Genomic DNA, 97,028 nt, shown 5'->3' with positions numbered 1-97,028 from the left:
TTTTCGGGGTTTGATTTTATCTAAAATACAACTTATTTAATTGATAAACAAGTGTTTATTTACTTCTGAAAGTGCCTTTTTAATCTATTGTAATTAATAATGATATTTTTTAATTTACCATTTAGCTAAGTTGTTTTCTAATACCAACGTTTCTTTTTCTTTTTAGAAGCTTCAGATTTTCTTCCTTTTTTATTTTTGCTTATAGTATTGGGTTGTAGTTTTTTGTGCTTTGGTTTTTCAATAATATAAGGATGATCTGTAATAATTTTAATTGGCTTTTCAATTAAAGCCTCAATCAATTTAATATATGCGTTTTCATCCGGAGAACAAAAAGATAAGGCAATTCCAGATTTTCCTGCTCTACCAGTTCTACCAATTCTATGCACATAGGTTTCTGGTATGTTAGGAATATCAAAATTAATAATGGCATCTACATTGGTGATGTCAATTCCACGAGCAGCAACATCTGTTGCAATTAAAATGTTCGCTTTCTTATTTTTAAATTCTTCAATCGCTTTATTTCTAATGGCTTGGGTTTTATCTCCATGAATACTTGTAACCTTGTATTGGTTTTTCTTCAGAGATTCTTCTAATTTATCAACCCCAAATTTTGTGCGTCTAAAGATTATTATTTTACCATTCAACATGTGTCTTAACAGGTTTAAACACAAATCTGTTTTATTTTTCTTAGGAAGATAATACAATAACTGACCAATATTTTTTGCAGTAGTTTCTTCAGGATTGATTTCTACCTTAACAGGACTTTTCAAAATCCTTTTTGCTAATTCATCAATTTTTTCTGGAATGGTTGCAGAAAAAAGTAACGTTTGTTTTTTCTTCGGACATAAAGCTTCTATCTTTTTAACATCAGCAATAAAACCCATGTCTAACATTAAATCTGCTTCATCTAACACAAATATTTCAACAGCACTTAAATCGATGTTTCCTTGTAATTGAAGATCAATTAATCTTCCAGGAGTTGCTACTAAAACATCTACACCTTTTGCTAAAATTTCTTTTTGAGGTTCTAAAGAAACGCCTCCAAAAACAGCAGTAGTTGTTAGGTTTGTGTGTTTGCTGTAGCTAACAAAGTTTTCTAAAATTTGAATCGCCAATTCACGAGTTGGTGTTACAATTAACGACTTTATTTTTGTGTCTTTTACCTCTGTTTCTTCATTATCCAACAAAAGCTGAATAATTGGCAACGCAAAAGCGGCTGTTTTTCCTGTACCAGTTTGTGCAGAAACAATAACATTTTTTTTAGCTAAAACTAAAGGAATCGCTTTTTCTTGTACTTGAGTTGGTGTATGAAATCTTTCTTCAGCAACTGCTTTTAAGATAGATGTATGTAAAGGTAATTCAGAAAACTGCATTGATTATTTTTTAATGCAAAGATAGTTTAATTGTAAGTAGGGTTTTTGAAGAAATTTGAGTTTTGTAAGGAGGCTTTAGTTAATGTATATGTATTATTAGATTAGTTGCGTGGTTTAGTGCTTAATTTAGCAAAAGTTGAATAACTAGATGGAAATCAGCAGGATTTTCCGAGTAGGCACGCACCAAACAATTATTTTTATACTTTGTTGGCAACTGGCTTTTTTATTTAAAAATCTCTGATTACGTTAACTTTTCCAGATATTTCATATTCTATTTGATTAAGGTCGTCAAAAAAAGTCCCATTGAAACTCAAAGAAATATATTCGCCATTATTTCCAAAATCAGTCAGGTTTACAATGACATCTCCATTGCAAACACATGATATATCATTGGTAGAGTCTCTTATAAAAAACTCAAAACCGTATTCGTATGTTCCTGGAGTTCTTGTTTCAAGAAGAAATGAAAAACTACAGTCTGTTTCAGTAGTATTGACTACAGTACAGTTAGTTTCATTATAACTAACAACCATATTTCTTTCATGGTGACTAAGCGAATTAATGTCTCCGTAATAACTAACTTCAGGATTGTTATCTATTTGATATATAATATATTCTTCTTCGGTTACTATGTCTTCGGATTCTGCGCTACATCAATTTAGAAGTATAAGGGAGATTAGTAAAATAATTAATTTCATGGGTTTTGTTTGTTTTTCAGCTTGATGACAACTCTAATGATATAAAATCGTTTCAATGTTTTACATCATAATTTATTAGAATTAAAGTTTAGAAACAAACCAAATTACAAGCGTTCCTCAATCCAGCTTTTAAAACTATAAAAGTTTTGAGGGGCAACTCCATGTCCAACAGGGTATTCAGAATAAACGCTACTAAAACCTAGGTTTTCTAAAAAAGGTTTGCTTTTTCTTGCCCATTCTACAGGCAAAACTTGGTCTACAGAACCATGAGAAGAGTAGTAGTCAGTTTTAATGTTTTTAGAAATTGTTTCTGGTAATAAATCAGCATTTATATATCCACTTAAAGCAATTACATTTTGTACTTTATTAGGGTAGAAAAAACTCAAAGAATAACTTAAAATAGCCCCTTGGCTAAAACCTAATAAAAATGTTTTGTTAGGGTCTGTTTTGTATTTTGTTTTTATTTCATCAATAAAAACAGCAATTTTATCAATAGATTCTTTGGCTTGTTTTAAGTCTGAGAATTTACCATTTATATCATCAAAATTAATAGAATACCAAGCATAAGCACCAGCACCCATAGAAAGTGGTGCTTGTGCACTAATTATTAAAAAAGTGTCTGGTAATTCTTCAGCAAAAGAAAACAAATCTTGTTCATTGCTTCCATAACCATGTAATAAAATTAATAAAGGAGGGTTTTCAATAGGTGTTTTAGGTTGTCTTACTAAGTAATTTAAATCACTCATTTGTATGCTGCTTTTTATTTTCTTTAAATTCCTTTAAACCATTCTTGAAATAAACCACCTAATAAAGGCGTGCTTTTTTCTTCCCCTTTAATAGCACCAATTAGTCCAATTATCCATAGAATTGCAAGGAAAATTAAAATCCCCATTCCAAGGTTTTCTCCTAAAATTTTACCAATTACATATTTGTTTAGAAAAGCAAAGATTCCTAACCCTAAAGCCTGTCTTATGTGAAAGCTTGCAAAAGAATTTTTACTGCTAATATTCATCAACAATGCAATAATAAATCCTACAAAGGGTAGGTAGCTTATAATTGCTATTATTTTTCCTTTTTCTACGGTTTGGTTTTTCATAGTTAGTTAGTTAGTTAGTTAGTTAGTTAGTTAGTTAGTTAGTTAGTTAGTTAGTTAGTTAGTTAGTTAGTTAGTTTAATATTAGTTGGTTATTGGCAAAAATTCCATAAGCTTTTCCTTTTAATTTTTTATCTAAAAAAGCACTGTTTTTTGAGGTTGATAAAATATGTTCTTTGGTAAAAGTATAATTGTTATCAGGATTGAATAAGGTAATTTCTGCTTTGTTTTTTTCTTTAATAGTGTAGTTTTCTAATCCAAAAATAGCTCTAGGTTTGCTCGTTATGTTTTCTATAAATTCTTCTAAATTTAAGACAGCGTTTATGGCTCCAAATGCACTTTCTAGACCAATAATTCCATCTTTTGCATCACTAAAAGCCACTTTTTTATGTTCAATATCAATTGGGTTATGGTCTGATGTAATCATATCAATAACTCCAGATTTAATTCCTTTTTGCAAAGCCTTTATATCTGCTTTAGTTCTTAAAGGTGGGTTTACCTTAAAATTACTATCAAAACCATGTAACTCATCATCAGATAATGTTAAATGATGTACAGCAACACTGCAAGTAACTTGCAGTCCTTTCTTTTTAGCATCTTTAATTAGTTCTACAGATTTTGCAGTAGAAATTGTAGGAATGTGTAATTTTCCACCAGTATATTCTAACAAAAATAAATCTCGTGTAATTTGTATGTGTTCTGCTAAAGCAGGAATTCCTTTGAGTCCTAATTTTGTACTATTCAGTCCTTCATTTGCAATTCCTTCTCCAGCAATCGAATTGTTTTTTGGGAAACTAAATACCAAACCATCAAAATTTTGAGCATATAAAAGTGCCACTTTCATTAAATTATCATTGGCAACAGATTTGTTATAATCAGCAAAACCAATAGCTCCAGATTGTTTCATGTCAAACAATTCTGCCATGTCTACACCTTTGCTATTTTGGGTTAAAGCAGCAATAGGGTAGAGGTTTGTTGCAAATCCATTTGCTTTATTAATTAAAAATTCAACGGCTGCTTTATGATCAATTACAGGGTTTGAGTTTGCATTTACAGCAACGGCTGTAAACCCACTTTTTGCAGCAACATTTAATCCGTTTTTAATAGTTTCTCTTTCTTCATATCCAGGTTCTCCAAAAGAAACACTCGTGTCAAACCAACCACAAGAAACATGTAAATTATCTAAAGTTACTACTTGATAATTTTTGTTTTCGATAGAATCTTTTATTGTATCAATAATTCCATTGGTAATTAAAATGTCTTTTTGTTGATTGTGATATGGGCTAGAAGGGTCTATAATCGTTGCCGATTTTATAAGCGTAGTCATGGTTTATAGAATTTTAAAATCAAAATTTCTAGTAACAAAGATACAATTGCCATGGCTAAAAACCATTTCCAAAGCCAATGAACTTCATTTTTTTTGTTGATGTCTTTAAAAATATCGGCAATAGAACTTGAAACTGTGAAGTTTTTGTTTGCTTTTTGCAACTCATTGATATCCATAAAATTTAGTAAACTTTCTTCTTTAGGATAGTTATAAGCTAATTTTTGAATCGTATCAATATCTTTTAAGATAGCGTAAAATCCTGCTTTTAATGGTTGCTCATTTGTGGTAATATGTACCTTGTTTTGAAACTGTTTTTGCAAAGGGATAAATGAATTTTCTGTATTTGCAATTCTTAAAACCTTGTTTTTTTCTATGGCTGTTTCTATGTCAATTTTATTTTCTGACGCAACTCTGTAAAATAATTTTTGATGGTTAAAACTTAGCTTTCCAAAATTATAAAACACAGGCACAATTAATGGCGAATTTATAAAATTACTGTTTTTTCTATTCAAAGAACTTGCTACCCAATAGATGTTATTTTCTTTATTTTTAATTTGAGAAATAAAGGCAATATTATTTTCAAAGGAAATAATTTTACTTTTGTTTGTTGATGTATTAGGGAAATAATTTTTAACTGTTGGATATTGAAAATTAGTGACCTTTTTTGAAAACACATTTTCAAATAAAGGATGCTTGTAATTGATGTTTGTAATTTTTAAACTATCAGTTTTTTTAGTTTCAATTTTACCTGCATTTAATTTTTTTAGTAAAGCGTTGTAAGAATTTGTATTTAAATTTTCATTCGGAATTATGACTAAACTTCCTCCGTTTTTTGAAAATTCTATGATTTTATTTGATAAAATTTCTGGTATATTTTCAAGCTCATTTAAGATAATTAATTGCTGTTTTAAAATACGATTGTAATTGGTGTTTTGGAGAGTGTTTTCTGTGAAATTAAAATCTTCTTTTGTGTAAATTTTAGAAAGAAATTCAGCCTTATTCCCTATCGATAAAACATTGATTTTTTGATCGTTTTTTAGCGTGAAATAAAATGTGTTATCAAACGCAAATGCATCACTAAAATTAAGGACTATTTTTCCTTGAAATGTTGTTTGATTTTGTATAGTAAATTGAATCGTTTTCTGAGTGTCTTTCTCAAAAGAGGAAGAGAGTTTACTAACCAGTTTAGTGTTATTGTAAACAGCTACAGGAATATTGTTTTTTGCAACACCCTGATTTTTAATAACAACATTTAGCGTAAAATTACTAGCATTTGTTTTATTGATAAAAACACTATCAATTGAAATGTTTGTTTTTATAGAAGATGCTAATTTTACAGCCGAAAAAGCAGGTGTTACATTTGTAAACTGTTTGGGGTAAGTGTTCTGTAAATCAGAAATTAATATGAATTTACTTAAATTATTTGTTTTATTTTTTATTTTTGAGCTAAATTTTAATAAAACAGTAGCTAAATTAATTTTTTTTGAAGTTTCTTTGACCTTTAGAAGCTCATTTTTTAGTTCGTTTTTTGTAATGTTATCAAAAAAACTAGTATTTGTTTGTAGCGAATATACATCTTTTTCAGAAGTGTTTTCAATAATTTCTTGAGCAGCTATTTGTAGTAAATTTCCTTTTTCTCCTTTGGTGTTTGTGCTTAATGAATTGTCTAAATAAATAAAATTATGTTGTTTATTGTTGGTTGTTTTATCGCTAAAATACGGTTGAGAAAAAGCAAATATTATAGCAGATAATAACAGCATTCTAGTAGCTAAAATTAACCACTTTTTAATGCGTGAACTTTTACGAGTTTGTTGTACTAATTTTTGTAAAAAAGCAACATTGGTAAAAGGTACTTTTATAAATTTTTGCAACTGAAAAAGATGCACTATAATAGGAATAATTAAGAGTGCTAAAAAATATAAAATTTCTGGGTTTTTAAATTGCATTTATGTTTTATCTGTGATTTCAAAAGTAGGAAAAATTAAATGATTTTTTTGGGTTTTTACACGGAGATTCACAGAGAAGTTTCACAGAGATTCACTGAGTTTTTGTTATTAAGATTTGTTCATTTTTTAAATAAAATAAGAATAAACGAATCACTAAAACACCAAAGATATTTTTTCTTTGGGCAATTAAAACCCCTCAAAAACACCTAAGCCAAACAATGCAAAATCATATTTTACAGGATCGTTTTTGTCTAGTTTTCGTAAATTAGTGTCTAACTCAAAAAGAGCTTTCCAGTCGTTTTGTTTTCTTAAAAGGAGTTTTAATTTTCGTGCAACGTTTCCAGAATGCACATCTAAAGGGCAAGATAAATTTGCAGTATTATGAGTTTTCCAAATCCCAAAATCAACCCCTTTTTTATCGTTTCTAACCATCCAACGTAAAAACATATTGATTCTTTTAGCTGCCGAATTTTTAAGTGGATCAGAAATATGTTTTTGTGTTCTTTGTTGATGTTCAACTTCAAAAAACACTTGTTTTAAATGATGAATTACGTTCTTATAATTGGTTTCATTATTATTAACTTTCAGCACATTTTCTAATCCTTGATGCTTTTGATAAATATGTTGTAACGATTTTACAAACTGATTTAAATCGATTGCATTAAATGTTCTGTGTACAAATCCATCTAAAACTTTTAAATCGTTTTTTTGATGATTCATGATAAAATCATAAGGAGCATTGTCAAACAACTCCATCATTTTATAAGAATTTTTAATAATCATTGTTCTATTTCCCCAAGAAATAGTGGCTGTTAAAAATGCAGCAATTTCAATGTCTTCCTTTTTAGAAAATTGATGAGGTATTTGTATAGGGTCTGATTCAATAAATTTTGGGTTGTTGTATAAAATTACTTTTTCATCTAAAAACTCTTTCAATTCTCTTTGATTCATAAAAGATTGCTTTTTTCTACGATTCTTCCATCAATCATGGTTAGTTTTCTATCTGCCATATTTGCCAATTCCTCATTATGAGTAATCAATACAAAGGTTTGACCAAATTCATCACGAAGTTTAAAAAATAATTCATGTAAATTTTTAGCAGATTCACTGTCTAAATTTCCACTAGGTTCATCAGCTAAAATAACAGAAGGATTGTTAATTAAAGCCCTTGCAACAGCTACTCTTTGTTGTTCTCCTCCAGAGAGTTGGTTTGGTTTGTGATTTATTCTGTGAGATAAACCTAAGAAATTTAAAATTTCGTTAGCTCTTTTTTCAGTTTCTTGTTTTGTTTTTTTTGCAATATAAGCAGGTATACAAACGTTTTCTAGGGCTGTAAACTCTGGTAATAATTGATGAAATTGAAAAATAAAGCCTATGTGTTTGTTTCTAAAAGAAGAAAGTTCTTTGTCTGCTATGCTTTTGAGCGAAATATCATTTAGTTGTAGTTCGAAATTTTCCTCTTTAATAGGCTTATCTAAAGTGCCTAAAATTTGTAATAATGTTGTTTTTCCTGCTCCAGAAGGACCAACAATAGCAACAATTTCTCCTTTTTTGATGTGTAAATTTACCCCCTTTAAAACTTCTACATCCCCATAATACTTGTGAATGTTCTTACAAATAATCATACTTAAAACTTTGTAACGAATGTATAAAAAACACTTGAATTTTAATTGTAAAATATAGGATATCCTTTAGAAACAAAGAATATTTTTTTTTAACCAAAATTATGCACTAATTAATTTATGAATTTGTATTTTTGAAACCGTTTAATAAAATTTTACAAATGAACTTACACGAATATCAAGGAAAAGAAATTTTGAGCAGTTTTGGCGTTAGAATACAACGTGGAATTGTTGCAAGCAACCATAAAGAGGCTGTAGATGCAGCAAAACAATTAACTGCAGAAACTGGTACAGGTTGGCATGTTATTAAAGCACAAGTTCATGCAGGTGGACGTGGAAAAGGTGGTGGAGTAAAGTTGGCTAAAAATTTAGCTGAAGTAGAAAGCATTGCCAATGATATTATTGGTATGATGTTGATTACACCTCAAACTTCTGCCGAAGGAAAAAAAGTAAACCAAGTTTTAATTTGTGAGGATGTATATTATCCTGGAGATTCTGAGCCAGATGAATATTATATGTCTGTTCTTTTAAACAGAGCAACTGGTAAAAATATGATTATGTATTCTACAGAAGGTGGAATGGATATTGAAACAGTTGCAGAAGAAACTCCGCATTTAATTTTTACGGAAGAAATAGATCCTTTATTAGGTATTATGCCTTTTCAAGCACGTAAAGTTGCTTTTAACTTAGGTTTGTCTGGTGTTGCTTTTAAAGAAATGACAAAATTTGTTACCAATTTATACAAAGCATACATTGGTTCAGATTCTTCTATGTTTGAAATTAACCCAGTATTAAAAACATCTGATGATAAAATAATGGCTGTTGATGCTAAAGTTTCTTTAGATGAAAATGCGTTATACAGACATAGAGATTATGCAGCAATGCGTGATTTACGTGAAGAAAACCCAATTGAAGTAGAGGCAAAAGCAGCAGGTTTAAATTATGTAGATTTAGATGGAAACGTTGGTTGTATGGTAAATGGAGCTGGTTTGGCAATGGGAACAATGGATTTGATTAAAGAATCTGGAGGAGAGCCTGCTAACTTTTTAGATGTTGGAGGTACTGCAGATGCAGCAAGAGTTGAAACTGCATTTGGAATTATATTAAAAGACCCAAATGTAAAGGCAATTTTGGTAAATATTTTTGGAGGTATTGTACGTTGTGACAGAGTTGCACAAGGTGTTGTAGATGCTTACAAAAGTATGGGAGACAAAATTACTGTACCTATTATTTGTAGATTACAAGGAACAAATGCTAAAGAAGCTAAAGAATTAATTGACAATTCTGGAATGGAAATTATTTCTGCAACAGAATTTCAAGAAGCGGCAGATAAAGTTGCTGAAGTTTTAAAAGCTTAGTTTTATAAAATAGATGAAAGTAAAAATGCCTCACAGTTTGTGAGGCATTTTTTTTTTTTTTTATAAAGAACTAATTATTTGCTTTTATCCCATTTGGTAGCTTCTAAAATTTTATAAAATATTTCTGTATTTTCATAAATACCTGCAAATTTTTCTGCACCAGGACCATAAGCAAAAACAGGTATTAATGTTGCAGAATGCCCTTTGGTAGAAAAAGTACCCATTAGCTGACTGTATTCTTTACCTGATTTACCTTTTTGTTTTTTTTCAGTGTTAGAAGATAAGGTAAAACCACCAGTTTCATGATCGCCAGTTACAATTACTAAAGTATTGCCGTCTTTTTCAGCAAAATCTAGCGCTTTTCCAATAGCATCATCAAAATCTATAAGTTCAGAGATTACGTATTTTGCATCATTTGCATGCCCTCCCCAATCTATTTGAGAGCCTTCTATCATTACAAAGAAATTAGGATTATTGGTGTCTTTGCTTAAAAATTGCAAGCCTAATTCAGTGGCTTTAGGTAAAAAATCTCCACGCCCATTATTTATAGATTTCATGTGATTATTAGCTAATAAATACCCCATTTTAGAATTAGCTTTAATATCAGAAAACGAACCTAGAGAGGTTGTATCAATTTCAAATCCTTTTATTTTTAATTCAGCTAATAGGTTTTTACTATCTTTTCTTTTGTTGAAAAAATCGGTACCTCCACCAGCAAAAAAATCAATTTCAGAACTTACCATATCTTTTGAAATATCCTCATAAAGATTTCTGTTTATAACGTGTGCATAAAAGCTTGCTGGTGTTGCATGTTGTATAGAAGATGTAGAAATTACCCCTGTTTTAATTTTTTGAAGTGATGCAATTTCTACGATATTTTGAACATGTGTAGAATCATCTGCAACACCAATAGCCTTGTTGTAGGTTTTTATGCCTGCAGAAAAAGAAGTAGCTCCTGCTGCAGAGTCTGTAATATCTTTTCTTATGGATGACGTTTTGATTAAACCAATATGTTTAAATCTTTTATAATTTGTGGGTGTTTTTTTAAAATAAAAAGCAGATGATATTTGAGACAAACCTGTGCCATCACCAATTAAAAGAATTACATTTTTAGCTAAAGGAGGTTCTTTTTCTTTTATGTTGATAGATTTGCAAGAAAAGATTGTTGTTGATAATACTAAGTATAATAAGTGTTTGTATGACATAATTCTGCTTTTTTGATGTAGATTTAAGTTTATTGTATGGAAGTTGTTTTTAAATTATTTAGAATCTTGATTTTATGTTCTGTAAAAATTTAGGGTTAATTTTTTTTTTTAAGTTATTAGGCAGAGCGAGGTTTTGGGGATACAAATTGTATTTTTAAATAGAGTATTTAGTGAGTAAAGTTAAAAATAAAATAAGAGCTAAAAAAGTTTAAGTCAATTGCTAAAGAAGAAAAAAAATAGCAACGTAATTTCAAAGTATTTAAAAACAATTAACCTGCCTTTATTTCCTTGTTAATTCTGCGAATGAATTTGAGTCTATAATGTTAAAAAAAATCCCAAACTTTCGTTTGGGATTTTAATAATTTAAGACTCAGTTTCTGTTCTGGTTTCAAGTTTTTTATCGCCTTTTTCAATTTTAATGGTCAGTTTGTTTTCCTTTTCATCTAAATCCATGGCAATAGTATCACCTTCAGAAAGTTTAGAATTTACAATTTCTTCTGCCAATGCATCTTCAATGTATTTCTGTATGGCTCTCTTAAGTGGTCTTGCACCGTATTTTTTATCAAAACCTTTGTCTGCTATATAATCTTTTGCTTTTTCGCTTAAATTTAATGTATAGCCTAAATCAGCTATTCTTTGTAATAGTTTATCTAGTTCTATATCAATAATTGAATGAATATCATTTCTTTCAAGAGCATTAAATACAATAACATCATCAATTCTGTTTAAAAATTCAGGAGCAAAAGATTTTTTTAATGCACCTTCTATTACAGATTTTGCATGTTCATCTGCTTGTTCTTTTTTAGATGAAGTTCCAAAACCTACACCGCCACCAAAATCTTTTAATTGACGTGCACCAATATTAGAAGTCATAATAATAATGGTATTTCTAAAATCTATTTTTCTACCTAAACTATCAGTAATATGGCCATCATCCAAAATTTGTAATAGCATATTAAATACATCTGGGTGTGCTTTTTCAATTTCATCTAAAAGAATAACAGAATAAGGTTTTCTTCTAACTTTTTCAGTAAGCTGTCCACCTTCTTCATAACCAACATATCCTGGAGGAGCACCAATTAAGCGAGAAATAGCAAATTTTTCCATGTATTCACTCATATCAATTCTAATTAAAGAATCGTCAGAGTCAAATAATTCACGTGCTAATACTTTAGCTAATTGTGTTTTACCAACACCAGTTTGTCCTAAGAAAATAAAAGAACCAATAGGTTTGTTAGGGTCTTTTAAACCAACTCTATTACGCTGAATTGCTTTTACTACTTTGGTAACAGCTTTATCTTGACCAACTACTTTTCCTTTAATTAAGTCTGGTAATTCATGTAATCTATGTGTTTCTGCTTCTGCAACTCTGTTTACAGGAATGCCTGTCATCATAGAGACTACTTCTGCAACATTATCTTCAGTTACAATTTCTCTATTTAGCTTAGAATCTTCTTCCCACTGATTTTGAGCGGAGTTTAAAGCGGCTTCCATGTTTTTTTCGTCATCGCGTAATCGAGCAGCTTCTTCATATTTTTGACCGTTAACAGCTTTTGTTTTAAGGTCTTTAATAACCTCTAATTTAGACTCTAACTCTAAAACTTGCTGTGGTGCAACAATATTTGTAATATGTATTCTAGAACCTGCTTCGTCTAAAGCGTCAATAGCTTTGTCTGGCAAGTACCTGTCTGTCATGTATCTATTTGTTAATTTTACACAGGCTTCTAAAGCATCATCTGTGTAATCTACATGATGATGTTCTTCATATTTATTTTTTATGTTGTGTAAAATTTGTATGGTTTCTTCAACAGAAGTTGGATCTACAATTACTTTTTGAAAACGACGTTCTAACGCTCCATCTTTTTCAATATTAGTTCTAAATTCATCCAACGTAGTTGCACCAATACATTGTATTTCTCCTCTAGCTAAAGCAGGTTTTAACATATTAGATGCATCTAAAGAACCAGTTGCACCTCCAGCACCAACAATAGTGTGAATTTCATCAATAAAAAGAATAATGTCATCATTCTTTTCTAATTCATTCATCAAAGCTTTCATGCGTTCTTCAAACTGACCACGATATTTTGTACCAGCAACCAAACTTGCTAAATCTAATGAAACCAAACGCTTGTCAAATAAAATTCTAGAAACTTTACGTTCAACAATTCTAAGTGCTAAACCTTCTGCAATGGCAGATTTACCAACACCAGGTTCTCCAATTAACATTGGATTGTTCTTTTTTCTACGACTTAAAATTTGAGAAACACGTTCTATTTCTTTCTGTCTACCAACAACAGGATCTAATTTTCCTTGTTCAGCTAATAAAGTTAGATCACGTCCAAAATTATCTAAAACTGGCGTCTTTGATTTTTTAACATTTTTTCCTTTTGGTGTTTGATCAAAAGGATTCGTTTTTTCGGATGCAAACTCATCATCAGAAGGAGTTTCTGCTGTTGGGTTTAAAGGTAAATCTACACTTGAATCATCTACATTTAATTGTTTGTAAAGTGCTTTTGCTTCATCATAATTGATATGATATTTATGAATCAGTTTTGTAGTTGGGTCATTCTCATTTCTTAAAATACACAACAACAAATGAGCTGTATCAATAGCATCACTTTGATATAATTTTGCTTCTAAAAACGTTGTTTTTAATGCTTTTTCAGCTTGTCTTGTTAATCTAAGGTTGGGTTTGTCTGTATTTTGTACAAAACTAGGTTCTGCAGGGTTTAACTGTTCTAGTTTTTTACGCAATAAAATTAAATCAACATCAAATGCTGTTAATATCTCTACTGCTTTTCCCTCTCCTTTTCTTATTAAACCTAGTATAAGATGTTCCGTTCCAATAAATTCGTGCCCTAAACGTAGTGCTTCTTCTTTACTGTAGGTAATAACATCTCTTACTTTTGGTGAAAAATTATCGTCCATATTTCTTTTATCTATAAGTTGATGTGATGTAAATTTAATTCTTAATATTAAATAATAATTACAAAAAAGATGCCAATTATAACTTACTGACATTTTAACGAATTACAAGATAGAAAACTAAAGTAAATAACACAAACTTATAGGTGTTAAAAATTATTAAATAATGTTGATAACTCTGCTTGATATCGCTTATTGAAACCTTTGTAATTACTATAAGAAATAGTATCTTGCCTTGTTTTAAAAAAATGACTAAAATTTAATCAAAATTATATATGGCAGACGGAGAAAAGTTGATTCCGATTAACATTGAAGAGCAAATGAAAGCTGCATACATCGATTATTCGATGTCAGTGATTGTTTCTAGGGCATTACCAGATGTGAGAGATGGTTTAAAACCCGTTCATAGAAGAGTGTTATTTGGGATGCATGAATTAGGAATTAAAGCAACAGGAGCTCATAAAAAATCCGCTAGAATTGTTGGTGAAGTATTAGGTAAATATCATCCACATGGAGACACTTCTGTTTATGATGCTATGGTGAGAATGGCGCAAGATTGGAGTGTGCGTTATATGATGGTAGATGGTCAAGGTAATTTTGGTTCGGTAGATGGAGATTCTCCTGCTGCAATGCGATATACCGAAGCAAGAATGCAGAAAATATCTGAAGAGATGTTGGCAGATATAGATAAAGATACAGTAGACCATAAACTTAATTTTTCTGATGAACATTTAGAACCTACCGTTTTACCAACAAAAATACCTACACTTCTAATTAATGGAGCTTCTGGTATTGCAGTTGGTATGGCAACTAATATGGCACCGCATAATTTAACAGAAGTTATAAATGGAACAGTTGCTTACATAGACAATAGAGAAATTGAGATTGATGAGCTAATTCAACATGTAACTGCACCGGATTTTCCTACAGGAGGAATTATTTATGGTTATGATGGTGTTAGAGATGCTTTTCACACAGGTCGTGGACGTATTGTAATGCGTGCTAAAGCAATAATTGAAGAAGTTAAGGGGCGTGAGTGTATTATTGTTAATGAAATACCTTACCAAGTTAATAAAGCAGACATGATTAAAAAGACTGCTGATTTGGTTAACGAAAAGAAATTAGAAGGTATTGCAAATATACGTGATGAGTCTGATAGAAATGGTATGCGTATCGTTTATATTTTAAAACGTGATGCAATACCTAATATCGTTTTAAATAAACTTTTTAAATACACTCAATTACAAACCTCTTTTAGTGTAAATAACATTGCACTAGTTAATGGGAAGCCAGAGCAATTAAATTTAAAGCAATTAATACACTATTTTGTAGAACATAGACATGAAGTTATTGTTCGTAGAACAGAGTACTTATTAAAGAAAGCAGAAGCTAGAGCTCATATTTTAGAAGGATTAATTATTGCTTCTGATAATATTGATGAAGTAATAAAAATTATTAGAGCCTCTAATAATGCAGATGAAGCAAGAGAAAGTTTAATTGAGCGATTTGAGTTGACAGAAATTCAAGCAAAAGCAATCGTAGAAATGCGTTTGCGTCAATTAACAGGACTAGAACAAGATAAATTACGTGCTGAATATGACGAAATAATGATAACTATTACAGATTTAAAAGATATTTTATCTAACGAACCTAGACGTTATCAAATTATTAAGGACGAGTTACTACACATTAAAGAAAAATATGGTGATGAACGCAGATCTTTAATAGAATATGCAGGAGGAGATATGCGTATTGAAGATATGATCCCTGATACTAAAGTTGTAGTAACAATTTCTAATGCAGGCTATTTAAAACGTACAAATCTAGAAGAATACAAAGTACAGAATAGAGGAGGTAGAGGTCAAAAGGGTGCAACCACTAGAAATGAAGATTTCTTAGAGCATTTATTTGTTGGTACTAACCATCAATATATGATGTTTTTTACTCAAAAAGGAAAAGTATTTTGGATGCGTGTGTATGAAATTCCTGAAGGTGGAAAAAACACCAAAGGTAGAGCAATGCAGAATCTTATCAATATTGAACAAGATGATAGTGTAAAAGCTTTTTTAGTTACACAAGATTTAAAAGATGAAGCATATGTGAATAGTCATTATGTGATTATGGCAACTAAAAAAGGGCAGGTTAAAAAGACTTCTTTAGAACAATATTCTAGACCAAGAACAAACGGTATCAATGCAATTACCATTAAAGAAGGTGATGAATTGTTAGAAGCAAAGTTAACAACTGGTGATAGCCAAGTAATGTTAGCATTAGCATCTGGTAAATCTATTCGTTTTGAAGAAGCGAAGACGCGTCCAATGGGTAGAACTGCTTCTGGAGTTAGAGGAATTACTTTAAAACATGAAAATGATGAGGTAATTGGTATGGTTGCTGTAAATGATATGGAAAGCAATATTTTGGTGGTTTCTGAAAAAGGTTATGGAAAACGTTCTAAATTAGAAGATTACAGGGTTACAAATAGAGGGGGTAAAGGAGTGAAAACTTTAAATATTTCTGAGAAAACAGGTAACTTAGTAGCTATTAAAAATGTAGATGATTCTAATGATTTAATGATTATCAATAAATCTGGTTTAACCATAAGAATGGCTGTTGAAGATTTAAGAGTTATGGGACGTGCAACACAAGGTGTTCGTTTAATAAACATTAAAGATTCTGATAGCATTGCAGCTGTTGCAAAAGTAGCTCATAAAGAAGATGTTGATGAAGAAGTGGAAGAAAATTCTGTAGAAGATCAAATAGAAAATGGCACGAAAATTGAAACCGATTCAACTGAAAATAAAGAAGAATAATAAATTAATAATTAGTAAGATGAAAAAACAAATACTAGCGTTTACAGTAGGGTTACTTTCAATAGCTACTTTTGCGCAAAAAGACGAATTAAAAGCTGCTGAAAAAGCAATTAAAAAAGGAGACTTTAAAGAAGCAAAAGCTGCAATAGCTGGTTTAGAAGCTACCGAAGATTCAATGGATGAGAAGTACAAAGCAAAATATTTCTTTTTAAAAGGATCTGCTTATGGAAAATCAGATGTAAAAAAAGCGGCTGATGCCTACAATAAATTAATTTCTTTTGAAAAAGAAACAGGTAAACAGAAGTATACCAATACAGCTCAACCTAAGTTGACGAAACTAGTACAAAATGTTTTAAAGAAAGCAATTGATTTATATAATAATAAAGATTATAAGAAAGCAACCAATAATTTTTATTTAACGTATCAATTAAGTCCTAAGGACACTGCATTTTTATACAATGCAGCAATGAGTTCTTTTGCAGCAAAAGGTTATGATACTTCTTTAAAGTATTATAAAGAGTTACAAGCAATTAATTATACTGGTATTGCTACTCAATATTTGGCTGAAAATAAAGAAACAGGTGTAACAGAAAATTTAGGGAGTAAAGAGAATAGAGATGCAATGGTTAAATTTGGTCAATATATCAACCCTACTGAAAAGATAACAGAGTCTAAAAAAGCTGACATTATTAAAAATATCGGTTATATTTATGTAACTCAGGGAAAACCAGAATTAGCAATAGATGCTTTAGAGGAAGCTAGAAAATCGAATCCTAAAGATATTAATTTGTTATTGAATCAAGCTCAAATGTATATAAAGCTTGATAAAATGGACAAATTTGGAGAGTTAATGGAGGAAGCAGTTAAAATGGATCCTACCAACCCAACTTTATTTTTTAATTTAGGAATTGTAAATTCAGGGCAAAATAAAACGGAAGAAGCTATTGGTTATTATAAAAAAGCAGTAGAATTAAAACCAGATTATGGAGATGCTTATTTAAACTTAGCAATTGCTATTTTGTCAAGAGATAAAGTAATTGTTGATGAAATGAATGAAAATTTAAGCAATGAAAAAAAATATAACGCATTACAGAAACAACAAAAAGCTATATATAGAGATGCGTTACCATATTTAGAAAAAGCAGATAGTTTAAATAGAAGTGAAGATACTCTAAGAACACTTTTAAATATCTATGATAATTTAGAAATGGCATCTAAAGCAGACGCTTTAAGACCTATTTATAAAGAAATGAGAGGTAATTAACTTTGACTCTTTTATCAAAAAAAAACCAAAACTATCTAGTTTTGGTTTTTTTTTGATAAAAATTAATCAATCATTTTTTTTATAATTCTTAATTTATGTGTGTGCTGTTGTAAGTCGGCATTAAATATTCCACTATGATCTAACATGTCAATTCTAACTTTACCATGGCAATGAATAATGTGGTAATCTTTTAGAATTATGCCTACATGTATAATTTCGCCTTCATCATCATCAAAAAAAGCTAAATCTCCAGGTTCACTTTCTTCTATAAAACTTAGTACTTCTCCTTGTGCTGCTTGTTCTTTAGCATCTCTAAAAAGCATGTGTCCACAAAGTTTATAAACCATTTGGGTAAATCCAGAAGAATCGATACCAAAAGGAGTTTTTCCTCCCCATAAAAAAGGAGAGTTTAAATAATAAAAAGCAAACTGTGTAATTTCTTTTTTAGATTTTTTTTGATGAACAGCTAGTCCTTTATATAAATATGATTGCTTGTTAATTTTTAGCTTTCCATGATCATAAAAAGGTAAGTTAGCACCTAAAGGAATTGTTGTTAATTCATTTTTATCATTGGTAATAATCTCAATTACTTCTGCTGTAAGATATTGTTTTTCTGTTTTTAACTTAAAAAAAGATTCTTCAGAAATTTTTTCGTATTGTTTATGATCTATAAAGCCAATATATTTATCAGAAGACAAACGGATTTTACTCCACTCTTTTTCTTCTTCAATAATTTCAAAAGTTTCGCCAAATAAAACTTGACTAACCATTTCTGAACTGTTTAAAGGAGAAGCTCTTAATGGAACAATACTTAAATTACAAATTCCGTATAACAAGTTATGAGTTTTAGTTAAGGTTTTTATTAAATACTTTCTATTATTAAGGCACTTGCACCACCACCACCATTACAAATAGCTGCAGCACCAATTTTAGCATTGTTTTGTTTTAAGACAGATGTTAAAGCAATAACGATTCTTGCACCTGAAACTCCTAAAGGATGTCCTAAAGAAACTGCACCACCATTTATATTTACTTTATCATCAGTAATACTTAAAATCTTCATGTTTGCTAGACCAACCACAGAAAAAGCTTCATTTAATTCAAAATAGTCTACTTTATCAATAGATATGTTGCCTTTTGATAACGCTTTAGAGATTGCTTTTGCTGGTGCTGTTGTAAACCATTCAGGTTCGTGGGCAGTATCAGCAAAACTTTTTATTTTTGCAATAGGATTTATATTTAATTCTTTCGCTTTTTCTGCGGACATTAAAACCAAAGCAGCAGCACCATCATTAATTGAAGATGCGTTTGCAGCTGTAACTGTACCCTCTTTAGTAAAGGCGGCTCTTAATGTGGAAATTTTATCCATTTTCACATTCTTGTATTCTTCATCTTCAGAAAAAATAATAGATTCTCCTTTTCTTTGAGGAATTTCTACAGATACAATTTCATTAGCAAATTTTCCATCATTCCAAGCCTTTGCAGAACGATTGTAAGATTGTATGGCAAAATTATCTTGGTTTTCTCTAGAAAAATTATATTTCTTAGCACATTTATCTGCAAAAACACCCATAGCTACTTGATTGTAAGCATCTATTAAACCATCTTTTTGCAAGCCATCTTCCATAGAAATAGCTCCAAATTTAGCCCCTTTTCTTGCATGTTGATAATGAGGTATAGCACTCATGTTTTCCATTCCTCCTGCAACAACAATCTCAGCATTACCTAACATAATTGTTTGGGCAGCTAAAATAATAGCTTTCATACCAGAAGCACATACTTTGTTTACAGTTGTGCATGGAACAGAATTAGGAATTCCTGCAAAAATAGCAGCCTGTCTTGCAGGTGCTTGTCCTAAGCCAGCAGAAACAACATTTCCCATAAAAACTTCTTCTACCAAATTTGAATCTAACTGTATTTTTTCTAAAGCACCTTTTATGGCAACTGCACCTAGTTTAGGAGCTGCAATAGTAGATAAGCTCCCCATAAAACTACCAATTGGAGTTCTTGCTACTGATACAATTACTACTTCTTTCATAAATGAGTGATTTAGTTTACCCAGGGTTTTGATGCTAAATTAACTATTTTTAATCAATTTTAGATTTATTATTCAACTTGAATTTCTGACCTTAATTTTTTTATGGTAAGTTTGTTGTAAGAAGATCTACTGTATGAAAAACATCATCAACAAATTATATCAAAATAACACATTTTTTTTCAAGGTAATTTTGTTTTTAGTTACTACTGTTGCTATTGTTTATTTATTTCCAAAAGGAGGTCAATTTAAGTACGAATTTAATAACGGCCAGTTATGGAGGTATGATAATTTGTACGCTCCCTTTGATTTTGCCATTCAAAAAACAACAGAAGAAATTGCTACAGAAAAAAAGGAGGTTAAGCGAAACTCAAAACAATATTTTTTACAGAATTTTGATATTGAAGTTAAAGTTAGATCAACTTATAATAGTAGGATTTCTCTTTTAAAAAAAACAGACTCTTTAAGTGCTCAAAAAATTGAAGTTTTGTCTAAAATAGGTCAAGATGTTATTGATAAGGTTTACAATAAAGGTTTTTTAGAAGAAGTAAGTCAAGATAAAATTTTTAATAATAACGAAATAGTTGCCATTAGAAAAGGAAACGAGGTAGAAGATTTTATTTTTAAAAATTTATTGACCTCTAAAGATGTTTTAGAAATTATTAGAGGTAATTTAGAAAAAGAAAAAGCAAATTATGGTAAAAAAGTAATGTTAGGCTTATTATCTGAAATTATAAAACCAAACATTTTTTTTGATAAAGAATATACAGAAAAAGTAATTGAAAATGAATTTAAAAGTATTTCTTACACCAAAGGCAAAGTAGCATCAGGTAAATTAATTATTTTAAAAGGAGATTTTGTTGAAGGTAAAAAGTTAGCCATATTAAATTCTTTAAAAAGTGAATCTGAATCTCAAGTTTGGTCAGATTCTAATTACAATTGGATTATTTTAGGATATACAATATTGGTATCCTTAGCTTTATTAATGCTTTTGTTGTTCTTAAAAAAGTACCGAGTAGAAATATATGACAACAATAACAAAGTTACGTTTATATTTTTCAATGTATTTTCCATGATTTTTATACAAACATTGGTAATTAAATACAATTCAGATTATTTGTATGTAGTTCCATTAAGTGTGTTACCAATTGTTTTAAAGGCTTTTTTTGATGCACGTTTAGGATTGTTTACCCATGTTTTAACAGTATTACTTCTTGGCTACATTGTGCCAGATAGTTTTGAATTTATTTACCTACATATTATTGCAGGTATAGTAACCATTCTTACTGTTTCTGAGTTATATAAAAGAGCAAATCTATTTATATCTGTGGCACAAATAACACTCATTTATATGATTACTTATTTTGCTTTCTCAATTATTAAAGAAGGCAATGCCTCTCAAATAAATGGAGGATATTTCTTGCTTTTTGCAGCAAATGGATTGTTATCATTTTTATCCATCATCTTAATTTATATGTATGAGAAAGTATTTGGTTTGGTTTCTGATGTTACCTTATTAGAACTTTCTAATACAAATACAAAGTTATTACGTGAGTTAAATGAAAAAGCACCAGGTACTTTTCAACATTCTATGCAAGTGGCTAATTTAGCAGAAGCAGCTGCAAATGAAATAGGAGCAAACTCAATGTTGGTAAGAACAGGTGCTTTGTATCATGATATTGGTAAAATGTTAAATCCAATGTATTTTACAGAGAATCAATCTACAGGTGTAAATCCCCATAACGATTTATCTCCAAGAGATAGTGCTAAAATTATTACAGACCATGTAATAAAAGGGATAGAATTAGCGAAAAAAAATAAACTACCAGACAGAATTATCGATTTTATAAGAACTCATCATGGTACAACTTTAACTTATTATTTTTATGTAAAGGAAAAAGAATTAAATCCAGAAACAAAGGTAAATATTAAGAAGTTTCAGTATCGAGGCCCTATTCCTTTTTCAAAAGAGACTGCCATTTTAATGATGTGTGATTCTGCAGAGGCAGCTTCAAAAAGTTTAAAAAAACCAACAGCTTTATCTATTAGTAATTTAATAGATAAAATTATCGACAAACAAATGTCTGATAATCAGTTTTTAAATTCAAATATAACTTTTAAAGAAATTGATATTATAAAAAAAGTTATTAAGAAAAAATTGATGAATATGTATCATTTGAGAGTCGAATATCCTGAGTGAAAATAATAAATTAAAAAAAGTAAAAAAAGTCTTGTTTTATCCTTTTTCTAGTTATAAATTTGCACTCGCAATTTCAATACAAGCTTTTTGTTTGTAGTCGAAAGGAGAGATGGCAGAGTGGTAATGCAGCAGATTGCTAATCTGTCGACCTTAGGGTCGCCAGGGTTCGAGTCCCTGTCTCTCCGCTAAAAAATTGCACTCGGGGTGTAGCGTAGCCCGGTCATCGCGCCTCGTTTGGGACGAGGAGGTCGCAGGTTCGAATCCTGCCACCCCGACAAAGTTGCCGTAGCAACTTAAAAACTACGGGCTCTTAGCTCAGCTGGATAGAGCACCTCCCTTCTAAGGAGGCGGTCGAAGGTTCGAATCCTTCAGGGCTCACTTAAACCACACTATTTTTAGTGTGGTTTTTTGTTTTCTGTAGTTTTTTTGGGGTTTTACAGGGATCAAGTCCAAAAGTTGTGGGATTTAGAAATTATGCATAAATATTAGTTAGTCTAAAAAGAAAGAATTCTATATTTCTGACACCCCTAAATTGTGTTCTAAATGCTTTTATTTTGAAGTTAAAAGATTCAGCAGAAGCATTTGTACTTCTGTTATAAAAATAGTTAAGTATATTTTGTTTTTTTAAAAGTATGAAAAGGTTACTCCTTATAAATTTTATCATATAAATTTTTATAGATTTCCCTAATAACTTCACGTTTCATTTTCATTGTAGGTGTTAAATGTCCTTCCTCTATAGACCAAACCTCAGGTGTCAATTCAAAACGTTTTATTTGTTCCCATTTACCAAAGTTTTTATTGCATTTATCTACTTCTTGTTGCATACGTGCTATCACAATATCAGAAGTAATAATTTCTTTATTTGTTAAACCTATATTTAATTTTTTATGTTTAATCCAACCCTTTATAAATTCAAAATTTGGTTGAATAAAAGCAGCTGGCATTTTTTCACCTTCACCAATTACCATTACTTGCTCTATAAATAAAGATTGTTTTAGTTCGCCTTCTAATAAAGGAGGCACTACATATTTACCTCCAGAAGTTTTAAACATTTCTTTGGTTCTTCCTGTAATTTTAAGGAAACCTTCATTATCAAACTCACCTTTATCTCCTGTATAAAAGTAACCGTCTTTTAAAACACTTTCAGTTTTTTCTATATCTTTATAATAACCAAGCATTACATTTGGTCCTTTTACAATAATTTCACCAGTTTCTATAATTTTTACTTCAACACCATCAATTACTTTACCAACAGTTCCTGTCTTAAAGCCTTTGTTTCTTTGGTCATTCACTGAAATAACAGGCGACGTTTCTGTTAATCCATATCCTTCCATAATTGGCATGTCTGCAGCTGCAAAAACTTTTGTTAATCTTGGTTGTAATGCAGCACTTCCAGAAACCATTAATTTTAGTTCTCCTCCCAAAGCAGCTTGCCATTTAGAGAAAATTAATTTTCGAGCTAGCTTTAGTTGTGTTTCATACCACCAACCATTTGCACCATTTGGCACATATTTTAAACCTAAATTAACAGCCCAAAAAAATAAGCCTTTTTTTATACCAGTTAATGCTTCTCCTTTTAAAATTATTTTGTCATAAATTTTTTCGTACAAACGTGGTACAGCTGTCATTACTTGAGGCTTAATTTCTTGAGCATTTTCTGCAAGTTTTTCAATAGATTCTGCAAAATAAATAGAAACACCACAATATTGGTATAAATATAAAATCATACGTTCAAAAATATGACAAATAGGTAAAAAACTCAGGCCCTTAGAGTTTCCATAATCTAGTGGAACTCTATCCATCGAACTTAAAACGTTGCTTACAATATTTTTGTGAGATAGCATTACACCTTTAGGTTTTCCTGTTGTACCAGAAGTATAAATTAAGGTAGCTAAATCATCTGTTTTTACATTGTTTTTTCTTTCTTCAACAAGGTTTTGATTGATATCATCTTTCCCTAGTTCTAGAATTTCAGTCCAATTTTTTTCTCCTTTAATATCATCAAAAGTAAACACATCCTTTAGTTGAGTGTTGCCTTTTATAGCGTTTATTTTTTCTAGAACCTCTTTGTCAGAAACAAAACAATAAGTAGATTCTGAATGATTTATCACATATTCATAATCTTCCTTACAAATTGTTGGATAAATAGGCACATTTTGAGCACCTGTTTGTAAAATTCCAATATCACAAATATTCCATTCTGTTCTATTTGTAGATGAAATTACTGCAATTTTATCATTAGGTTGTATCCCTAATTTTATAAGCCCTCTACTAATTTGATTTGCTTGATCAATATATTCTTTTGTAGAGATTGTTTTCCAATCCCCACTTGCTTTTGATGTAAATGCATTCTTTAAATTATAAGTTTCTAACTGATAATAAGGGAAATCGAATAACCTTGTAATTTCTGTAGCCATAAATATTGATTTTGTGATAGGCAAATTAGTGATTTTAGCTTGATTTAGCAAATGTGAATTAAATAGAGTTTAATTTTAAGAATAATTTAATATTTATATATTTTTCTCGTTATTTTAATAAATGTCACAGGTCTTTTTCACTATATATTAAAATGAATTTTAAAAATTAACCATTTATTATTTTATTATAGAACAAAACTCACACTATTAGTTTATTCCTAATTTTTTGCCAGAAATTTACCAATTAAAATCATCATTAAGTAAAAATAGAATTGACACGAATATAAAAACTACTGATTTTTTATTTAAAATAGTATTTTTATTTACTTATTTTATGTTGATGCAATTCTAATTTTCTTTCAAAAGAATTTGGTTCTTGTTAAAACTTTGTTAGTATAATTTTAGAGAAACGACAAAGGAAAAATTATTCGTATTTTTATCCAAAATTAATTAGGCTAAATGAATTCTAACTCAGATTCTGACTGTTACCAAAATTGTATGATTACAATATGAAAGTAACAAACATACCATTTTCAAAAACCGGATTTTTCTCTAAAACAATGATTAATTATTTGGAGAAAAACAAAGCGATACAACCATTTTATAATAATTATCCAGAGATAACAGGTTTTAAAAATCAAATAGCAGAAAAACAAAAATCATTCAGTTTACAATCTAGATTGGTTTTGGTTGATGCATTAAAACATCAATATAAAAGTTTTAAAATATCTGAAAAGACAAAACAAAATATTGAAAGTTTAAATAAAGAAAATACCTTTACAGTTACTACAGGGCATCAATTGAATTTATTTACAGGGCCTTTGTATTTTTTGTACAAAATACTTTCTACGATTAATTTATGTGAAGAATTATCAGAAAAATTCCCTGAACAAAATTTTGTCCCAATTTATTGGATGGCAACAGAAGATCATGATTTTGAGGAAATTAATTATTTTAATTTTGATGGAAAAAAAGTACAGTGGAATAGTAATGAAAGTGGAGCAGTAGGTCGTTTTTCTACGGATAGTTTAGCCGATGTTTTTGAGGTATTTGCAAATCATTTAGGGAATTCTAAGAATGCAAAATTTCTTAAAAATCTTTTTTCTGAAGGATATTTAAAACATCAAAATTTAGCAGCTGCAACACGATATATTGCAAATGAGTTGTTTTCTGAGTATGGTTTGGTAATTTTAGATGGAGATGATACTCCCTTAAAACAATTATTTAACCCATTTGTAAAAGAGGAATTAGAAAATAAAACCTCCTTTAAAGAAGTTTCAAAAACAAATTTAGCGCTAGAGAAAAATTATAAAATTCAAGTAAATCCAAGAGAAATTAATTTATTTTATTTGGGCAATGATTTTAGAGAACGCATTATTTTTAAAGATGGAATCTATAAAGTAAACAATACAGAGATCATTTTTTCAAAAAAAGAAATTTTGAAAGAAATTGATGATAATCCAAAAGCATTCTCGCCAAACGTAATTATGAGGCCTTTATATCAAGAAGTTATTTTACCAAACCTTTGTTATTTAGGTGGAGGAGGAGAAATGGCATATTGGTTAGAATTGAAAGCTTATTTTAAAGCAGTAAATATTCCTTTTCCTATTTTATTGCTGCGTAATTCTGTACAAATACTATCAGAAAAACAAGTTCATAAGTTAGAAAAACTAAATATTTCTTTAGAAGAACTTTTTTTAAATCAGCATACATTACTATCAAAAAAAGTAATTGAAAATTCAGGTATTCAAGTGGATTTTGATAAAAAAATTCAGTTTTTAGAAAACCAATTTTCAGAATTAAAAGAAGTTGCCAAAAAAACAGATGTTTCTTTTGTAAATGCAGTAAATGCTCAAGAAAGAAAGCAAATTAAAGGGTTAGAATATTTGCAAAAACGCTTATTAAAAGCAGAGAAAAAAAGGCAAAAAGATTTGGTAGATAGAATTACTCAACTTCAAAACGAAATTTTACCTAACCAAAGTTTAGAAGAAAGACAACGTAATTTTTCTGAATATTATTTAGAATATGGAAATAATTTTATTGAAGTTTTAAAAGACAATTTAAAACCTTTGCAGTTAGAGTTTACTGTTTTAGAGTTATAAATAACTCAGAGATTCACAGAGAAATCTCACAGAATCGCTGAGTTTTTTTTAATAGCCTATTGTCATTTCTAAATGAGCTTTTTTAAGCCTTTAACTTCACTCAAGATAAACTAATGAGAAATTTCATTCGAAGAGAAATTATTTTGAACTTACCCAAAAAAATCAATCAAATTAAGGTTAGATACCCTATTTTTGATGTTCAAAAAGTACCACACAAACATCTGCAATAATCAGTAAAATCTGTGTCAACTTTTTATAATATAATGAATCAATTATAATGAAAGAAAAAGGTTTACATCCAAAAAATAAATTTAATAAAGGCTATAATTTTGATGAATTAACTGTTATAAATCCTGCTTTAAAAGAGTTTGTTGTTAAAAACGAATTTGGAACTGTAACAATCGATTTTTCAAATCCTATAGCTGTAAAAGAGTTAAATAAATCTTTACTTTTTTCTTTTGATAAAATTTCTAAATGGGACTTTCCTGATGAAAATTTATGTCCGCCAATTCCTGGAAGATTAGATTATATACATCATTTAGCAGACCTGCTTTCATCCGAAGAAAATATAAAAATTTTAGATATTGGTACAGGTGCAACAGGTATTTATCCGTTACTTGGAGTTGCAGCATACAATTGGAATTTTGTAGCAACAGACATCGATTTAGATTCTTTAGATACTGCCCAAGATATTATTGATGATAATAATTTTACGGATAAAGTAGCATTACGTCAGCAATTGAATGAACAACAAATTTTAAAAGGAATTTTAAAGGAGGATGATTCTTTTTCTGCGGTTATGTGTAACCCTCCTTTTTACAAATCTGCAGAAGAAGCACAAGGAGCAAATAGCAGAAAAACTAGAAACTTAGGAAATAATGCTGTAAGAAACTTTGCAGGAAACAATAATGAATTGTGGTATATTGGAGGAGAAAAAGCCTTTTTACACAATTATTTGTATGAAAGTTCTTTGTTTAAAAAAACTAGCAAATGGTTTACAAGTTTGGTTTCTAAGAAAGAAAATGTACAAAGTTTAGAAAAATCATCCAAAAAATTAGGAGCAATAGAATTTAAAATAATTCCTATGCATCAAGGTAATAAAGTAACTAGAATTGTTACTTGGAGGTTTTAAAAAGCCCCTTTAATTCCCTAAAGGGGTAAAAATTCTCAAAAACTCTACGATTCTTTGCGTAATTTCTCTGTGAATCTCAACGAAATAACCAATCTGTGAAATCCGTAAAATTCGTGTCTTATTTTTTAATCCTAATGAATCTCTGTGTAATCATCAATTAAAAACGATGTCTTCTATTTTATACTTTTTACAAACAAAATGTAAAATGGTATATACTAACATGTGTACAAATACCAAACAAATAAAAGCATATAAAGGCACTCCAAAAAGCTGATAAGGCCAATAATACGTCCAAACACCTAAATAAATGGTAATTACCTCACCAAAAGCTGGTAAAATTAATGCCAATATAATTGCTAAAATAATTTTGTTTTTTTGAGAAGCTACTTTTAAAAGCGGAATTAAATTCCGTTCTAATTTGTATAAATAATGAAAAGCAAGCATCCAAGCAAAAGGTAACCATAAAGGTAGTTCTCTTGTAACTTGATGATATTTCCAATAGCCATTTGCAACGCCCCAAGTTTCACCAACAATACCACCAAAACCAGTGAGCAACATACCCACTAGCAACAACCAATTTTTATTGTCTTTTGGTTGTATAATTTCTTTATAGATGTTGTGTGTAATTTTAACAATTAAAAGAACTGCAATTATGGCGTCATATTGTTTTAAAACTCCAATAAGAATACCTGCAATTATTAGTTTAATAAGAGCTTTTAGAGTTTCTAAAAAAAACTTTTTTTTGTTCGTAATCAAAAGTTTACCTCTTATTTTTTTAATCTTTTATATTTTCTTTCATGGATATTATAAGAAACATAATAAGATAAAAGAAAATACACACTAAAAATGGTTAGCAATTTAAAAACAAAATTCAGTGTTAAAAAGCCTTCTACACTTTCTATCGCCTGAAAAACAAAACTAAAAGGAATTGCAAAATAAACACTTTGTAATAAAGCATATTTAAGTCTATTGGTTCTTTTTTTATCCCAATATTCTATAAAAACATGGTTCTTATTTTTACTATTTTCTTTTGTGCTCATAATTCTATTTAATTTTTCAAAGATAAAAAAACCGAAGCAAATTGCTTCGGTTTAAATATATTTAAAAAGTAATTTTCTATAAATTAGGAATCACTAATTCTTGCCCAACCTTAATAACATCTGGGTTAGATAAAATGTTTGTATTTGCTTCAAAAATAGCAGTATATTTTGATGCACTCCCATAATAATGTTTTGCAATTTTACCTAAAGTATCTCCACTTACAACAGTGTGGTTTGCAAAAACAGAAGTATCTGCAACCTCAATATTTGCAACAATATCAGAAGGATTTTCTCCTCCAACTTTTTTTATTTCATCCCAAATAAGATTTTTCTCATATTGGTTTTTTGCAGTTCCAGTAATGTGTAATTGTCCATTTTCTTCTTTTACATCACCATTCTGAATTGCTAATTTTTCTCCTAAATTTAATACACTTTGATATTTTGCTTTCATTTTTGATTTTTTAATTGTTTTAATAATCGTTGAAATATACAAAAAAAACCGAAGTAAAATACTTCGGTTTTCGATAAACGTACTGTTTTTGTAGTTTAATTATTATTGCCACAATAGTTTTTTAACTTTTTGTAGCAATCTATGCTTACATAATTAACATATTACTTCGCTAATCTTTGTAATTATAAGTTTTTTATAAATGAATCACTTCATCATAAGCATCTGCAACAGCTTCCATTACAGCTTCACTCATGGTTGGGTGAGGGTGAATTGTTTTTAAAACTTCATGCCCAGTAGTTTCTAACTTACGTCCTAAAACTGCTTCTGCAATCATGTCTGTTACACCAGCACCAATCATGTGGCAACCTAACCATTCTCCGTATTTTGCATCAAAAATAACTTTTACAAAACCATCTTTAGTACCAGCAGCACTTGCTTTACCAGAAGCAGAAAAAGGGAATTTACCAACCTTTAATTCATAACCAGCTTCCTTTGCTTGTGCTTCTGTCATACCAACAGATGCTATTTCTGGAGTTGCGTATGTACAACCAGGTACATTTCCATAATCTATTTTTTCTGTATGTAAACCAGCTAATTTTTCAACACAAGTAATCCCTTCTGCAGAAGCAACATGTGCTAAAGCTTGCCCAGGAACTACATCACCAATCGCATAATAACCTGGTATATTTGTTTGGTAAAAATCGTTTACTAAAATTTTATCTCTGTCAGTAATAATACCAACATCTTCTAAACCAATATTTTCTATATTCGATTTAATACCAACTGCAGATAATAAAATATCAGCCTTTAAGGTTTCTTCTCCTTTTTTAGTTTTTACAGTAGCAACCACGCCTTCTCCAGAAGTATCAACAGATTCTACAGAAGAATTTGTCATTACTTTAATACCAGATTTTTTCAAAGATTTTTCAAACTGTTTAGAAATATCAATATCTTCTACAGGTACTAAATTTGGTTGAAATTCTACAATAGTAACCTCAGTATCCATAGTATTATAAAAATGTGCAAACTCAACACCAATAGCTCCAGAACCTACAATTATCATAGATTTTGGTTGTTTTGGCAACGTCATTGCTTGTCTATATCCAATTACTTTTTCACCATCTTGTGGTAAATTTGGCAATTCTCTAGATCTAGAACCCGTTGCAATAATAATATTGTCTGCACTATATTCAGTTACAGTACCATCTGTTGCAGTAACAGCTACTTTTTTACCAGTTTTAATTTTTCCAAAACCATCAATAATGTCAATTTTGTTTTTCTTCATTAAAAAAGCAACCCCTTTGCTCATTCCATCAGCAACACCACGACTTCTTTTAATAACGGCATCAAAATCTTTATCAATAGCCTCTGCTTTTAAACCATATTGATCTACATGCTTTAAATAATCATACACTTGTGCAGATTTTAACAGGGCTTTTGTTGGGATACAACCCCAATTTAAGCAAATTCCACCTAAAGATTCTTTCTCTACAATGGCAACTTTAAAGCCTAATTGAGAAGCTCTAATTCCTGTAACATATCCTCCAGGACCACTTCCAATAATAATGATGTCGTATTTCATAATTGAGTTTTATCTGTATTGTTTGTTTTGCAAATTTATTGATTCTAATTCTATTAATATAGAAATGTATCTTATTTTTTTGGGCGTTTTAACGGGCTTTCCATTATATCTTTTTTGTGAAAAACAAAAAAGGATGCCATTTCAATCCCTAACGCAATTTTTTGCTAGCTTTTGTTTTTACTTAAAACAGTTTTTTTTATTGCCAACTTTTTTACATTCTCTCAGGAACATTAATTCCCAATAAAGAAAACGCAGATTTAATTGTATCAGCTACCTTTTTAGATAACTGAACCCTAAAAGTTTTTTTATTTAAATCTTGTTCTCCTAAAATATGCACATTCTGATAAAAAGAATTAAATTCCTTTACCAAATCGTATGTATAATTTGCAATAATTGCTGGCGAATAATTTGCAGCAGCTTGTTGCACAGTTTCAGGATACAATTCTATTTGTTTTAATAATTCTTTTTCCTTTTCGTGTAATTCTATTGTAACAGGTTGTGAATAATCAAAATCTGCTTTTCTAATAATAGATTGAATTCTAGCATACGTATATTGTATAAAAGGCCCAGTATTTCCTTGAAAATCTACCGAACTTTTTGGATCGAACAAAATTCTCTTTTTAGGATCTACTTTTAAAATAAAATATTTTAAAGCACCTAAACCAATCGTTTTGTATAATTCGTTTTTTTCTTCATCAGAATAACCATCTAACTTACCTAAATCTTCTGAAATTTCTTTTGCAGTTGCAGTCATTTCTTCCATTAATTCATCTGCATCAACAACAGTTCCTTCTCTAGATTTCATTTTCCCAGAAGGTAAATCTACCATTCCATAGCTTAAATGATGCAATTGTTTAGACCAATCAAACCCTAATTTTTTCAAAATTAAAAACAACACTTGAAAATGATAATCTTGCTCATTACCAACAGTATAAACCATTCCACCAACATCAGGGAAATCTTTTACACGCTGAATTGCTGTACCAATATCTTGAGTCATATAAACAGCTGTACCATCTGAACGCAATACAATTTTTTCGTCTAAACCATCCTCAGTTAAATCGCACCAAACAGAACCATCTTCTTTTTTGTAAAAAACGCCTTTTTCTAAACCTTGGGCAACCACATCTTTTCCTAATAAATAGGTGTTACTTTCATAATAAAGATTATCAAAATTGACACCCATGTTTTTGTAAGTCACCTCAAAACCACTGTAGACCCAAGAGTTCATGATTTTCCAAAGTTTTACAACTTTTGTATCTCCTGCTTCCCATTTTAACAACATTTGTTGGGCTTCTAAAAATAAAGGAGCTTCTTTTTTAGCTTTATCTTCAGTTTTACCTGCTGCAATTAAAGCAGAAATTTCTTTTTTATATTCTTGGTCGAATTTTACATAATAATTCCCAACTAATTTATCGCCTTTTAAACCTGTAGATTCTGGAGTTTCTCCGTTTCCGAATTTTTCCCAAGCCAACATCGATTTACAAATATGAATTCCTCTATCGTTTATAATCTGTGTTTTATAGACTTTTTTACCTGCAGCTTTAATAATTTCTGAAACAGAATAGCCTAACAAATTGTTTCTAACATGCCCTAAATGCAAAGGTTTGTTGGTGTTTGGCGAAGAATATTCTACCATTACTGCTTTTTCATCAGCCTTTGGTGAAACAAAACCAAAATTGGTATTTGTATAAATTGAATTGAAGAAATTAGTGTAAAAAGTATCATCAATAACCAAATTTAAAAAACCTTTAACCACATTAAAATTGGTAATTTCTGTAACGTTTTCTACCAAATATTTCCCTAAATCTTCACCAATAGCAACAGGATTTCCTTTTTTGTAGCGTAATAAAGGAAAAACAACAACGGTAATATCTCCTTCAAATTCTTTTCTGGTTGCCTGAAATTCTACAGAAGGAATTTCTATATTATAAAGTGCTGAAAAACCTGCTTTTACGTTGGTTTCTATGGTGTTTTGAATGTTCATCTACTTGTAAAAATTGAGTTGCGAAATTAATGTTTTTTATTTGTTTTTAGAAGTATTAAATTACCTTTTACAAATAAGACCTCACAGGTTTTAAAAACCTGTGAGGTCTATTAATTTCAGTTATTTAGAATTATACAATTGTTTGTTTTATAAAATAAAATCTAAATAATTCTCTTTATTAATTACTTCAAAACTTGCATTTGTGTACGCCTTGCCAAAAGCAGTTGGTATTTTTACTTTTTTATTTGCGTTCCATTTAAACTCAAAAGCATGTAGTTTTTCTGCTTTTTCTTCTAGCCAATCTAATTCTTGCTGGTCATAAGTTCGCCAGAAATAATTATTACAAGAAATTCTCTGGTATTCTTGTTTTTTCATGCGTTCTACAATTAGGTAGTTTTCCCAGATTTGACCAACATCATTTCTGTTTTCTAAAAGGTTGAAGTTTTTAATAATGGCGTTTCTTATCCCAACATCATAAAAGTACCATTTGCTAGATTTTGTAACTTCTTTTCGTAGATTTTTACTAAAACCTTCTACTTTAAAAACCACGAAAACTTTGGTTAATAAATCTAAATAATTTTCTACAGTATTTTTAGAAATTTGTAACTGATTGCCCAATTCATTCAAGGATACTTCATTGCCTACCTGAAAAGCTAATAAACGTAATAAATTATATATTTTATCGGCCTTTTTTATGTTTTGAAAAATTAAAATATCTTTTAGTAAATAATCATTTATAATTTCTTGTAAATACTCTTGTTTATCTTTCCATTTTGGAAGATGAATTAGCTCTGGATAGCCACCAAATAGCAATCGTTCTTCTAACTTTTCTGTTGTAATTTTAAAATTTTCAGTTTTAGAAAACTCAATCTGACTTATGGAGTACATATAAATCGTGTATTTTCTGCCCACCAAAGGTTCACCTAATTGGTTGTTTAGATCGAACATAGAGCTACCTGTAACAATTATTTTGATGCCCTCAATTTCATCAATAATAAGTTTTAAAATGAGTCCAATGTTTGGTATGTGTTGAGCTTCATCTATAGCTAGTAATTCTATTCCGTTTAACAAACGCTTGTAGTTTGCAACACTTTTTCTTTCTAATAATTTAGCATCATCAATATCTTCTCCGTTTAATTTTAAAACTTTATTTGCTGAAAAATTTTCTATATATTTTTTAATAAATCTGGTTTTACCAACACGTCTTGCACCTACCAATAAAATTACTTTATTAGGTTGCGCTTTTCTGTTAACTTCATTAATTACAGCTCTTTCTATTTCAGTTTTCATAAAACAAAGATACATTTTATTTTAAAACTGACTGTATTTACATAAATTAAGTCAGTTAGTTGACTGTATTTACATAAATTAAGTCAGTTAGTTGACTGTATTTACATTAATTGAGTCAGTTATAGTGTATTTTATGCTATAAGGTTGATTTGATGCTTATAAAAAAGTTAAGAATCTATTTTTAAGATTTAATATTACAAACTATTAAATTGTATTTTTGTGAGATGGAAAAACGTTTATCAGAGCTCCCAAAGTTAGCAAAAGAAGCGACTAAAGAAAATTTAAAATATTTTGCTAATTTAAAGAAAAGAACACCTAAGAATTTAGATTATGTGGTGCAAGAATTGCATGATGCTGAGTTTGAAAAAACAGATTGTTTAACTTGCGGAAACTGTTGTAAAACTACAAGTCCTATTTTTACAGATAAAGACATAGAACGTATTTCTAAGCATTTAAAAATGAAAGTTGCAGATTTTCAAAAGCAATATTTAGAAAGGGATGAAGATAATTTTATGGTATTAAAAACAGCACCTTGTTCTTTTTTAGATGCGTCTGATAATACCTGTTTTATTTATAACGTTCGCCCAAAAGCTTGTGCAGAATATCCACATACAAATAGAAAGAAGTTTATTAATATTTCTGATTTAACAGTAGCTAACACTGCTATTTGTCCTGCTACTTATAATATTGTAGAGGCTTTAAAAAAAGCAGTTCCAATGGTTTCTAAAGTAAAAAAGAGAAGGAGTTAAGTGTTTTTTCTTAAATATATCTAAAAATACAATTCATTTAAATTTTGGCATAGAAGTTGCTTGTATAAATATGAAAACAAAGTAGTTAATTGTTTTCTTTGTGTAAAAGCAAATTTGGTTAGTTGATTAAGCAAAACCATCTCATTTTTGAGGTGGTTTTGTTGTTTTTTTAATTTTTTAATCTTCTAATTTTTAAGAATTAAATTTCTAATTAATTAGCCTTTTGCGTTAGCGATTGAATGGCATGTTTGAGCTCTTTTTTTTAATGCTGATTTTTATCAGTATTAAAAAAAAAGCGAGTAATGAAAGCGCGACCTTTTTAGGGAACGCCCAAGAACTATGCAAACTTAATAGACTTAGATGGGTTTATTTTTGTGATGATGTAAGAAGGGATAATGAGCATTAAAAAGGACATGATTAACGTACCCAAATTTAGCAATATAATGTAAGTAAATGATAGGTGAATTGGCATTGTAGTTACATAATAGGTTTCTGGATTTAGCGTAATTATTTTAAAGAAGTATTGCATAAATAAGATGGTTAGACCAATAATATTACCCCAGAATAGTCCTTTTAAAATAAGATATGAAGCGTTGTATAAAAATATTTTACGAATGCTTGTATTTGTGCAACCTAAAGCTTTTAAAATACCAATCATTTGTACGCGTTCTAAAATTAAAACAAGTAGGGCAGTAATCATATTAATACCTGCAACCAAAATCATAATGGCAATGATAAACCATACATTGTTGTCAAAAAGTTTGATCCATTCAAATACAGTTGGGTAGGCTTCTAAAATGGTTTTACTGTTTAGTGTTGCCCCAATATTACTGTAAATTTCTGCTCCTTTTTGTTCAATATTATCAAAGTTATTTAAGATAACTTCAAAACCACCAACTTGGTTATTTGTCCATTTATTTAAGGTTTGTACTTCTCTAATATCTCCAATCATCATGGTTTTATCAAATTCTGCAAAGCCAGAATTGTAAATCCCTACAACCTTATATTTTCTATTGGATGGTAATTTACTATTTGCTGTTTTTAAGAAAGTTGCTAAAATTACATCGTTTAATTTTAGTTGTAAACGATTTACAATTGTTTGCGATAACAAAACTTCTTTTGTTCTTTCTTCATTAAAATTTGGAATATTACCAGCTACTAAATATTCTTTAAAGAAAGTCCAATCGTAATCTGTAGAAACACCTTTAAAAATAATGCCTTCAAATTCGGTTTTTGTTCTTAAAATTCCTCCTTTGTATGCAAAGATTTGAATATTTTTGATACCATCGATGTCTTTAAATTCAGGATAAAAATCTTGGTTTTTTTTGATGGGTGTTGTAGAAACATCAGAATTGTTGGCATCGTAATTGATAATCTGTACATGGCCTTTAAAACCTGCCATTTTATCGCGAATTTTATATTGCAAGCCAGCACCAGTTGCTACTGCAATTAACATAATAATAATACCCAATGCAATTGCAGTGATTGCAATTTTTATTATTGGCGATGAAATACTATTTTTATACTTTTTGCCAGCAATTATACGTTTAGCAATAAATAACTCGTAATTCAAATTGATGATTGATTTTAAACCCCGTAAAAATACATATTTATTCTTATTTCTACTGCTGAATTTTCAGCTGATTTCTTGCGCAAAACAAGTACAGAGTCCAGATATTAAAGTTACTGTTTTAGAAAAAGACACTATTTTAAAAACAGGAGCAGAAAGAACAGATGTATATTTAAAATTTTTAAAAGGAAAAAATGTTGCAGTGGTTGCAAACCAGACCTCTGTTTTGTCTGTTTTGCAAAGAGCAGAAGTTGGTTCTAATATAATGGGATCTAAAAAAGTAACACATCACTTAGTAGATTATTTACACAATTATAAAGATATAAATGTTAAAAAAGTTTTTGCTCCAGAACATGGTTTTAGAGGAAAAGCAGATGCTGCTGAAATTGTAAAAGATGGTTTTGATACAAAAACAGGTTTGCCCATTGTTTCTTTATACGGAAAAAGTAAAAAGCCTTCTGCAAAGCAATTAGCAGGAGTAGATGTTGTGGTTTTTGATATTCAGGATGTTGGGGTTCGTTTTTACACTTACATTTCTACGTTGCATTATGTAATGGAAGCTTGTGCAGAATTTGGAATTCCACTCATATTATTTGACAGACCCAACCCAAATGCACATTATGTTGATGGTCCTGTTTTAGAATTAAAGCACAAAAGTTTTGTAGGGATGCATAAAGTGCCTGTTGTTTATGGAATGACTATTGGTGAATATGGGCAAATGATTAATGGCGAAAAATGGCTTAAAAATGGAGTGAAGTGCGATTTAACTGTAATTCCGTTAGAAAATTACACCCATAATTTAGCTTATAGTTTAACAATAAGACCTTCTCCTAATTTGCCTAATGATCAATCTATCAATTTATACCCCAGTTTAGGTTTTTTTGAAGGAACAACCATTAATGCAGGAAGAGGAACAGAATTTCAGTTTCAAAGATATGGAGCACCTTTTTTTTCTAAAAGTAGTTTTAGTTACATTCCAACACCCAATTTTGGAGCTAAATATCCAAAACATAAAGGCAAACCTTGTTTTGGTGTAGATTTAAGTAATATGCAAAAACAGAGCTCTGTTAATTTAGAATGGCTAATTGACGCCTATCAAAAAACGCCAAAAACAGAAAGGTTTTTTGGAGAAAGTTTTACCATTCATGCAGGGAATACTAAACTTCAAAAACAAATAGAACAAGGTTTTTCTTCTCTTGAAATTAGTAAAACTTGGGATAAAGATTTAGAGGATTTTAAGTTGATTAGAAATAAGTATCTGATTTATAAGTAGTTTTTTTATTTCTTTGGAGATAGCAAACTAAAATGAGTAGATAAATAAACCCAAAGCCTTTGATAAAAAAGATATTTATTTAACAGGTTTAGACAACGTATTTTTTATAATTTCAGTTTAGATTCCTGCTTTTGCAGGAATGACATAGACATTATGTTATCTAATTTCATTTGGTTTTATAACACTTTGAAAAGGTTGCTTTAACAATTCTTTTAAAGAAGAATTTTTTTCTTCATCTGGAAAAGTATCTACTCCATACACAATTTTTTCTCTGTCCATTTCCATATAAGTTCCTAAAAGTCTGTCCCAAATAGAAAAGATATTTCCATAATTAGAATCTGTATAAGGTAATTGATAGTGATGATGAATTTTATGCATATCTGGAGAAACAATAAAGTAGCTCAAAAATTTATCCACCTTTGGTGATATTTTAATATTTGCATGAGTAAATTGTGTAAAAATTAAAGACATTGATTGATATATCATTACAATGGCAATTGGTGTTCCCACTAAAAAAACGCCCAACAAAGTAAACGCAAAACGAATGACACTTTCTATGGGGTGATGTCTGTTTGCAGTAGTAGTATCTACTTTATGATCTGAATGATGTACCAAATGAACCTTCCATAAAGGTGGCGTTTTATGCTCTACAAAATGTGCTAAATACGCACCAAAAAAGTCTAAAAATAAGACTCCTAAAATAATATAAAACCAAAGTGGCATTTCTGGCAGCCAATTTATCAAACCAAAATTATTGGCTTGTACCCAGTCAGCAGTTTTTAAGAGTAAAAAAGCCAATGCAAAATTGATGATAATTGTTGTAAACGTAAAAAATAAATTAGGTAAAGCGTGTTTCCATTTTTTGTAATCAAATTTAAATAACGGAATTGCACCTTCTAAAAACCAAAAAAATGTGATTCCCCCAACTAAAATGAGGCTTCTGTGACTAGAAGGAATTGTTTCGAAATAATTAAAAATAGTTTCCATATTGATTTTATTTTCTACTAAAATAGTGAAAACTTACCAACTCTTAAATTCAGATATGTTTTAGAGTTTATCAGTATTAAAATTTGTAATTTTGTAAACTAGAAATAAACTTCAAAATAATTCTAGTAACCCATGTACAAATCTATTGTAAGACCAATTTTCTTTTTATTCGATCCAGAAAAAATCCATTATTTTACATTTTCTTTAATTAAGACTTTATGTAAAATTCCTTTTATGGCTTCAATCTTTAGAAGTTTATATGTGGTTGAAGATAAACGTTTAGAAAGAACTTTATTCGGAATTACATTTAAAAACCCTGTGGGTTTAGCAGCAGGTTTTGATAAAAATGCAGTTTTATATAACGAACTTGCAAATTTTGGTTTTGGTTTTATAGAAATAGGAACTGTAACGCCTAAAGGACAAGCAGGAAACCCAAAGAAAAGACTGTTTCGTTTAAAAGACGATCAAGGAATTATAAATAGAATGGGTTTTAATAATGATGGTTTACAAGCTGCTATTGAAAACTTAAAGAAAAATAAAGGTAAGGTTATTATTGGTGGAAACATTGGTAAAAATACAGCCACAACTCCAGATAATTATACAGCAGATTATTGTGAGGTTTTTAAAGAACTGCATCCTTTTGTAGATTATTTTGTACTGAATGTAAGTTGCCCAAATGTTGGGAGTCATGCAAAACTGAATGATAAAGACTACTTATTAGAGTTGATTTCTGCTTGTCAAAACTTAAACAACAAAGAAGAGATACAAAAACCAATTTTATTAAAAATTGCTCCTGATTTAAATAATAATCAATTAGATGAAATTATAGAGTTGGTCAATGAAACCAAAATTGATGGTGTAATAGCTTCAAATACTTCAACAAATAGAGATAATTTAAAAGCTTCCAAAGAGCGTTTAAAAGAAATTGGTAATGGTGGAGTAAGTGGACAACCTGTAAAAAACCAAAGTACAGCTGTTATTAAATATTTAGCAGATACTTCTAACAAATCTTTCCCAATCATTGGAGTAGGAGGTATTCATTCTGCAAAAGATGCTTTAGAAAAATTGAATGCTGGTGCAGATTTAGTGCAAGTTTACACAGGTTTTATTTATGAAGGACCAGGTTTAGTGAAGCGAATTAATAAGGCTATTTTAAATTTAAACGCAAAGTAACAAAGAAAAAACGCAAAGTTCGCGAAGAAATATTTTTATAAAAGTTTGAAATGATAACTTTGTATTTGCGAATTAAGCTTTTTTGCTTGATGTGGCAATTTCTTATTAAATATTGTGAATTTTAAATTACAGATTACTAGATTGTCGTTCGTAATAATATAATATTAACAAACCTGTTCCCCGTTTTTAATTTTTTCAGACGCTTTAAGTAAAACGACATTTCCATCAACATTATAAACACCAATAACCAAAACCTCGCTTATAAAGTTGGCAATTTGTTTGGGTTTAAAATTTACGATTGCAGAAACTTGTTTGTTTAATAAATCTTCTTTAGTATATAAATCTGTAATTTGAGCACTCGATTTTTTGACTCCTAATGCACCAAAATCAATTGTTAATTGATAGGCAGGTTTTTTGGCTTTTGGAAAATCATTGACTTCAATAATAGTTCCTATTCTAATATCAACCTTTAAAAAATCTTCGAAAGTAATTTCTTCTTTCATATTGTTTTCTTAGGATAAGTTTTCGTAGATTATATTAAATTAAGAATCAATTGGAAACCAGTAAAAAATTAAAAATCCTGAAGGAAGCTTTAACAGATGTTGATTCTTTTTTCTTTTATTTTATTTCCGATTTTTTCTGAGAATCAGTTACATAAGATTATGGTGTTTTTTTATTTAAAAAAAGAGTCAACAAACTCATGTTTATTAAAAACTTGTAAATCGTCTATTCCTTCCCCAACACCAATGTATTTTACAGGAATTTTAAACTGATCTGAAATACCAATTACAACGCCCCCTTTTGCAGTACCATCTAATTTAGTAACTGCTAAAGAAGTTACTTCTGTAGCTAATGTAAATTGTTTTGCTTGCTCAAATGCATTCTGACCTGTAGAGCCATCTAAAACTAATAATACATCATGAGGAGAATTGTCTACCACTTTTTGCATAACACGTTTTATCTTGGTCAACTCATTCATTAAATTCACTTTGTTGTGTAATCTACCTGCTGTGTCTATAATAACAACATCTGCATTTTGAGTAACAGCAGATTTTAAGGTGTCAAAAGCAACAGAAGCAGGATCAGATCCCATTTCTTGACGAATAATTGGTACGTCTGTTCTGTCTGCCCAAACTTGTAATTGATCTATGGCTGCTGCTCTAAAAGTATCTGCAGCACCTAAAACTACTTTTAACCCTTGTTTTTTAAATTGACTAGCAAGTTTACCAATAGTGGTTGTTTTACCAACTCCATTCACACCAACTACCATTATTACGTGTGGTTTATGATTGTTAGGAATTGTAAATTCGGTTTCATTACCAAGATTGGTTTCAGACAATAAACCTGCAATTTCTTCTCTAAGAATTTTGTTTAATTCGTCTGTGCCAACATATTTGTCTTTGGCAACTCTAGCCTCAATTCTAGTAATAATTTTTAAAGTGGTAGCTACACCAACATCAGATGCTACTAAAATTTCTTCTAAGTTATCTAAAACATCATCATCTACTTTAGATTTACCTGCAACAGCTTTTGTTAGTTTGCCAAAGAAACTTTCTTTAGACTTTTCTAATCCTTTGTCTAAGGTTTCTTTTTTTTCTTTTGAAAATATTTTTTTAAAAAAACTCATAATTCGAGTTGTTGGTTTTTAGTTGTTAGTTTTTTTAGTTGTCTAAAATTATACCAAAGTAAAAAATTGACAACTTGTCTGATTTTCAATAGAATTTGCAGATAAGTTGCGTTAGGGATTGTAGCGATATCCTTTTTTGTTTTTCACAAAAAAGATTTAGCCTTTCGACTTCGTTAAAGATATACTCCAAGCCCGACCTTTAGGGAACGCCCAAAAATACGGAATTATAAGACGCAAAAAAAAACTACTTTCTAAAAATAGAAAGTAGTTTTATATATTTTATGTAGTAAATACTACTTTTTAGCTAAAAATGCATCTACTTTAGCAGGATCCATGATAGATTCTACAAAAGTATAGGCTCCTGTTTTTGGAGATTTTACCATTTTGATAGCTTTGCTTAGTCTTTTAGAAGAAGTTTGTAAAGATGCTACTGTTTTCTTTGCCATTGTGTATGTTTTTTAATCTATATGCTCTGTTCTGAGTTCTAGATAGTTTAATTTATTTAATTTCTTTGTGAACAGTCATTTTCTTTAAGATAGGATTGAATTTTTTAATTTCCATTCTATCTGGAGTGTTCTTTTTGTTCTTTGTAGTAATATATCTAGAAGTACCTCTTTCTCCTGATGCTTTATGCTCTGTACATTCTAAGATTACCTGAACTCTGTTTCCTTTTTTTGCCATCTGTATATAATTTTATGAGCTGTAACTTATTTTGTTAAAAATCCGTTTGCTCTAGCTTCTTTAATTACTGCAGAAACTCCTAATTTATTAATATTTTTTAAAGCAGATGCAGATACTTTTAAAGTAATCCATTTATCTTCTTCTGGAATGAAAAAACGCTTGGTCATTAAATTAGCGTCAAACTTTCTCTTTGTTCTATTTAAAGCTTTAGAAACATTGTTTCCAACCATAGCTTTTTTTCCTGTTAATTCACAAATTCTAGACATCTTCTCGACAGTATTTTTAGTGTTATCTCTAAACGAGGTGCAAACTTACAATTAATTCTAATGATGAACAAAACAATTTTACAAATTTTTAAAGAATTTCTTTTAGTATAATTTCTAGTGATTTATTCACTGTTTTATTGATAACTTTTTCTCTGGGTTGACCAAAATTAAATTCTTCTGCAAATTCTTTATCATCAGCAACAAAAGCAATGCAAACAACACCTATACTTTTATCTGTATCATCTGTTGTAGGTCCTGCATTTCCTGTAACTGCAATAGCATAATCTGTTTTAAGTTTTCTTTTTACCCCTTTTGCCATTTCTAAGGCCACTTCTTTACTTACTACAGTGTGTGTTTGTATTGTTTGTTCAAAAACATCTAATAAATTAATTTTTGCTTCTTTACAATAAGCTACAATACTCCCTTTAAAATAACTAGATGCACCAGAAATAGCCACCAAATTTGCAGCTAATTTACCACCAGTTAAGCTTTCTGCAGTTGCAATGGTTTTGTTGCTTTTCTTTAAAATTTCTCCAATTCTTTTTTCTAAAGGACTATTGTCATCTAAACCTGCAATAATTTCTGGGATGAGTTGATAAATTTCAGCTACTTTTTCATTTAAAGTAGTTTCTAGTGTTTCTTTATTTTCGCCTTTGGCTGATAAACGCAATCTAACCCTGCCAAAAGATGGGAGGTAAGCTAATTTGATATTTGAGGGTAAATGATTTTCGAAATCTTCAATTCTTTCTGCAATAGTGCTTTCTCCTTGTCCATAAGTCATTATTGTTTTATGGATGATAAATGGAAGTTTGAATTTTTCTTGAATTCTAGGTAAAACCTCATTGGTAATTAAGCCTTTCATTTCATAAGGAACTCCTGGAAGTGACACAAAGACAGTTTCATTTTCGTAAAACCACATTCCTGGTGCAGTACCAAATTGATTCATTAACAAAGTAGCTTTGGATGGTAATAGTGCTTGTGTTTTTTGAATTTCTTTAAAAGGATGGTTCATTTTTGCAAACAGTCCTTTTATGTGTGCAATTACTTCTGGGTATTCTATAATTTTATCATCCTTAAAAAACTTAGCAATTGTTTTTTTTGTGATGTCGTCTTTTGTAGGACCTAAACCTCCTGTAATAATTACAATATCTACTCTGTCTTGTGCTTCTTTAAAAGCGTTTAAGATATGCTGTTCTTCATCTTGAATAGAAGTGATTTGGTATACAGAAACTCCTATTTTATTGAGTTCTTGTCCAATCCACTGAGAATTGGTATCTACAATCTGACCAATTAAAATTTCGTCTCCTATAGTTATAATTTCTGCGTTCATTTTTACTTTTTGAAAGCGACAAAGTTACAAAGTTGTAGGGTTGAAATAAGAAATCTAATGTATTAATTTGGTATAATTATTCAATTACTTATTTAACCAATATCTTCTTTTTTAACATTTCTGTTTTTTCTACTCCAGATATAGTTTAGTGCTTGAAAACTTACAAAATCAGTTAATATTGCAAAACAAAAAGATTTAATACTTAAAATGACTAATTTAAATTCGTTAACTAAAAACGATTCAAAAAGTCTAATATATAAAGGATGTATTAGTAGCCCTAAGAAAAATGAGGCAATGCCTAAAAAACCAAATAACCATTTATTTTTGTTGTGATTTTCTGCTTGTCAATAAAAATAAAATCCGATATAAAAAATAAGAATATAGCCTAGAATCTTCATTTTTCACCTATTTCATTGATCTTAGATTTTTTTAAACTTTCTTTTTCTAATTTTTTTCTTAAAATAATAAAGAGAATGTAGGGAATAATAATGCTTAGTAAAACAGATAAATTTCTATTAAAACTAAAACTTTGTAGGATTTCAAAATCTGTAATAAAGCCATAAATTAACAAATAGATAAATCTAATTATTAAAGAGAGAAAAAAACCAATACAAAAATAAATGGGGATGCTTTTTTCATATCTTTTTGCAAGATATACAAAACAACCTCCAATAAATATTGATGCAATTATTTGGATGCTAAAATTTATCAAATTTATTTTACTTTGATGTTAAACGCTTCTTTACCAGCTATTATACCTTTTAAAACATCATTTTCAATAACTTGGCCAACTCCTGCAGGTGTTCCTGTAAAAATGATATCTCCCTTTTTTAAAGTGAAGTATTGAGAAACATAAGAAATTAATTCGTCAGTTTTCCATAACATGGCATTGGTATTTCCATCTTGTACAATTGCATCATTTTTAAACAGTTGAAATTGTAAGTTTTCTAAATCAAATTGTTCCTTCGGATAAAATTCTCCCACAACTGCACTTCCATCAAAAGCTTTTGCTTTTTCCCAAGGTAAACCTTTTTCTTTGCATTTTGCTTGTACATCTCTTGCTGTAAAATCGATTCCGAGTCCTATTTCATCATAATATTTATGCGCAAATTTTGTAGCAATGTGTTTGCCAACTTTGTTGATTTTTACTAAAATTTCCACTTCATAATGTACATCATTAGAAAAAGGAGGAATAAAAAACGGGTTTTTTCTGGGTAAAATAGCTGAATCTGGCTTTAAAAAAATAACCGGACTTTCTGGTTTTTCATTTGCCAATTCTTCAATATGTTTTGCGTAATTGCGCCCAATACAAATTATTTTCATACTCAATTACTAATTTTAAATTATGAATTACGAATTATAGAACTTCGTAATTAAAATTTGTAATTAAAAATTACTCCCCAGCTTCAGGAAAAACAATGGCTCTATTTCCTGAAACAATTATTTGATGATTCAAATGGTTTTTTACAGCTCTTGCCAACACCAGTTTTTCAATATCAGCACCAATTCTTTTTAAGGTTGTTGGTGTACTTTCGTGTGTTACAGGTTTTACATCTTGCTCAATAATTGGGCCTTCATCTAAATCTACAGTTGCATAATGTGCTGTGGCACCAATTAATTTTACACCTCTTTCATAAGCTTTTTTATACGGATTTGCTCCTTGAAAAGCAGGTAAAAAAGAATGATGAATATTGATAATCTTCTCAGGATAACGATTGATAAAATCTGCTGATAAAATCTGCATATATCTAGCCATAATTACCAAATCGACTTCATTTACATCTAAAAGTTGTGCAACTTGTGCTTCTTGCTCTTGCTTAGTTTCTTTGGTAACAGGTAAATGATAAAAAGGGATTTTAAACATTTCTGCAATAGGTCTTAACTTATCATGATTACTAATAATCATGCTTACATTACAATCTAATCTACCTTCTTTAGATCTTTCTAATAAATCATATAAATTATGGCTTGTGTGAGAAACCATGATAGCTATATTTTGTTTTTTATCACTATAATTTACAGACCAATCGAATTTTAAAGGTGTTGCGAGTTCAAGAAAACTAGCTTCTAAGGTTTCTTTAGAAATATTTGTGCCATCTGCATTTAAACGAACACGCATAAAATAAGTATTTTCAATAGCATTTACATATTGCTGACAACTTAAAATATTAAATCCTTTTTCAAAAAAGAAACTGGTTATTTTAGCGACCAATCCTTTTTGATCTGGACATTTTATTAAAAAAGTGACTACTTGTGGTTTCATAATATCTTATTTTACAAGGGAGAATGCTCCCTTGCTTTACTAAAAACTTTGACTGCCTGCTGAATACTTAAAAACTGCCAACTATTTTATGGTATCCATTTTTTAGGGAAATTAGGCTTTCTCTTCTCTAAAAAAGCGTCTCTTCCTTCTTTTGCCTCATCAGTCATATAAGCAAGTCTTGTTGCTTCGCCCGCAAAAACTTGCTGACCAACCATGCCATCATCAGTTAAATTCATGGCAAATTTCAACATTTTTATTGAGGTAGGGCTTTTTTCTAAAATTTCTTGTGCCCATTGATAAGCTGTACTCTCTAATTCATCATGTGGAATTACTGCATTTACCATTCCCATTTCATAGGCTTCTTGTGCAGAATAATTTCTACCTAAAAAGAAAATTTCTCTTGCTTTTTTTTGCCCTACCATTTTAGCTAAATAAGCAGATCCATAGCCACCATCAAAAGAGGTTACATCTGCATCTGTTTGTTTAAAAATTGCGTGTTCTTTAGATGCTAAAGTTAAATCACAAACAACATGTAAACTATGTCCACCTCCAACTGCCCAGCCAGGTACTACTGCAATTACTGCTTTTGGCATAAACCTAATTAATCTTTGAACTTCTAAAATATTTAATCTGTGATAACCATCTTCACCAACATAACCTTGATGACCTCTTGCTTTTTGATCGCCACCAGAACAGAAAGAATATACGCCATCTTTTGTACTTGGTCCTTCTGCAGAAAGCAGCACAACACCAATATTTACATCTTCTGTAGCATCATAAAAAGCTTCGTATAATTCTTTGGTGGTTTTGGGTCTAAAAGCATTTCTAACATTAGGTCTGTTAAACGCAATTCTTGCAACTCCATTACATTTTTTATAAGTAATGTCTTCGTATTCTTTAACGGTTTTCCACTCGGGATTTGTCATGTTTTTGTATTTTGGACGTTCTTTTAGAAGAACAAAATAATTGATTGTAAAAATAAAAGATTCAAATTTAAAATAAAGAAATCGATCTTACTAATATGTGTTGTTTTTTTACTTAGGTAATAGTGATACTTTTAATTAAAGTTTGTTTTGTAAACATGAAAAAATCAAATAAAACATCTAATACTATAAAATTGACAAAAACGATACTTAAAAAAACACTTATTTCAATACTTAATTTTATAGCAAAAAGAAAGTCTAATTTTTTCTATAGTTACTATATGTTTCTGTTTTTTTGATACGTTTTTACCTAATTTTTCTTAAGGCCTAAATTTATTTAGGAATATAATTATCAACTACTCTTACCATTAAATCGTTTAGTTTTTCTACGCTAAATTCTCCAATAGTTGGTTTTATATGGCTATTACCAACGCCACTATCATCCGTAATAAAAACATAAGTTCCGTTTGTTAATATGGCAAAAGAACGCATTAAATATTCTGTAGGTTTGTCTATTCCAGAAGCTGTAATAGGTATTATTTTAATTCCTTTTTCTGCTGCCAAGGTTATATTAGATTCTAAATTAGAAATTACTTCTTGCGTGTAATGTGGAGGTGCATCTAACAATAGAAATAAGATGCGAGTAGAAGCATCATCATTCCATGAATTTTGAGTAATGGCAATATCTAGAGCAGTGTGAACAGCTTCTGGAAAATCGCCTCCACCATTTGCAGACTGTTTAGATATAAAAGAAATTAAGCTTTCTTGGTTTGTTGTAAAATTAAATGGGCGAGTTACATAATCATCTCCTTCATCTCTATAAAATACAGAGCCAAAACGCATTTCTAAAGAAGTATTGTTTTGTTTTATTCTTTGAATTACATTATTTAATTCGGCTTTTAAATAATCAATTTCGTCTCCCATAGAACCTGTTGCATCTACAGCAAAATAAATATCAACATTTTTTTTGTTGATGATGGTTTTGTTTATACTTATGTCATTAATTCCAATAGCGTATTCTTTTACATTGGTTATTATTTGTTTTGTGCCATCAATTTCTATTTCTGCTTTTAATTCATTTATTTCTAAATCAGACCATAACGTTGCTTCTCCTTTGGCATCTGTTTTAGTTTTCCAAACTTCAACTTGGTTGTAAAGTAGTTTGATTTTACAGTTTGCAACAGCAGATGCATTATTATCTTTCACAAAAAAAGAATATCTTTTTATTTCTTTAAGATTCCATTTATTTGCTTCCTTATAATATTCTTGATCGCTTAATAAATTGTTCCAAAAATCCCAATTATTTAGATCGCTCCATTCACCAGCAGTTAAGATTCCTGGTTCAAATTGTTCATTTGGGTTTCCAAATCGAAAATCACTTTTAACTGAGCTTTCAATTAAAGCATCACTTAAGATACTAAAATCTGAATCTCTATTGGTGTTTTCAGGTACTATTACTTCTCCAAATAAACTTGTTTTATTAATGTCTGTTTTGCTTAAAGGTTCATCATCATCTTTAGAACAACTGTATAGCAGTATACTTATAGTAAATACTATAAAACTAAATTTTATAAAAGGGTTAATTTGTTTCATTTTCTTTGTTTTTAATATAGATGGATAAAAAAGGAAAACGTTGCGTCTTTTTATTGTTTGTAAATAATTTAAAATTATTATATAATTTCTAATTTTTGTCTTTTAAGAGTAAAAAAGTATTTTTTTTGATAAAATTTATACTTTCTCCTTCAAAACAGCAATTTCATCACGCAATTTAGCAGCCACAATAAAGTCTAATTCTTTTGCAGCGGCTTCCATTTGTTTGCGTTTTTTACGAATTCTATCTTCAATTTCTTCTTTTGGTAAATATTGCAAATCTTGCTCTGCAGCAACTTGTTTTGCGTTGTCATAATGGTAACTAGAAACTGCTGATTTTGTTAAGGTATCATCAATTTTTTTATTAATTTGAGTGGGTACTTTATTATGTTTTGTGTTGTATGCAATTTGTTTTTCTCTCCTTCTTTCTGTTTCATCTATGGTTTTTTGCATACTATTTGTAATTTTATCAGCATATAAAATAGCCAAACCATTTACGTTTCTTGCAGCTCTACCCACAGTTTGTGTGAGTGATTTTACATTTCTTAAAAAACCTTCTTTATCAGCATCTAAAATAGCCACTAAAGAAACTTCTGGTAAATCTAAACCTTCTCTTAAAAGATTCACTCCAATCAAAACATCAAACAAACCTTTACGCAAATCTTGCATAATTTCTACACGCTCTAAAGTATCTACATCAGAATGTATGTATCTACAACGTATGTCTACTCTTGTTAGATATTTAGTCAATTCTTCTGCCATTCTTTTGGTTAATGTGGTTACCAAAGTACGTTCGTCTTTTTCTACACGAATTTGAATTTCTTCAATTAAATCATCTATTTGATTTAAACTAGGTCTTACCTCAATTGGTGGATCTAATAAGCCTGTAGGTCTAATAATTTGCTCAACAAAAACACCTTCTGTTTTCTGCAATTCATAATCTGCAGGTGTTGCAGAAACAAATATGGTTTGATTTTGAACGGCTTCAAATTCCTCAAACTTTAAAGGACGATTGTCCATTGCAGCAGGCAATCTAAAACCATATTCTACCAAATTTTCTTTTCTACTTCTATCTCCACCATACATTGCATGGGTTTGTGGTACAGTAACATGACTCTCATCAATAACCATTAAATAATCATCAGGAAAATAATCTAACAAACAGAAAGGTCTTGTGCCTGGTTCTCTACCATCTAAATATCTTGAATAATTTTCAATACCAGAGCAATAGCCTAATTCTCGTATCATTTCTAAGTCAAATTCTGTACGTTCTTTGATTCGTTTTGCTTCTAAATGTTTCCCCATTTCATTGAAAAAATCCACTTGTTTCATCATATCATCCTGAATTTGATGAATGGCATTTTGTAACACATCAGGAGAAGTAACAAATAAGTTTGCAGGATAAATTGTCAACTCTTCAAACGTTTCTAAAACAAGGTTGCTCTCTAAGTCAAAAGATTCAATTTCTTCAATTTCATCGCCAAAAAAATGGATTCTATAGCCATTGTCTCCATAAGAAGGATAAATGGTTACTACATCACCTTTTACTTTAAAGGTACCACTTTTTATTTCGTGTTCTGTTCTAGAATATAAGCTTTGTACTAATTGGTGTAAAAATTTGGTTCTTGCAATTTGCTGATTTACAGCAACAGGAATTACATTTTTCTTAAATTCTACAGGATTACCAATACCATATAAACAAGAAACAGAAGCAACCACCAAAATATCTCTTCTACCAGAAAGCAGGGAAGAAGTGGTGCTTAAACGCAAACGCTCTATATCTTCATTAATAGATAAATCTTTTTCAATAAAAGTACCTGTTACTGGTATGTAGGCTTCTGGTTGATAATAATCGTAATAAGAAACAAAATACTCTACAGCATTATCAGGAAAAAACTGCTTAAATTCAGAATATAATTGGGCAGCCAACGTTTTATTATGTGCTAAAACTAAGGTTGGTTTTTTTACTTCTTTTACCACATTGGCAACAGTAAATGTTTTTCCAGAACCTGTAACACCTAAAAGAGTTTGATATTTTTCTCCTCCATTAATTGCTTCTGCAAGTTCTTTTATTGCTTGTGGTTGATCTCCTGTAGGAGAAAATTCTGATACCAATTTAAATTCCATCTTGTAAAAATACGGATACTTTATAAAAAAGTACCTGTATTTAATTAAGATTTAAATAAGGTTTTAAATTTTTATTGATAACCTTTTTTAAAATTTGTTATACCAGAAAATATATCTTTTCTAGTAAATAACAAACCATTTTTAAGGTATAAATGTTGTTATTAACAGTTCTTATTTATTACCAACACGTAATATTTTTTCCATTTTACGTCCTTTTGCTAATTCATCATACAACTTTACTAAATACCTACACTTTTTGTATAATTGGAATTCATCTGGTATTTCTTCAATTGTATAGCCACAAACAACACCTTTAATTCAATGAGCATTAGGGTTTAGTTCCGCTTTTTGAAAGAACGTCTCAAAAGTTGCTTTTTCATCTATCAATTGTTTTATACTTTTAGCATCAAAGCCAGTAAGCCACTTAATTATTTGATGAAATTCTTCTTTCGTTCTTCCGTTTTTCTGTAACCTTTTTAGGTAATGAGGGTAAACAGAGGCAAATATTATTTCACCAATTTTTTATTTTTTCAGCAATAACTTTCATTGTAGTTAGGTTTTAGTCAACCTATTTTAGTACGGTTTATTGCTAGGTATTATAGCAATTAATAATGATAAGATATTTAGCAAAACACGTATTATTACTTAGATAACCCTTAATACTCATTAAAATCGTAATCATCATCAAAACTACCATATTCATCATCAATATCTCCATCATCGCCAAAACCATCATCTAATTTTTCTGCAATAAACTCTTTTTCTGGAGCTTCACTTGGTATTTCTCCAACGGTTAAAATAATCTGTGGCAATCCTTCTTTTTGTTCTGTAGAAATTTCAATAACTTCCACATAGAAAGTCCACATTTTTAAGAAATCATACACGTAAATTAGCTTGTCGTTTTCTTCTAATAAAGTATCCTTTAAAATACAAGTTTGCATAGAAATTCCTTCGCCAATTTCTTCCATATTAAACAAGGGAATTTCCTCTCCTTGGTTCCATTCTTCATCAGTTCTATAAAAAGAAGCCATTTCTTTTCCTCCAAAACCAAAAGCTTTGGCAATTGTTACATGTAAATCTTCTAAATTTAGTTTGTCATCAACTAAAATAGTTCTAATTACATCTTCTTTTGTGTCTAAAATTACGCGTATTTTGTACATGAAATTGTTTCAATTATCTACAGCAAAAATACAAAATTTTATATGTACTTTTACATTATAATCAGAATGATATGGATACTGTTGCTATTTTAAAAGCGTTTAATGAGCGTAATAAAAACACATTAATGGAAACGCTTGATATTGAATATGTTGCTATTGGTAATGATTTTTTAACAGCAAAAATGCCTGTAAATGCCAGTGTTCATCAACCTTATGGGCAATTGCATGGTGGTGCAACTGCTGCTTTGGCAGAGAGTGTTGGTAGTGTTGCTTCTAACTTTTTTATTGATAACAAAACACAATATATAAATGGAATTCAGTTATCCATTAATCATATTAAAAGCAAGAAAGAAGGGACTGTTTTTGCAACAGCTAAAAATATTCACAAGGGCAGAACTACACATTTATGGGAAGTTAGAATTGTTGATGAAAATGATCATTTAATTTCTGTTGCTAAAATGACGAATATTGTTTTGGATAAAAAATAGTTTTTAGTTCAATAGATTTATAAGTCTGATGTGAAAAATAGCCACAAATTCACCAATTATTTCTTATAATATTTATTTTTTAATTCGTGTATTCGTGGCAAAAAATGCTTTTTATTTTCTATTGATTTGAAGCAAGTATAGAACTATCATAATTTAAATTTTACATTGAACATCATTTTTAATAAAATTGAAGAAAATTACAAAAGCAACATGCCTTTTGTAGCTTACAGAAAACCAAATTCAAAACAAGTGTCTGGTTTTTTTATGAAGGATGATTTATTGTATTCTACTTATCAGTTTACAGAAAGTGGCTTTGTTTTTGCACCTTTTAATCCTGAAGAAAAAGCTATTTTATTTCCTTTTGATAAATCAGAAATAATCATTGAAAATAATATTATTGATGAGCCTTTTTATTTGGATGAAATAATTGCAACTGAAAACACTTCTGAAAATGAAGCACACATCCATTTAGTAGAAAAAGCACTCGCTGAAATTAACAAAAACAAACTTGTAAAAGTAGTTGTTTCTAGAAAAGAAGCAATACAATTGTTAAATTTTGATGTGTTACTTACTTTTAAAAAACTTTTAAAAACTTACAAAAATGCATTTGTGTATGTTTGGTTTCATCCCAAAGTTGGTTTGTGGTTTGGAGCAACACCAGAAACACTTTTAAATATTTCTGATGATACTTTTAAAACAATGTCTTTAGCAGGAACTCAGGTTTTTAAAAAAGCTGAAACTGTAGTGTGGAAACAAAAAGAGTTGGAAGAACAGCAGTTAGTTACTGATTTTATAGAGCATCAATTAAAACCAATTTCTACGAGTTTAAAAATAGATAAAACAGAGACTGTTAAAGCAGGGAATTTGTTACATTTAAAAAGTAGAGTAGAAGGAGTATTAAATAAAGGTGCTAACTTAAAAGAATTGATAAGAGCATTGCATCCAACACCAGCAGTTTGTGGTTTGCCAAGAGAAAAGTCGAAAGATTTTATCAATCAAAATGAAAACTATAAAAGAACTTTTTATACTGGTTTTTTAGGGGAATTAAACTTAGAAAGTAAAAAGTCTTCACTTTTTGTAAATTTAAGATGCATGAGTGTTAAGGATAAAACAGCTGCTATTTATGTTGGTGGAGGTATTACTAAAGATAGCAATGCTAAAAAAGAATATGAAGAAACTGTTTCTAAGACAAAAACGATGAAGAAAGTGTTGTGATTTTTACACAATTTGTCATTCTGAAAAAGCACCACCTATTTGTCTGTTTTTAGTTTTATGTGAGAAGCTTTCAGTGTGACAAAACTACAGTTTACAAGAAGCTAGGAGTCTCTGTGTAATAAAAAAACCATAAGTTTTAAACTTATGGTTTTAGAGTAAAATAAAATTAAAATTGTTTTAAGTAAAAGCTTTTAAATGGATTTTTGCCCACAAAAAGCCTCCCACAAAAAAGGTTTATGACCTTTATATATCATCAAAAGAAACATCTGTAAAACTATCTGTAGATTTTACATCGGTTGTAGTTTCTGCATCATCTTCTTTTTTAAAATCTTTTTGATGACGTTCACTAATTACTTCGCTTCCTTTTTCGTTGAGAATATAATCAGTTGCTTTACCTAGCATATCTTTAAAATCGGTAAAATCTTCTTTATATAAATAAATTTTATGCTTTTGGTAACGAAAACTACCATCATCATGAGTAAATTTTTTACTTTCTGTAACTGTTAAATAGTAATCATCAGCTTTTGTTGCTCTAACATCAAAAAAATACGTTCTTCTACCTGCTCTTAATACTTGAGAAAAAATTTCTTCTTGTTCAACTCGCTCTGCTCTCTCTGCCATAATATTTTTAATGTAGTGATTAATTGTTTTTATTTAGTTTAACAAATCTAATAAAATATTTCAGGTAGCAAAATGAAAGATTAATTTTCTTTTTCTAAAAGTTGTTGTTCATAAAGATCTTTATAGTATCCTTCTAGTTTTATTAGTTGATTATGAGTTCCTTGTTGCGTAATTTTACCATCATCTAAAACAATAATTTTATCAGCATTTTTAGCAGAAGAAATTCTATGACTAATTATAAAAGTGGTAATATTTTTAGAAATACGTTCTAAATTTGAAAGTATTTTTTCTTCTGTTTCAGTATCTACAGCAGATAAGCAATCATCAAAAATTAAAATTTTCGGTTTTTTAATAATTGCTCTGGCAATAGAAACACGCTGTTTTTGTCCGCCAGAAAGTGTTACACCACGTTCTCCTAAAATTGTTTTGTAGCCATTTGGGAAATCGATGATATTTTTATGAACATCTGCATTTTTTGCAGCTGTAGTTATTTCTGCTTCAGTAGCATCTTCTTTACCAAACTTAATGTTATCTTCTATACTTTCAGAAAATAAAAATGGATCTTGAGGTACAAAACCAATTTGACTTCTAACATCGTTTAAATTGGCCTCTTTAATAGGGGTGTTATCTAATAAAATAGTACCAATATTGGTGTCATATAATCTAGAAATTAACTCAATAATTGTAGATTTACCAGCACCAGTTTTACCTAAAATAGCCAACGTTTCTCCGGATTTTACAGAAAAACTGATGTTTTTTAGAGCAGTAATATTTGTATCATCATAAGTAAAGGTAACATTTTTAAAAGTTACGCTTCCTGCTAAACTAAAAGGTTTTGAGCTGTTATTTTGTATTTCTGGTACTTGTTTTAAAAACTCATTAATTCTTGCTTGTGAAGCTTCTGCTTGTTGTGCCATAGAAGTTACCCAACCTACAACTGCTACTGGCCAAGTTAAAATATTTACATACAACATAAACTCTATAATGGTTCCTATTTGAATTTCGCCATTTATGTATTGACTACCACCAATGTATAACACCAAAACATTGCTAATTCCGATTAATAAAATCATTAACGGAAAAAATAAGGCATTTGCTTTTTGTAGATGAATGTTTTTTTCTTTGCTATCATTAGCAATATCATCAAAATCTTTGATAATAGAAGCTTCAATTCCGTAAGATTTTACTACATCAATTCCTGAAAAAAATTCTTGATTGAATGTGGTTAATTTAGAGAGATATTCTTGTACAATAGTACTTCTTTTATTAATAATTTTACTCAATACAAATATCGATACAGATAATAAAGGAAAGGGAATCAATGTGTACAACGTTAATTTAACATCAATACTAACCATTTGTGTAAAACCAACAGCAAAAAGTACAATCATGTTTACACTATACATCACAGCAGGTCCAACGTAGGTTCTTACTTTAGAAACATCCTCAGAAATTCGATTCATTAAATCACCAGTTCTGTTTTTTTTGTAGAAATTAAGAGACAATCTTTGGTATTGTTGATAAATTTCGTTTTTAAGATCAAATTCTATTAATCTAGAAGTAACAATAATGGTTTGCCTCATTAAAAAAATGAAAACACCAGATAATATAGTAACTCCTATAATTATCAATACATTTATTAATAGTTGATGTTTTACTTCTTCTAAGTCAGTTACAATTCCGTTTTGATAATCTTCAACAATATTTAAAGAATCGCCAATTATTTGAGGAATTTTTAAGGCTAAGAATTTTGCGAAAAAAGTCATTAAAATACCGATTAAAAATCGCCATTTATATTTAGAAAAGTATTTATTTAGATATTGTAGTTCTTTCAAAAGAATATTTTTTAATCAAAAAAAGAAAGCACGAAGATACAAGATTAACTACTTACTTTTTTCTTAAAAAAGAATTAAAAACGTACTAGAATAAAAATAAAATAACACTATTTTTGCACCGGAAATTATATAGAAGTTCTTTAGAAAATGATAAACAGAAGACATATTAGAGTTAAAGTAATGCAATCTGTGTATGCTATGCTACAATCACATAATGATGATATTATTAAAGAAGAAAAGTTTTTAAAGCATAGTATTTTAAAAATGTACGACTTGTATGTTTTAAACCTACAATTACTAGTAGAGGTGCAAAAGTTTGCTGCTAAGAAAATGGCACTTTCTAAAAAGAAAATTCTTGCGACTAAAGAAGATTTAAATCCTAACAATAAATTTTTAAACAATAAATTAATCAACATTTTTGCTGAAAGCATTAGTATTGAGGGTTATATTGAGTTAAATAATTTAAAAAACTGGGAAGAGAATGATGAGTATGTAAAAATTATTTTTGAAGAACTACAAAAAAGTAATTTATATAAAAAATACTTAGCTAATGATATTGACTCTTATAAAGTTGATAAAACTTTTATTATAGATTTTTTCAAAGAAATTATTGCTCCGAATGAAAAGTTAGGAGAATATTTTGAAGATACTATGATTTCTTGGTCAGATGATATTCCTTTTGTAAATACTTGGGTTGTAAAAACATTAAGCAAGCAAAAAGAGAACGCAATTTTTGTTTTAGGAAATCTTTACAAAGACAAAGATGATGAAGAATTTGTATCTAACATGTTTAGAAAAACAGTTTTAAAACATACAGAATACGAGTTAATCATTGAAGAAAAAACACCAAATTGGGAAACAGACAGAATTGCAGATATGGATATGATTTTGATTAAGATGGCCATATCAGAATTTCTTAATTTTCCATCAATACCAACTAGAGTTACAATAAATGAATATATTGAAATTTCTAAAGATTATTCTACAGAAAAAAGTAGTTACTTTATTAATGGTGTTTTAGATAAAATATCAAAAGAATTTATAGAAAGTAAAAGAATTGTTAAAATTGGTAGAGGCCTACTTTAACTTAGTATTAATTTTATTATTTTCGCATTAAACACTAAAATATCATGAAAAAAACAACAATTTTATTGGCTTTTATTATTGCAGCTTCATTTTTTACAGCTTGTAAAGACTCAGCAAACGTTAAGGATAAAGTAAACAAAGAAAATTTAGAAAAAGCAGCTACTAGAGATGTAGAAATTACGAAAGGAACAGCTTCTATTTCTTTTGATAAAACAACATACGATTTTGGGACTGTAAATGAGGGTGATGTGGTAGAAACTACTTTTACCATTACCAATTCTGGCAAAACAGATTTAGTAATTGTAAAAGCACAAGGATCTTGTGGTTGTACAGTACCAACTTGGCCAAAAGAACCAATTAAGCCAGGAGCAACAGGTGAAATCGATGTAAAGTTTAATACCTCTGGAAAACCAGGAAGACAAAGCAAAACAGTTACCTTAACAACCAACACAGTTAAAGGTAAAGAACTTTTAACAGTTAGAGGTGATGTAAACCCTAAAGCAAAAAAATAATTATGTTTATAGTACTATTTTTACAAGAAGGTATAGGATCTTTAACAAGTATGTTGCCTTTTTTAGCAATTATTGTAGTGTTTTATTTTTTTATGATAAGACCACAAATGAATCGTCAAAAAAAGGAAAAAGCTTTTCAGGCTGAAATAAAGAAAGGCTCTAAAGTAGTTACTTCTAGCGGAATTCATGGTAAGATTTCTGAAATGAATAATGCTGATAATACTGTTACTATAGAAACTGGAGCAGGGAAAATTAAGTTTGAACGTTCTGCTATTTCAATGGAATTAAGTAATAAAATTTTAGCACCAGCTAAAAAATAAACAATATTTTAAGAAAATTATAGTGAGCATTGTCTTTTAAGATATTGCTCACTTTTTTGTTTACAATGACAAACTTTAAAATTTTGCCACGAATTCACGAATTATTGTATGATTTAGTTTAAAATAATTTCGCGAATTTATAAAACCAAAGGTTTTGATTTGTGAAATTAAAGTTGAAAATAGCTATTCAACATCATTTAGGATTAAAAGTTCATGAATTCGTGACACTGTAAAAGTATGAGTTTGCCCTGTTTGTTTATATGCTTTTGTGTAGATTGCATAAAATTGAACTAGAACCTTGATTAAAAATAAAAAAATATCGAAAAGTTTTATAGGCTTTTTAATTGCCTCCATTTTAATATGGTTGCTTATAACCTTGTCTAAAAAGTATACTGCAACTTTAACTTTACCTGTAAAGTATACAAATATTCCTCAAGACAAGTTATTGCAAAAAGAACCTATAAAGAATATAGATTTGATTGTAAAATCATCTGGATTTAATATTTTAAAATCAAGATTTGGAAATAGAACTATTGCAATTAAAGCTAGTAATTTAAAAAAAAAGTATTCAAATAAGTTTTATTTATTAGCTAAGAATCAAAAAAACAATATACAAAAGCAACTGCGTTCTGGTATTGAATTGCAAGAAATTGATGTAGACACCATTTTTTTAGAAATAGGAACTTTAACCTCTAAAAAAGTACCTTTAAAGCCCAATTTAGAAATTAGTTATCATATTGGTTATGATATTTTAGAAGCTGCAAAAATAAAGCCAGATAGTCTTTTAATATCTGGTCCAGAGGCACAAATAGCAGCAGTTAAAAGTATAAATTTAGAGCTATTAAAATTAGAAGATGTAAAGGCAAATTTTTCTGAAAAAGTAAAAATTATATTGCCAAAAAACGCTAAAAATATAAGAATAGCATCAAAATACACAACAATAAGTGGTCGTGTAGAAAAGTTTACAGAAGGTACTATCACAGTACCTATTAAAATTAAAAACTTACCAAAAGGTGTTGAGTTAACCATGCTAAATAAAACAGTTGAGGTTGTTTTTGTGGTAGGTTTATCTAACTTTAATAAAATAGATAAAAACTTTTTTGAAGTGATTTGTGATTATACCATTTCAAAAGAAAATAATTTAGGTTATTTAGTACCAAAGATTGATGTAAAATCTAATCTTATAAAAAGCTACAAAATTATTCCTAACAAAATAGATTTTTTAATTCAGAAATAAAATGGTTGTTGGCTTAACAGGTGGTATTGGAAGTGGTAAAACAACAGTTGCCAATATTTTCGCAAAATTTAAAAATGTGGTTATTTATTTTGCAGATTTTGAAGCAAAAAAACTCATGAACGCTTCAACAACAATTAAAACTAAAATTATTGAACAATTTGGCGAAGCATCTTACAAAAACAATCAATTAAATAGGCCTTTTATATCAGATATTGTTTTCAAAGATAAAAGCAAACTTGCAGTCTTAAATTCAATTGTACACCCAATACTTAAAAACCATTTTCAAGAATTTGTAAAACAGCATCAAGATAAGCATTATATTATTTATGAAAATGCAATACTATTTGAAACTAAAAGTAATTTAAATTGCGATATCATAATTTCTGTATATGCACCTTTAAGTATCAGAATAGAAAGAACAATGCTAAGAGATGGTAGTACTAAAACGGCTGTAGAAAACAGAATAAAAAGCCAATGGTTAGAAGATAAAAAACTACTACAATCTAACTATATTATTCAAAATATTAATCAAGATAGCTTACAATCTCAAATTATTAATATTCATAATATTTTAACAAGAAAGGCAGTATAAATTTAGGTTAATTTATTTTTTATGTTAAAAAGCTCTTAAATTTAAGGTAAACTTGTTAATTTAGGTTAAAAATAATAAAATCAACTTTTGAAAGTAGTAACTTTGAACAATGGGTAAAAAAATGTTTGTTCTTATTGTTGCTTTAATGAGTATCTCATTAATAGGTATTGTAGCTGTGCAGCTTTTTTGGATAAACAATGCTGTAGAAAGTAAAAAAGAACAATTTAAAAACGATGTTCAAAAATCTTTAGCAAGCGTATCTGAAACAATTAAGGAAAGAGAAGAATACTTTTTAGAAAAAAAGTATGAAGGAATTATTAAAAATACTGCGATAGCAGATGAAGCTCAAATCAAAAATTTTTTATTTCAAGAAATAGATACTGCTACAAAACAAAAATTTAGTTACGGAGGTACAATTTTAGAAGAAAGTTTTAAAATGCCTGTTGATTTTTTGGATAATGATACCATAATACAAAAAAGACTGACTATTAAAAACGATTTTTTTCAATCGAAAGTAATTAAAGGAGCAGATAATTTATTTTCTAGTGTAGATGAAAAAAGATATTCATTTACTAAAAGGTTAAAGAGTATTGAAAGAAGTGAATTTGCAGAAATATTTAGAAATATTAATAGCATTAGACCTATTCATACTAGAGTAAACAATAAAGAACTTAATGAAACGATAAAAGTAGAGCTAGCTAAACGAGATATTTACCTCGATTTTAAATATGGAGTGTACAGTAAAGATGGTTTGGCTACAAAATTAAAATCTGGTTATTATACTGTAAATAAGCATAAAAGCTATAAATATCCTCTTTTTATTAATACTAATAAAGATATTGATTATGAATTGTATGTAACATTTCCATCAGAAAAAAAACACATTCTTTCAGGAATTGCTAACATTTTATTACTCTCTCTACTCTTTATTATTATCATTATTCTTACTTTTTCAGGGTCTTTATATCAGTTAATTAAACAAAAGAAAATATCAGAAATTAAAACCGATTTTATCAATAACATGACGCATGAGTTTAAAACGCCTATAGCAACCATTAATTTGGCCATCGACTCAATTAAAAATCCAAAAATTATTGATGATAAAGAAAAAGTTTTGCGTTATGTGCAGATGATTAGGGATGAAAATAAACGAATGCATTCTCAAGTAGAAAATGTTTTACGAATTTCTAGATTAGAAAAAAATCAATTAGAAATTAGTAAGGAAACAATAGACATGCACGACACAATAGACGATGCAATTACACACGTTAGTCTATTAATTTTAGATAGAAAAGGACAAATTAATACTCATTTTGAAGCCATAACATCAGAAATATCTGGTAATGAATTTCATCTAACCAATATTATTGTTAATATGTTAGAAAATGCATTAAAATATTCTGAAGGACCACCCAAAATAGATGTGTATACAGAAAGCACAAATAAGTTTTTTGTATTTAAAATAAAAGACAAAGGAATAGGAATGAGTAAAGCTGTTCAAAAACAGGTTTTTAATAAATTTTATAGAGAACAGAGAGGAAATATACATGATGTAAAAGGGCATGGACTTGGTTTAGCCTATGTAAAAGAAATTGTAGAAAAGCATCATGGTACAGTTTTGGTAGAAAGTGAAAAAGGAGAAGGAAGTATATTTACAGTAAAATTACCTTTAATTTAAAAAATAAAACAATGGGAAGTAAGAAAATTTTGTTAGTAGAAGACGATCCAAATTTTGGAACCGTTTTAAAGGATTATTTAGCGTTAAACGATTACAATGTAACACTTGCTAAAGATGGTATAGAAGGCTTAATTATGTTTAAAAACAGTGATTATGACTTGTGTATTTTAGATGTGATGATGCCACGTAAAGATGGTTTTACACTAGCAGAAGATATTAGGGGGACCAATAAAGAAATACCAATTATTTTTTTAACCGCTAAAACATTAAAAGAAGATGTTTTAAGAGGCTATGCTGTTGGTGCAGATGATTATTTAAACAAACCTTTTGATTCTGAAGTATTATTACATAAAATTAAGGCAATTTTACAGCGAAAGGATATTGATAAAACCGCAGAAACAGAGCAATTTGAGTTTCATATTGGTAGCCTTTTCTTTAACTCTAAATTAAGGCATTTATCTGTTGGAGAAACAGGAGAACCTTTAAAATTATCTCCAAAAGAAAGTAAATTGTTACGTATGTTGGCAATTCATAAAAACGATTTAATGCCAAGAGAATTAGCATTGACAAAAATTTGGAGAGATGACAACTATTTTACATCAAGAAGTATGGATGTATATATTGCTAAATTACGTAAGTATTTAAAATTAGACGAAAATGTTGAAATTTTAAATATTCATGGAGAAGGATTTAGAATGATAGATAAATCTTAGAATAAACAATACTTTCCATAAAAAAAAACTCAACTTGATAGATAATCAAGTTGAGTTTTTTGTATCTTTAATATATGGCAGAATTCATTAAAATATATAATGAGAATCCAAACCAAAAAGCAATAGACAAAGTTGTAAAGGTTTTAAAACGTGGAGGTTTGGTTATTTATCCAACAGATACCATTTATGGTTTAGGCTGTGATATAACCAATAACAAAGCATTAGAAAAGATTGCTCAGCTAAAAGGTGTAAAGTTAGAAAAAGCAAAGTTTTCTTTTATTTGTAATAATTTAAGCCATTTATCAGATTATATAAAACAAATAGATAGTACTACTTTTAAAATACTAAAAAAGGCTTTACCTGGACCTTATACTTTTATTTTACCAGGAAGTAATAATTTACCCAAAGTATTTAAAAAGAAAAAAACAGTAGGAATTCGTATTCCTGATAATAACATTATCAGAACCTTGGTAGAAAGTTTAGGCAACCCAATTGTATCTACTTCTATTAGAGATGAAGATGAAATTTTAGAGTATACTACAGACCCAGAATTAATTTTCGAAAAATGGGGCAATTTAGTTGATATTGTAATTGATGGAGGTTATGGAGACAACCAACCTTCTACAATTATCGATTTTACAGAAGGATATCCAGAGGTTGTAAGAGAAGGAAAAGGGAGTTTAGATGTTTTGTAATGCCAAGAATTGAATTAAATACCTTAATTAATATTGATGATATTGATGTTGTTTTTGACTTAATACGAAGTATTGATTTGCATAAAATTTCTACAAAAAATTCTAAGGAAGAAGCTATAGCAGGTAAAACCTTTGGCTTGATATCATTAAATGAAACTGTAACTTGGAGAGCAAAACATTTAGGGTTTACACAAAAATTGACTTCTATAATTACAGATTGTTCTGCACCTACTTTTTTTGCCGATGAAATGGTTAAAGGTGCCTTTAAGAGTTTTAGACATGAACATTATCTTGAAAAACAACAAAATAAAGTAATGCTTAAAGATTTTTTTGAGTATCAATCTCCTTTAGGTGTTTTAGGGAAACTTGCTGACTTTTTATTTCTAAAAAAATATATGAAAAACTTTTTAGTAGAAAGGAATAAGGTTATTAGAGATTATGCAGAATCTCAAAAATGGAAATCAATTTTAAAAAGATAATTATTTTAAATTCTTAAACATTTTTCTACCTAAAATATAATACTGCCAAACAATACTAGTGTGTAAATTATAGTTTTGTTTTTGTACTATTTTTTTTCTTTTCTTTAAAAATTTAAACACATTTTTATAAAAGCTAAAATGCGATTTAAGAATTGCTAAAGTATGTAATGGTTTCATTTCTAAAAGAAACTTTATACTTGCAATTCCGTCTAAAACTAAACGAACAAAAATTACAAATACAACTTTTTCTTTTGGTACGTTTTTTAAGATATTTAATAAACTATTTCTAAAATTTAGGTAGGTTTTCTTCGGATTATTTTCTTGAAGAGTTGCACCTCCAACATGGTATACAGTAGATTTACCAACGTATTTAATATTGTGTCCATTATTTTGGGCTCTCCAACACAAATCAATTTCTTCTTGATGTGCAAAATAATCTTCATCAAAACCATTTAATTGATGATATACTTTAGAGCGAATAAATAAACATGCACCAGAGGCCCAAAAAATATCAATTTCATCATTAAACTGCCCCTTTTCAGATTCTAAATGATTAAAAATACGTCCTCTACAATAAGGATATCCATATAAATCAATAAAACCTCCTGCAGCTCCTGCATATTCAAACTTGGTTTTGTCTTTAAAATCTAATATTTTAGGCTGAATAATGGCTGTTTTTTCATCACTTTTAAAAGCTTCAACAATAGGTTGTAACCAGTTTTTAGTAACATCAATATCAGAATTTAACAAACAGTAAATATCTGCATTTATATTTTTTAAAGCATCATTATAACCTTTGGCATAACCACCATTTGTTTCGTTTTTTACAATTTTAATCGATGGATAAAATTTTTTAACATAGTCAATTGAAGAGTCTGTAGAGGCATTGTCTGCTATATAAACAGTAGCTTCTTGTAAACTATAGTTCATAACAGATGGTAAAAACTGTTCTAACAATTTTTGACCATTCCAATTTAATATGACGATTGCTATTTTCAAGACTGCGAATTTACAGTTTATAAATTAGTTTGATTCAAGTTTATCTAAATTATGTAAAAGTTTTAGGGTTTGTCAGGAATGACAAAATTTACTTATAATCAGGCACTTCTTTTAAAAAAACATACTTTTTATTTTCAAAATCCATTTTACAGTAAAAATGCTCTAAACCATTGGTTACAATTAAATAATTGGCTTTTAATTTTAAGTTATAGCGAGCAATTTGATCAAAAGTATCTTGAGTTATTTTTATAGAAGGAGCTTTGCATTCCACAATAATTTCGTGGTTTCCTTCCTTATTAAAAACTAAAATATCGGTTCTTTTTTTACGATTATTAATGGTTAATTGTTTTTCTAATGCAATTAAAGAAGTTGGATATTTTTTTTCATCCATCAAAAAACACACAAAATGTTGACGAACCCATTCTTCTGGAGTTAAAACCATGTATTTTTTTCTTAATTTATCAAAAATAAGCGTCTTATTTTCGCTACTTTTGAGTTTGAAATTATAATTTGGTAAGTTGAGTTTTTGAAATTTCATTACTACGAATATCACAAAATAAAATGATTTATAAAAAGGAAAGCTATGATATTATAGGAACTTTATTTGAAGATTCATAGTAATCTAGGTGGAGGTTTTTAGAGGTGGTATATAAAGATGCTCTTGAATATGAGTTTGATCTAAAAAACATTAAATTTGAAAGAGAAAAAGAATACTTTGTAAATTATAAAGAAACAAGATTAAAACACAAATTTTATTCAGATTTTGTTGTTTTTGATAAAATTATTTTAGAAGTAAAATCTGTTAAAGAGTTTCATCCAAAACACATTGCTCAGTGCATTAATTATTTAAAAGTATCTGGGAACAAATTATGTATTTTGGTAAATTTTCAGAATAATTCATTAGAGTTTAAAAGGATAGTTTTGTAGTTGAAATATAAGCCACGAATTCACGAATTATTGTGGTTTAAAAATGAAAAAAAAAGGATTTTCACGGATAAAAATCCTTTGGATTTTAGGTTAAATTATATATTATTCTAGTAATTATGACTACAAGATTTTTTATAATTTTAATTTGTGAATTCGTGGCAAAAATAAATATGAAGTAAGAAAATGAACGAGATAAAAAACATTGTTTCAGAAATAAAAAATGGTAACATACAACCCATTTATTTTTTAATGGGAGAAGAGCCTTATTACATCGACAAAATTTCTGATTATATTGAAGAAAACATATTAGAGGAAGCAGAAAAAGGCTTTAATCAACAAATTATGTATGGTAGAGATGCAAGTATAGAGGATATTGTTTCTGCAGCAAAACGTTACCCAATGATGGCAGAAAGACAGGTAATTATTGTTAAGGAAGCCCAAGATTTAAGTAGAAATATTGAAAAGTTAGTTTCGTATGCAGAAAATCCACAACCAACAACCGTTTTAGTATTCAATTACAAGTATAAAAAATTAGATAAACGTAAAAAATTGCACAAAGCAATTGCAAAAACGGGGTTTATTTTTGAAAGTAAAAAACTGTATGAAAATCAGGTTTCAGATTGGATTCGTAGAGTTTTAGGTGGTAAAAAGTATCAAATAGAGCCTAAGGCAGCTCAAATGTTGGTTGAGTTTTTAGGTACAGATTTAAGTAAAATATCGAATGAGTTAGAGAAACTCATACTAATTTTGCCTAAAGAAACCATTATTAATGACAAGCATATAGAAGATAATATTGGAATTTCTAAAGACTTTAATAATTTTGAATTAAGAAAATCTGTGGGAGCAAAAGATATTGTAAAAGCAAATAGAATTATTAATTATTTTGCAGAAAACCCCAAAAAAAACCCTTTAGTAATGACTATTTCTTTGTTAAATAGTTTTTTTACACAGCTACTTTTGTTTCATGGTTTAAAAGATAAATCTAAAAATTCTGTTGCCAAGTCTATTGGTGTGAGTCCGTATTTTGTAGATGAATATTTTTTGGCTGCCAGAAATTATCCGATGCGAAAAGTAGCTCAGGTAATAGCATTTTTAAGAGATGCAGATGTAAAAAGTAAAGGAGTTGGTGCGAATCATTCTCAAAGCGATATTTTAAAAGAATTATTATTTAAAATTTTACACTAAAATGAAAAATATTTTTAAGAAAGAAGTTACTGAAGAGGTTATTTCAAGAGTAAATAAACTAGAAACTACCTCTCAACCAATTTGGGGTAAAATGTCTGTAAGTCAAATGCTGGCTCATTGTAATGTTACTTATGAAATGGTGTATACAGACAAACATCCAAAACCAAATGCTTTTACAAAATTTATGCTAAAATTATTTGTAAAGAAAATTGTGGTTTCAGAAAAGGAGTATGCAAAAAACGGAAGAACTGCATCTCAATTTATAATTTCTGACGAAAAAGAATTTGAAACAGAAAAAAAACGTTTGGTTGATTACATCAACAAAACACAACAATTAGGAGAAAGTGAATTTGATGGAAAAGAATCACATTCTTTTGGAAAGTTGACTGCTAATGAATGGAATAATTCTTTTTACAAACATTTAGATCATCACTTAAACCAATTTGGAGTTTGAATTTAAAATTGTTTAAATCTCTCTTATTTTAGTGAATCTCTGTTTAATAAATTTTAAACAGAGGTTCACTAAATTTTATTGAGTTGCTAAGAGAAATTGTTAGATTTTACTTATTTTTTAAAGGACTAATAATTTTTACATCAGAAAAAGAAATGGCACCTCTCACAATTCCATCAATTGTTGTTTTTAACGCCTCTATTAACTGCATTTTTAATTGCGATTTATGATAAATTAAACTCACTTCTCTTGCAGGAGGAGGTGTTGTAAATTCTCTTAAATGGCTTTTGTCTACTTCACTTAAATCTAGTGTATGTAAATAAGGTAATAAAGTCATTCCTAAACCTTCTTTAGATAACTTAATTAGTGTATCAAAACTTCCACTCGCTAATTGAAACCCTTTTTTATTATCTATTTTGTGTGTTCTACATAAATTAATAATACTATCTTTAAAACAATGGCCATCTTCTAACAACAAAATATCTTCCATTTCTAGTTCATTAGCACTAATTTTTTTATGGTTAAAAAGACGATGATTCTGAGGAACTAAGCCAACAAAAGGTTCATAATATAAAGGTTTTTCTTTAATAGTTTCGTTTTCTAAAGGGGTTGCAGCAATAGCAGCATCTATATGTCCGTCAGTTAATTTTCTAATAATTTCTTCTGTGGTTAATTCTTCTATAATTAACTTAACCTTTGGGTATTTTTTAGTAAAATTTTGTAAAAACATTGGTAATAAAGTAGGCATAATTGTGGGGATAATTCCTAGTCTAAACTCTCCTCCAATATAGCCTTTTTGTTGATGTACAATGTCTAAAATTCTATTACTTTCATCAACTATAACCTTTGCTTGTTCTACAATTTTTTTTCCTACTTCTGTAAGTTCTATAGGTTTTTTAGATCTGTTAAATATTTTAATATTTAATTCATCTTCTAATTTTTGTATTTGCATACTTAATGTTGGTTGCGTTACAAAACTATGGTCTGCAGCTATTGTAAAGTTTTGGTATTCTGCAACCGATAAAACATATTTTAATTGGGTAATTGTCATTTGTATAATAATTTTCGATAAAGATATTAAAACTATCAATTATAATTATAATGCTAGCGTCTAAATTTCTGTTAATTTTATACTATTATTTAAAATAGATAAAAATGAGTAAAACAATATTAGGACTAGACAAACAAGAAACCGCTAATTTAATAAGTCAATTAAATGGTTTATTAGCTAATTTTCAAATTTATTATCAAAATTTAAGAGGTTTACATTGGAATATTAAAGGAAAAAATTTCTTTGAATTGCATGTAAAGTTTGAGGAGTTTTATACTGATTCTCAAGTTAAAATTGATCAAATTGCAGAACGTATTTTAACGCTACAAGGCAAGCCATTGCATACTTTTACAGATTATTTAGCATTGGCAACAGTGGTAGTTGGTAAAGATATATCTAATGATGTTGAGGCAGTAGAGTTGGTTGTAAATTCGCTTTCTGAATTATTAAAAATAGAAAGAGTTATTTTAGATGCTTCTGATGCTGCAAATGACGAAGGAACAAATTCTATGATGAGTGATTTTATAGCAGAGCAAGAAAAAACAATTTGGATGTTAAACTCTTGGTTGGGAAAATAAAAGGGTAGCTAATTGAAGTTTAATAAAACGTCTTTCTAAAATGATTTTTAGAAAGACGTTTTTTTTATTTCAACAAATAAGAAAAACCAATTTCTATTCCTTGTATATTATGTCCTTCATTTGGTTTTTGGAAGTTTAAATTAGAGGCATGCCCAAAATTAGTTCCAATATAAATAAAGTAATTTTTAAAAGTGTTGTGCGAAAACCCTAAAGAAAAATTTTCAATAAAAGTAAAACCTTTGGCTAAACGTTCAGTTCTGTCATCGATATAACTAAAACCTAAACTAATGGTTGCTTGCAAATCTAGTTTTTTTATAATTTCTTTTTTAAGAGCAAAACCAAATTCTAGGGCATATAGATTCATCCTTTTAAGCTGAGTAAATTCAGCTCTTTTGTCAAGATAATTTTCTTCACTAGGCAAAACATAATGCTTATTTATCAATTGATGTTTTATAAACTGTACTTGGGGTTGTACAATAAGTTCAATATCAATTTTTTTCCAGCGGGTAAGTTGGTAAAAAGCTTGTCCTTTATAAGTATTAGTAGTATGTGTGTAGTCTAAATCATCAAAAATAAAATTTTCATTTGTACCATAGTTGTGTAAAAATCCAATTTTATAAGGTTTTAAAAGCGTTTTTTTTTCATCTTGACTCACAATTTTAATTGTAAATAAAATGAAGATACAAATTAGAAAATACTTTTTATACACGTTAATTTTTAATATTTATTTGGTTGTTCCCTCAAAAGATTTGGCTTTGATTTTATCTTAATCAAAGTCTAAAGTTTGCAACTTTTTTTATCCTTTTTTTGCTAAGATTTATTTTTACTTTTTGTGGTAATCTCTCAAACTTTGTAATCGCACTAAAAACAATCAATAATCATTTGAGCTACTCTTAAAGCTTCAGTACCATTGCCTAAACTAACAATAGGAGTTGTATCATTATTAATAGCATCTGCAAATGTTTCTAGTTCATCTAAAATGGCATTATTATTTTCAATATCTGGGTTTTCAAAATAAATTTGTTTTTTAACACCTTCAGCATTTTGTAAAATCATTGCAAATTCATCAGGGTTTTCAGGCACATCTTTCATTTTAACAACTTCAGATTCTTTGCTTAAAAAATTTACTGAAATGTAGGCATCTTTTTGAAAAAACCTTGTTTTACGCATATTTTTCATTGAAATTCTGCTTGCAGTTAAATTAGCTACACAACCATTTTCAAATTCAATTCTTGCGTTTGCAATATCTGGAGTTTCAGAAATTACAGAAACGCCACTTGCATGAATGTTTTTAACTTCAGAATTTACAACAGAAAGAATAATATCAATATCATGAATCATTAAATCTAACACTACAGGTACATCAGTGCCTCTTGGATTAAACTCTGCCAATCTATGGCACTCTATAAACATTGGGTTTTCAATTCTGTTTTTTACAGCTGTAAAAGCTGGATTAAAACGCTCTACATGACCAACTTGTCCTTTAACCTTGTATTCTTTTGCTAAAGTTCTTAAAGTTTCTGCCTCTAAAACGGTTTTGGTAATTGGTTTTTCAATAAAAATGTGTTTCCCTTTTTCAATGGCAGATTTAGCACAATCAAAATGAGATAATGTTGGTGTAACAATATCAACTACTTCTACAGCATCTATTAATGCATCTATTGTATCAAAAGATTTGTAACCAAATTCTTTGGCAACATTTTTAGCATTTTCTTTAGAAGGGTCATAAAAACCAACTAATTTATATTTATCAGATTGTTGTAATAAACGTAAATGAATTTTCCCTAAGTGGCCAGCACCTAATACTCCAACTTTAAGCATAAACTATATTTTTTGAGTCTTTTTTAATTGAATAACATTTTTTTATCAAAAGAAAAAAATCTGTTTACAAATTATAAAGACGAGGATTTTATAACTGCTGATTTTTAAAAATCAGTTGAAAACAAAGATACAATTTTATGCCTATTTATAGGGATTAATTACTATTTTTAGCATTCAGAAATTTAAAAAAATTGAAAGATACTTCTAAACACCAAGGACTTAGAAATCAACTTGCTACTGTATTAAAAGCAAAAGGTATTATTGATGAAAATGTTTTGAATGCTATACGTAAAATACCAAGGCATTTTTTTATTGACAGTAGTTTTGAGTCTCATGCTTATCAAGACAAAGCTTTTCCTATTGCAGCAGAACAGACTATTTCTATGCCTTATACTGTTGCATTTCAGTCGCAAACTTTAGAGGTAAAAGCAGGAGATAAAGTATTAGAAATTGGTACAGGATCTGGATATCAAACTGCTGTTTTATTAGAGCTAAAAGCAGAAGTATACTCTATAGAAAGGCAAAGAGAATTGTTTAAGAGAACCTCTTTATTTTTACCAAAGATAGGGTATAAGCCAAAACGATTTATTTTTGGAGATGGATATATTGGTTTAAAAGAACAAGAACCTTTTGATAAAATTATAGTAACTGCTGGTGCTCCTTTTGTACCAAAACCATTATTAAGTCAGTTAAAAATAGGAGGAAGATTGTTAATACCTGTTGGAGACAAAACACAAATAATGACCCTTTTTATTCGTAAATCTGCAACAGAATTTGAAAAAGAAGAATTAGGAGATTTTGCTTTTGTACCAATGTTAGAAGAACGAAATTGATGTTAGTTTTAAAGTTTTTTACGACAACTTTGCCATGCTGGAAGCATCTCACATAAAAGTTAACAATCTGTAAAAATATTTTTTCAGAATGATAAAACTTTGTGGTAAATCATTAGCAGTTCAGTTTTTATGAATAAATCATCCATAGTAAACCAATCTTTTTGTACGATTATTACTTTACTTAGCTCTTTCCCAATAAGCAGTTTTACCAAAAACAGAAAAACCAATATAACCTCTTAACTTTAATTTATTGGGTTTTTCTAGTGCTATGTAGCATTTGTAAACTTTACCATTTCTTGGGTCTAAAATAGTACCTCCAGACCATTCTTCTCCATCTTCCTCTAAACCTGTAAGAATATCTAGACCTAATATTTTTTTGCCTTTATTATCGCCTTCACATAAATCACAAACTGCATTTTGCCTTGCAGGATCTTTTACTTCAATTATTTTTGCATACGCTTTTCCGTTTTTCTCATAAACTTCAATAACAGAATCTACTTTGCCAGTTTCATCATTTTTAGAATGCCATTTGCCAAAAATAGTTTGGGCGTTTATTGTAAAAGAAATTGTTATCAATAAAAGTGTAAAAAAGATTTTTTTCATGATTGATAAATTTAATATTTAAATTAAGTGTGAATTTAATAAAAAAATAGCATTATAAACTAGCGTCAAAATTTTCATCCCATTTTTGTTGTACTCTTAAAACTTGCTCAATAACATCTCTTACACAACCATCGCCACCTTTTTTATCTGAAATGTATTTAGATACTTGCTGAATTTCTCTAACAGCATCATTAGGGCAAGCAGGCAAACCTACCAATTTCATTACAGGATAATCTGGCACATCATCTCCCATATATAAAATATTTTCTGGCTGTAAATTGTATTTTTTTACCAGCTCGTTGTATTGTTTAATTTTATCATGTGCACCTAAAAAAACATCTTTTATGCCTAAAGCCATTAACCTGCTTTTTACACCTTCACTAGTTCCTCCTGTAATAATACAGACTCTATATCCTTTATTAAGAGCGTTTTTCATGGCATAACCATCTTTTACATTCATGTGTCTTACCATTTCGCCATTTGGCATTATGGTTAACATTCCGTTTGTTAAAACACCATCTACATCAAAGATAAACGTATTTATTTTTGGTAATAATTGCTTGTAGCTAATTTCCATTTTGGATTGATTTTGTGATAATTGTATAAATTTCTTGCTGCTTTTTATTCAACAAGTTTAAATGATTCTTAATTGTTTTTTGATCGTTTCTAACAGCAGGACCTGTTTGTGCTTTTTCTGGGGAAAGCGTTTTAATTTTTAAAGCTGTTTCATCAATTAAAGTTTCTAATATTTTAAAAGGCACATTGTTTTCTTTGCAAATATCATTCCCAATTTTAAATAAATGATTGGTAAAATTATTTACAAAAACAGCAGCAACATGCAATGCTTTTCGTTGCTCTGAATTAATGGTGTATATTTTTTCTCCTATTGATTTTGCTACTTCTGTCAGTAAATTTTCGTCTTTTTTATTTTCTGCTTCTAAACAAAAAGGAACTTCTTTAAAACTGACTTCTTTGTCTTTAGAAAAAGTTTGTAACATATAAAAAACGCCCTTTCTATTGTTGTTTTTTAATTCATCAATTGCACAAGCACCAGAAGTATGTACTACAAAAGAGTTTTTAATTTTTGATGAAACTGTAGCAATAGCATCATCAGAAACTGCAATAATGGTAACATCAGCAGAAGGAATATTTTCTAATTTTCGAGAACTAATTTGTGTAACAGTTATGTTATCAGCCTTTAAAAAAGCATCATATAAATGAGTGCTTACATTTCCTTTTCCAATTAGTAATACTGATATCATAAAACGAAGATAGTTGTTTCTTTTATTCTAAAAAGACCTGACAGGTTTTTAAAACCTGTCAGGTCTAAAATCTATTATTTTTTATGAAACGTTGTAACTTTTTCAGCAATCCCAACAATTACTTCAACAGCTTTCATCATAGATTCTACAGGTACATACTCAAAACGACCATGAAAATTATGTCCGCCAGCAAAAATATTAGGACAAGGCAGTCCTTTAAAAGATAATTGAGAACCATCTGTTCCTCCTCTTATTGCTTTAATTAAAGGTTTAATTCCCAAATCTTTCATCACATCTTCTGCAATATTAACAATATGCATAACAGGTGTAATTTTTTCTTTCATATTAAAGTATTGATCTTTTAGTTGCACTTTAATAAGTTCTTGATGGTGTTTTTTGTTAAAGTCAGAAGCTATTTTTATCATTAATTTCTTTCTGTTTTCAAACAAATTAAAATCATGATCTCTTATAATATATTCTAAAACGGTTTCTTCAACATTTCCTTTGATATCATGTAAATGAAAAAAACCTTCATAACCTTCTGTTTCTTGAGGAATTTCGTTTTGTGGAAGTGCAGCAATAAATTCATTGGCAATTAATACAGAATTGATCATTTTGCCTTTAGCATATCCAGGATGCACAATTTTACCTGTAATGGTTACAATTGCACTTGCAGCATTAAAATTTTCATATTCTAATTCTCCAATTTGACTTCCATCCATTGTATATGCCCAAGCAGCACCAAATTTATCAACATCAAATAAATGAGCACCTTTGCCAACTTCTTCATCAGGAGTAAAACAAATTCTAATTTTACCGTGTTTAATTTCTGGATGCTGAATTAAATACTCCATTGCTGTTATTATTTCTGTAACACCTGCTTTATCATCTGCACCTAAAAGTGTTGTGCCATCTGTTGTAATTAAAGTTTGTCCTTTATATTGCAGCAAATCATCAAAATAATTTGGAGATAAAATAATATTTTGTTCTTTGTTTAAAACAATGTCTTTTCCATCATAATTATCAATTATTTGAGGTTTTACATCTTTCCCTGTAAAATCAGGGCTTGTATCAATATGTGCTACAAAACCAATTGTTGGTACATCAAAATCTATATTACTAGGCAAAGTTGCCATTATATAACAATTGGCATCTAAATCTACATCTTGCATGCCAATTTGTTTTAGTTCCTCTACTAAAACCTTGGCTAAATCCCATTGTTTTTCTGTACTTGGAAAAGCAGGATTGTGAGGATCTGACTCAGTATCAATCTTAACATATTTTAGAAATCTATTGGTAATGTGTTGTTTGTTAATCATTTTAATTTAACAGTTTTATTTTTTCTATATATCCAAAAGCGTTACATAATCTAGTATTCACTAAAGAATCGCCATACATTTCTGCCTTGGCAAGTATAAAATTTTGTTCGTTTATTTTGATGAAAATATGGCAAATTTGGTATGTAAATTTTCCTTTTTTTCCTTTGGATATTGTGTAATAAGAAGGTTTGTTTAGTAATGTTGTTTCTTCTGATTTTATTTTGATAAGGCTTTTGCTTAAATTATCTTGCTCTTGCTGTAACTTAAATGTATCATCAAATTTAATGTTTTGTTTGATGGCAGTTATATCTAAAAGTAACGTTTTTGTGAGTTGTTTGGTGGTATCTGCTGTGTAAATAGAAGACTGTTTATCATCAAAATACAAATTAGTTTTCCATGATTTAGGAATATCAACTGAAAAAATATTTTGAACGTCTGTTACTGTTTCTAAGTTTTGAAAGCTTTTGGTTTCACAATTAAAATCTTTACTAATTTCAGATTTTTGTTTACACGACAAAAATAGGAGAGATGCTATAATAAATAAGTGATATGCTTTCATAAGTATTTAAAAAACAAATTTACCTAATTTATTATAGTTTGATAATCTTTTTTGGAGAAACAAAACATAGGAAATTAAAAATAAGTGCCATTATTCTTTTCAATTTTAATACTTTTATAGCAATTATAGATACAAATCACTTTTAGATAATGAAAAAAGCGTTGGTAATTTCTGGAGGAGGAAGTAAAGGAGCATTTGCTGGTGGTGTTGCAGAGTATTTAATGACTAAAGAACACAAAGATTATGATTTGTATATTGGTACTTCTACAGGTAGTTTAATGGTTTCTCATTTGGCTTTGAGGAAATTAGATGTTTTAAAAAAAATATATACCAATGTAAATCAGAAAACTATTTTTAGTAACAATCCTTTTAAAATTAAAAAAGTTAAAGGGGAAAAAGTGGTAAGTATTCGTCATTTAAATACACTTTGGAATTTTATAAACGGACGAAAAACTTTTGGAGAAAGTAAGAATCTTCGAAGTATGATTAAAAAAAATGTTACCAAAAAAATGTACCATGAAATTAGAGCTAACAGCAAAGATGTTGTGGTTACAGTATCTAATTTAACTGCCAATCAAATAGAATATAAATCTATAAACGACTGTACTTACAATGATTTTTGCGATTGGATTTGGGGTTCTTGTAACTATGTGCCTTTTATGAGTTTGTTAGAAAAAAATAATTGTCAATATGCAGATGGAGGTTTTGGATCTTTAGTGCCTATAAGAGAAGCTATTTTAAGAGGAGCAACAGAAATTGATGCGATTATTTTAGAAACAGAGGTGACTCAATTTAATAGATTGCCAGCAAAAAACCCGTTTTCTTTATTGTTTGATGTGTTTGGTTTTATGCTAACACATGTAGAAAGGCATAATATTACTATTGGTAAATTATCTGCTTCAAATAAAGATATTAAATTAAATTTATATTATACCCCCACAGTTTTAACAACAAATTCTTTGGTTTTTGATAAAGTTTTAATGCGTAAATGGTGGGAATCTGGCTATAAATATGCAAAGTCTAAAAGAGAAGAATTAATGAGTGAATTTAGACCAGACATGCTTACAGATCAAGAAGTAGAGAACAACATATAGATAATTTTAAATTTTAAGGGTTTTAGTCTTTTAAGTCTACATACATTTCATTCGCAAAAGGTTTTTCTAGCTTAGAGTTTGTAATTTGTTTTCTTCTTTTTGGTACTGATGATTTGTTTAAAGCATTTGCAACATTATTAATGTAGTTGATGGCTCTGTTTAATAATGGATCAGATTTTTCTCCTAAAACACCCAAGTTAACGTTGTTAGAATTTTCTCCAAAATCCTCAGCTATTTCAGCATCAGGTTCAAAACCTTCAGGTTTATTTTCTCCTTTAGAATTTTTTATTTCTAGCACAATTGCTTGCATTGCATAGTTGTGTGTTCTGTTAAAATTAGCACCATTTTTTCTGTAATTATCAGAATCATATAAAGTAATTGACCCCACATGTTTACCAACAGTTTTTGTACCAATTAATATTACATCAATAAAAGGCTTTAATGCATTTATAACCAATTCTGATGCTGAGGCAGTATTTTCTGAAACAATAAAATAAACGCTAGAAAGGTTTAAGCTATTAATAGATTCTTCTAATACAACATCTCCATTTTCATCGATATTTCTAATTTGATCTGTAAAATAATTTTCAAGATTACTTGGTGGTATAACTTTCATTACTTTTTCATTCCAAACTTGCTGAGAAAAGATAGTTTCATTAGATTGTTTGGTAATCATGCTTCCTAAATAGGTTGCTGTTCTTACAGATCCACCACCATTATAACGCAAGTCTACAATTAAATCTGTAACACCATTAGCTTTTAAAGTTCCAAAAGCAGCATTAAGTTCAGCATCATAATTACTTGCAAACTGATTGTATAGTAGATAGCCTATTTTACGAGCACCCTCATTAAAAGTTTTTACAATTGCAACAGGGTTTTCTTGTAAATCAGATTTTGATAATGAAATAGAATTTCCATTTAAAACAGGGTTACCTTCATTAAAATTAGCCAAATTAATGGTGTAATCTGTATTAGAGCCAAATAATAAATTTCTAAAATTATTAGTTGTAAGTTGCGTATTATCAACAGCATTAAAAACCATGCCTCTTAACACACCTTTCGCAGCAGCGTCAGAATTAGGTACTACATATCTAACAACACCATAAATATTTGTACTATTATCTTTTTCAGGAAAAACAGCAAGTTCCATTCCATTACTTAAAGTTTGTCCTTGAAAAGAATTTTCTAAAGCTACATAATCATTTACAATTACAGAAAAACGATCTTTCGATTTATTTAATAAATTTTCAAAAATTTCTTCTGGTGAAGAAAAACTTTGCGAAAAGTCATTTAATTGATTTTGATTTCTAAAACGTGTATCTGCTAAATCGGGTTTATCACTTTGCCAATAATAATAAGCGTTTAATCCTTTCCAAACAAAATCATGCTCTACAATATTTGAAGGGATTTCATGCTCTTTAGTACAAGAATTTGTAAATATTATAATTATTAATAAACTTGTTTTTATAAATTTTCTCATATTGATTGTTATCTGCCAACTGTTTTTTATTCTGTTTACAATTTTTATTTATGTAAAGGTAATATTAATTAAATATTGAATTAAGCTTAGGTTAATTTTTTTTCCTAAGAATATAATTTGCTTTTATGTTTTAAAAATAAATCTTAACAAATACATTGTCAAGTATTTAAGGTTTTACTATATTTACAAATACTAAATTTTATTATGAAAAACTTTTTTATTCTTATTTTATTGTTCTTTTTTACTTTTTATAATTTTTATGCTCAATCTTTAGCAGAACATAAAGTAGCTATTATACTAATTGATCACACAGGAGGAGATCCTGAGGTAGATTTACCTTCATTAGAAATGATGAATCAGATTTTATTTGATTTAACAGCTAAAGGGAGTGTTGCTAGTTTATATAATGAAATGTCTTATCAAAAAACTGCATTTATTGGAGATTTATATGGTTGGTACAACATAGCACCTCCTGTTGATGGTACAAGTGTTGCAGAATGGAAAGAGATGGTTTGGCAATATGTGTATAATTTACAAAATACAGAAGGAATTAATTTTTCTAATTACGATGATATTTTTTTAATTAGAAATTCGGAACAGGGTATTTTATCAACTGGAGGCGCTACCTCTCAAACAGGAAATCCTTTTGTACAAGAACTAGGTATTAATATTGGTAGAGGTCAAGTTGGTATTACTAGTGCTAATTTTAGAGATCCTGATAGAGATGATTTTATTGAAAAAATTATAAACAATTCTAACCCTTGGTATGGTGGAGCACATGAATTATTACACTTATATGGTTTTGGTCATGATGGTTCTATAAATTGTGATAGTAATGTTTTCCCAGTAAATGAAGAGTGCTTAGCAAGTTTTACAGGTAATTATTTTAGCATAATGTCTAACAATGAATATTCAAATCATATTTCTCCATCTTTAAAAGCAAGTGTAAATTGGTTTAATAATTCTCAAATAAAAAATATTGTATCAGGTTATGGTAAATTATTTCCTTATGAAAAGATTGATAATAAACTTAAAACCATAAAGATAGATTTGCCTAATACTTTTCAAATTACATTTGGAACCAATAATATTGTGGGAACAGTTACAGCTTTATACCTTGAATTTAGAACATTTATTGGATTTGATAAAAAGTTTAAAAGTCTATATTCAGATGTGAATAGAAATGGTGTTTTAGTGACAGCAGAAGTAGAACTTGGTTTAGGGCATAAAACAAATATTTTGTTAGATATGACACCAAGTACTGGTAATGATGATCTTAAAGATGCTTTTTTATATAATCATCATGTATTCTCTATTCCAAATAATAGTATTGAAATAAAGGTTACTAGAGTATGTCCTAATCAGTTTGCAGAAATAAATATTAATTTAACGGCTATTAAACCTAAAGATGAATTATTATATATTGATGATTTAAATTTAAACCCCTTAAAAAGAGAGGTTGCTCTTGAAAACGGAATTACTGCTGAAATTTTTGAAGGGGGAGACTACAATTTACAATTAAAAAACCCAGATATTAAAAGAATAAGAATAAATGATACAGAAATATTTAATTCAGAAAGAAAAATAGAAAAATTTAAAGGAGTAATTAAAGAGATTAACTACCAAGAAAATAACTTTTTGTTTGCAGACTTTAAAGACGGTAGTTCAACTCACAATGTTTTTTTAAAAAAACAAAAAATTAATCCATGTATTTATCAACCAGCACTTACGCCTACCAAAATAGTAGATCAAAAAATACTTATATATCCTCAACCCTCCTCAGGTTTATTTAACATAAAGTTAAATAAAGAAAATATATATCAAAAATTAGTTATTTATGATATGTTAGGAAACATTTATTACAAAACAGATATTTCTAATCAATCTTTAATTTCAATCGATTTAAAAGATGTTAAAAAAGGTATCTATTTGATTAAATTTTTTGATGTTAAAAGAGCTGTTTTAACAAAAAAAATCTTTATTGAATAGTATCGTTATTCTCTTATTTAACATATGTAAATATCAAAATTGCTTATATTTAAATTTATTGCAAATTTGTTTAGTAATTTTAGGATGTATTTTCTCTTAGCAAATCATCTTCATTTAATAATTAAATTATATCAGTAAAAAGTTTTAATATATTTAATATCAAAAAAAAGATACATTTTATAAATATTATAAGTTTTATAAAATTTTTCGTTTTGTAAAAAAAAAACTTTTTGTTTTAAAAGAAGACCTATTGAATGCAAAGCGTTTTTTTAAATTATGAAAAGTAAAACTATTAGTTAACTGGTTTATAGATATTATTAAAAAAGATATATAAACGCAGAAACTGCTATTCAATAAAAAAAGTTTAAAGTGATTATTTTACAAAACAAGTTTTGGCATCACATTTGCAATTATTAACATATGTCTACTTATTTAGATACAATTAAAAACGGAACGAATACAAAATTAATTAAGTTTAAATCTAATAGGCATAGAAGAAACTTAAAAAGGTATTTTATAGCTGGTTTTATTCTGTTTTTATTTACTTTGTTTTATGTAAAGCAACAATATGATAAATACCTTTTAAAACAAAAATATCAACAGGTAATTAGTACTTTAAAGTTGTTGTCTAGTACGCTTAAAAAAGGCGAACAAGCAGTTGCAACTTTGTATACCTATGAAAACACAGTAAAAAAGATATTAAAATAACTATCGTATAATAAATAGAAAACAGATGAAAAAAATAGCCATATTAATAGTGTTAATTATTGCCCCAATTATAACAAATGCACAATCTTTTTTTGATACTTTAGAAGACATGGATGGAGTAAATTTGGTTGTGGTTACTAAAGATGCTTTTGAAATGATCTCTAAATTTAAAAATGCACAAGTAAACGATAATGAAGCCATAAAAGTGTTTCAAATGATACAAGAATTGAATGAGTTAAAAGTTTTTTCTACTGATAATGGAGCAGCTGCAACCAAAATGGATGGGATGATTAGTAGTTTTATTAAGACCAGAAATTTAACAGAATTAATGCGTGTTAAAGACAAAAATTCTAGAGTTAAAATTTATGTAAAAGCTACAGAAAATAAAGATTATGTTAGTGAAGTATTGATGTTTATGAAAGGGGATCAGAAAAATGCCGAAAATAAATTAAAAGCCACACTTGTTTCTTTAACAGGTAGTATAGATATCAACAAAATGTCTGAATTAGCAGATACTTTTGCTACAGGAAAATAGATAAAAACTACTAAAATTAAAACAATTTACTACCATTTTTAAAGGGAAGTAGCCTTATTATAGTATGTAGTTAACAGTGTTAGTTAACAGTTGCAGTGGTAAATTATCTACATTTTGTTAAAATTGATATTCTAATTTTTATTTAATTTTGGTCTTCATAGAGTTTTGTTATTTCGATTTTTTTAGGAGAAATTGCACAAAGTTACTCAGTATTATCATTTTTATGTGACTTCTCATTGCATTCGAAGTGACAATTTTGAGTTTTTTTTGAGTAAAGTTTAATAAACCTTGTTTTCTTTTCTATTTTACTGAGACTGTAAACTGAGACTGTAAACTGTGACTGAAAACTGAGACTGTAAACTGAGACTGAAATCTGAGACTGCAAACTGAAACAATAAACTGAACGCTAAACGCTATTTTAACTACTCATTAACGAACACACTATTTATATTTCTTACTTTTGAAACTTATGAAAGCACCATTTACCATGATTAAAAAAGTGATATTTTTCCTTTTACTATTGATAACTTCCTTAAGTTTTTCTCAAACGTATACAACCTACAAACCAGAAAAAGATAAAATTCATAATTTAATTCATACCAAATTAAAGGTCGATTTTAATTTTGCAAAAAAGCAATTGAATGGCGAAGCTTGGATCACAGCAAAACCTCATTTTTATGCAACTGATAAATTTACATTAGATGCAAAAGCAATGTTGATTCACGAGGTTTCTTTAAATAACAAAAAATTAGCGTACAATTATGATGACGCAGAAATTATAATTGACTTACCAAAAAAATATACAAAAAACGAAGAATTTACGGTATACATAAAGTATACTGCAAGACCAGAAAAAGTAAAACAAAAAGGATCTGCAGCAATTACAGATGCAAAAGGGTTGTATTTTATAAATGCTGATGGAGCAGATAAAAATAAACCTACGCAAATTTGGACTCAAGGAGAAACAGAGGCAAGTAGTTGTTGGTTTCCAACAATTGATGCTCCCAATCAAAAAACTACCCAAGAAATTTATATTACAGTTCCCAATAATTTTCAAACACTTTCTAACGGAAAACTCATCAACCAAACCAAAAACGGAAATAACAGAACAGATTATTGGAAAATGGATCAAAAACATGCTCCCTATTTATTTTTTATGGGCATAGGAGAATATGAAATTGTAAAAGATTCTTATAAAAATGTTCCTGTAGATTATTATGTAGAAAAGGAATATGCACCTTATGCAAAAGATATTTTTGGATTAACCCCAGAAATGATAGGTTTCTTTTCTGATATATTAGGTGTAGAGTTTCCTTGGGATAAATACAGTCAGATTGTTGGTAGAGATTACGTTTCTGGAGCTATGGAAAACACAACAGCAGTAATTCATGGAGAAAAAGCATACCAAACTCCAGGCCAATTAATAGATGAAAATGTACAAGAAAATACCATTGCACATGAAATTTTTCATCATTGGTTTGGAAACTTAGTAACCTCAGAAAGCTGGTCTAACTTAACTCTAAACGAATCTTTTGCAAATTATAGCGAGTATTTATGGAGAGAATATAAATACGGAAAATTAAACGCAAATATGCATTTGTTTGAGGATCGACAAGCATATTTAAACGGACAAGATGAAGATAAACATTTAGTGCGTTTTGACTATGTAGATAAAGAAGATATGTTCGATTTAGTAAGCTACAATAAAGGGGGAGCTATTTTACACATGTTACGTAATTATTTGGGTGATGAAGCTTTTTTCTTAGGATTAAAAACCTATTTAACAGAAAATAAATACAAAGCAGCAGAAGTTCATCAATTGCGTTTAGTTTTCGAAAAAATTACAGGTAAAGACTTAAATTGGTTCTTTAACCAATGGTACTTTAATGCTGGTCATCCAAAAATTGATGTTTCTTATGATTATAATACCATACAGAAAAAAGTAACCATAAACTTATTACAATACAATGTTACTGAGTTTAAATTCCCTTTGGCAATTGATATTTTTGAAGACGGAAAAAGAACAAGACACCAGGTTTTTGTTAACGGTAATGATGCCTCTTTTACATTTCCATACAATAAAGAACCAACCTATATACAAATAAATGCAGATGGTGTATTATTGTGTGAAATTACAGAAAACAAGGTTTTTAGCGATTATCTTTTTCAATTAAAAAATGCAGAAAATTATGCCCACAGCAGAGAGGCTTTGTTAGAAGTAGTTAAAAAACAAGAAGATAAAGAAGCTTTTGAAGCCGTTGAAGCTGCCATGAGTGATCCATCTTATAAAATTAGAATACTAGCTTTAGAAAAAATAGATTTAATTAATAAGTTTTCTAAAAAAGATGCCATTCAAAAAATAAAACAGATTGTTAAAAAAGATGAAAAAACGTTGGTACAAGCAGCAGCTATTGAAACCTTAGGCAAGTTAACAGATCCAACATTAAAACCAATTTTTGAAAAAGCTTTACAAAGTAAGTCTTACTCAATATTAGGAAAAGGTTTGGTGGCAATGTATTATATAGACAAACCATTGGCAATTGCAAAATCTAAAGAATTACCAGATGCTGTTAGAAAAATTTTAGCAACGCCTTTAACACGTATTTATATTGAAGAAAAAGACGAAAAAGAACTGCCTTTTATAGCCAAAAATGTATTGTCTGGTATGTTTTTAAATGGAGATGATTCCACAAAAGCCATGTATCAAAAAGCATTCACACAAATTTCTGAAAGTGATAATAGTGAAGCAATTCAGAATTTAGTAAATGATATGGTCGAAAAAGGAAATCAATACAAATCGTATAATTTTGATAAAGTGGTAATTAATTTAATGCGTAATATGATACAAGATCAAAAAAAGGAAAATACACCTAATAGAATTAGAAACGCTGAAATCATTAAAGAAGCAATGGCAAAGTTGTTGTAGGTAGTTTATATGTAGCTATATGTTTTTTTAGTTACTTAACTTATTTATTAGTAAAGATTATTAAATCAAACAGATGGCTAACCATATCAAAAAGACTTAAAAAATTATACTTCAGAATATGTTAGTTTAAAATTATTATTTTTGTGATAGTATCATTTGATACTAGCACAAATAAAGTATTCTAAATAAAATCTACTCTTCAGCACCATTGTTTTTAGCAATTTCTATCCAATGGTCTAAAATTTCTTTAGGGTTTGCACCCAAACCTTTAGCCAAATGCAAAGCAATAGCAATCATTAAAACAGATGCTTCTAACAATTCTTGATGTGTTTGTATGCTTCCAAATTTTTCTTGGGCTTTTAACAGCAGTATTTCATTGTGTTTATGTGCAAAAGTGGTTGGGTTATCAGTTTCATTGGTTATTTCAGGAATCATCAAACAATCTATCCATTCTTTACCAATTCTTTTCGCTAAAAATTCTGGGGTTTCGTTTCCGATTTTTCTCCAAGCAGCCAATGTTTTTGTTTCTTTAGATGCTGCTAAACCAGAATCTAATAACAATTCAAAAGCAATGTCAGCAATGTTTTGCATCACAATTAAATATTCATCTTGTGCTTTTTCAAAAGGACCTGTACCTTGTCCTTTTAAATAGGCACCAACACTTAATTTAGGCAAGGTTAAAACTTCAGCACAATCTGTTAAACAAGGAAATGTTTCACCTTCAAAAATATACTGTGCTTTATCAAATTGTATTTGACGACCTAAAGGATACAATCTGCAAGCTAAAGGCCTGCCTAAATGAACGCTACAACCAAAATTATCTACATATTGGCTACAAGCTTGTTGTCCTTTTTTATCTTGTTTACCATCAAAAAGCAATTGAATACCACCAAAATCAGTATACAAATCTCTAAATTCTCTAGGAGTTCTCTTTTTTTCTTTGCTAAAACAATGCAATTCCCAAGGATTTAACATTACAGCTTTCCCAAAACAACAAGTTCCAGATCTTGAGCAGGTGAGGGGCAATACACTTTGAGAACTAAGTTTTGTAGTTTGCATTTTAGTTGATGATACTTTTTACTTGTCAATATAGCAAAGAAAATGGCTGCTAATATAGTAAAAGTTGTTTTTTTTTAATTTAAAAATGAAAAGCTAAATCTGCAAAAAAAAAATACTTATTACAGGATGATGTTATAAACAAGTCAAATTAAAAAGGAGATCTCTTTTTTTATTCAAATTTCTATTATCTTCGTTTTTCTTAAATAGAAATTGAAATGAGTAGAAATATTAAAGACTATTTGGTTATTGGTTTAAAAGGAATGGCAATGGGTGCAGCAGATGTAGTTCCTGGTGTTTCTGGTGGTACAATTGCATTTATATCTGGTATTTATGAAGAATTGTTGGGTTCTATTAGTAACGTAAATCTTGGTTTATTTAAAACGTTAAAAAAAGAAGGTTTAAAAGCAGCTTGGACACAATTAAATGGTAGTTTTTTAGCAGCTTTATTTATCGGGATTTTTATAAGTATTGTTTCTTTAGCAAAAGCAATTAAATATTTATTAGAAAATGAGCCTATTTTGTTGTGGTCTTTTTTCTTCGGATTGGTCTTGGCAAGTATCATTTATATTGCTAAACAAATTACAAAATGGAATGCTATTTCATTTATCGTTTTAATTTTAGGAGCATTTTTAGCCTATTATATTACAACTTTAAATCCTTTGGTATCAGAAAGTTCTTCTTTACCCTTTCTATTTTTAGCTGGTGCAATAGCTATTTGTGCTATGATTTTACCCGGAATTTCAGGAGCTTTTATCTTAGTTTTACTAGGTGCTTACAAACCTATTTTAACAGCGGTAAATGATAGAGATTTAAAAACAATAGCAGTAGTTGGTTTGGGAGCAATTGTTGGTTTGTTAAGTTTTTCTAAAGTATTAAAATGGTTATTTGCAAATTATAAAAACTACACTTTAGCTGCCTTAACTGGTTTTATAATCGGTTCGTTAAATAAAATTTGGCCTTGGAAAGAGACTTTAACTTGGCGTACAAATTCTCATGGAGTAAAAGTACCCTTTAATCAACAAAGTGTGAGTCCTTTTTCTTTTGATGGAGATGCACAATTAACCATGGCAATTGTGTTAGCAATTGTTGGTTTTCTGATTATTTTAGGCATGGAAAAATTAGCAGTTCACAAAAAGTAAATGCAAAAACAAAGAACTTTTATTGATAAAGTTTACCTTTTTTTAAAAGGTTTGGCAATGGGTGCAGCAAATAAAGTACCTGGGGTTTCTGGCGGAACCGTTTCTTTTGTGTTTGGTTTTTATGAAGAATTAATTTACTCCTTTAGAAAAGTAAATTTAAAAGCGTTTAAATTGCTTTTAAACGGACGCTTTAAAAGTTTTTACAACTATGTAAATGGCTCTTTTTTATTGTTAATAATGGGAGGCAGTATTTTTAGTTATTTTAGTATTTCTTTAGTGTTAGATTATTTTTTAGTAAACTATGAACTCTATGTTTGGAGTTGGTTTTTTGGGATGATTATTGGCTCTATTTATTATATTGGTAAAGATTTTGGCGATTGGAATTTTAAAAATATATTTTCATTAATTATTGGAGTAGCTATTGGAATTGGAATCAGTTTTTTAACTCCTGCCACAGAAAACGATAACCTTTGGTTTGTTTTTGTTTGCGGAATTATAGGTGTTTCTGGCATGACTCTTCCTGGGCTTTCTGGTTCTTTTATTTTGATTTTATTGGGTAATTACGTATTGTTATTGGTCGATTCTGTAAACGTATTGTCTAGTGTAATTGCCAGTCTTTTATCGGGAGATTTTAAGGTGTTATCAGACCCAATTAAAGTACGTTATTTAAAAATAATTAGTGTTTTTACAGTAGGTTCTGCATTTGGTTTGGTTTCTATTAGTCACGTTTTAGGGTATGTTTTAAAACGTTATTATCAAATAGTAAATGCTGTAATTATTGGTTTTATTACAGGTTCTTTAGGTATTGTTTGGCCTTGGAAAAAAGCCATTTATTTGCAAGAAAATGGGCAGTTTTTAATTGATAAAAAAGGAAATAACATCATAGAAAATTACCAACGCTTTGTGCCTGATTTTTCAAATTCAGAAACTTGGTTTGCAATTTTTTATATTATAATTGGTATAGCATTAATTTTAGTAATAGATTTTTATGGGAGAAATAAAAAATAAAGTGTTTGGTTTGTTAGGAAAAAATATTGAGTATTCTTTTTCACGCGGATATTTTACAGAGAAGTTTAACAAATTAGGTTTAAAAAAGAACAAGTACGTCAATTTTGATCTTCAGAAAATAGAAGATTTTCCTGCGGTTATTGAAGAAGGAGGAAAAACTTTAGCAGGTATTAATGTAACCATTCCTTACAAGGAAGATGTGATGCGATATCTAGACAAGTTAGATACAACTGCCAAAGAAATTGGTGCTGTAAATACCATTAAATTTACAAAAAGAGGCAATTTAAAAGGCTATAATTCTGATGTTGTAGGTTTTGAAAAATCAATTTTTCCGTTGATAAAAAAGCAGCATAAAAGAGCCTTAATTTTAGGAACTGGTGGTGCCTCTAAAGCAGTTGCGTATGCTTTTAAAAAGAACGGAATTAAATGTAAGTTTGTGTCTAGAAAGCCAGAAGGTAAAAAACAAATTTCTTACCAAGATATTACTGAGAAAGTTATGGAGAAATATCAAGTTATTGTAAACTGTTCTCCTGTTGGTACATCGCCAAATATTGATAAATGTCCTGATATTCCATATCAATTTTTAACAGAAAATCATTTGTTGTACGATTTAATTTACAACCCAGAAGTAACTACTTTTTTAGCAAAAGGAAAAGAAAAAGGAGCTACGATAAAAAATGGCTACGAAATGTTACAACTGCAAGCAGAAGAGTCTTGGAGAATTTGGAATAAGGGGTAATTCTTGTTAAATGACTTGTTGTTTAGAATAAAGAACATCTTTTCCAAATTGAAAATTTATACTTAAAAAAGCAGCTATATAAATAGCACATTTGTTTTTTTTATTAAATCTATTACTTTTAGAACTAAAGTCTTATTTTAGCTAATATTCAATTAAAGCTATAAAAAGAAGAAATAAAATATATGTTCGAACAAACATTTAAAAATATAGACGACCTACTTTACAAAGACTCTGGGTCTGATAGCGAATTAGATTATATAGGTCAAACCTCTTGGGTTATGTTCTTGCGTTACTTAGACGAATTAGAACAAGACAAAGCAGACGAAGCAGCATTAAAAGGAGAAGACTACAGTTTTATTTTAGATGAAGAATTTCGCTGGCCAAACTGGGCAATGCCAAAAGATGCAGAGGGTAAATTAGACCACCATAAAGCAAAGACTGGGGTTGATTTGGTACAATTTGTAGATGGCAAACTATTCCCTTATTTGGCAAAGTTTAAACAAGAAGCAGACAATGCAAATACCATAGAATATAAAATTGGCGAAATTTTTTCTGAACTAAAAAACAAAATACAATCTGGTTACAACTTGCGAGAAATTTTAGAATACGCAGACCAACTTCCTTTTCGTGCATCAAGTGATAAACACGAGTTAAGCCACTTGTACGAAACCAAGATTAAAAACATGGGGAATGCAGGTAGAAATGGTGGGCAATACTACACACCAAGACCACTAATTAGAGCCATGATTAATGTGGTTGACCCAAAAATAGGCGAAAAAGTCTATGATGCAGCAGCAGGTTCTTGTGGGTTTTTAGTAGAAGCGTATGATTACATGTACAAACGCATGGAAAAAAACACAGACAATCTAAAAACGCTACAAGAAAACACTTTGTATGGTAAAGAGAAAAAGAATTTAGCGTATGTAATTGGTGTTATGAATATGATTTTACATGGCATAGAAGCCCCAAATATTATACACACCAATACTTTAGGCGAAAATATAAGAGACATACAAGAAAAAAACAGATACCATGTTATTTTGGCAAATCCGCCTTTTGGCGGAAAAGAAAGACCAGAAGTTCAGCAAAATTTTGATATAAAAACAGGAGAAACTGCTTTCTTGTTTATGCAACACTTTATAAAAAGTTTAAAAACAGGTGGTAGAGCAGCTGTGGTAATTAAAAACACAGTGTTAAGCAATACAGACAATGCATCTGTAGCTTTGCGTAAATTACTATTAGAAAGTTGCAACTTACACACTATTTTAGATTTACCAGGAGGAACTTTTACAGGTGCAGGTGTTAAAACTGTAGTGTTGTTTTTCCAGAAAGGAGAACCCACCAAAAAGATTTGGTATTACCAATTAGATCCTGGGCGAAAAATGGGAAAAACCAATCCTTTAAATGATAAGGATATGGAAGAGTTTGTAGCCTTACAAAAAACAAAAGTTGAAAGTGAAAAATCATGGAATTTAAAAGTTTCTGATATTGATGAAACCACTTTTGATTTATCTACCAAAAACCCAAACACACCAGAAGAAGCACCTTTACGAAGTCCTGACGTTATTTTAGCAGAAATGGAAAGTTTGGATGCTGAAACAAATACTATACTTAACCAAATTAAAGAACTAATCTAAATGATTCAACTTAAGAAATTTGGAGAGGTTTGTGATTTTGTTAGAGGTCCATTTGGCGGCAGTCTAAAGAAAAGCTGTTTTGTTGAAAAGGGTTATGCTGTTTATGAACAACAACATGCAATCTATGACCAATTTTCAGAAATAAGATATTTCGTGGATCAGGAGAAGTTCAACGAAATGAAAAGGTTTGAACTTAAGTCAAACGATTTGATTATGAGTTGTTCAGGCACAATGGGGAAAGTCGCTATTGTACCAAAAAATGTAAAAAGGGGTATTATTAACCAAGCTCTATTAAAACTCACACCTAAAGATTTCCTGGATGTACAATATCTCAAATATTGGATGAGTAGTCCTGATTTTGATGAAAGAATACAAGAAAATACTGTTGGTGCAGCAATAAAAAATGTGGCATCTGTAAAAGTTTTAAAACAAATTGATGTACCAATACCACCACTTGAAGAACAAAAACAAATCGTAGCCCTATTAGACAAAGCTTTTATAGCCATAGACCAAGCCAAAGCCAATATTGAAAAAAACATAGCAAACGCAAAAGAGTTGTTTCAATCTAAACTAAATAATATTTTTAGTCAAAAAGGTGAGAGTTGGGAAGAGAAAAGTTTGGGGGAATTAGGTAAAGTTTCTATGTGTAAAAGAATTTTAAAAAAGCAAACCACACCAGATGGCGAAATTCCATTTTATAAAATTGGTACGTTTGGAAAAGAACCAAATGCTTTTATTTCTAAAGAAATTTATGATGATTTTAGAAGTAAATATTCTTTTCCAAAAAAAGGAGATATATTAATTTCTGCTTCTGGCACAATTGGAAGAAGAGTAATTTATAATGGAGAACCAGCATATTTTCAGGATTCCAACATAGTTTGGATTGATAATAAAGAAGAATTAGTAACTAATGAATATTTATATCAGTTTTATGGAGTTTGTGATTGGAATCCGTCTAAAGGTGCTACAATTTCAAGGTTGTATAATGCTGATTTAAGAAAAATAAAAATTTCGTTTCCAAGTATTAAAAATCAGAAAGAAATTGTACCAAAGATGGTAAAGCTAAATAAACAAACAACCCAAATTGAAGCTAATTATGTTAAAAAACTAAAAGACCTAGAAGAACTAAAAAAATCCATTTTACAAAAAGCATTTGCAGGAGAATTGACACAAAAAGAAATTATTGCTTAAATTAGTATTTTTACTTTTATGAATACAAGCCAATTAAAAGCCTTATTAAATGAACTGGTTAAACAACCTAATGAGAGTGAGTGGGTAGAGTTTAAACACAACTTTCATTCGCCCCAAGAAATTGGCGAGCGTCTTTCTGCGTTGTCTAATGGTGCTTGCATTCATGGGCAAGAGTATGGTTATTTAATATTTGGTATAGAAGACAATACACACAAAATAATTGGTACAAACTTTAAAGCAAAATCGCATAAAAAAGGCAAAGAAGAATTAGAACATTGGTTGGCACAACGTTTAGACCCACGTATAGATTTTGAGGTTGTTGAGTTTGCTTATGATGCAGACAAACACATTTCACTTTACATTATACCAGCAACCAAAGAACGTCCTGTACATTTTATGCAACAAGCCTTCATACGTGTTGGTTCTATTACCAGAAAATTAGAAGATTTTCCAGATAAGGAAGCTAAAATATGGCGCAAACGAAAAATATCGTTCGAAAAAGATATTGCAAAAGACAACTTGTCTAACGCAGATGTTGTAAGCCTGTTAAGTACAGAAACTTATTTCGATTTAATGAAAATTCCTTTCCCTAAAGACCAAAATGGTATTATCAATCGATTTATAGAAGAAAAATTAGTAAAAAAGACGAAAACAGGCATTGCAATTACCAATTTAGGAGCCATACTTTTTGCTAAAAACCTAAATGATTTCGACTTGCTATCAAGAAAAAGTATTCGAGTTATTAAATACAAAGGAAAAAACAAGGTAGAAACAGAAAGAGAACAAATAGGTGTTAAAGGTTATGCTTTAGGTTTTTTTGGTTTGGTAAATTGGGTAAATGGGCAGCTTCCTGCCAATGAAGAAATTGGTAAAGTATTGCGTGAAGATTCACGCATGTATCCAGAAATTGCCATTAGAGAGTTAATTGCAAATGCCTTAATTCATCAAGATTTTTTAGTAAAAGGATTTCCTATGATTGAAATTTTTTCTGATAGAATAGAAATATCAAACCCTGGAGACCCTTTAATTACACCAGACAGATTTATAGATTCCTATATTTCAAGAAACGAAATTTTGGCAGATATTATGCGAAGAATGCGTTTTTGTGAAGAAAAAGGAAGTGGTTTAGATAAAGTTATATTTTACAATGAATTATATCAACTACCACCAATACAAGTAAAAGTACAAGAGCATAGAACTACTGTTACTCTTTTTAGTTATAGAGGTTTAAAAAAATTAGATAAAAAAGAGAGGGTTAGAGCTTGTTATCAACACGCTTGTTTAAAATATGTTTCTAACGAAAAAATGAGTAATGAAAGTTTAAGAGACCGTTTTAAAATTAAAAGCCATAATTATTCTATTGCTTCTAGAATTATAAAAGAAGCTTTAGAAACAAATGCAATAAAGGAAGATAATCCTGAGAGCAATTCTAGAAAGTATGCTAGTTATATTCCATTTTGGGCATAAATATTTCTTATGTGACGCTTATGTGATAATTATGTTGTTTTTTATTTTAAAAACCTGATAATCAGTACTTTTTTATGTGACGCTTATGTGATAATTATGTTGTTTTTTATTTTAAAAACCTGATAATCAGTACTTTTTTATGTGATGCTTATGTGATACTTATGTGATTATCTTATTTGATGGTTATTTGATTTTTAAAGAAAAAGAAATAAATGAACGAAGCACAAACCAAACACGATTTAATAGAACCCGCTTTAAGAAAAGCAGGTTGGGGTATTGTAGAAGGCAGTAGATTACGTTTAGAGTTTCCTATTACAAAAGGGCGTTTAATAGGTCAAAACAGAAGAGCAAAACCATTATTTGCAGACTATGTATTAGAATACAAAAACAGAAGAATTGGTGTTGTAGAAGCTAAAAAAAGAGACTTATATTACACAGATGGTGTTAGTCAAGCCAAAGAATATGCAGAACGTTTAGATATTAGATATACCTATGCAACCAATGGCTTGCGTATGTATGGTATGGATTTAGACGAAGCCACAGAAGGTGAGGTTTTTAAATACCCAACACCAGACGAACTTTGGGAAATGACCTACCCAACACCAAAAGAAGCCTATAAAGTAGAAATTGCTAATTGGAAAGAGCGTTTGTTTACCATTCCTTTTGAAGATAGAGGAGGTACTTGGCAACCCAGATATTACCAACAAAATGCCATTGCTAAAGTATTAGAAGCAGTAGCAGAGAAAAAAGATAGACTTTTATTAACCTTAGCAACAGGAACAGGAAAAACAGCCATTGCTTTTCAAATTGCTTGGAAATTATTTCATGCAAAATGGAATTTAAAAAGAGATGCAAGTAGAGCACCCAGAATATTATTTTTAGCAGATAGAAACATATTAGCAGACCAAGCTTTTAACTCTTTTGGTGCTTTTGATGTAATTGATGAAAATATTAAAGTAAGAATTAAACCATCAGAAATAAAAAAGAAAGGAAAAGTACCTAAAAATGGTAATTTATTTTTTACAATTTTCCAAACTTTTATGACCAATGCTAAAAATGAAGATGAAGAAGAAAACGAAGATGAAAATTTACCAATAGCTGCAGAATCGCCAATTGTTTACAATACAGAAGACTTCAATTTTGGTCAATATCCAAAAGATTTTTTCGATTTTATAATTATAGATGAATGTCATAGAGGAGGTGCAAGAGACGAAAGTTCTTGGCGTGAAATTATGAAACATTTTTCGCCAGCAGTTCAATTAGGCTTAACAGCAACACCAAAAAGAGACGTAAATGCAGATACTTATGATTATTTTGGCGACCCAATTTATACTTACAAGTTAAAAGATGGTATTAATGATGGTTTCTTAACGCCTTTTAAGGTAAAAGAAATACAAACCAATTATGATGAATATACAGTTACCAAAGATGATGTAATTTTACACGGCGAAGTTGAAATTGGAGACACATTTACGTATAGAGATTATGGTAGAAAAATTATCATACAACAGGTAGAAGCATACAGAGTTAAAAAGTTTTTAGAACTGATAAATCAAAATCAAAAATCGTTAGTTTTTTGTGCAACTCAAAAACATGCAGCTTTAATTAGAGATTTAATCAATCAATTTTCTAATAGTAAAAGCACCAATTATTGCCACAGAGTAACTGCAGACGATGGTAAAAATGGAGAACAACATTTACGAGATTTTCAAGATAATGAGAAAAGTATTCCTACAGTTTTAACTACTTCACAAAAATTAAGTACAGGTGTAGATGCGCCAGAAATTAGAAACATCGTTTTATTAAGACCTGTAGATTCTATGGTAGAATTCAAACAAATTGTTGGTAGAGGAACACGTCTTTTTGATGGTAAAGATTATTTTACCTTATTTGATTTTGTAAAAGCGCACGAACACTTTCAAGACCCAGAATGGGATGGAGACCCATTACCACCAGAAATTCCTAATGATGATGAAAGTGGTGGCAGAACCAGAGTTTGTGCTGTTTGTGGAGAAGCATCTTGTATTTGTGAGACACCACCAGAAGAAGCTTGTGCAGAATGTGATAATATACCTTGTGTGTGTGAAACACCACCAAGAGCCATGATAAGAGTAAAACTTTCAGATAATAAAGAAAGAGAAATAGATTCAATGGTAAAGACTTCGTTTTGGAGTCCATCAGGTAAACCAATTTCTTCTACACAGTTTATTGAGCAGTTATTTGGAGATTTACCATCATTTTTTACAGACGAAAATCAATTAAGAAAACTTTGGAGCGTGCCAAGTACACGTAAAAAATTGTTAGAAGAACTTAGCGAAAAGGGATACACAAATTCTCAGTTAGAAGATTTAAGAAATTTAATTCACGGAGAAGATAGCGACCTTTTTGATGTATTAAGTTATGTGGCGTATCATAAAGACCTTGTTCCAAGATTAGAAAGAGCAGGTAAAGCTAAAATTCAAATGAATGATTATAATTCAAAGCAACAAGAATTTTTAAATTTTGTATTAGAACAATACGTAAAAGAAGGGGTTGATGAATTGGACGATTCTAAACTACCAAATTTATTAGAATTGAAATACAAAGCAATAACAGATGCAAAACGTGAATTAGGAGATATTAGGTCGATTAGAGAAACCTTTATTGGATTTCAAGAATACTTATATCAAGAAAGAGCAATTTAGAATGAAAGCCAACGCTCAAAGCTATACACATTCGTAATTCGCTAAAGCGAATGCTACGTCAAAAATTGCAAAAGAGCATGTCTTTTCCATAGATATAAAAAGTAATTAAATGTAAAACCATGTATCTAAAAAAAAAGGGTTTTAGTGCTTTAGGCAAAGATAATTCATAAAATAAACGTTAGTTTTAATTAGAAAAGTTCTTGCTAAAAGTAGGTTAGATATCTTATATAAAATGGTTGATAATAACTATGAAACAAAATAAAAACTAATTAAAGAATGCGAATTTAAAGAAGTTAATAAGTTGGCAAACAAGCAGCGTTAGGGATTGAAACCTTTCGACTTCGCTCAAGACAGGCTTATCTTTTTTGCTTTTCGCAAAAAGATATAGTGTAAAGCCCGACCTTTTTAGGGAACACCCAAAATATGTGTGTAGATTTTTAATTCTTAGATAGTTTGCCAATTTACCAAGTTGTAACTATCTTTATCGACCTAAATTAGTACTAAAGTACAGACCTTAAACATTGTAGATATGTTAGATAATAATGATGAAAACGTTGAAAAAACGGAAAGTAAAGTAGTAGCAATTGAACCTGAAACCACTAAAGTTGATGAAGTTGCCAAAGAAACTGTAGCAGCAGTGGATGATACTGAAGATGCTGTGGAAGAGATTGAAAAATCGATGGCAGAAGATGCTGAAAAAGAAACAACTAAAGAGGAAGTTGCTACTGTAGATTATTCTAAATTATCTTTAGAGGAATTGGTAGCTGTGCTTAAAAAAACACTTTCTAATAATGCTGTTCATAAAATAAAAAGTGAAGTTGATGGTATTAAAAATGCTTTTAATCAACAATTTGGTGCTTTAATAGCAGCAAAAAAAGCGGCTTTTTTAGAAGAAGGAGGAAATGCTATCGATTTTCAGTTTTCGAGTTCTATTAAAACAGATTATAATGCGTTATTATCTGATTATAAGAAACAACGAGATGCATATTATAATGATTTAGAAAAGCAATTAGCTACTAATTTAGAAAAAAGACTTTCTGTGATTGAGCAATTAAAAGATTTAATTGACAATGCAGATACAGCAACCATGTACAAAACGTTTAAAGGGTTGCAAGATACCTGGAGAACAATTGGACCTGTTTCTAAAAATCATTACAATGATACTTGGAAAATTTACCATCATCATGTAGAGCGTTTTTACGATTTATTGCATTTAAGTAACGATTTTAGAGATTTAGATTTTAAGCATAATTTAGAGGAGAAACTAAAAATTATATTAAAAGCAGAGGCTTTAGCTGCAGAACCAGATGTTAATGTTGCTTTTAAAGCTTTGCAAGAGTTACATAAAACTTGGAAAGAAGATATTGGACCAGTTTCTAAAGACATGAGAGAGACTGTTTGGCAAAAATTTAGTGAAGTGACTAAGGTAATTCATGATAGAAGGCACGATCATTTTAGAGAAATGCGTTCTAAATATCAAGAAATTATAGAGCAGAAATTAGTGGTTGTAGAAAAGCTAAATGCTTATGATACTTCTACTAATAAAACGCACAACGATTGGCAAAAAAGTATTAAAGAGGTTGAGGCTTTAAGGCAAGAGTATTTTAATGCAGGGAAACTGCCATACTCTAAAAGTGAAGAGGTTTGGCAAAAATTTAAAGCAGCTACTAAAAAATTTAATAGTGCTAAAAATGTGTTTTACAAGCACGAAAAAAGTGAACAACAAGATAATTTAAAGAAAAAAATTGAGTTGATTGAGTTGGCAGAGTCTTTAAAAGATAGTGAAGACTGGGAGTCTGCCACAAATACGTTGAAGAAAATTCAGGCAGATTGGAAAAAAATTGGTCATGTACCACGTAAATTTTCAGATGATATTTGGAAACGTTTTAAAGCAGCTTGTAATCATTATTTTGATAGATTTCACGCTCAAAAAAATGCACTTAACAAAGAGCAACAAGCAGTTGTAGATGCTAAAAAAGCCTTTTTAGAAACGGTTAAAGAGTTAAAAGAACCAACAAAAGAGAAGATTTTTGAAATTATTAATACTTGGAAAACTTTAGGGATTTTACCAAGAGATGCAAGGCATGTTGATAGTAAATTTAACAAATTAATTGACAGAGCTTTAGGTAGTTTAGATTTGGATAAAGAGGAAATTAGCATGTTAAAATTTACACATGTTGTAGATAGTTTAGCAGAAGCGAAAGATGTTAGAAAATTAGATTCTGAACAATTATTTATTAGAAAGAAGATTGATGAGGTTGTGAAAGAGATTCAGCAATTAGAAAATAATTTAGGTTTCTTTTCGAATGCGAAAGATGATAATCCTTTGGTGTTGAATGTGAAAAATAGTGTAGCAGCTTTTAAAGAAGATTTAGCCATCTGGAAAAAGAAGTTGAGCTATATTAAGAAGTTAGATTATTAAGAAAGGTTTATTACAATTACCTGTTTTTACAAATTTATTTGTAGTCTGTCTTTCCTGCGAAGGCAGGAATCTAAAGTAGGTTATTTAATATAGATTCCTTAATTATAAGGATTCACAAAAATTATTTAGAATAAATATTCTTATTTTACATATTTTAAACAAAAAACTCGAGGCAAAGCTTCGAGTTTTTTTAAGACACAATTTGTGACGTTAAAATTAATTTAACAGATATAAAAGAAAATTAGGCACTTTCAGAAGTAGTACATTAAATTACTTTCAAGATTAAAAAAGGACACAAAAATCACATTTTTTGTGTCC

Annotated in this window: 85 protein-coding genes, 3 tRNA genes and 1 pseudogene; 41 read left to right on the top strand and 48 right to left on the bottom strand. The window is 29.2% G+C overall.

All coding sequences use genetic code 11. The annotated features are described in order from the left end of the window. Positions 1-137: 137 nt before the first annotated feature. From Q0731_RS10645 to Q0731_RS10615, 7 genes are all read right to left on the bottom strand, one after another. On the bottom strand, positions 138-1,373 hold the full coding sequence (locus Q0731_RS10645) for a DEAD/DEAH box helicase (RefSeq protein WP_299063807.1): 1,236 nt from the start codon (positions 1,371-1,373) through the stop codon (positions 138-140). Between the two features lie 799 nt (positions 1,374-2,172). Then, positions 2,173-2,814 (bottom strand): alpha/beta hydrolase-fold protein, encoded by a 642-nt coding sequence (locus Q0731_RS10640; RefSeq protein WP_299063804.1) that lies wholly within the window; start codon positions 2,812-2,814, stop codon positions 2,173-2,175. A 23-nt stretch (positions 2,815-2,837) separates the two neighbouring features. Beyond that, entirely contained in the window at positions 2,838-3,164 is a 327-nt protein-coding gene (locus Q0731_RS10635) for a hypothetical protein (protein ID WP_299063801.1), read from the bottom strand. A gap of 70 nt (positions 3,165-3,234) precedes the next feature. Then, positions 3,235-4,488 (bottom strand): dihydroorotase, encoded by a 1,254-nt coding sequence (locus Q0731_RS10630; RefSeq protein ID WP_299063798.1) that lies wholly within the window; start codon positions 4,486-4,488, stop codon positions 3,235-3,237. Then, positions 4,485-6,434 carry a BatA domain-containing protein gene (locus Q0731_RS10625; protein WP_299063795.1) on the bottom strand — a complete coding sequence of 650 codons (1,950 nt, stop codon included), beginning with the start codon at positions 6,432-6,434 and terminating at the stop codon, positions 4,485-4,487. Before Q0731_RS10625 ends, Q0731_RS10630 begins: the two co-directional genes overlap by 4 nt. A 186-nt stretch (positions 6,435-6,620) precedes the next feature. Continuing rightward, a complete protein-coding gene (locus Q0731_RS10620) occupies positions 6,621-7,385 on the bottom strand; it encodes a TIGR02757 family protein (RefSeq protein WP_299063792.1) in 765 nt (254 codons plus the stop codon). Continuing rightward, positions 7,382-8,059 carry an ABC transporter ATP-binding protein gene (locus Q0731_RS10615; RefSeq protein ID WP_299063789.1) on the bottom strand — a complete coding sequence of 226 codons (678 nt, stop codon included), beginning with the start codon at positions 8,057-8,059 and terminating at the stop codon, positions 7,382-7,384. The genes Q0731_RS10620 and Q0731_RS10615 overlap by 4 nt, the downstream gene beginning before the upstream one ends. Before the next feature lie 158 nt (positions 8,060-8,217). On the opposite strand from Q0731_RS10615, the gene sucC reads away from it, so the two are divergent. Further along, entirely contained in the window at positions 8,218-9,414 is a 1,197-nt protein-coding gene (sucC, locus tag Q0731_RS10610) for an ADP-forming succinate--CoA ligase subunit beta (RefSeq protein WP_299063785.1), read from the top strand. Positions 9,415-9,488: 74 nt separating this feature from the next. Here the strand turns inward: sucC and Q0731_RS10605 are convergent, their stop codons facing one another. Beyond that, positions 9,489-10,619 carry an alkaline phosphatase gene (locus tag Q0731_RS10605; protein WP_299063782.1) on the bottom strand — a complete coding sequence of 377 codons (1,131 nt, stop codon included), beginning with the start codon at positions 10,617-10,619 and terminating at the stop codon, positions 9,489-9,491. Between the two features lie 363 nt (positions 10,620-10,982). Continuing rightward, the gene (locus tag Q0731_RS10600; RefSeq protein WP_299063810.1) at positions 10,983-13,547 is read right to left on the bottom strand and encodes an ATP-dependent Clp protease ATP-binding subunit; all 2,565 of its coding nucleotides are present in this window, start codon (positions 13,545-13,547) and stop codon (positions 10,983-10,985) included. 272 nt (positions 13,548-13,819) lie between these two features. On the opposite strand from Q0731_RS10600, the gene gyrA reads away from it, so the two are divergent. Together gyrA and Q0731_RS10590 are read left to right on the top strand one after the other, a co-directional pair. After that, the gene (gyrA, locus tag Q0731_RS10595) at positions 13,820-16,354 is read left to right on the top strand and encodes a DNA gyrase subunit A (RefSeq protein ID WP_299063779.1); all 2,535 of its coding nucleotides are present in this window, start codon (positions 13,820-13,822) and stop codon (positions 16,352-16,354) included. A 19-nt stretch (positions 16,355-16,373) separates the two neighbouring features. Next, positions 16,374-17,618, top strand: a complete 1,245-nt coding sequence (locus Q0731_RS10590) for a tetratricopeptide repeat protein (RefSeq protein WP_299063776.1) — start codon at positions 16,374-16,376, stop codon at positions 17,616-17,618. Between the two features lie 62 nt (positions 17,619-17,680). Here Q0731_RS10590 and Q0731_RS10585 read toward each other — a convergent pair whose 3' ends face one another. Both Q0731_RS10585 and Q0731_RS10580 read right to left on the bottom strand, forming a co-directional pair. Beyond that, on the bottom strand, positions 17,681-18,454 hold the full coding sequence (locus Q0731_RS10585) for an NlpC/P60 family protein (protein WP_299063774.1): 774 nt from the start codon (positions 18,452-18,454) through the stop codon (positions 17,681-17,683). 26 nt (positions 18,455-18,480) lie between these two features. After that, a complete protein-coding gene (locus Q0731_RS10580; RefSeq protein ID WP_299063771.1) occupies positions 18,481-19,656 on the bottom strand; it encodes an acetyl-CoA C-acyltransferase in 1,176 nt (391 codons plus the stop codon). Positions 19,657-19,789: 133 nt separating this feature from the next. Between Q0731_RS10580 and Q0731_RS10575 the strand changes: the two genes are divergently transcribed. The 4 genes from Q0731_RS10575 to Q0731_RS10560 all read left to right on the top strand — a co-directional run bounded on the left by Q0731_RS10575 (position 19,790) and on the right by Q0731_RS10560 (position 22,231). After that, the gene (locus Q0731_RS10575; protein WP_299063769.1) at positions 19,790-21,853 is read left to right on the top strand and encodes an HDIG domain-containing metalloprotein; all 2,064 of its coding nucleotides are present in this window, start codon (positions 19,790-19,792) and stop codon (positions 21,851-21,853) included. 103 nt (positions 21,854-21,956) lie between these two features. Further along, positions 21,957-22,038: transfer RNA gene (locus Q0731_RS10570), tRNA-Ser, on the top strand. A gap of 15 nt (positions 22,039-22,053) precedes the next feature. Further along, positions 22,054-22,128 (top strand) — tRNA-Pro (locus tag Q0731_RS10565). A 29-nt stretch (positions 22,129-22,157) separates the two neighbouring features. After that, positions 22,158-22,231: transfer RNA gene (locus Q0731_RS10560), tRNA-Arg, on the top strand. A gap of 94 nt (positions 22,232-22,325) precedes the next feature. On the opposite strand, the gene Q0731_RS10555 is transcribed toward Q0731_RS10560, so the two are convergent. After that, a complete protein-coding gene (locus Q0731_RS10555) occupies positions 22,326-22,517 on the bottom strand; it encodes a transposase (protein ID WP_299063766.1) in 192 nt (63 codons plus the stop codon). Beyond that, on the bottom strand, positions 22,495-24,270 hold the full coding sequence (locus Q0731_RS10550; RefSeq protein ID WP_299063763.1) for a long-chain fatty acid--CoA ligase: 1,776 nt from the start codon (positions 24,268-24,270) through the stop codon (positions 22,495-22,497). The genes Q0731_RS10555 and Q0731_RS10550 overlap by 23 nt, the downstream gene beginning before the upstream one ends. A gap of 509 nt (positions 24,271-24,779) precedes the next feature. Here Q0731_RS10550 and bshC point away from each other — a divergent pair. Both bshC and rlmF read left to right on the top strand, forming a co-directional pair. Next, entirely contained in the window at positions 24,780-26,372 is a 1,593-nt protein-coding gene (gene bshC, locus Q0731_RS10545; protein ID WP_299063760.1) for a bacillithiol biosynthesis cysteine-adding enzyme BshC, read from the top strand. Between the two features lie 277 nt (positions 26,373-26,649). Beyond that, entirely contained in the window at positions 26,650-27,504 is an 855-nt protein-coding gene (rlmF, locus tag Q0731_RS10540; RefSeq protein WP_299063757.1) for a 23S rRNA (adenine(1618)-N(6))-methyltransferase RlmF, read from the top strand. A gap of 153 nt (positions 27,505-27,657) precedes the next feature. Here rlmF and Q0731_RS10535 read toward each other — a convergent pair whose 3' ends face one another. The 6 genes from Q0731_RS10535 to Q0731_RS10510 form a co-directional block, all read right to left on the bottom strand. After that, positions 27,658-28,260 (bottom strand): hypothetical protein, encoded by a 603-nt coding sequence (locus Q0731_RS10535; protein ID WP_299063754.1) that lies wholly within the window; start codon positions 28,258-28,260, stop codon positions 27,658-27,660. Between the two features lie 11 nt (positions 28,261-28,271). Then, positions 28,272-28,544 carry a hypothetical protein gene (locus tag Q0731_RS10530; protein ID WP_299063751.1) on the bottom strand — a complete coding sequence of 91 codons (273 nt, stop codon included), beginning with the start codon at positions 28,542-28,544 and terminating at the stop codon, positions 28,272-28,274. A gap of 76 nt (positions 28,545-28,620) precedes the next feature. Next, positions 28,621-28,995, bottom strand: a complete 375-nt coding sequence (locus tag Q0731_RS10525; protein WP_299063749.1) for a LysM peptidoglycan-binding domain-containing protein — start codon at positions 28,993-28,995, stop codon at positions 28,621-28,623. 193 nt (positions 28,996-29,188) lie between these two features. Continuing rightward, positions 29,189-30,577: a dihydrolipoyl dehydrogenase gene (gene lpdA, locus Q0731_RS10520; RefSeq protein ID WP_299063746.1), complete on the bottom strand. Its 1,389-nt coding sequence runs from the start codon at positions 30,575-30,577 to the stop codon at positions 29,189-29,191. A gap of 211 nt (positions 30,578-30,788) precedes the next feature. Further along, a complete protein-coding gene (gene argS / locus Q0731_RS10515) occupies positions 30,789-32,564 on the bottom strand; it encodes an arginine--tRNA ligase (protein ID WP_299063743.1) in 1,776 nt (591 codons plus the stop codon). 147 nt (positions 32,565-32,711) lie between these two features. Beyond that, entirely contained in the window at positions 32,712-33,854 is a 1,143-nt protein-coding gene (locus Q0731_RS10510) for an ATP-binding protein (RefSeq protein WP_299063740.1), read from the bottom strand. 224 nt (positions 33,855-34,078) lie between these two features. On the opposite strand from Q0731_RS10510, the gene Q0731_RS10505 reads away from it, so the two are divergent. Continuing rightward, entirely contained in the window at positions 34,079-34,603 is a 525-nt protein-coding gene (locus Q0731_RS10505; protein ID WP_299063737.1) for a YkgJ family cysteine cluster protein, read from the top strand. 337 nt (positions 34,604-34,940) lie between these two features. Here Q0731_RS10505 and Q0731_RS10500 read toward each other — a convergent pair whose 3' ends face one another. Next, entirely contained in the window at positions 34,941-36,176 is a 1,236-nt protein-coding gene (locus Q0731_RS10500; RefSeq protein ID WP_299063735.1) for an FtsX-like permease family protein, read from the bottom strand. Positions 36,177-36,180: 4 nt separating this feature from the next. Here Q0731_RS10500 and Q0731_RS10495 point away from each other — a divergent pair, with 4 nt between their 5' ends. Then, entirely contained in the window at positions 36,181-37,446 is a 1,266-nt protein-coding gene (locus Q0731_RS10495; protein ID WP_299063733.1) for a DUF1343 domain-containing protein, read from the top strand. 156 nt (positions 37,447-37,602) lie between these two features. Here the strand turns inward: Q0731_RS10495 and Q0731_RS10490 are convergent, their stop codons facing one another. Then, positions 37,603-38,433, bottom strand: coding sequence for a sterol desaturase family protein (locus Q0731_RS10490; protein WP_299063728.1), 831 nt, complete (start codon positions 38,431-38,433; stop codon positions 37,603-37,605). Positions 38,434-38,565: 132 nt separating this feature from the next. On the opposite strand from Q0731_RS10490, the gene Q0731_RS10485 reads away from it, so the two are divergent. Next, positions 38,566-39,606, top strand: a complete 1,041-nt coding sequence (locus Q0731_RS10485) for a quinone-dependent dihydroorotate dehydrogenase (protein ID WP_299063725.1) — start codon at positions 38,566-38,568, stop codon at positions 39,604-39,606. Between the two features lie 164 nt (positions 39,607-39,770). Here the strand turns inward: Q0731_RS10485 and Q0731_RS10480 are convergent, their stop codons facing one another. The 13 genes and pseudogenes from Q0731_RS10480 to Q0731_RS10420 form a co-directional block, all read right to left on the bottom strand. Continuing rightward, positions 39,771-40,109: a tRNA-binding protein gene (locus Q0731_RS10480; RefSeq protein ID WP_299063720.1), complete on the bottom strand. Its 339-nt coding sequence runs from the start codon at positions 40,107-40,109 to the stop codon at positions 39,771-39,773. Positions 40,110-40,279: 170 nt separating this feature from the next. After that, positions 40,280-41,233, bottom strand: a complete 954-nt coding sequence (gene ftsY / locus Q0731_RS10475; RefSeq protein WP_299063718.1) for a signal recognition particle-docking protein FtsY — start codon at positions 41,231-41,233, stop codon at positions 40,280-40,282. 293 nt (positions 41,234-41,526) lie between these two features. Then, entirely contained in the window at positions 41,527-41,679 is a 153-nt protein-coding gene (locus Q0731_RS10470) for a DUF4295 domain-containing protein (protein WP_299063716.1), read from the bottom strand. Between the two features lie 52 nt (positions 41,680-41,731). After that, on the bottom strand, positions 41,732-41,914 hold the full coding sequence (gene rpmG / locus Q0731_RS10465; RefSeq protein WP_026775116.1) for a 50S ribosomal protein L33: 183 nt from the start codon (positions 41,912-41,914) through the stop codon (positions 41,732-41,734). 26 nt (positions 41,915-41,940) lie between these two features. Beyond that, positions 41,941-42,180 (bottom strand): 50S ribosomal protein L28, encoded by a 240-nt coding sequence (gene rpmB / locus Q0731_RS10460; RefSeq protein ID WP_299063709.1) that lies wholly within the window; start codon positions 42,178-42,180, stop codon positions 41,941-41,943. Between the two features lie 88 nt (positions 42,181-42,268). Then, positions 42,269-43,510: a competence/damage-inducible protein A gene (locus Q0731_RS10455; protein ID WP_299063706.1), complete on the bottom strand. Its 1,242-nt coding sequence runs from the start codon at positions 43,508-43,510 to the stop codon at positions 42,269-42,271. A gap of 714 nt (positions 43,511-44,224) precedes the next feature. Next, entirely contained in the window at positions 44,225-44,833 is a 609-nt protein-coding gene (locus Q0731_RS10450) for a fumarylacetoacetate hydrolase family protein (protein WP_299063703.1), read from the bottom strand. 70 nt (positions 44,834-44,903) lie between these two features. Beyond that, a complete protein-coding gene (purU, locus tag Q0731_RS10445; protein WP_299063701.1) occupies positions 44,904-45,773 on the bottom strand; it encodes a formyltetrahydrofolate deformylase in 870 nt (289 codons plus the stop codon). Between the two features lie 86 nt (positions 45,774-45,859). Continuing rightward, positions 45,860-46,699 carry a 1,4-dihydroxy-2-naphthoyl-CoA synthase gene (locus Q0731_RS10440; RefSeq protein WP_299063696.1) on the bottom strand — a complete coding sequence of 280 codons (840 nt, stop codon included), beginning with the start codon at positions 46,697-46,699 and terminating at the stop codon, positions 45,860-45,862. 330 nt (positions 46,700-47,029) lie between these two features. Next, positions 47,030-48,289 carry a VWA domain-containing protein gene (locus Q0731_RS10435; protein WP_299063693.1) on the bottom strand — a complete coding sequence of 420 codons (1,260 nt, stop codon included), beginning with the start codon at positions 48,287-48,289 and terminating at the stop codon, positions 47,030-47,032. 135 nt (positions 48,290-48,424) lie between these two features. After that, positions 48,425-50,413, bottom strand: coding sequence for an excinuclease ABC subunit UvrB (uvrB, locus tag Q0731_RS10430; protein WP_299063690.1), 1,989 nt, complete (start codon positions 50,411-50,413; stop codon positions 48,425-48,427). A gap of 171 nt (positions 50,414-50,584) precedes the next feature. Continuing rightward, positions 50,585-50,960 (bottom strand): annotated as a pseudogene (locus Q0731_RS10425) (DUF2200 domain-containing protein). Positions 50,961-51,069: 109 nt separating this feature from the next. Further along, the gene (locus tag Q0731_RS10420) at positions 51,070-51,573 is read right to left on the bottom strand and encodes a hypothetical protein (protein ID WP_299063688.1); all 504 of its coding nucleotides are present in this window, start codon (positions 51,571-51,573) and stop codon (positions 51,070-51,072) included. 71 nt (positions 51,574-51,644) lie between these two features. On the opposite strand from Q0731_RS10420, the gene Q0731_RS10415 reads away from it, so the two are divergent. Further along, entirely contained in the window at positions 51,645-52,061 is a 417-nt protein-coding gene (locus tag Q0731_RS10415; RefSeq protein ID WP_299063687.1) for a PaaI family thioesterase, read from the top strand. A 165-nt stretch (positions 52,062-52,226) separates the two neighbouring features. Beyond that, entirely contained in the window at positions 52,227-53,276 is a 1,050-nt protein-coding gene (locus Q0731_RS10410; RefSeq protein ID WP_299063684.1) for a chorismate-binding protein, read from the top strand. A 243-nt stretch (positions 53,277-53,519) separates the two neighbouring features. On the opposite strand, the gene Q0731_RS10405 is transcribed toward Q0731_RS10410, so the two are convergent. After that, complete coding sequence (locus tag Q0731_RS10405) at positions 53,520-53,897, bottom strand: PUR family DNA/RNA-binding protein (RefSeq protein ID WP_299063681.1); 378 nt, start codon at positions 53,895-53,897, stop codon at positions 53,520-53,522. Positions 53,898-53,977: 80 nt separating this feature from the next. Further along, positions 53,978-55,732, bottom strand: a complete 1,755-nt coding sequence (locus tag Q0731_RS10400) for an ABC transporter ATP-binding protein (RefSeq protein WP_299063679.1) — start codon at positions 55,730-55,732, stop codon at positions 53,978-53,980. A 147-nt stretch (positions 55,733-55,879) separates the two neighbouring features. On the opposite strand from Q0731_RS10400, the gene nusB reads away from it, so the two are divergent. From nusB to Q0731_RS10355, 9 genes are all read left to right on the top strand, one after another. Next, positions 55,880-56,818 (top strand): transcription antitermination factor NusB, encoded by a 939-nt coding sequence (gene nusB, locus Q0731_RS10395; protein WP_299063675.1) that lies wholly within the window; start codon positions 55,880-55,882, stop codon positions 56,816-56,818. 44 nt (positions 56,819-56,862) lie between these two features. Further along, the gene (locus Q0731_RS10390; protein ID WP_299063672.1) at positions 56,863-57,330 is read left to right on the top strand and encodes a DUF1573 domain-containing protein; all 468 of its coding nucleotides are present in this window, start codon (positions 56,863-56,865) and stop codon (positions 57,328-57,330) included. 2 nt (positions 57,331-57,332) lie between these two features. Then, positions 57,333-57,650, top strand: a complete 318-nt coding sequence (yajC, locus tag Q0731_RS10385; RefSeq protein ID WP_299063669.1) for a preprotein translocase subunit YajC — start codon at positions 57,333-57,335, stop codon at positions 57,648-57,650. 376 nt (positions 57,651-58,026) lie between these two features. Beyond that, on the top strand, positions 58,027-58,887 hold the full coding sequence (locus tag Q0731_RS10380; protein ID WP_299063667.1) for a CdaR family protein: 861 nt from the start codon (positions 58,027-58,029) through the stop codon (positions 58,885-58,887). A 1-nt stretch (position 58,888) separates the two neighbouring features. Then, positions 58,889-59,479 (top strand): dephospho-CoA kinase, encoded by a 591-nt coding sequence (gene coaE, locus Q0731_RS10375; protein WP_299063664.1) that lies wholly within the window; start codon positions 58,889-58,891, stop codon positions 59,477-59,479. A 121-nt stretch (positions 59,480-59,600) separates the two neighbouring features. Continuing rightward, entirely contained in the window at positions 59,601-61,157 is a 1,557-nt protein-coding gene (locus tag Q0731_RS10370) for a HAMP domain-containing sensor histidine kinase (RefSeq protein WP_366915412.1), read from the top strand. An 11-nt stretch (positions 61,158-61,168) separates the two neighbouring features. Beyond that, positions 61,169-61,870 (top strand): response regulator transcription factor, encoded by a 702-nt coding sequence (locus Q0731_RS10365; RefSeq protein WP_299063658.1) that lies wholly within the window; start codon positions 61,169-61,171, stop codon positions 61,868-61,870. A 74-nt stretch (positions 61,871-61,944) separates the two neighbouring features. Next, a complete protein-coding gene (locus Q0731_RS10360; RefSeq protein ID WP_299063655.1) occupies positions 61,945-62,565 on the top strand; it encodes an L-threonylcarbamoyladenylate synthase in 621 nt (206 codons plus the stop codon). Then, positions 62,565-63,044, top strand: a complete 480-nt coding sequence (locus Q0731_RS10355; RefSeq protein ID WP_299063652.1) for an SRPBCC family protein — start codon at positions 62,565-62,567, stop codon at positions 63,042-63,044. Before Q0731_RS10360 ends, Q0731_RS10355 begins: the two co-directional genes overlap by 1 nt. Here the strand turns inward: Q0731_RS10355 and Q0731_RS10350 are convergent, their stop codons facing one another. Beyond that, positions 63,045-64,043: a glycosyltransferase family 2 protein gene (locus Q0731_RS10350; RefSeq protein ID WP_299063649.1), complete on the bottom strand. Its 999-nt coding sequence runs from the start codon at positions 64,041-64,043 to the stop codon at positions 63,045-63,047. It abuts the gene before it with no gap. 88 nt (positions 64,044-64,131) lie between these two features. Then, complete coding sequence (locus Q0731_RS10345) at positions 64,132-64,581, bottom strand: type I restriction enzyme HsdR N-terminal domain-containing protein (RefSeq protein WP_299063646.1); 450 nt, start codon at positions 64,579-64,581, stop codon at positions 64,132-64,134. A 104-nt stretch (positions 64,582-64,685) separates the two neighbouring features. Here Q0731_RS10345 and Q0731_RS10340 point away from each other — a divergent pair, with 104 nt between their 5' ends. The 3 genes from Q0731_RS10340 to Q0731_RS10330 all read left to right on the top strand — a co-directional run bounded on the left by Q0731_RS10340 (position 64,686) and on the right by Q0731_RS10330 (position 66,609). Further along, positions 64,686-64,970 carry a GxxExxY protein gene (locus Q0731_RS10340; protein WP_299063644.1) on the top strand — a complete coding sequence of 95 codons (285 nt, stop codon included), beginning with the start codon at positions 64,686-64,688 and terminating at the stop codon, positions 64,968-64,970. Between the two features lie 183 nt (positions 64,971-65,153). Continuing rightward, positions 65,154-66,155, top strand: coding sequence for a DNA polymerase III subunit delta (holA, locus tag Q0731_RS10335; protein WP_299063642.1), 1,002 nt, complete (start codon positions 65,154-65,156; stop codon positions 66,153-66,155). Position 66,156: 1 nt separating this feature from the next. Beyond that, positions 66,157-66,609 (top strand): DUF1569 domain-containing protein, encoded by a 453-nt coding sequence (locus Q0731_RS10330; protein ID WP_299063640.1) that lies wholly within the window; start codon positions 66,157-66,159, stop codon positions 66,607-66,609. Between the two features lie 106 nt (positions 66,610-66,715). Here Q0731_RS10330 and Q0731_RS10325 read toward each other — a convergent pair whose 3' ends face one another. Further along, on the bottom strand, positions 66,716-67,657 hold the full coding sequence (locus Q0731_RS10325) for a hydrogen peroxide-inducible genes activator (RefSeq protein ID WP_299063637.1): 942 nt from the start codon (positions 67,655-67,657) through the stop codon (positions 66,716-66,718). A gap of 104 nt (positions 67,658-67,761) precedes the next feature. Between Q0731_RS10325 and Q0731_RS10320 the strand changes: the two genes are divergently transcribed. Continuing rightward, positions 67,762-68,235: a Dps family protein gene (locus Q0731_RS10320; protein WP_299063634.1), complete on the top strand. Its 474-nt coding sequence runs from the start codon at positions 67,762-67,764 to the stop codon at positions 68,233-68,235. Positions 68,236-68,299: 64 nt separating this feature from the next. Here Q0731_RS10320 and Q0731_RS10315 read toward each other — a convergent pair whose 3' ends face one another. Then, a complete protein-coding gene (locus Q0731_RS10315; protein WP_299063628.1) occupies positions 68,300-68,890 on the bottom strand; it encodes an acyloxyacyl hydrolase in 591 nt (196 codons plus the stop codon). Positions 68,891-69,096: 206 nt separating this feature from the next. Continuing rightward, entirely contained in the window at positions 69,097-70,056 is a 960-nt protein-coding gene (locus Q0731_RS10310) for a Gfo/Idh/MocA family oxidoreductase (protein WP_299063625.1), read from the bottom strand. Positions 70,057-70,247: 191 nt separating this feature from the next. On the opposite strand from Q0731_RS10310, the gene Q0731_RS10305 reads away from it, so the two are divergent. Continuing rightward, complete coding sequence (locus Q0731_RS10305) at positions 70,248-70,889, top strand: protein-L-isoaspartate(D-aspartate) O-methyltransferase (protein WP_299063622.1); 642 nt, start codon at positions 70,248-70,250, stop codon at positions 70,887-70,889. Between the two features lie 177 nt (positions 70,890-71,066). On the opposite strand, the gene Q0731_RS10300 is transcribed toward Q0731_RS10305, so the two are convergent. The 5 genes from Q0731_RS10300 to Q0731_RS10280 form a co-directional block, all read right to left on the bottom strand. Continuing rightward, complete coding sequence (locus Q0731_RS10300; protein WP_299063619.1) at positions 71,067-71,492, bottom strand: DUF2147 domain-containing protein; 426 nt, start codon at positions 71,490-71,492, stop codon at positions 71,067-71,069. Between the two features lie 52 nt (positions 71,493-71,544). Next, positions 71,545-72,069: an HAD family hydrolase gene (locus Q0731_RS10295; RefSeq protein WP_299063616.1), complete on the bottom strand. Its 525-nt coding sequence runs from the start codon at positions 72,067-72,069 to the stop codon at positions 71,545-71,547. Continuing rightward, positions 72,059-72,754, bottom strand: coding sequence for a Rossmann-like and DUF2520 domain-containing protein (locus Q0731_RS10290; RefSeq protein ID WP_299063613.1), 696 nt, complete (start codon positions 72,752-72,754; stop codon positions 72,059-72,061). The genes Q0731_RS10295 and Q0731_RS10290 overlap by 11 nt, the downstream gene beginning before the upstream one ends. Positions 72,755-72,828: 74 nt before the next feature. Next, on the bottom strand, positions 72,829-74,073 hold the full coding sequence (gene pepT / locus Q0731_RS10285) for a peptidase T (protein WP_299063610.1): 1,245 nt from the start codon (positions 74,071-74,073) through the stop codon (positions 72,829-72,831). A 1-nt stretch (position 74,074) separates the two neighbouring features. Then, complete coding sequence (locus Q0731_RS10280) at positions 74,075-74,632, bottom strand: hypothetical protein (RefSeq protein ID WP_299063607.1); 558 nt, start codon at positions 74,630-74,632, stop codon at positions 74,075-74,077. 149 nt (positions 74,633-74,781) lie between these two features. Here Q0731_RS10280 and Q0731_RS10275 point away from each other — a divergent pair, with 149 nt between their 5' ends. Next, on the top strand, positions 74,782-75,726 hold the full coding sequence (locus tag Q0731_RS10275; protein WP_299063604.1) for a patatin-like phospholipase family protein: 945 nt from the start codon (positions 74,782-74,784) through the stop codon (positions 75,724-75,726). A gap of 22 nt (positions 75,727-75,748) precedes the next feature. Here Q0731_RS10275 and Q0731_RS10270 read toward each other — a convergent pair whose 3' ends face one another. After that, entirely contained in the window at positions 75,749-77,206 is a 1,458-nt protein-coding gene (locus tag Q0731_RS10270) for a S41 family peptidase (RefSeq protein ID WP_299063601.1), read from the bottom strand. A gap of 204 nt (positions 77,207-77,410) precedes the next feature. Between Q0731_RS10270 and Q0731_RS10265 the strand changes: the two genes are divergently transcribed. The 4 genes from Q0731_RS10265 to Q0731_RS10250 all read left to right on the top strand — a co-directional run bounded on the left by Q0731_RS10265 (position 77,411) and on the right by Q0731_RS10250 (position 83,364). Next, positions 77,411-79,195, top strand: coding sequence for a T9SS type A sorting domain-containing protein (locus Q0731_RS10265; protein WP_299063598.1), 1,785 nt, complete (start codon positions 77,411-77,413; stop codon positions 79,193-79,195). A 420-nt stretch (positions 79,196-79,615) separates the two neighbouring features. Next, entirely contained in the window at positions 79,616-79,903 is a 288-nt protein-coding gene (locus Q0731_RS10260) for a hypothetical protein (RefSeq protein ID WP_299063595.1), read from the top strand. Between the two features lie 25 nt (positions 79,904-79,928). Further along, positions 79,929-80,438 (top strand): DUF4252 domain-containing protein, encoded by a 510-nt coding sequence (locus tag Q0731_RS10255; protein ID WP_299063592.1) that lies wholly within the window; start codon positions 79,929-79,931, stop codon positions 80,436-80,438. A 469-nt stretch (positions 80,439-80,907) separates the two neighbouring features. After that, positions 80,908-83,364, top strand: a complete 2,457-nt coding sequence (locus tag Q0731_RS10250) for a M1 family metallopeptidase (RefSeq protein ID WP_299063589.1) — start codon at positions 80,908-80,910, stop codon at positions 83,362-83,364. A 192-nt stretch (positions 83,365-83,556) separates the two neighbouring features. Here Q0731_RS10250 and Q0731_RS10245 read toward each other — a convergent pair whose 3' ends face one another. After that, positions 83,557-84,423 (bottom strand): YkgJ family cysteine cluster protein, encoded by an 867-nt coding sequence (locus tag Q0731_RS10245; RefSeq protein WP_299063586.1) that lies wholly within the window; start codon positions 84,421-84,423, stop codon positions 83,557-83,559. Between the two features lie 215 nt (positions 84,424-84,638). Here Q0731_RS10245 and Q0731_RS10240 point away from each other — a divergent pair, with 215 nt between their 5' ends. The 8 genes from Q0731_RS10240 (at position 84,639) to Q0731_RS10205 (ending at position 96,710) form a co-directional block, all read left to right on the top strand. Beyond that, positions 84,639-85,562 (top strand): DUF368 domain-containing protein, encoded by a 924-nt coding sequence (locus tag Q0731_RS10240; protein ID WP_299063583.1) that lies wholly within the window; start codon positions 84,639-84,641, stop codon positions 85,560-85,562. Beyond that, positions 85,563-86,570 (top strand): DUF368 domain-containing protein, encoded by a 1,008-nt coding sequence (locus Q0731_RS10235; RefSeq protein ID WP_299063580.1) that lies wholly within the window; start codon positions 85,563-85,565, stop codon positions 86,568-86,570. After that, positions 86,551-87,309, top strand: a complete 759-nt coding sequence (locus Q0731_RS10230; RefSeq protein ID WP_299063577.1) for a shikimate dehydrogenase — start codon at positions 86,551-86,553, stop codon at positions 87,307-87,309. The genes Q0731_RS10235 and Q0731_RS10230 overlap by 20 nt, the downstream gene beginning before the upstream one ends. Positions 87,310-87,491: 182 nt before the next feature. Further along, positions 87,492-88,946, top strand: a complete 1,455-nt coding sequence (locus Q0731_RS10225; RefSeq protein WP_299063572.1) for an N-6 DNA methylase — start codon at positions 87,492-87,494, stop codon at positions 88,944-88,946. Beyond that, complete coding sequence (locus Q0731_RS10220; RefSeq protein ID WP_299063569.1) at positions 88,947-90,137, top strand: restriction endonuclease subunit S; 1,191 nt, start codon at positions 88,947-88,949, stop codon at positions 90,135-90,137. Between the two features lie 18 nt (positions 90,138-90,155). After that, the gene (locus Q0731_RS10215) at positions 90,156-91,604 is read left to right on the top strand and encodes an RNA-binding domain-containing protein (RefSeq protein ID WP_299063566.1); all 1,449 of its coding nucleotides are present in this window, start codon (positions 90,156-90,158) and stop codon (positions 91,602-91,604) included. A gap of 212 nt (positions 91,605-91,816) precedes the next feature. Continuing rightward, entirely contained in the window at positions 91,817-94,288 is a 2,472-nt protein-coding gene (gene hsdR / locus Q0731_RS10210) for an EcoAI/FtnUII family type I restriction enzme subunit R (RefSeq protein WP_299063564.1), read from the top strand. Between the two features lie 529 nt (positions 94,289-94,817). Beyond that, complete coding sequence (locus Q0731_RS10205) at positions 94,818-96,710, top strand: DUF349 domain-containing protein (protein ID WP_299063561.1); 1,893 nt, start codon at positions 94,818-94,820, stop codon at positions 96,708-96,710. Positions 96,711-97,028: the final 318 nt, after the last annotated feature.

Source organism: uncultured Polaribacter sp. (assembly GCF_947497695.1).
Lineage (GTDB): Bacteria > Bacteroidota > Bacteroidia > Flavobacteriales > Flavobacteriaceae > Polaribacter.
The sequence above is the reverse complement of the archived record's forward strand: the minus strand, read 5'-3'. Positions and strand labels throughout refer to the sequence as shown.

Excerpts from the sequence above, each read along its gene's own strand:
- Q0731_RS10645 (WP_299063807.1), bottom strand. The coding sequence starts at position 1,373 with ATGCAGTTTTCTGAATTACCTTTACATACATCTATCTTAAAAGCAGTT.
- Q0731_RS10640 (WP_299063804.1), bottom strand. The coding sequence starts at position 2,814 with ATGAGTGATTTAAATTACTTAGTAAGACAACCTAAAACACCTATTGAA.
- Q0731_RS10635 (WP_299063801.1), bottom strand. The coding sequence starts at position 3,164 with ATGAAAAACCAAACCGTAGAAAAAGGAAAAATAATAGCAATTATAAGC.
- Q0731_RS10630 (WP_299063798.1), bottom strand. The coding sequence starts at position 4,488 with ATGACTACGCTTATAAAATCGGCAACGATTATAGACCCTTCTAGCCCA.
- Q0731_RS10625 (WP_299063795.1), bottom strand. The coding sequence starts at position 6,434 with ATGCAATTTAAAAACCCAGAAATTTTATATTTTTTAGCACTCTTAATT.
- Q0731_RS10620 (WP_299063792.1), bottom strand. The coding sequence starts at position 7,385 with ATGAATCAAAGAGAATTGAAAGAGTTTTTAGATGAAAAAGTAATTTTA.
- Q0731_RS10615 (WP_299063789.1), bottom strand. The coding sequence starts at position 8,059 with ATGATTATTTGTAAGAACATTCACAAGTATTATGGGGATGTAGAAGTT.
- sucC (WP_299063785.1), top strand. The coding sequence starts at position 8,218 with ATGAACTTACACGAATATCAAGGAAAAGAAATTTTGAGCAGTTTTGGC.
- Q0731_RS10605 (WP_299063782.1), bottom strand. The coding sequence starts at position 10,619 with ATGTCATACAAACACTTATTATACTTAGTATTATCAACAACAATCTTT.
- Q0731_RS10600 (WP_299063810.1), bottom strand. The coding sequence starts at position 13,547 with ATGGACGATAATTTTTCACCAAAAGTAAGAGATGTTATTACCTACAGT.
- gyrA (WP_299063779.1), top strand. The coding sequence starts at position 13,820 with ATGGCAGACGGAGAAAAGTTGATTCCGATTAACATTGAAGAGCAAATG.
- Q0731_RS10590 (WP_299063776.1), top strand. The coding sequence starts at position 16,374 with ATGAAAAAACAAATACTAGCGTTTACAGTAGGGTTACTTTCAATAGCT.
- Q0731_RS10580 (WP_299063771.1), bottom strand. The coding sequence starts at position 19,656 with ATGAAAGAAGTAGTAATTGTATCAGTAGCAAGAACTCCAATTGGTAGT.
- Q0731_RS10575 (WP_299063769.1), top strand. The coding sequence starts at position 19,790 with ATGAAAAACATCATCAACAAATTATATCAAAATAACACATTTTTTTTC.
- Q0731_RS10555 (WP_299063766.1), bottom strand. The coding sequence starts at position 22,517 with ATGATAAAATTTATAAGGAGTAACCTTTTCATACTTTTAAAAAAACAA.
- Q0731_RS10550 (WP_299063763.1), bottom strand. The coding sequence starts at position 24,270 with ATGGCTACAGAAATTACAAGGTTATTCGATTTCCCTTATTATCAGTTA.
- bshC (WP_299063760.1), top strand. The coding sequence starts at position 24,780 with ATGAAAGTAACAAACATACCATTTTCAAAAACCGGATTTTTCTCTAAA.
- rlmF (WP_299063757.1), top strand. The coding sequence starts at position 26,650 with ATGAAAGAAAAAGGTTTACATCCAAAAAATAAATTTAATAAAGGCTAT.
- Q0731_RS10530 (WP_299063751.1), bottom strand. The coding sequence starts at position 28,544 with ATGAGCACAAAAGAAAATAGTAAAAATAAGAACCATGTTTTTATAGAA.
- Q0731_RS10525 (WP_299063749.1), bottom strand. The coding sequence starts at position 28,995 with ATGAAAGCAAAATATCAAAGTGTATTAAATTTAGGAGAAAAATTAGCA.
- lpdA (WP_299063746.1), bottom strand. The coding sequence starts at position 30,577 with ATGAAATACGACATCATTATTATTGGAAGTGGTCCTGGAGGATATGTT.
- argS (WP_299063743.1), bottom strand. The coding sequence starts at position 32,564 with ATGAACATTCAAAACACCATAGAAACCAACGTAAAAGCAGGTTTTTCA.
- Q0731_RS10510 (WP_299063740.1), bottom strand. The coding sequence starts at position 33,854 with ATGAAAACTGAAATAGAAAGAGCTGTAATTAATGAAGTTAACAGAAAA.
- Q0731_RS10505 (WP_299063737.1), top strand. The coding sequence starts at position 34,079 with ATGGAAAAACGTTTATCAGAGCTCCCAAAGTTAGCAAAAGAAGCGACT.
- Q0731_RS10495 (WP_299063733.1), top strand. The coding sequence starts at position 36,181 with ATGATTGATTTTAAACCCCGTAAAAATACATATTTATTCTTATTTCTA.
- Q0731_RS10490 (WP_299063728.1), bottom strand. The coding sequence starts at position 38,433 with ATGGAAACTATTTTTAATTATTTCGAAACAATTCCTTCTAGTCACAGA.
- Q0731_RS10485 (WP_299063725.1), top strand. The coding sequence starts at position 38,566 with ATGTACAAATCTATTGTAAGACCAATTTTCTTTTTATTCGATCCAGAA.
- Q0731_RS10480 (WP_299063720.1), bottom strand. The coding sequence starts at position 40,109 with ATGAAAGAAGAAATTACTTTCGAAGATTTTTTAAAGGTTGATATTAGA.
- ftsY (WP_299063718.1), bottom strand. The coding sequence starts at position 41,233 with ATGAGTTTTTTTAAAAAAATATTTTCAAAAGAAAAAAAAGAAACCTTA.
- Q0731_RS10470 (WP_299063716.1), bottom strand. The coding sequence starts at position 41,679 with ATGGCAAAGAAAACAGTAGCATCTTTACAAACTTCTTCTAAAAGACTA.
- rpmG (WP_026775116.1), bottom strand. The coding sequence starts at position 41,914 with ATGGCAAAAAAAGGAAACAGAGTTCAGGTAATCTTAGAATGTACAGAG.
- rpmB (WP_299063709.1), bottom strand. The coding sequence starts at position 42,180 with ATGTCTAGAATTTGTGAATTAACAGGAAAAAAAGCTATGGTTGGAAAC.
- Q0731_RS10455 (WP_299063706.1), bottom strand. The coding sequence starts at position 43,510 with ATGAACGCAGAAATTATAACTATAGGAGACGAAATTTTAATTGGTCAG.
- Q0731_RS10450 (WP_299063703.1), bottom strand. The coding sequence starts at position 44,833 with ATGAAAATAATTTGTATTGGGCGCAATTACGCAAAACATATTGAAGAA.
- purU (WP_299063701.1), bottom strand. The coding sequence starts at position 45,773 with ATGAAACCACAAGTAGTCACTTTTTTAATAAAATGTCCAGATCAAAAA.
- Q0731_RS10440 (WP_299063696.1), bottom strand. The coding sequence starts at position 46,699 with ATGACAAATCCCGAGTGGAAAACCGTTAAAGAATACGAAGACATTACT.
- Q0731_RS10435 (WP_299063693.1), bottom strand. The coding sequence starts at position 48,289 with ATGAAACAAATTAACCCTTTTATAAAATTTAGTTTTATAGTATTTACT.
- uvrB (WP_299063690.1), bottom strand. The coding sequence starts at position 50,413 with ATGGAATTTAAATTGGTATCAGAATTTTCTCCTACAGGAGATCAACCA.
- Q0731_RS10420 (WP_299063688.1), bottom strand. The coding sequence starts at position 51,573 with ATGTACAAAATACGCGTAATTTTAGACACAAAAGAAGATGTAATTAGA.
- Q0731_RS10415 (WP_299063687.1), top strand. The coding sequence starts at position 51,645 with ATGGATACTGTTGCTATTTTAAAAGCGTTTAATGAGCGTAATAAAAAC.
- Q0731_RS10405 (WP_299063681.1), bottom strand. The coding sequence starts at position 53,897 with ATGGCAGAGAGAGCAGAGCGAGTTGAACAAGAAGAAATTTTTTCTCAA.
- nusB (WP_299063675.1), top strand. The coding sequence starts at position 55,880 with ATGATAAACAGAAGACATATTAGAGTTAAAGTAATGCAATCTGTGTAT.
- Q0731_RS10390 (WP_299063672.1), top strand. The coding sequence starts at position 56,863 with ATGAAAAAAACAACAATTTTATTGGCTTTTATTATTGCAGCTTCATTT.
- yajC (WP_299063669.1), top strand. The coding sequence starts at position 57,333 with ATGTTTATAGTACTATTTTTACAAGAAGGTATAGGATCTTTAACAAGT.
- coaE (WP_299063664.1), top strand. The coding sequence starts at position 58,889 with ATGGTTGTTGGCTTAACAGGTGGTATTGGAAGTGGTAAAACAACAGTT.
- Q0731_RS10370 (WP_366915412.1), top strand. The coding sequence starts at position 59,601 with ATGTTTGTTCTTATTGTTGCTTTAATGAGTATCTCATTAATAGGTATT.
- Q0731_RS10365 (WP_299063658.1), top strand. The coding sequence starts at position 61,169 with ATGGGAAGTAAGAAAATTTTGTTAGTAGAAGACGATCCAAATTTTGGA.
- Q0731_RS10360 (WP_299063655.1), top strand. The coding sequence starts at position 61,945 with ATGGCAGAATTCATTAAAATATATAATGAGAATCCAAACCAAAAAGCA.
- Q0731_RS10355 (WP_299063652.1), top strand. The coding sequence starts at position 62,565 with ATGCCAAGAATTGAATTAAATACCTTAATTAATATTGATGATATTGAT.
- Q0731_RS10345 (WP_299063646.1), bottom strand. The coding sequence starts at position 64,581 with ATGAAATTTCAAAAACTCAACTTACCAAATTATAATTTCAAACTCAAA.
- holA (WP_299063642.1), top strand. The coding sequence starts at position 65,154 with ATGAACGAGATAAAAAACATTGTTTCAGAAATAAAAAATGGTAACATA.
- Q0731_RS10330 (WP_299063640.1), top strand. The coding sequence starts at position 66,157 with ATGAAAAATATTTTTAAGAAAGAAGTTACTGAAGAGGTTATTTCAAGA.
- Q0731_RS10325 (WP_299063637.1), bottom strand. The coding sequence starts at position 67,657 with ATGACAATTACCCAATTAAAATATGTTTTATCGGTTGCAGAATACCAA.
- Q0731_RS10320 (WP_299063634.1), top strand. The coding sequence starts at position 67,762 with ATGAGTAAAACAATATTAGGACTAGACAAACAAGAAACCGCTAATTTA.
- Q0731_RS10310 (WP_299063625.1), bottom strand. The coding sequence starts at position 70,056 with ATGCTTAAAGTTGGAGTATTAGGTGCTGGCCACTTAGGGAAAATTCAT.
- Q0731_RS10300 (WP_299063619.1), bottom strand. The coding sequence starts at position 71,492 with ATGAAAAAAATCTTTTTTACACTTTTATTGATAACAATTTCTTTTACA.
- Q0731_RS10295 (WP_299063616.1), bottom strand. The coding sequence starts at position 72,069 with ATGGAAATTAGCTACAAGCAATTATTACCAAAAATAAATACGTTTATC.
- Q0731_RS10290 (WP_299063613.1), bottom strand. The coding sequence starts at position 72,754 with ATGATATCAGTATTACTAATTGGAAAAGGAAATGTAAGCACTCATTTA.
- pepT (WP_299063610.1), bottom strand. The coding sequence starts at position 74,073 with ATGATTAACAAACAACACATTACCAATAGATTTCTAAAATATGTTAAG.
- Q0731_RS10280 (WP_299063607.1), bottom strand. The coding sequence starts at position 74,632 with ATGAAAGCATATCACTTATTTATTATAGCATCTCTCCTATTTTTGTCG.
- Q0731_RS10275 (WP_299063604.1), top strand. The coding sequence starts at position 74,782 with ATGAAAAAAGCGTTGGTAATTTCTGGAGGAGGAAGTAAAGGAGCATTT.
- Q0731_RS10270 (WP_299063601.1), bottom strand. The coding sequence starts at position 77,206 with ATGAGAAAATTTATAAAAACAAGTTTATTAATAATTATAATATTTACA.
- Q0731_RS10265 (WP_299063598.1), top strand. The coding sequence starts at position 77,411 with ATGAAAAACTTTTTTATTCTTATTTTATTGTTCTTTTTTACTTTTTAT.
- Q0731_RS10260 (WP_299063595.1), top strand. The coding sequence starts at position 79,616 with ATGTCTACTTATTTAGATACAATTAAAAACGGAACGAATACAAAATTA.
- Q0731_RS10255 (WP_299063592.1), top strand. The coding sequence starts at position 79,929 with ATGAAAAAAATAGCCATATTAATAGTGTTAATTATTGCCCCAATTATA.
- Q0731_RS10250 (WP_299063589.1), top strand. The coding sequence starts at position 80,908 with ATGAAAGCACCATTTACCATGATTAAAAAAGTGATATTTTTCCTTTTA.
- Q0731_RS10245 (WP_299063586.1), bottom strand. The coding sequence starts at position 84,423 with ATGCAAACTACAAAACTTAGTTCTCAAAGTGTATTGCCCCTCACCTGC.
- Q0731_RS10240 (WP_299063583.1), top strand. The coding sequence starts at position 84,639 with ATGAGTAGAAATATTAAAGACTATTTGGTTATTGGTTTAAAAGGAATG.
- Q0731_RS10235 (WP_299063580.1), top strand. The coding sequence starts at position 85,563 with ATGCAAAAACAAAGAACTTTTATTGATAAAGTTTACCTTTTTTTAAAA.
- Q0731_RS10230 (WP_299063577.1), top strand. The coding sequence starts at position 86,551 with ATGGGAGAAATAAAAAATAAAGTGTTTGGTTTGTTAGGAAAAAATATT.
- Q0731_RS10225 (WP_299063572.1), top strand. The coding sequence starts at position 87,492 with ATGTTCGAACAAACATTTAAAAATATAGACGACCTACTTTACAAAGAC.
- Q0731_RS10220 (WP_299063569.1), top strand. The coding sequence starts at position 88,947 with ATGATTCAACTTAAGAAATTTGGAGAGGTTTGTGATTTTGTTAGAGGT.
- Q0731_RS10215 (WP_299063566.1), top strand. The coding sequence starts at position 90,156 with ATGAATACAAGCCAATTAAAAGCCTTATTAAATGAACTGGTTAAACAA.
- hsdR (WP_299063564.1), top strand. The coding sequence starts at position 91,817 with ATGAACGAAGCACAAACCAAACACGATTTAATAGAACCCGCTTTAAGA.
- Q0731_RS10205 (WP_299063561.1), top strand. The coding sequence starts at position 94,818 with ATGTTAGATAATAATGATGAAAACGTTGAAAAAACGGAAAGTAAAGTA.